This window comes from Segetibacter koreensis DSM 18137 (assembly GCF_000374045.1).
Taxonomy (GTDB): Bacteria; Bacteroidota; Bacteroidia; order Chitinophagales; family Chitinophagaceae; genus Segetibacter; species Segetibacter koreensis.
The window spans coordinates 1-115,343 of the sequence record NZ_KB893385.1 but is presented as its reverse complement, the minus strand read 5'-3'; the positions used below and the strand labels follow the sequence as shown (position 1 = coordinate 115,343).

The window sequence follows — 115,343 nt, the reverse complement described above, 5'->3', positions numbered from 1 at the left end:
AAAATTATGTGCTTGGCTTAAAACTTTGCTGTTTAAGCCCAGATTGACCAGGTGAGCGACACTGAAATGAATTCAGTGAAGACACAACGTTTAATAGCAGCACAATCGCCCATTACATAAAATTCATTTTCTTTGCACCTCAAAATTAGATGAATTGCAGAAGACTATAAAGGTAGGTGCGGTAAGTTATCTGAATACAAAGCCTTTGATGTACGCTTTTAAGCATGGATTACAGATAAACGGTATGGAAATTACAGAAGAATACCCGGCAAAAATAGCCATGATGTTGCTGAATGATGAAATTGATGTTGGACTTGTGCCAGTAGCAATTATACCAAAACTTAAAGAACATTACATTATCAGTGATTACTGTATAGGGGCGGAGAGTGCTGTGGCATCTGTTTGTTTATTCAGTGAAGTTCCACTTGACGAAATTGAGAAAGTTGTTTTAGATTACCAGAGCAAAACATCAGTAGCGCTGGCAAGAGTTTTAATAAAACATTACTGGAAACTTCCTGTAGTATTTGAGGAAGCAAAAGAGAACTTCAGAGATGACATAAAAGGTACAACGGCTGGTGTTGTAATAGGCGACAGGGCCTTTGAGCAAAGAAAAATATCGCCGTACATCTATGATCTTGCCGAAACGTGGATTGAATTTACTGGTTTGCCATTTGTGTTCGCGGCTTGGGTAGCTAACAAAAAATTACCAGTTGAATTTATAAAACCATTTAACGAAGCTAACAAAACAGGTTTGGAAAATATAGACGCAGTAGTGGCTGAGAATTTTTCGCCTTTGTACGATCTTAAAACCTACTATACCAAAAATATAAATTACGTATTGACTGAAGAAAAGCGGAAAGGACTGGAAAAGTTCTTGTCTTTTTTATAGCGAAACTACATTACTTACCTGCTATTATACTTTTTGCCTTATTGAGATAATTTAAGATTAAATCATTTATTTCGTTGGAAATATGAGTGAAATAAATGGCGGGTGTAAACAAGCAAATAAATACAATGGTTCTGATAATTGTATCAATGACAGGTGACGAAATTTGTGGGATGTAATACACTATTACTGTACATACAAATGCAATTGCCACTACCATTAAATTTGGCCACGAATAGGGCTGCATTTTAAACTTATACCAAAGAAAACCAAAGCGCATCGCATTATAAAAAGTGAGCGAAATGAGGGTCGAATATGCAGCGCCTGTTAATCCATAGCGGGAAATAAGGATATAGTTAAGAGGCAATGCAAGAATGGTATAAAGCACATTGGTGGTAAAATCAACTTTCCAATAGCTGGATGTACCAATAATTTGAGCATTGGCACCGGTGCCGAGATCTATAAGTTTTCCGATGCCCATTAGCAGAACAAGTTTTTCAATACCTGTAAAGTCTTTTCCCAGATAACGAGAAAGATTCGGGGTGTTAACCCAAATAATGCAAAACATTACAAGACCTATAATTAAGAGATTGCTTACGCTTTTTCTATATATACTTTTTATATGCGTAATATTTTTATTTTTCCAGGCCTCTGCCAATACAGGTACCGATATAGATGTTATGCTTCTTTGGGGAATTTCCAAAATAGTAACGACATAGGTAGCAATGGTAAAAACAGCAACATCACTGAGGCCACGGGCAGATTTTGAAGACAAGATAAATGTATCAACAGTGCGTGATAAAAGATTTAGAAATTGTGCACCAAAAATAAAAAGACCAAAATTTATCATTCTGCCTTTCATTCGAACTGTAACCGAGCTTATAGTAGGAATGAAAATGAATTCTTTGGTTCTTCTTAAAACAAAAAATAAAATAGCCGCAGGCAGAATATAAGAAAACGAAAAAGCAGTGAGAAACTGTGATATGTTTATAATATGAAGACTAAAAAAAAGTAGCAAAAAAGTGAATATTATCCGGGCAACTGTTTCTCTTAAACTATTTGAAATCACGCCCTTTCTAAAAGACCAGCTAAAACTTTCAAGCCATAAAAACATTAGCATAAAAAAGCCGAAAGGATACACCAGGTAACTGTACCTGACAAAGAGGGGAGACCGCTCACTAAACTTTCTTACTATAATATCTTTTACAGCGTAACCTGCTATACACATTATCACAAATCCGATGAGGCAAATGATAAGGGTGATAAAAGGAAGGTCGTTGTTCTTAGGATTAAGATAACTTTTATAAAAAGGGAAAAATTTATTAATTACAGGTATAGAACCTAACGTACACATTGAGGCAAGTGTGATGCCCGCGTCAGTAATTATTCTTGTAAGTCCGTACTGCTCTGCAGTAAGAACTTTTGGTTGAATTAAAATTAAATTAATGGCACCGATAGCAAAACCAATCATTATAACAATAGAAGACCTGATACTTTGCTTTTGAATAACACTCATGTAAATTAATTACAGATTTTTGTGCCGAAGGTATCGTACATTTCTTAAATGAAATAAAACGCGTTTTAGTGCTTGTGTGAAGGGTTGAAAATGGGACAAATGGATGTCACAATACATCAAATATTTCCCCTATAAATCTTCCTGGTGAACGTACATTACCGGTACATGACTGTGAAAAGCTAATTTCTTTATATGCCGTTCTTTAAATAACCCTTCTAAAAAACCATGCTTTTTTGGGATGGTAATAATTAGATTAATATTCTTTTCCTCAACGCAATCATTGATACCTGTTATAAAGTCTTCTTTGTATTCGAAGTGAAAATTAGGATTATACTCTCGCAACAGTGAATGCAATAATTCCTGCTCATAGCTTTTTACCGAGGTGATTTCTTTGTCGCTGCTGTATATATTTACTACATATAAGGCAGCTTTAGTTGCGTCCAATATGTTTTTTATAGGTTGAACCGGCGTTGTCTCTGCCACTTTTGTAAAATCACAAGCTAGCATTACATTTTCAATGGGAGTAAATGTTACCTCTGCAGGAACAACAATTACAGGAGTTTTTGTATTCTTCACTACGCTTAAGGCCGTGCTGCCTATTAATACCTCTTCAATTTTGCTGGTTCCGGTTATACCCATTATAATGAGATCTGCACCGGTCTTCTTACAAAGATTATTTATATTAGTATCTAAAGCAGCGAATTCTGTCAGTTGCTCTAGTTTTAATTCGGAAGGACAAAAACCTTCGATTGATTTTTTAAAATGCGTCATCCCGGTACTGCTCATATCACGCAGGCTTTCGATATCAAAGAATGGTGCGGTAGCAGTTGGCATTGCAGTGTTTTCAGTAATAACAGGCGGGGGCTGAAAGGCGTTGTATAAAATGATTTTCTGAGCCTTTAATTGCGAAGCAAGATGTATGGCGTATAAAGCGGCATTTTTTGCTGAAGCGGAATAGTCAGTAGGAACCAGAATTGTATTCATATTGTAATCAACTTTTAGAAACAGAAAAAATTTAAAATGAGTTAATAACTATCTTAATCATTGATTTAAAAACATCAAGATACAATACTTTTTTCTTGTCATCACACTTTTAAAAAGGATAACATCTTGCGTAAAAAAAACGTAAGCTCTTATACCGATTATATTGAGAATGATTGTAAAAATCGAACAATATTTAAGAATGAATGCTATTGGAAGACGGCAATTTTCAACACCTGGCAACTGCCTGAAAACTTCTTTTCTAAAAGGTGAAACAGGGGTTTTTGAGCTTTAAAAAAAAATAAAATAAAAAGCAGCAATTGATTCATTTTATTGTCTTATTTTAGGGGTATACTATTAACATGGTTCATGACAGAAGAATATATAATTGCCGGTTGTCTTCACAATGATCCCTCTGCGCAAAGGGAATTGTATAACCGGTTCAGCCCTAAAATGCTGTCCGTTTGTTACCGTTTTGCTCATAGCCGTGAAGATGCAGAAGATATGTTGCAGGAGGGATTTATAAAAGTATTTACCCAAATACATACTTTCCAAAATAAAGGAGCTTTCGAAGGATGGATAAGAAGAATAATAGTTCATACCTGTATTAATTTTTTAAAAAAATATAAAAAATTTAATGAAAGCGTGGATTTGGAAGTTGCGGGATTTGTTTATATAAAGGAAGAAACTATTCCCTCGATTATGCAGGCAAAACAAGTAACCGAATGCATCCGGCTATTGCCAATAGGCTACCGAACCGTTCTCAACCTGTATGCAATAGAGGGATATAGTCATAAAGAAATCTCCGTTATGCTTGATATAGAGGAGAGCACAAGCCGAAGCCAGTATACGCGCGCAAAATCCATGTTGGAAAATATTCTTGTTAAGAAAAATATTCTTGAAAAACCCAAAACGCAGTTTTCCTTGCTGGCGGGAGTTAAAAAGGCATAAAAAGCATTTCAGTAAATGGAAGACAATTTTAACCAAAACAATTTCGAAGAGTTTCTGAAGGAAGAGGTAAGAAACCATCGTATGTATCCTACTGACACCGTATGGAGAGATATAAATAAAAAACTGCACGGTGATAAAAAATGGCCCGGTTTAACGGTTGCTGCATTTACACTTTTAAGCGTCACTATTGCCATTTGTGTTTATTTTACACCCCAACCTGACATATTTACTGTACCACCTTTAAATAATGAAATTAAAAGCGCTGCACATCCTAATTCTCAACATAATATTATCGTTCTAGATAATCTGACGTCTTCCCCATCACTGTATAAAGAAAAGACCAGTTTTGATTCAGTAGTTGAAAATCAACTAATTGATAAACCTGTTGCTTCAGTTACTTCTACCTCTACTTTTAAGCAGAGAGTTGAAAAAGAGGTAAACAAAGCCGTTGTATTAAATGTTAGCAGTAAAAATAATATAGCAACAGAGCTGCTGGGCGAGCATGAAGTAGCGGCTAATCCATCATCTGCAGGTACTTTAGAAGCAACTAAAGAGGGAAGACCTGCGCTACCAACAATACAGAGAAATGAAATAATAATTGCACCAGGAAAAATAAAACCTTTGGCTGAAAATGAACGCCTGGCTAAAGAGGACAATGATAAAAACATGGTTGATCAGTTCCTGAAGGACCATAAAGATGATATCGCTCTATATACAACTAAAAAACCTAAAAGCTTAAAGAATAAATTTGGCTTTCAAATTTATATAGCTCCTTCTATCAGTTACCGCAAGCTGTTAGAAGACAGATCAGTGCTAAAAGATGGGGCTGGTGCGGGTCCTGTAGGCTTAAATTATGTTGCAGATGTCAACAATGTAGTCAGGCACAAGCCAGGAAATGGCCTCGAAGCGGGTATAAGTATTCTCTATAATCTTTCTAATAATGTTAGAATTAAATCGGGCCTTCAATTTAATGTGCGTCAATACAGCATTGAAGCTTATCGTTCAAGTACCGAACTTGCCAGTATTGCATTGGTTGGAAACCACGGCATAGATACTGTTAATACCCTTGCAATTTATAGAAACAGCAATGGTTTTTATTCTGCAGAATTAGTTAATCGGTATTATCAAATTGCTATTCCGGTTGGTATTGAGTGGGAAATAATAGGTAATAAAACGATTCAGCTTAATGTAGCAGGAAGCATTCAACCCACTTATCTTATAAATCGCAATGCCTATCTGATCTCGACTAATTTTAAAAATTATAGTGAGAATCCTGAGATGGTACGCAGTTTTAATATTAACAGTAATATAGAAACTTTTGTAAGCTTTAAGGCCGGTTATTTTAAATGGCAGATCGGGCCTCAGTTACGCTACCAGCCTTACTCAACCTTCATTCCACAATATCCTATCAAGGAGCATCTTATGGACTATGGTATCAAAATCGGATTGTCAAAGACTTTTTAATTGGGGTAATAGTTTTTATATTAAATACTCACTTTTGGTTTGTTCTTTAACATCGTCCTTTTTTTAGCCTTGGTTCGTTATGCTATTTTTGCATAATGAATAAAGCCACGTTTTTGTTTCTTTTATATCCTCTCCTTTACTGTGCCTGTAAGCAAAATGGAAGTAACACAAAGACAAATGACGCCGGAAAAAATGATACAACTCATTTTTTTCAGGTTAATCAATACATTAGATCACAGATTGCAGAAGTAAATAAAACTCCTTATTTTATTTATAAGATACATGTCAGCGGCGGAAAGAAAGATTCTACTGCTATTAACACTACTGTTTTTAACCAGATTTCTGCTCAATTTCTTCAGCCTGATATAAATGATAAAGGCCTTAAAAAGCATTACACCGAAAATATATTTTACGATCAGACTACAAAGAGTTATACGCTAAGTTATACTGCAGATGATAAACAATTAGAAATTCAAAACATAGACGTATTGCTGCAGGAAGACGGGCAAACTGTAAAACGCATTTTTATTCGTAAGTTTTTCAATTATGCAGACAGTTCTGCTATTGAGCAATTAAGCTGGAAACCCAGCCAAAGCTTCCAGATAAATCGTTTGGTGCAAAAAAGCGGCAATAAAGAAAACACGAGCGAGACGAATGTTACATGGAACGAAAAGAGTTAAGAGATAAATTATTATGACCTCACAGGAATTTCAGCAAATTGCACATACCATACCTCATCTTCCCGGCATTTACAAATATTTTGATGCCCAAAATGAACTGCTATACGTAGGAAAAGCAAAAAACCTTAGAAAGCGTACCAGTAGTTACTTTACAAAAACTTTTACTAACTATAAAACCCACGAACTTGTTCAACGAATAAGAAGAGTTGAATTTACCATAACCAATAGTGAGGCAGATGCGTTTTTACTGGAAAATTCGCTGATAAAACAATTTAAGCCAAAGTTCAACATCGATTTAAAAGATGATAAATCATTTCCCTACATCGTAATTAAAAAAGAACCGTTTCCAAGGGTATTTCTTACGCGAACAAAAATAAATGATGGGTCAGAGTATTTAGGCCCTTTTACATCGGTTGCCAAAGTCAGAGAGTTGCTTAATTTTATTAAACAAAATGTGGCTTTACGTACCTGTAAATTAAACCTGGCGCCGACTAATATACAAAAAGGTAAATTTAAGGTTTGCCTCGAGTACCATTTAGGTAACTGCAAGGGGCCGTGTGAAGGAAAACAATCGGAACAGGAATATGCAGAGGCCTTGCAACAGGTTCGCAACATTTTGAAGGGCAACATTCAGCCGGTCATTCAACATTTTAGATCTGAAATGAGTCAATTTGCGTCGAATCTTGATTTTGAGAAGGCAGAGTTGTTGCGTAAAAAAATTGAACATCTGGAGAGTTACCAGGAGCGTTCTGTAATCGTGAGCAAACACTTATCTAACCTTGATGTGTTTTCTATTTTAAAAGATGGTGATACTGCTTATGTAAACTACCTGATGGTGTATAATGGATCAATTGTTCAGACACATACAGTACGTATAGAAACCAAGCTTGAAGAAAACGAAGAGGAAGTACTACCTCTTGCTATAATGCAATTGAGAGAAACATTTAACAGCTTGGCCAATGAAATCATTGTGCCTTTTGAAATTGATTTTGCTGTGGAAGAAGTAACGGTAACGGTACCAAAAGGAGGTGAAAAAAAGAAACTTTTAGATCTTTCAGTAAAAAACGTCAATTATTTTACTGAAGAATTACGGAAGAAAAAAATATTGCAACTGGAAGGTAAAAGCGACCTCCAAAAGAAGGAAGTACTATACCAGTTGCAGCAAGACCTGCAGCTTATAGAAGTACCCGTACATATTGAATGTTTTGATAACTCTAACTTTCAAGGCAGTTATCCTGTCAGCGCTATGGTTTGTTTCAGAGATGGTATTCCAAGTAAAAAAGATTACCGGCATTATAATGTGAAAACAGTAGAGGGCATAAACGACTTTGCAACTATGAAGGAGGTTGTCTATAGGCGCTACAGCAGACTTGTAAAAGAGGAGCAATCTCTACCCCAATTAATTATTATAGATGGTGGTAAAGGCCAGCTTTCATCGGCTATGGAAAGTATAAAGGAACTAAATCTTGAAAGTGAAGTAACCGTTGTCGGGCTGGCAAAAAACGAAGAGGAAATATTTTTTCCAGGTGACATGGAATCAATAAAATTGCCTTGGGACAGCGAAAGCCTGAAACTTATACGGCGGATAAGAGATGAAGTGCATAGGTTCGGAATAAATTTTCACCGTCAAAAAAGAAGTAAAGGCACTTTTAAAAATGAGTTGGAAGATATTAAAGGAATTGGTAAATCAACTGCCGAAATGTTATTAAAAACATTTAAATCAGTAAAAAGTATTCAAACAAAATCTACTGACGAATTAGCTGCAATTATCGGTTTATCAAAAGCTACAATAATTACAAGTTATTTTAAACGGGAAAGTGAAAAATAGGAAGTGTTATAAAAGCAAAGGGGCCAGGATAAACATCCAGCCCCGTTTTTAAAATCCAATATCCTATGAAAAACCATGGTAAAGATAGAAAAAGTAGTTAGAACACCAAAAGTGAATGACCTTTTTTTATTAATTTATCGATTAAATTTTACTTTCCTCATTGGGGGAGGGAAAAAAGCCTTTTAGGAGGCAGTTGGATTGCTGAAAATATTCAATAAAAGGCTAGAAACGAGGCAATTAATACTTTAAAGTTGAATATACAAAAAGAACCTTTACGTATTATTATACATAGATCTAAAACAAGCTATTAAATCCTTCTCAGTTTCGGTACACGTTTTATCTTCCGAACTTTTCAATCCAGTCCAAAGTTCCCCCAGCAACATTTACAGTATTCTTAAAACCCATATGCTCTAGCATGAGGCAAGCCATTTGGCTTCGGTTACCACTGCGACAATACACTATAACTTCTTCATCTTTTAAATTCTCAATATCTTCTATGGCCATATCTTGAATCCTGCGCAGTCGAAAATGAGTGCCACCGATGTTAAAATCAGCTCTTTCAATGTCTTCTCTTACATCAAGAACATTAAGCTTTTCGCCAGCATCCATGCGAGCTTTTAATTCATCTACAGAAATTTGTCTCATATAACAATGTTTTTAACTGGTTGAAAATATCATCGGTGATTAATCAAAGAGTCTGCATTTGATTTTGCCTCACTGCTATCTGTTATTAGAGGTCTTGTACTAAGCCAGATATCAATTGTCTGCCCTGGTTTAATTCTGTTATAACGTTTTTCGCCATCGGCAGACTCAGAGTATTTCTGGGGACTTTGCCTGGTAACATAAGAGCCGGGAGTATCAGAGACATCAGGGTCAAAAACAGGAGTAAAATTCAGATCAAGGCTTCGTAACATTGATTTTGCCTGGCTATAACGCTTACCCATTAAATCAGGAACAGCCATCTCAAGTGTACCTACTCCATTTCCCAAGACAAAACTTATTGTACTGCCCATAAAAATTTTTGTGCCTGCTTTTATTGGTTTCCCCTTATACAGTTGTTCCAAAACTGCATTTTTAGCAATATCAGGCCTAAAAGTAGTGTCACCAAGGTGTAGACCAAGATTTTCAAGATACATTTGAGCATTGCGAATAGAAAATCCAATAAGGTTTGGCATTTCTATAAGTGGAGGTTGCGCCCGGTTAATTGTGAGATAAATAGTGCGGTTAACTTTCACGTTAGCATCACCGGCTGGGCTTTGCTTTATAACCGCAAGGCGTGGGACTGTGTCAATATATAAACTATCTTGTATCTCCACTTCAAAGCCTTTCTCTTCCAGTGTTTTTCTTGCCGCATCCACATTTTTTCCAACAACAGGTGGCACTTTCTGGTATTGATTATGTTTCGTTAAATAATCGAGGGAGCCAAAAAACACCAAAACTAACAGCACAGTTAAAACGATAACTACCAGTATATTGACCCAAAGAGGCTTATGAGTTATGAATGTAAACACTAATTATTTTTATAAATTTAAAAATCAATACTTAAACGATTCTTCTATTAATGCTGAATAAAACTCCTTTAAGGTCCAGCCCATTGCCAACACCTGTTTAGGTACAATACTCGCTTCACTCTGGCCAGGTACCGTGTTTATTTCCAGCATATACGGTTGCTGTTCAACTTCGTTAAAAATAAAATCTATTCTTACAACTCCACGGCAGTTCAGCAGTTGATATGCTAATTTTGCTTTATTCCTTATTTTTTCTGCAATTGCTTCATCCACTGCCGCAGGTGTTATTTCCTCACTCATGCCTGCTACATATTTCGCTTCGTAATCAAAAAAATCTTTTTTACTGATCACTTCAGTAATTGGCAATGTAATAATGTTTCCGTTATTTTTAAAAACCCCAATTGTAAATTCTCTGCCTTTTATAAACTCTTCTACCAAAACCTGGTCGTCTTCATTAAAAGCCTTTTGCAACGCACCTTCGAGCTCTTCAGGCTTCGTGACCTTACTCATACCTATGCTGCTTCCGCCATTATTGGGCTTTACAAAAACGGGTAACTGAAGTTGCTCTAAAATTACAGAGGCGGCAACAGGACTGTGTTTAAAAATAAGTAGCGATTTGGCAACACTTATGCCCCCAAAAGCGGCAACTGCAACTGTATATCTCTTGTTAAAAGTTAAAGCTGAAGTGGCAGCATTACAACTGGTGTAGGGAATTTTCAGCATATCAAAGTATCCCTGCAATTTTCCGTCCTCCCCAGGTGTGCCATGAATGCCAATAAGAACGGAATCGAAGGTAATTTTTTTGCCTTCTACGGTTATAGAAAAATCATTTTTATCTACAGCGACCTCTTCACCTTCCTCTGTTTCATACCACCACCCTGTCGGATGCATGTCAATTTTATAAACACTGTATTTATCTTTATCAATGTTTTTCTCAATAGTAACAGCACTTTTATAGCTGATAACAGCCTCACCGCTGTAGCCTCCAGTCACAAAGGCAATTGTCTTTTTGTTCATGAAACCGTAATTGTCACGCAAAGAAAGTGAAAAAATTATAAGGAAGAAAAGATGGAGTTAATTGCAACACTTCAGTATAAACTTTATATTTCCTATTTATGGTAAAAATCATCGTTTTTAAATCGAATTATTGCTGTTCTTAAAGTGGTTTACATAGGCTGAGATTATTTTAAAACATCTTTGTTTAGTTTATTAATAACCTAACTTTCACTTGCCAAACGCCTGTTTACCGAAATACAATTTATTTTTCATGGTTTTAAAATTGCATCATTTCCATAATATTAATAGTTGTTGAGTATGACAAAATGGTGGATAGGCTGCTCTGGATTTCACTATAAGCATTGGAAAGGTATTTTTTATCCGGAAAAACTTGCACAAAGCAAATGGTTTGACTATTATAGCAATCACTTTAAAACCCTTGAATTAAATGTAACCTTCTATCGTTTTCCGCGATTATCCTTTTTAGAAACATGGTATACAAAGAGTCCGGCATTATTTAGTTTTTCAGTAAAGGTGCCCCGCGCCATTACTCATTACCGGCAATTTAATAATACAAAACAGATGCTGGATGATTTTTATGGAACAACTCAGGAAGGTTTAAAAGAAAAATTAGGCTGTATATTATTTCAAATGCCGCCAAGGATGGCTTTTAAAGAAGAAAAACTCGATCAGATAATAGACAGCCTTGACCCTGCGTTTACTAACGTGCTGGAGTTTAGAAATGAAAGCTGGTGGACTGCCCACGTTTATAATAAACTTGCCGAAAATAATATAACTTTTTGTAGCATGAGTCATCCGGAGTTGCCTGAGGCAGTTGTTCAAAACACAAAGACCGTATATTTTAGGTTTCATGGAGTGCCACACCTTTACAGCTCAAAATACGATATTGCAACGCTTAAAAAGATCTCGGATGAGATTGAAACTAATTCAAGCACTAAGCAAGCGTTTATTTATTTCAATAACGATATAGGTGGCGCAGCAATTACAAATGCTATAGAAATGGAAGAATATGTAAAAAAATACAAGACTGCAGGAAAATAAATTTAATTCAAGTTAGCAGCAATATACAGCAATCTTTTAAAATACGAAATGGGGTAAAAAACCAGTTCTTTGCCTTCAGAAGTTGGGGCATGACAATACAGTCAGGAAGAATAAATACTTTTAATCCTTACCTTGTTAAACCTATTTTCCAAAAATAAAGGATATTGATTTTTAATCGATAGAAGCGATAGGTTCAGGAATGCTTTCAACTTTTACATCAACGATTCCATCAAAATTACCCAAAAGTCTTGCAGCAGCTTTAGTAAGGTCAACAATTCGACCCATTTTGGCCATCCGTGGATGCATGCGGTCATTGATTCTTACAATAACAGATTTCATGTTATTAAGATTTGTAACCTTGACCCAACTATTGATTTTGAAATTATTACTTGCAGCGGTTAAATTGCTATGTTTAAAAATTTCTCCAGTTGCCGTGCGAAGTCCAATAAAGCGATTTGCATAAATAGTAGCGAAGCCTTTCAGCTGTTTTCCAGGTTCTTTCTTGCTTTGGGAAATTCCCAAAATTGGAATGAACAGGACCAAAAAAATGAATTTTTTCAAATTTGGCAGATTTAGTAGTTTTCAAATTAAATTACCTCTGGCACCAATGAGACACGAAAATAAGGGAAACTTTCTTATTCACACTCTTTTATTTGTTATAACTTGTTCACCGTCTGCTTGTTCACAAGTTGTTAACAACTTTTCAAAGACCAGTTTACTAGTCATTTCTAATGTAGGAGAATATCGAATAAGTATTAAAAAAAAGGAAAATAAAAGAATAGTTGCTCTTAAAAACTATATAACTCCTCTTATAACAGACTTTAAATATTCAACAGATTGCAATTTCACTCACAAAAAGTTATATACTAACCCTGACGCGTATGGGCGTCTAACAGTTGCATATGCTTTAAAAAAAGTACAGGAAGATTTAGTAACAAAAGGTTTAGCGCTTAAGTTTTTTGACGCCTACCGTCCGTATTCTGTAACAAAAGAGATGTGGAAAGCAGTTCCTGATGAAAGATATGCAGCCAACCCTGCAAAAGGGAGTGGCCACAACCGGGGAACTGCAGTTGACGTAACTTTAGTCAAAATTCCATCAGGGCAGGAACTTGAAATGCCAACCAAATTCGACGATTTTTCTGAAAGGGCATATCATAATTATAAGAAACTACCGGAAAATGTATTGCAAAACAGGCAGTTATTAAAAACAACAATGGAAAAGTTTGGCTTTCATGCATTAAGTACAGAGTGGTGGCATTATTCGCTGTCAGATACAACAACTATTTATGAGGTGTTAGACCTCAGTTTTGATCAACTGAAGCAACTCGAAAACGGAGAAAAAAATGTGTTGAAAATTAAATAAGGTTTATCAAAGACAAAGCACTGAACAAGCTACGTCGCCATAAGAAATTAATGCTGGCACTATTAAAATCATTAAAAACTTTTGATGAATAATTACGAATTGCAAGTTCAGAAGCAAGTGACGATGTGGCAAAAAGCAATGTTGCGAAATCCGGGGTATTTTAATCGATTAGCTAAAAAGCTTCAGACTAAAATTAATAATTTAATTCCCGAAAAAGCTCATGCTGCTATTACTACAACCATCAAGCAAATGTTTAGAGCCGTTCTTTTTGGTTCACAAGTAACTACCGCAAGTGCACGAACAGAAGGAAGCCTTGAATTGCGTGATGCCATTGCAATCGAAAAAATAAAACTTTATAAACACACAGCTGCGGCAGAAGGTGGAATAACGGGTGCTGGTGGAATATTATTAGGATTAGCAGATTTTCCTTTATTAATAGGAATAAAAATAAAGTTACTTTATGAAATCGCTTCTGTTTATGGCTTCGACACGAGGGATTATAGGGAAAGGCTATTTATACTATATATTTTTCAACTAGCTTTTTGTAGCGATGAAACAAGGAAAGAAGTTTTTATGAAAATGCAGGACTGGGAAAATATCAGCAGCCGATTACCGCAGGATATTCATGATTTTGATTGGAGAACTTTTCAACAGGAGTATCGTGATTATATTGATATAGCGAAAATGGTACAACTAATTCCTATAATCGGAGCCCCGGTAGGCGCAGTTGTAAATTATCGGCTTATAACTAAATTAGGAAGAACTGCTATGAATGCCTATCGAATGAGATGGCAAAAAACGTTTTGGATAAGTAAAAGCGCGAATTCATCTTTATAAAACACTGGTCGTGTCTATCTTTGTTAGTAACCCTTAAAAATTATGAATATTGAATTTGATAAGAATGAAGATGCCATGAAAATGGCGATCAGTAATTTAAATCAGCATTATGAAAAGATAAAATGGGGCGGTGGAAGCAAAGCAATTGAAAAACAACACGAAAAAAATAAGCTGACTGCCAGAGAAAGGATTTCTTATTTAATTGACAATGACAAGCCATTTATTGAATTAGGGGCTTTTGCAGGTTTCGAGATGTACCCGGAACAAGGTGGATGTCCGGCAGGCGGTTCAGTAGCAGGAGTGGGGTATGTCAGCGGAAGACAATGCGTAATTGTCGCTAATGACCAGACCGTAAAAGCAGGAGCGTGGTTTCCCATTACAGGAAAGAAGAATTTGAGGATGCAGGAAATTTCGATGGAGAATAATCTGCCTATAATTTACCTTGTAGATAGTGCCGGTGTTTTTTTACCGTTGCAGGATGAAATTTTTCCCGATAAAGAACACTTTGGTAGAATTTTCAGAAACAACGCACGTATGAGTGCGATGGGTATTACGCAAATTTCAGCAGTTTTAGGTGCATGTGTTGCAGGTGGGGCATACCTGCCAATAATGAGCGATGAGACAATAATGGTGGAAGGGGCAAGTATCTACCTCGCTGGTCCCTATCTTGTAAAGGCAGCCATTGGTGAAGATGTAAGTCCGGAGGTACTTGGTGGAGCAGCTATGCATAATGAAATAAGTGGCACGGCCGATTATAAATTTTCGACCGAACAGGAGTGCCTGAAGCAGGTAAAAAAAATAATAAGTAAGATCGCTAAGCCCCAAACTGCAGGTTTTAGCCGTATATCTCCTGCAGCTCCAAAAAAAGACCCGAATGAAATATTAAGTATACTTCCTCCCGGAAATATGAAACCATACAACATGGTTGAAATTATAGAAAGAATTGTTGATAATAGTGAGTTTGAACAATTTAAGGAGCATTATGGAAAAACAATACTTTGCGGCTATGCAAGAATTGATGGATGGGCAGTTGGTATTGTAGCCAACCAGAGACTGATAATAAAGAATAAAAAAGGTGAAATGCAAATGGGAGGAGTAATTTATAATGATAGCGCCGACAAAGCAGCAAGATTTATTATGAATTGCAATCAAAAGAAAATACCTCTTGTTTTTCTGCATGATGTAACAGGTTTTATGGTCGGCAGCCGCAGCGAACATGCAGGAATAATAAAAGACGGAGCGAAAATGGTAAATGCAGTGGCTAATTCAGTGGTTCCGAAAATTTCCATTGTTGTTGGTAACAGCTACGGTGCAGGAAATTATGCCATGTGTGGTAAAGCTTATGACCCACGGTTTATTTATGCATGGCCAAGTGCTAAAATTGCCGTAATGGGTGGAGAACAGGCAGCAAAAACCATGTTGCAGATACAAGTAGCAGGTATGAAGGCTAAAGGTGAACAAGTGACACCGGAGGCAGAACAGGAATTATTGAACCAATTAAAAAAACAATATGAAAAACAAACCACTGCATATTATGCTGCTGCACGTCTTTGGGTAGATGAAATCATTGATCCGGCTGATACCCGAAAAGTTATTTCAGAAGGGATCTCTGCAGCAAATCATAATCCGAAAATGGCAGATTTTAATTTGGGGTTATTACAAGTGTAACATCTTTCACAGTAATTATTAATTACTTGCTTTCAACTATTTACTACTTAATTCTTTTTTTATTGTTCTTTTGCGCAATTCTTATAGCCGTCGAAAACAGTTTTAAATTAAAAAAAAGTGCGAAAGTATATTTAACTCTATGTCTACTCCATTTACTATATTCCAGGTCGATGCATTTACTTCAAAGCTTTTTGGAGGCAACCCAGCTGCAGTCTGTCCTTTAGAAACATGGCTCCCCGATGAAATAATGCAAAAGCTTGCAGCAGAAAACAACCTTAGCGAAACTGCTTTTTTTGTAAAAGAAGGGGAAGGGTATCATTTACGCTGGTTCACCCCAGAGTTCGAGATAGATCTCTGTGGCCATGCTACGTTGGCTACCGCTTTTGTGCTGTTTAATTATCTCGATTATAGAGGGGAAGTTATTAAATTCCGAACAAAAAGCGGAGTGCTGGAAGTGAGAAAAAAAGGAGATTTGATTGAATTGAATTTTCCCACGAGAATGCCTCAGCCTTGTGAGGTGCCGGAAGCTTTATTAAAAGGAATAAATATTAAACCGGCAAAGGTGTTAAAGTCAAGAGACTATTTTTTAGTATATGAAGATGAAGCATCTATTAAGCAAATCATTCCTGATTTTAAATTTCTTAACCAGTTAGATGTTGTCGGCGTCATTGTTACTGCTGCTTCAGATGAAGTTGATTTTGTTTCCCGTTTTTTTGTTCCTAATAGCGTTATAGGTGAAGACCCCGTTACTGGTTCAGCTCATTGTAACCTCATTCCTTATTGGTCAAAAGAATTAAACAAAACTATACTGACCGCAAAACAATTATCAGCAAGAGAAGGTGAGTTGTTCTGCGAAGACAAAGGAGAGCGTGTAACCATGGCGGGATATGCAAAGTTATATTTAAAAGGAGAATATTATTTGTAATATGTCGTCAAACGGTCATCAACTTATAATTTATACTGACGGTTCAAGCAGGGGTAATCCTGGACCTGGAGGCTTCGGAGCAATATTAATGTGGGGCGATAAACGTAAAGAAATTTCTGCCGGCTATCGCAGAACAACCAACAATAGAATGGAGTTGCTGGCTGTAATCACTGCGCTGGAAAGCCTTACAAAAAAAAATATTCCATTAACCATTTACACAGATAGCCAATACATTGTAAAAGCCATACAAGAGAGATGGCTCGATAAATGGATTAAGACAAACTTTGCCGGGGGTAAAAAAAACAAAGACCTATGGTTACGTTTTTACAAACTTGCTAAAGATTACCAAATTACTTTTAAATGGGTAAAAGGCCATGCCGATAATCCCTTTAACAATCGTTGCGATGTATTAGCAACTACCGCTGCTGACGGGAAGAACCTGTTGATAGATGAGGAGTATGAGAGAGAAATGACCAATTTGTAATGTTCGCAGAGGGCTATCATCCTGTTTACAGCAGCCTTGAAATGCAAGGAATAAAGAATCTTAAAAAAAGAATTTTTAATACATTTTGATAAGAATAGTTTTAAATAATGAATACAACCTGTAGCTGGAGTGGTGGTAAAGACAGTTGTTTTGCATTAATGCAGGCAATAAGACAAGGATATACGCCAAAGGTTTTATTAAGTGTATTAAATGAAGCCGGAAAAATTTCAAGAAGTCATGGAATACCAGAAGAGATTCTAAAGGCGCAGGCACAGGCCGCAGGATTACCTATTCATCTTATTGCAAGCAGCTGGCAGCAGTATGAAGCAAATTTCGTTCACGCTTTACAACAATTAACAACCGAATACCATTTGCAGTATTCGGTGTTTGGTGATATAGATTTACAAGATCATAGGGACTGGGAAGAAAAAGTTTGTGAAAAAGCTGGTTTGCAGGCAATATTACCTCTTTGGAAACAAGACCGTCGAAGATTAGTGAATGAAATGCTGACAGGTGGAATTGAAACTATTATAGTTAGCTGCAATGAAACAATGGGAAAAGATTTTTTAGGAAAAACACTTACCCTCGCATTAGTTGATGAACTAGAAAAAATTGGCATAGACGCGTGTGGTGAAAATGGCGAATATCATACTCTGGTATTAAACTGCCCGTTATTCTTTAAAAGGTTGGAGGTGAAAGTATCAGATGCGGTTTTGCACGATGCCTATTGGTTCTGCCATTTGCAGCACGCAGAATAATGATAAGAAGCTTACAATAAAAACGCCGAATACATTTGCATTCGGCGTTTTTAAATATTCTCAAATCACACGTCAATCTCATTTAATTAAAAGCTTCTTTTATCTTTTCAAAAAAGCTTTTATCATTTTTATCAGGATGTGGTTTAAAGTTATTGCTGTCGTTCATTCTTTCCAACATCGACTTTTCGTCACTGCTGACGTTTTGAGGCGTCCATACATTTACGTGTATCAGTTGATCGCCTTTAGAATAACCATTTACTTCAGGGAAACCTTTACCTTTCAGCCTGAAGATTTTACCACTTTGTGTGCCTGCAGGTATTTTTATTTTTGCTTTTCCATCAATAGTCGGTACTTCTACATTCGTTCCAAAAACAGCGTCAGGAAAAGTAATAAAAAGATCATAAGCAACATTCAGCCCGTCGCGGTGAAGTGATGGATGTGCTTCCTCTTCGATTAGTATAATAAGATCGCCGTTTGCTCCGCCTCTTTCTCCTGCATTTCCTTTTCCGCTAAGGCTAAGTTGCATACCTTCCTGAACTCCTGCAGGTATATCAAGACTTACCATTTCTTCTCCATATACGCGGCCTTCACCTTTGCATACATGACATTTTGCAGTGATAGTTGTTCCTTCACCATTACAGGTAGGACAAGTGCTAACAGTCTGCATCTGCCCTAAAAAAGTATTTTGCACTTTCTTTACCTGGCCGTTACCATTACACGTACTGCAGGTTTGTACACTCCCCTTATCTTTTGCTCCGGTGCCGCTACACGTGCTGCAGCTTACATATTTCTTTACCTTAATATTTTTAGTAACACCTTTCGCAATTTCTTCAAAGTTCAATTTCAGCTTTACACGAAGATTGCTGCCCCTTTGTCCGGTTGCTCTTCTGCCGCCTCCACGGCTTCTGCCACCGCCACTGCCGCCAAAAAAACTCCCAAAGATATCTTCGCCAAAAATGTCTCCAAACTGGCTGAAGATGTCTTCCATATTAGAAGCATGTCCGCCACCAAAACCGCCGGAACCGGGAGCAAACGCCTGGTGTCCATAACGATCATATTTCGCCTTTTTGTCTACGTCGCTTAAAACTTCATAAGCCTCGGCAGCCTCTTTAAATTTTTCCTCAGCTTCTTTATCTCCCGGGTTGCGATCCGGATGAAATTGCATAGCTACCTTACGATAAGCTTTCTTTATTTCATCAGCTGCTGCAGACTTGCTGACCCCTAACACCTCGTAATAATCTCTTTTAGTTGACATATAGACTCCCATCCCCTAATGGGGAGTTTTAATAATCTTATTTTTTATGCTTCAAACGTTATAAAGCAGGTTTTATTATCATTTTACAGATCTACCTGCCTTTGCGCCCGGTTTTACTTTTTGGCCAAACGGGCCAAAAGGATTGCAGATTTCATTTGCCTACAATTACTTTAGCAAAGCGAATGAGCTTATCGTTTAAATAATAACCTTTTGTAACTTCGTCTACCACTTTCCCTTTTAAATCAGGAGTAGGAGCCGGAATTTCAGTAATGGCTTCGTGTTTTTCTACATCAAACTCTGTATTTATACTTTCCATTGCCTTTAGACCCTTACTCTGCAAAGTATTTCTCAACTTATTAAATACAAGCTGCACTCCCTCTTTTATTTGAGCGAGATCAGTAGTAGTTTGCATTTGTTTCTCCGCCCTGTCACAATCATCCAACACGTCGAGCATAGAAGTAATAACTTCCTTTCCAGCTGTCTGTATCAGTTCAATCCTTTCTTTGGCATTACGTCTTTTAAAATTATCGAATTCGGCAACCAGGCGCAGATATTTATCCTTTTGCTCCTGCAGTTCGGCTTTTATCTTCGTAACCTCATTCTCGTCAGTCATTGTCTCACTTAAGTGAGAAGTTCCGGGAATGCTGTCATCAGAATTTATATCGATATCATCCATCAGTTTGCTTTCTTCCTGCGTCGTGTCTTTTTCTTCCATAATTTACTTTTTCGCAAAGGTAAAGGTCAAACACTTTGCCAAAAAGAGTTTGAAAGTCAAATTGACATTTTTATAAAGCTAGAAAGACAATATTGTAAAATTATATTTGCAAAATGACAAAGATATTTTTGCGGAAAAAGATAGGGTTAAGGATTGCCAACGGCCATCCGTGGATATTTGCAAACGAAATTGAGAAAATTGATGGCAACGTTAACCCGGGAGATATAGTTGAAGTGTACACAGGTGATCAGAAGTTTGTAGGGAAGGGTTATATTAATCCCAAATCTCAGATAACTGTAAGGCTGCTTACGAGAGATAAAGATGAAACAATTGATGAGAGTTTTTTCTTTAGAAAAATTAAAAATGCATGGGATTACAGGCAAAAGATTGGTTATACAGAAAATTGCCGTCTTGTTTTTGGCGAAGCAGATTTTCTACCAGCTTTAATTATCGATAAATTTAATGACTATTTTGTTATTCAGACTCTTGCTTACGGTATTGAAGTTTGGAAGGAGGCTATTGTTAAAGCCCTTAATAACATCTTTAAACCAAAAGGTATTTATGAAAGAAATGATGTGCCAGTAAGGGAATTGGAAGGTTTGGAACAGAAAAAAGGGTTTTTGTCTGAACCTTTTGATACTAATATTATTATTAACGAAAACGGTTTGCGATTTTATGTTGATATTGAAAATGGTCAAAAAACGGGTTACTTTTTAGACCAGCAAGACAACAGAAGGGCTATTGAACACATAGTAAAAGGTGCCGATGTTTTAGGAGTGTTTACATATACGGGAACTTTTGAAATTTATGCTGCTCATTATGGGGCTAAAAGTGTTGTAGGGCTTGATATTTCGGAAAGAGCTGTAGCAGAGGCAACAAAAAACGCTGAACTAAATGGCCTTAGTGATATTTGCAGTTTTCAGGCAGTAAATGCTTTTGATGTTCTTAAATTATGGGGAAGTGAAAAACGGCAGTTTGATGTGGTAATGCTTGACCCTCCGGCTTTTACAAAAAGCAGGGAAAATATTCAAAAAGCGATTGCCGGGTATAAAGAAATTAATCTTAGGGGAATGAAATTGGTTAAACCGGGAGGATTTTTAGTTACAAGCAGTTGCACGAATCTTGTATCGCCCGAACTTTTTATAGAAACAATATATTTGGCGGCAAAAGATGCAAAACGAAAATTAAGGCAAGTGACATTTAAAGCCCAGGCAAGTGATCACCCAATTATTTGGGGCATAGAAAACACAAATTATCTTAAGTTTTTGATCGTTCAGGTTTTATAGAAAAAAGTATTTTTAGTCGCATTTATTTAAATAAAAAATCACCTTTTTTTCAAGGTGATTTTAAACTATTGAAATTCGATACGGATTAAAAGCTTATTTATTTACCTGAAATTTACCCGATTCTATTATTCGGCCTGTTTTATCGCGCAATTGAAAAATATATATTCCTCTATAAAAATCTGTTAGTAAAACTGATGTCTTTTGAAAAGAAGCATTTGATTCGAAAACTTTTTTCCCTACAAAATTAAATACCTGCAAAATATAATCTTTTTGCACAGGTTTCGAAAATTCAAAATTTATAATTGTTGTAGCCGGATTTGGATAAAACCTCACAACTTTTGCCGAGACATCAGACGAAAAACTCACCTCGCTAATTTTACCGGTTTGGGATTTGGAAAAAATAGTGAGAAAGGAAAAAATAATGATTAAGTAAAGTTTATTCATAGTTATTATTGCCTCGAAATGAAATAAAGTATTTACAATTGTTAATATTACAAAAGTTTAGCCAACATTGCAAGAATTCCACCTGAAACTATTATTCAATAAAAAATTAAATTTTCAAGTTTGGTTCAACAACAGAAAGTATGAGTATAACTCCTTTCTTTTTATATTATTGCAAGTTATCAATAAAACTTTAGATCACTTTAATTTTTGCAATGTTATAGATATAAAAATGGAAGTGAGAAAAGTTATGTACATGTTAAAACTTATTGGGGAATACAGAGATTCTACGTTCAAGTACTATAAAGCCTTTTTTCTTCGCCAGTCAAGGTTTTGAGCAAAAAACACCCGTATAATGTGGTTGTTCCTGTATTTGTTTCCTTCCGGCAATTGTTGAAATTGGTTCATGTAACCCAATTGCAGGTTCTCGTGTTTATTAAAATCAAATTTAAAACCGATAAAGAATCGGTTTTGGTCAAAGTAGTTGTAGATGATTTGTTTACCAAAGTTGATGTGCACTTCATCATTTACTATAAACGAAACCTTATTATTGGGGCTTTGTCTTAAGGGAACATCCCAAAAGAGGTTGTATCGAAATTTATAGTTGAAATTATATCCATTTGCCAAAGTTGAATCATTCAGTATTTTATGACGATATTTTTCTTCCAGCCTTATCCATTGCATCAGTTTTGTTTTGGTATACTTCGTATGCCATTGTAACTGTTGCCATATACGATGCTCGGGCTGTGAAAAATGTTTATCAGCTTCTGAAGGATAATTGACCACATAAGCATAGCCAACAGTAAGTTTAGTGTTGTCATTGGCATAATAAGTAAGACCAGGCCTCAAAATTATTTGAGACAAATTTTGAGTAAACTCTTCTTTTGTACGCAAATTAAAATCGCCCCAAAAACCCCACTTGTCCGATAGCCTTGTTTGGTTAGAAAAAGCTATCCACGTCTGCCGCTGAGTGGCTGTGCTTTTAGTAGTTTGAGCAAATGAAGAGATGTATGAAAGGATCGTTATAATAAGGGTAAATATCTTTTTATTCATCTAATTGATTTAAATTCTAATAGTTATTTTAAATCTTGTATCCTCTAACAACTCGTTATTCTACTTGTTTAAAAAGTCCGCTATATTTTGAAATTCCTTCGTCTGTTTGCTTAGCTGCTCTAAATTATTTTGCTAAGTCAATAACTATTATCAGCAGAAATAGGCACCTTTCGTAGTAATTTTTTCTCGGCTTATTTTTACATTTTAATAAACCGCTTGCCAAATGCCGTTCACCTGTGCCAGAAGGAAGATGTGGGAAAATGAATTGCTTGCTATACATTAGAAAAGGCGGATTTGTTATGGTTTTACAAATCCGCCTTTTCTCCCTATAAGCGTAACTTTTATTTTTGCTATTGCCAAAATCGCGTCATTCAGCAATTACATAAAAAGGACTGTTATTTCGTATTTAATTATTTAAGAGGTTATCAAAAGTAATCGCTACGTAATACAAGCCTCCCAATGTAGGACCTCCTGCATATTGCAAGTAGCGGTGATTGAAAATATCAGAACCTCCCACTTTAATGTTTGCCTTTGCCTTCGGAACCCTGAAAGTAACCTGGGCATCCATAGTGCTGTAAGCTGAAACTTTTCCGGTTACAAGAGGACTCTCCCATAAAAAAGCATTTTGCCATCTCCACACAATATTGAAACCAATGTTTTTTACAATAGCGCGATTACCAAATGAGAGATTAGTTGACCAGTCAGGAGTATTGAAGCCGGTAACAAAAATATCATTAGTCGCATTAGATTTCATCTTGTTATAGTTTACGTTACCCGAGACCGTATATTTTTTATAAAAATTATAAGTAACTCCCAATGCCGATCCATAATTATGATAAGTGTTTGTCGCATTTGTGTAAACGCGGTAACGGTCCTGGCCATTACTTGAGGCAGTAGTAGCTGTTGCGGTTGTAGCATCTCTGTTCCTGTCTAACATTGCAAGTATAGACGCATCTGTACCAACTGTTTGTCCCTTTGGCACAAATACCTGTACCTGACCGAGAAAACCATTATACTGGTTACTGTAGGCATCGATATCTAATACCAGTTTATTATTAAAAAGAACACTTTTATAACCAACTTCGAAAGAATTAATTTTCTCTGGTCGTGCCTTTGGTAAGTTTGCTACTTTAAGTAAACTTCTGTTTGCTAAAGCCGCAGAGTCACTGTTACCTGCAGCGCTTGCGGCAGCATTAAAATTGATGACTGAAGCCTGGGTGTAGCTGTTTTCCAGGTAACCTAAGCCTTCATTAATATATGATAAGCTACCTACGCGCTTAACCCTGCCATTATTTACATAAGAAAGGGCTTCAAAAAGTGCAGGAAAACGATAGCCTTGCTGAAAGGTGAAGCGAAAGTTGTGTTTATCATTTACTGTATATACGGCAGCCAGTCGTGGCGTAAATTTAGGGTCGAATTCAGGATTGTAATCAAACCTCAATGAACCAAACAGTTTTAATTTTTCCTTGAAAAAAGTTTTTGTAGCCTGCGTAAAGGCACCCAACTTTTTGTAATATACATTGTGCCCAAAGCTCCCATCAGGTAATGCTTTATTGCGGTCTGCAATAGGTCGTGAAAAATCTACAAAGTTATTTCCATCAGGGATGATTTGATAAACGCGGGCATCTCCACCTATTAACAAATCAAAGATTTTTACTTGCTTAGATAAGTCCCATTGTGCTTCTGTATGAAACAAACGGCTTTTTTGTAATAAAGCAGCACCACCAGTTACGGGAGCATCAGGTATTGTGCCCGATTTAATATCCCAATTATTAATCTTTATTATCGTATTTTTTAAGTTTTCAAATTCAGGTGTTCCTGGTTCTACACGACCTGCATCTGCTGCCTGCCGTGCAAGTTGCGAAGCAGATGCGAGATCCGCGCCAGTATTTAGTTGCTTCACAAGTGCACTTTTATACTTGGCCGCCCACGCAGTATTACTGCCGCCGCTATACAAATCAAGGTTATCGGCCAAAGGCTTTACGTTATAAGAATCTCCGGTGTTTTCAATGGAAACATAACTACGGATTACGTAATTGCTTCCTTTGAGTTCAAGGTGATGGTTTTGCACAATCACATTATCGAGTTGTATTTTATTGCCACGTTGAAAAACTCCATCCATTTTACCAAAACGATACGAGTAAGATAATTCTGCATTTTCGCCTAAACGGTAATGAACTGCAGCATCAAATTTCAGATTATCTACTTTGGGACTTACCAAGTCTGTTTCCCAATAACCTGTGCGGGCAATACGTAGCGTCTGGTTAGGTTGCCCATTTAAGGTAAGGCCACTGATAGATACAACATTGCTGCCGGCAAGTGCATCATCTCCGTATTTATTCCATCCATCAAAAGCAACATTATTTGCTCCGTTTAATTCAGGAAAGCCAGGGTTAGCACTTTTAAGGTTATTCGTATTCTGATCGAGTCTTGTATTTGATCTCCAGTCTATCCCCCGCATGTAACTTCCGTTAATCTTAAAAGCCCATTTATTATTAAAAGCTTTTGCATAACGAATAGCAGTTTCAGTTAAAATGCCGGGATCATGGTCTTTGCCATCAACATGGTTAACGCCGGTCTTTTGATAAACGCTCAATCCCTGGTAAAGAAACGGGCTTTTGGTAAGCAGATTTGCCATTCCGTTTATTGCATTCATGCCATATAAGGCCGATGCCGCACCCGGCGTAATTTCTATACTTGCAATGTCAAGTTCGGTTGGGCCTATGGCATTTCCTAAAGGAACGCCTAATGTCGCTGCCTGCATATCTACACCATCGACCAATTGCATGAAGCGAAAGTTGTTGGGAATATTAAAACCACGTGTATTCGGAACTTTAAACGTAAGGCTTGATGTAGTCATTTGCACTCCTTTTACATTTTCAAGTGCGTCATAAAAACTGGGAGCAGGCGATTCTCGTATAGCCCTAATGTCTAATTTTTCAATGGCGACAGGAGATTTTAAAATACTTTCAGCTACGCGTGATGCCGTAACTACCACTTCTTTTCCAAGTACTGTTTGTGTAACCAAAGCAATAGAAAGCTTTGAATTAATACTTTTTACCTCAAATTCCTGCTGCTCAAAGCCTATAGATGAAAAGACAAGGGTAAGCGGGAATTTATTTTTAGTTTTAAATGTAAACTGGCCAAGATTGTTTGTAGTTGTTCCTGCTACTGTTCCTTTTATTTGAACACTAACCGAAGCCAACGGTTCTTTTGTCTGCTGGTTCTCTACTGTTCCTGAAATCTCTATCAGGTTATTTCCTTGGGAGAAAGAAAAATTTACAAGAGAAATAAAGAGCCAAAAAAAGAGAATGATTTTTATTGTTTGAGATTTTTTTGCGTAAGAATTACCTTCCGGTAAAAGATGTTTCATTTTATCAGTTGTTGTCATTAAAAAAATATGCTTGATTAATTTGGGGGGTTACCCACAACAGGTAGTTGTTGAAGGGGCATGACCGAGAATCAGAAAAGAAATTTTATTCATTAGTCCACTAAATTGGTAGACAAAAGTAGTACACTATTTTTACTTTCCAAATTTATTTTAAACACTTAGTTCGCGGAAGTCTTTTTAGGTTGCAAAAAAGGGGCAGGCTATAAAATGTTTTCAAAGAAGAAAATTCTTTTTTAGATATTCTGGTATGAGCATAGTTACTCAAATGAAGCATTTGTTGGGTCGTATTTCGCTCATCTTTCTTAAAGGAGAAAGTTTAATTAATTATCTATATCTACTACAGAAGCAATGGCGAACAGATATTAATGTTGAACACTTGCCTTCACCTCGGGCTGTAAGACTTGCTTTGAAGTTTTGTACAGGGTATTTAAACTTGTAAGAATAACGAAGCTACCAACAATAATAAACATTGTTTTTAAAGGTAATTTACCTACCAGCCTGGCCGCTATTGGTGCTGCAATAAGACCACCTATAATAAGGCCTGCAACATCTAAAAGAGGAACACTTTTTAATAAAATAAAAAAGGTGATAGAACTTGCCAGTACTACAAAAAACTCTGCAAGACAAACTGAGCCAATTACGTAACGGGCGCTTCTTCTTTTGGCAATTAAAGTGCTTGTAACCAATGTACCCCAACCGCCACCAGCGAAAGCATCCATAAAGCCTCCCGCAGAAGCAAGCCAACCCGCTTTTTTTACTTTGTTTTGAAACCTGTTTTTATTAAAAGCCTTACTAATAATATAATACCCGAGATATAAGGTATAAATGGAGAGGGGAATGCGGACGTAAGAAGAATATTTTTGACCTAAAAATGCTAAAATCGCTCCTATTACCGCACCCACAACACCGGGAATAACAAGGGCACGAAATAATTTTTTATTAATGTTGCCAAAACGATGATGGCTGTAACCGGATACGCCACTTGAAAAAACTCTTGCAGAATGAACTCTGCTACTGACAATGGCCGGCGGAACACCATTAGCCAAAAGAAAGGTTGTTGAAATAGTGCCATAACCCATCCCCAAAGACCCATCGGTCATTTGAGCAAGGAAACCCGTAAGCAACATGATTGAAAAAGACTTTGTATCAATATATTCCGGGATGGTCCTTACACCTTCAATTATTCTATGATAAGGTATATAAGAAAGTAAACCATGACCGATTATCATAAATAAAAAAGCGAACAAACACCACTTAACAACTTTTTGCCATTGCTTTTCTTCATGCTTTGGTTCTGCTTCCAAATCAATTTGCTTGGCAACCAGCAATTTTGTAAGGTCATTAAGCTTTCTTACTTTTTCATTAAAATCACCGTCAATTCCATTCCTGATTGTTTCCATGTTGTCGAGCACACTTTCCATCTCGTCGGGCAACATATTATTTATTACTTCCTTCAGCCGTTTTGCAATTGTCGGCGATTTGCCATTAGTAGAGATAGCAATCTTTAGACTACCTTTTTTTACAACAGAACCTAAGTAAAAATCACATAGGGCAGGTTTATCAGCAGCATTTACCAGTTTTCCTTTTTTCTTTGCTGCATTACTTATTTCGGCACTTGCATAAGTATCATCTATTGCAACAATTACCAGGTCCGCTTCTTCCAAATCATCTACAACAAAAGCTCTTTCGTGCAATGTTATATTAGGATGCTTTGCAGCAAGGTGCTTTATCTCATTTTTTATTGTTATTCCAACTAATGTAATTTTAGTTAACGGAGAATTTTGTAAAACTGTATTAAGCTTTTCCAGGCCAATATTTCCGCCTCCTACAATTAACAGACGCATCTGTTCCAGTTTTAAAAAAACAGGAAACAAATTGTTTGTTTCTTTTACTCTTGCAGGTAAAACTTGCTCTTCTATATTTGACTTAGTTTCCGGCATCATTCATTCTTCCCAAACTGTTTTTGTTGTAAAATGGAAAAAACAGTTTCAAAATTTTTTAAAAAATCAACTTAAAACGTTTTTGCTAAATCAATCCTAATAGATTTTTAAGGGGCTACAACTTTTCTAAAAGTAAAATCACCAAATGTCTCACCGTCTATTCTTTCAGCAACAAATCGTTCGAAAAGATTATCAAGTTCAGTTAAAATAGCTTCTTCTTCTAGGCTTTCTTTATAAAGCTTATTAAGACGCTGGCCAACTCTGTCACCACCTAACTGAAGATTGTACTTTCCAAGCGCAGTTCCAACGAAACCTATTTCTGCTGCAAAAGGTCTTGCACATCCGTTGGGACATCCGGTCATACGCATTACTATTTCTTCCATTATTAAGTCATGCTTAATTAATAACGGTTCTATTTTTGAAAGTAGCGTAGGCATATAACGCTGACCTTCTGCCAAGGCTAGCGGGCAAGTGTTTAAAGCCACACAAGCCATAGCATTTTTACGAATAACAGATGCGTTATTGGTGTGTTCAATGATTCTATACTTATTCAAAATATCTTCAATGGCTGCTTTGTCTTCTGGTTGTATATCACCAAGAATTACATTTTGATTACAAGTAAATATGAAGTTCGCCTTACCTGTTTGCGCTACTTGTAACAAGGCAGTTTTTAAAGCCACATTTTCATCATCAAGGATTCTTCCGTTTTCAACAAACACAGTATAATACCATAACCCTTCATGATTTTGTTCCCAACCATAATAATCACGGCGAGATTCAAAATGAAAAGGCTGTGCTTCCTGCAATTCAAAGCCACATCTTCTTTCAAGCTCCTGTTTCCACCATTCTAACCCAAGCCTGTCAACTGTATATTTTAATCGGGCAACTTTTCTATCACTACGATTGCCATAGTCTCTCTGTATGGTTGCTACCTCGTAAACAGCCTTTAATGTTTTTTCTTTGCCCTCGACAAAACCGAGAACAGATGCAAGACGTGGATAATGGTCGGGATTGCCATGAGTTGCAGACATGCCGCCGCCAATCGCTATATTGAACCCTTTTAGTTCACCATTGTCTACAATTGCAATCAAAGCAAGGTCGTTAGCTAATACATCAATATCATTATTAGGTGGAATAACAATACCCACTTTAAATTTACGAGGCATATACCTGTTTTGGTATAAGGGGTCCGCCTCCAGCTCTTTATCAGCTATTTTTTCTCCATCGAGCCATATTTCATAATATGCATTTGTTTTCGGCAACATCATAGTTGCTATATCTTTTGCATAAGCAAATATTTCTGCATGAAGAGGAGATTGCTTCGGATGAGAAGAACACAACACATTACGATTTATATCTCCACAGGTAGCAATGGTTGTTAATCCGGCCTGGTTAAAGGCTTTAAGTGTAGGTTTTACCTTAGATTTTAAAACACCATGCAGCTGTATGGTTTGTCTTGTTGTAATCTTAAGAACACCTGTAGAGTTTTCTCCTGCTATATTATGAAGAGCAATATATTGTTCAGGAGATATAACTCCGCCGGTTAATCGTAACCTTATCATGAAGGAATACAGGCGCTCCAGCTTCTTTTCTGCACGTTCATCCCTGCGGTCGCGGTCGTCCTGAATATACATTCCATGAAAGCGTACAAGTGCAATATCATCTTCATTTATACTGCCTGTAATCTCATTAGCAAGACTTTCAACAAATGTTCCTCTAAGACTATCACTTGCCATCTTTATCCTCTCGGTTGACGAAAGGTTCTCGTTATTTTCAGCCATGATTGTGAGCCGGAATTTGCCCCCACCCAAAGGGAATTTTTAAGAACTCCTTTTAAAATAGGGAAAGTGTTGTTTAAAATATTGTTGTAAAAACTGATATGAAATAGGTAACCCTTACACCCTCTTGGGGATGAGGCTAATACACATCCTTCAAATACCTGTCATCTTCTTTTAATTGTTCAATAAATTGTACTGCTTCTTCTATTGTTTTATTGCCAAACTTTTCTACAATTTGCATTAATGTATCTTCTACATCAGCACTCATTGGTTCTTTCGCTCCACAAACGTATACTGAAGCTCCACTGTTTATCCAACTGTATAATTCTTCTCCATGCTTTAGCATTTTATGCTGTACATATACTTTTTCTTTCTGGTCACGGGAGAAGGCTACATTTATTTTTGTAAGTGTTCCTGTTTCTTTCCAGTTTTGAAGTTCTGTCTGGTATAGAAAATCGGTTACAAAATGCTGGTCTCCAAAAAATAGCCAGCTAAGGCCCGTTGCACCTGTTGCATCGCGTTGTGCAAGAAAAGAACGGAAAGGTGCAATCCCTGTTCCCGGGCCGATCATAATGATGTCTTTATCATCTGCGGGTAAACGGAACTGATTATTTTTGTGAATGTAAAATTCGATATTACTATCAACTGGTAACTGAGATAAATAATCAGAACACAAACCACATTTCCATTCTTCATTTACATGAAACTTGTCTCTTGCAACAGTTATATGCACTTCTCCGCTATGTGCTTCAGGAGATGAAGAAATAGAATATAATCTTGGAGCAATAGGTTCAAGTATTTCTATCAACTCATCAAATTGGCTATTGTCTTTTAATGGATAAATTTTCAACAAATCAAGCAAAGCAATTTTTGTTGAAGGGATATCCTGGTTAACCAAAGCGGCATATTTACTAACTACCCTTTCTGGTAAATAAAAAATATTCAGCTTCTTTTTAAGCAAATCAAAAGCAGTTACTTCTTCACTGCGAAAAGTAAAGGTTTTTTGACGGTCTATATTTAAAAGTTCAACTATCGGTTCAACAATTCTTAACGGGTTTTCAGGAATAACACCAAGCGAGTCGCCGGGCAAATATTCTATATCCTCAGCAGCAATTTCAACATGATGAGTTTCTTTGTTAGAGCCCCTGTCGTTAAGATTTACATTGGTTAAAATAGTGCCGTTATAGATCTTTTTGCCAGTTGATTTTTTGCTAATTACCGGAGCAGAAATGACCTGGGTATTTGCTGCGGGAGCCGGAGCAGTCAGTTGGTGCAAAACCTGGGTAAACCATCCATTCGCGTCGCTTTCGAAATCAACGTCACACTTCTGCAGGGGTATAATCCGCTTTCCGCCCAGCTTTTCTAATTGCTTATCTACATCTTCGCCGGCGGTACAAAATAGTGGATAAGAAGTATCGCCTAACGCTAAAACGCCATATTTTAGTTTGTCTAGTGTGAAGCCATTTGAATGAATGTGGTCATAAAACTTTTTTGCTGCCGCAGGAGGTTCTCCTTCACCATGCGTGCTCACGATGGATAAGAAATAATCTTCCTTTGGGAGGTCGTTTAATCTATACTGGTCGAGACTTACCACCTTTGCATTAATTCCATTTTTCTTTGCTTTTGAAGCAAACTCAGAAGCTAATTTCTTTGAATTGCCTGTTTCAGTGCCATAAGTAATAGTAATCTTATTTACCAATGGCTTTGCTTCTGCGGCTGGTACTGCTGTTGCGGGCTGTACTTTTCCGTTAGAAAGCATTCCTGACAAGTAACCACTTACCCAAATCGTTTCCTCATTAGTAAGGGTGGATAAATAGTCAAGCAGGTTTTTTAATTTAGACTCTTGTAGCATTTAAGATTGCTTTATTCGAATTTTCGATTGTTGTAAATTGATTAGAAACCGGTTTGAAATAATATTCGCTGCTATTACTGTTTTTTAGCCAGCCAAATTGCTCATTAAGAGCAACTACTTTTCCTATAATTACCAATGACGGCGAAATAAAAGACACACCTTTCAGCCGTTCTTCATATTCATATAAACTTGCAATGTGAACATTTTGCAAAGGAGTTGTTGCCTGTTCAATTACTGCAAGTAGTTTATTTTCTGCAATGCTATTTTCTACCAGTTTTTCTACCAGTTTATCCAATGTTTCTGACGACATATAAAAAACCAGGGTATCGTCGGTTTCGGCAAGTTCTTTCCAGTATTCGTTTGTAACTACGTCTGATTTATAGTAAGTAAGCAACCGAACTGCTGTTGAATATCCTCTTGCAGTTAATGGAATGCCCGCATAAGCTGCTGCACCTAAAGCGGCAGTTACGCCGGGAATAATTTCGTAAGGAATATTATTAGAAACAACCGTTTCTAATTCATCCATAATATTTGAGAATATCGATACATCACCACCTTTTAAACGTACCACCAGTTTACCTTCCGATGCAAATTGCACCATCAGTTCATTAATGGTTGACTGCGGGGTAGACACGCCTCTGCGGCATTGCTTTCCTACATATACAATCTCTGCATCAGGTTTTACGTATTGGTTCAATATTTCTTCACTAACCAGGCGGTCCGTTAGCACAACATCCGCCTGTGACAAATAACGGGCAGTTTTTATAGTGATAAGTTCAGGGTCACCCGGACCAGCAGCAGCTAATATCACTTTCCCTTTCACCTGTTGTATTCCGGTTATCATAATAAAATTTTCTGTTGGAAAAGGAGATCAGGGAAATACAATCCCTAATAAGCTTTTCCTGGTTTTCAGCATTTTCTATGAAATTTGTTTAAAACAAACCTTCTATAGATAAATACCTTTCACCTGTATCATAACAAAATGTAAGCACTCTGGAACCTTTTGGAATTGATGGTAATTTTTGAGCGACTGCCGCTAATGCAGCTCCTGTAGAAATACCTACCAAAATCCCTTCTTCCCTTGCTGCACGTTGTGCGTATTCAAATGCTTCTTCTTTTTGAATCTGAATAGTACCATCTAAAAGAGCCGTATTTAAGATAGATGGAACAAAACCAGCACCTAACCCTTGTAACGGGTGAGGACCTGGAGCGCCACCACTAATTACCGGTGATAATGCAGGTTCAACTGCAAATACTTTTAGATTTGCAAATTTTTCTTTCAGTATTTCGCACAAAGCCGTAATATGTCCGCCTGTACCAACACCTGTAATTATATAATCCAATCCTTCCGGAAAATCATTTAATATCTCAGTTGCAGTAGTACGCCTGTGAATCTCAGTATTTGCAGGATTATCAAACTGGGCAGGCATCCAGGCATTTGATGTTGTGTTTACGATTTCTGTCGCTGTTTCAATAGCTCCTTTCATGCCTTTTTCACGAGGAGTCAGTACAAACTCGGCCCCATAAAGTGCCATAAGTTTTCTCCTTTCAATGCTCATACTTTCAGGCATTACAACAATTAGCTTATAACCTTTTACTGCAGCCACCATAGCCAGTCCGATACCTGTATTACCTGAGGTCGGTTCAACAATTACACTGCCTTCTTTTAAAATGCCTCTGGCTTCTGCATCTTCAACCATCGATAAAGCAATCCTGTCTTTTATACTTGCTCCCGGATTATTCTTCTCCAGTTTTATCCATACCTCATATTCATTACCAAACAACTTATTAATACGTACATGCGGTGTATTTCCTATCGTTTCTAATATATTCTGCGCTTTCATCTTTATTTTTATATTGTTATATCACAAAATTTAAAACCTCTGGCAAAGGATTTTTATCCCTCACCTGTATTTCACTTTTATGATATACTACTGAAAAAGGTGGAACGCTATAAGTTAGCCAGACATTACCACCAATAATGCTATCATGTCCTATTATTGTGTCGCCGCCTAAAATCGTAGCACCTGAATAAATAATTACATTGTTTTCGATAGTTGGATGACGTTTGGTACTAGCCGCACTTTTAGCAACATTTAATGCACCCAACGTAACGCCCTGATATACTTTTACGCAATTTCCGATTATCGCTGTTTCACCAATTACAATACCGGTACCATGGTCAATAAAAAATGACTCGCCAATTTCTGCCCCGGGATGTATATCTATCCCCGTTTTGCTATGTGCATATTCAGACAATATTCTTGGTAAAGTTTTAATTCCCTGGGTATGTAACTGGTGGGCAATACGGTAAATTGCGGTTGCATAAAACCCCGGATAGGCAACCAATACTTCTTCAATAGACTGAGCAGCAGGGTCAAATTTTAAAATTTCTTCTGCGTCTAACAGCAAATTTTTATATGTATGTGGAATAGCAGCAAACAGACTGGAAGTATGCTGTTTTACCTGTTCTTCATTTTTAACCAGTTCGAAAAGCAATGCTGAAAAAGTGCTTTTAATGCCTTCATATTGCTCAACAAGTTTTTCTTCCCCCAACTTTCTTTTATGTGTACCAAACAGGAAAAAAAACAATTCATCTATAAAATCTTCTGCAATTTGCTTATCAGGAAATCCTTTAAAACAAGTTGTGTTCCGTTTAAAGACTGCGTTGATAAACTCCCGTTGATCCATGCTTTGAGTATGTGGTTCTGTTTGCAATTCCATAGCTCTTATTAGTGTCCTTTACGGGTTAAGGGTTTGTATCATGCAAGCGCCGACTGTTACTAAACTTGTTTCGTCAATTAAAATAGCTCCACCGTTTACTCGTAGTTTATCATACTCATCAAATACAATTGGTGACGCTGTTTTAATCTTAGCTTTTACCACATCATTCAATGCAGCGCTTTTTATGCTATAATCTTTTTCGAGACTGTTAACATCCAGCCTGTAATCGATTTCTTTCACTACGGTTTTTACGACACGGCTATTTATTTGCAGAAAATAACGATTGCCTGCAGCAAATGGTTTATTTGCCATCCAACATACCAGTACATCTACTTCCTGCTCTACATGAGGAAGATTATCAACCGGCACTATTACATCACCACGGCTTACATCTATGTCATCTTCCAGTTGTAACACAACACTTTGCGGTGCATAAGCTTCATCTATCTCTTCGCCCCCAATTTCTATAGATTTTATTTTGCTTGTCAAACCAGAAGGCTGTACAATTATTTTATCACCTTTTGCAAAAACACCGCTTATAAGCTTTCCGGCATATCCACGATAATCATGTAATTCTTCTGTTTGAGGTCTTATTACATACTGAACCGGAAAACGGGCGTCTGTATAATTAATATCTTTTTCGACTTCTACTTGCTCTAAAAAAGACAACAATGACTCGCCTTGATACCAAGGCATTTTATCGCTCTTGTCAACAATATTATCACCATTTAAAGCAGAGATAGGAATATAAGTAACGTCCTTTAAACCTAGCTGAGCAGCAACTTTTGAATATTCAATTACGATATTATTATAAACATCTTCTTTAAATTCAACCAGGTCCATTTTATTTATAGCAACTACAATATGCGGAAGCTGAAGCAAGGAAGCAATAATAGAATGACGCCGTGTTTGCTCAATAACACCATGACGGGCATCAATTAAAATAATAACAAGGTCAGAATTGCTTGCGCCTGTAACCATGTTGCGAGTGTACTGTATATGGCCCGGAGCATCTGCAATAATAAACTTGCGTTTAGGCGTTGAAAAATACTTGTATGCAACGTCTATTGTAATTCCCTGCTCACGCTCAGCACGAAGACCATCAGTAAGCAAAGCCAGGTCGATTTCACCTTGTTCCTTATTCTTACTTTGTTTTTCGATCGCCTCTAACTGATCAATCAAAATTGATTTGCTATCGTAAAGTAAACGTCCTATTAAAGTACTTTTACCATCATCAACACTTCCTGCTGTTATTAGTTTTAATATATCCATGCCCCTAACCCCTAAAGGGGATTTTGTGTTTTGCCCTAAATCCCTGGTAAACGGGAGTTAAGTTGTTTAATTATTAATTAAAGTATTTTTGGTTCTTATCCTGGTATTTTTCCCTTTTCTTGCCCTAAAAGCTGTATTCTCTTTCCTCACTTCAACGCTGAAACAGTTAGAAATATCCATTCTTTTTTCGATCTTCCATCGCTGCCTCACTAACCCTGTCATCGATGCGAGTTTCACCTCTTTCACTGGTTTTTGTAGCTATGATCTCAGAAATTATATCTTCGATGGTACTTGCGTTTGACTCCACCGCTGCTGTACATGTCATATCACCTACCGTGCGATACCTAACAGTTTTCCTTACAATACTATCTCCCGGGTCAACTCTTATGAACTCACTTGTGGCTACCAGTTGGTTTTCGTATTCCAATACCTCTCTTTCATGTGCATAATAAATCGAAGGCAACTCAATATTATTGCGGCGGATATAATTCCATACATCTAGCTCTGTCCAGTTACTTATAGGGAAAACACGCACATTTTCGCCTTTATGTATTTTTCCATTGTAAGTATTCCATAATTCCGGGCGTTGCAGTTTTGGATCCCATTGTCCAAACTCATCACGAACAGAAAATATTCTTTCTTTAGCTCTCGCTTTTTCTTCATCACGACGCGCGCCGCCAATGCAAGCATCAAACTTAAATTCTTCAATCGTATCTAATAAAGTAAAAGTTTGAAGGGCATTGCGACTTGCAAACTTTCCTTTTTGTTCTGTGAGGCCTTTTGCCTTTATAGTGTCCTCAACATTTCGTACGATCAATTTTTCGCCTATTTTTTCTGCTAAATGATCACGAAAAGCTAAGGCTTCGGGGAAGTTGTGTCCTGTATCGATGTGCACCAGAGGAAATGGAAACTTTCCGGGGCGAAAAGCTTTTAGCGCAAGATGAACCAGCGTAATAGAGTCCTTGCCTCCCGAAAATAATAATGCAGGTCGCTCGAACTGGCCGGCTACTTCGCGAAATATATGAATCGCTTCCGATTCTAAATTATCTAAATAATCAAAATGATATTTGCTCATATTACCACTATGCTTGTTGAAGGTTATTACTATTAGTATGAACGTGTAAACCACATTCTTTTTTGCTACTGTCTTCCCACCACCACCTTCCGGCTCTGAAGTCTTCGCCGGGTTGAATAGCTCTTGTGCAGGGCTGGCAACCTATACTAACAAAACCTCTGTCGTGTAAAATATTATAAGGTATATTATGCTCGTTTATATAAGCCTTCACTTCTTCTGTCGTCCAACTTACCAATGGATGAAATTTTATCAGCCCGTTAACTTCATCCCACTCAAATGCTTCAAGATCATGACGGTTAGGAGAATGCTCTGCACGAAGGCCTGTCACCCAAATTTCATTTCCCTTTAGCGCACGGCGTAAGGGCTCCACTTTACGAATGTGGCAGCAGCTTATCCTGTTTTCAGGAGATTCGTAGAAAGAGTTAGGACCTTTTTCTGATACAAAAGGTTCAAGTAAAGTATTGTCAGGATAATAAGGCTTAATATTAGTAGTGTAGCGCTCATTTGTACGACTCCAAACAGAGTAAGTCTCAGGAAAAAGCCTTCCTGTATCGAGGGTGAATATCCTAACGGGAAGATTATTTGAAAGAATATGATGTGAAATAACCTGGTCTTCCCAACTGAAGCTAGTTGAAAAAGTAACTTTTCCGGGATGCGAAAGGGTTAATTGCTTCAGCATTTCAGCTATCGACAAGTCCTTTGACTTTATTTGTAAATCCGCTATATAATCTGATAATTGCTGAGTCATTGTAAACAGAATAATGATTGGAGGTGCAAAATTAAGGCAGAATTATTCGTCTACCAAATCAGTAGAGTTAGCGGGGGAGTAAAGACGTCATAAAAGAGTAATATTTGGTGGAATATCTACAGAAAATAATTACTCGTACATAATAATTGCTGAAGGACTCGGGCAAACGATAAAATCAACAGCGGCTAAAAATTTAAAATCTTCGCCGCAGGTAGAAAAAAATCTAAAAATTTTAAAAAAGGCAGAAAAACGTTACAAACCTAATTTTTCAATGGCCAATTGTGCAGCTATCTGGCTGGCTTCTTTTTTATTATATCCTTTTCCAACAGCGAGTTGCTCACCGTCTAATACGACTGCAATAGTAAACACCCTTCGATTGTTTTCCAGTTTTTCCTGGATCGTCTGAAACTCTAATAATTTTACATTTTTAGTTGCCCAACCTATTAATTTGTTCTTCAGATTTATATCTATAAGTTCAAGGTCATCAACATACAAATGCTGGATAATCATGTGTTTGGTTACCCATTTCTGCGTCTTGCGGTAGCCCTTATCAAGGTAAAAAGCGCCTATTAAAGCTTCGAGTGTATTGCCAAATATCTGGCTTCCTTTTAATGAACCATCAATTTTATTATATAATGTTATCTTTTTAAGGCCAATTTTAATAGCTAAATCGTTCAGTTGCTGCCGATTTACCATTTTGCTGCGCATTTCTGTAAGAAAGCCTTCACCTTTATAAGGATACTTTTTGAAAAGATAATCTGCTACAATAGAACTTAAAACGGCATCGCCCAGGTATTCAAGGCGTTCATTATTTTCATCGGCATTCTCTTTTACCGATCTGTGGCTAAGTGCGGTGGTATATAAAGAAATGTTTCGGGTTTTTATACCCAAAACATTTTCCAGTTGCTTTTGCAGCGAATGAGCATTTTTCTTACGGCCTAAAAATCTGTCAATTATTTCCACAGGGTTAAGCTACAAATTTTTTTACTATAACTGCAGCATTGTGGCCACCAAAACCGAATGTATTACTTAAAGCCGCATTAACAGTGCGCTGCTGGGCTTTATTGAAGGTGAAGTTTAAATTGGAATCAAGTTCCGGATCATCGTTGAAATGATTGATAGTTGGCGGAACTATGCCGTGCACTATAGTTTTAATGCATGCAATTGCTTCGATAACACCAGCAGCACCAAGACAATGCCCAGTCATACTTTTAGTAGAGCTTATGTTTAGTTTATAGGCCTGTTCTCCAAAAACATGTAAAATAGCTTTTAGTTCGGCCCCATCTCCTAATGGAGTAGATGTTCCATGTGTATTTATATAATCTATATCTTCAGGTTTCATGCCTGCATCATCTAATGCGGCCAGCATTACATTTTTTGCACCCAGTCCTTCAGGGTGAGGAGCAGTTATATGATAAGCATCAGCAGTGGCTCCACCGCCAGCTATCTCGCAATATATATTTGCACCCCGCGCAAGCGCATGTTCAAGTTCTTCTAAAACCAGTACACCGGCGCCTTCGCCCATTACAAAGCCATCCCGATCTTTATCGTATGGACGGCTCGCAGTCTTATATTCGTCGTTTCTTTCGCTTAGAGCCTTCATGGCATTGAACCCACCAACACCTGCTTCGCAGATAACACTCTCGCTTCCACCTGTAAGAATAATGTCAGATTTACCAATCCTTATATAATTAAAAGCATCAATAATTGCATTGGTAGAGGATGCGCAGGCGCTTACAACGGCAAAATTAGGACCTCTTAGACCATGTCGCATGGATATCTGGCCTGCTGCAATATCCAAAATCATTTTTGGAATGAAGAAAGGATTAAATCGTGGTGTTCCATCTCCCCTGGCAAAATCTGAAACCTCATTCTGAAAGGTCATGATTCCACCAATACCGCTTCCAAAAATTACCCCCGCACGATCAGGGTTTATTGAATCCTTATCAAGTTTTGCGTCAAGCATGGCCTGGTCGCTTGCAATAATCGCTATTTGAGAGAAACGATCAATTTTACGTGCTTCCTTTTTGTCAAGAAAATCAGTAGGTTGAAAGTTTTTAACTTCACAGGCAAACCGGGTTTTAAATTTAGATGCATCGAACAAGGTTATTAAATCAGCGCCTGATACACCGTTTATTAAACCATTCCAATAGTCATCAACATTATTTCCCAAGGGTGTTAAAGCGCCGATACCAGTTACAACAACTCTTTTTAATTCCATACGTAAGCATGTAAATTTTTAAGTGATAAATCCGCCTACAGCAGCAAAAATGCACACATGTAAGGCGGATTAATAATTATTGCTAATAAAGGGAATATGCCAATTATTTAGCATGCTCTTCCAAATACGCAACAGCCTGGCCTACTGTTGTAATTGTTTCAGCCTGCTCATCCGGAATAGAAATATTGAATTCCTTTTCAAATTCCATAATTAATTCTACGGTGTCCAAAGAGTCGGCACCCAGGTCATTGGTAAAAGATGCTTCTGTAGTTACTTCAGCTTCGTCTACCCCGAGTTTGTCAACAATGATTTTTTTAACTCTTGTTGCGATGTCTGACATTGTTATAAAGTTTAGTTACGGATGCAAAAATATAATTTTTGGTAAATAAGCAAGGAAATACCTCACTTTTATTTCAAAACAATTATTATGTGTAAAAACAAGGCTTGGTTTTGCATATAAATTAAACTAAAAAAGGAAGTTATATAGTATATATACAACGATATAATTACATGCACCATTTGCCTTGCGAATATTAAGCACACTTTAGTTGGCAAAAGGTTTCTTTTATTAAAATAAGGTTTTCCATTTGAGATGAGGGCATTAACATTAGATTATAAAGAATATGAGCCTTACATCATATATATCCTTATAAAGGTTAATAAGATATTTTTTCTAGCATTCTTCTTTTTTTACGGATCAGAAATGATATTTTTGTAAGGAATAATTAAATAAACTGTAAGCAAAAGCGATTATGCCATTAAAAATTATCGATTACGGTAGTAAGGAGTATAAACAGATGGTTGATCTGCGTACGCAGATCCTTCGAAAGCCCCTGGGTCTTACTTTTTCTCCTGAAGATCTTGAAAAAGAAAAAGACAATTTGCTGATCGCAGCTTACGAAGATGATGAAATGTTAGGATGTTGTATGCTTATACAAGTTGCCCCAGATACAGTTCAACTAAGACAAATGGCCGTAAAAGCAGGTTTGCAGGGTAAGGGAATTGGAAGGGTGCTAATGCAATTTGCAGAAAATATTGCAGCTGACAGAGGCAATAAAAAAATTATAATGCATGCGCGTAAAACTGCTGCAGGATTTTATGAAAAGCTTGGATATAAAATTGTTGGTAAAGAATTTAAAGAATTAAACATTCCACATTTTAATATGGAAAAAATGCTATAGCTATTTTTTTTTACCTATTTTTTCGTGTAGTAATCTTCTCAGGCTTTCAAGGTTCCCATCTTTTTCTAATGCATTTTTTGGTACCAGAAAGAAAGATTTGCTGTCAAAGTATAAATGAATAAAATGCGGACTTTCTATGTAAGATGCAAATTTCTCCCAATTCCATTCAGTAAAACCCCGTTCATTTTCTAACCTTACCCGATGCTCTCCAAATGTCATTTTAAAAGTATCTTTAAAGGTGGAAGCTTTTTTATAAACAGTATTGGGTAAAATAAACCAGAAAGAAATCATTAGAGCTATCCATAATACTGAGCTAAGTAAAAATGCAAGTGGAGAAACTTTATGAAAATAGAATAATGCTGCCGAAAATATTGCAAACAGGTTAACTAATATCATCAAAAGCCTGACTTCAGAACGATTAATAAAATGATAACGAAGTGCTTGTATAACTAATTTTTTATCGTAAGAGAAAAAAATTTGCATGAAGAGGTTTTGTAAACTTCAAATGTAGTTAAACAGAAGCCAAAGGCAAAATTACCATATGGGTATCTTTCTACTGCATCATTAATTAATAGGGTAAGTAGATTAAAAGAAAAACCCCTGATACAAGTATCAAGGGTTTTTGAAGATTTTTTATTCTGTCTTAACTGCATCCCATACTGTTTCCGCAGTTGAGGCATTTGTAACAAGTGCCACTGCGTATGGTAATATGTCCGCAAGTGTTACAGGCAGGAGCGTCACTCTGCATTGTTTTGGCTGCGGCGTTTACTGCATCTAGTCCTGCTTCGACCTTTACAGATGCCGTCTTATGTTGCTTGGCGGTTGGAGCGCTGCTATGGGAAGAAGGTGTGATCCTTATACTGCTTATCTCATGGCCTTGATTGTTATCATCAGTTTCATCGGCAAGATTGCTTATTTCAGGTTTATCTAATACATGAACAAGATCAGTGCGTCCCATATATTCATAAGCAAGGCAGCGGAATATAAAGTCTACGATTGAAGTAGTGGTTTTAATATTGGGATGATCTACCATTCCTGCCGGTTCAAATTTGGTAAATACGAACTTCTCTACAAACTCTTCTAAAGGCACACCATATTGAAGACCAACCGAAACAGCAATGGCAAAACAGTTCATAAGGCTGCGAAGTGTTGAGCCTTCTTTTGCAAGGTCAATGAATATTTCACCTAAGGTGTTGTCATTGTATTCTCCCGTACGTAAGAAAATTACCTGTCCGCCAATCTTTGCTTTTTGCGTAAAGCCACGACGTTTTGAAGGCAAAGATTTACGCTGAACTATATCACTCAGCTTACGTTTTAGCTGGGTATCAGGTGAATCATGCATACGCTTTGTCACTTCTTCAAGCAACTCCTCAACTGTCAATTTACTTAAATCAACAATGTTTGATTCCTGTTCCTCTTTTACGTCTATGGTTTCTTCGGCCTGTTCAGTTTTCTTCTTTTTGTCGCTTTTGTTGCTAAGTGGCTGCGAAAGTTTAGAACCGTCACGGTACAAAGCGTTTGCCTTTAAACCCAATTGCCAGCTAAGCATATAGCAATCTGCAATCTCTTCAACTGTTGCCTCGTTCGGCAAATTAATTGTTTTAGAGATAGCCCCACTTATAAAGGGCTGTGTAGCTGCCATCATACGAATATGACCATAAGCGTGTATAAATCTTTCTCCTTTTTTGCCGCATTTGTTGGCACAATCAAAAACCGGTAAATGCTCTTCTTTTAAATACGGCGCACCTTCTACAGTCATGGTTCCACATATATAATCATTTGCAGCATCAATTTGCTCATCTGTAAATCCAAGCGCTTCAAGAAGGTTAAAGTTCCAGTCATTATATTCTGTAGCAGTAAAGCCGAGTCTTTCCAAACAAGCCTCACCAAGGGCAAAACGATTGAAAACAAAACTTATTTCAAAAGCAGCTTTTACTGCCTGACTTAATTTATTAATTTCTTCTGCAATAAATCCTTTCTCACTAAGTGATTGAGGATTTATAAAAGGAGCCCCATCAAACGTTCCTGAACCAACAGCATATTTTATAATTGCATTTGCTTCTTTTGCATTATATCCAAGGTTTTTTAATGCCTGTGGAACTGATTGATTAATTATTTTGAAATAACCACCGCCGCTTAATTTTTTAAACTTTACCAACGCAAAGTCAGGCTCAACGCCCGTAGTATCACAATCCATTACCAAACCAATGGTACCGGTTGGAGCAATAACAGTAGTTTGTGCATTGCGGTAACCATACTTTTCGCCCATTTCCACTGCTTCATCCCATGCCTTACATGCAGCCCTTAACATATAATCGGGGCAATGCTGCGCTTTTATTCCCTGTGGCTTGATGCTTAGTTTTTCATAACTGTCTGCATCGTAAGCAGCAAGGCGATGATTGCGCATTACGCGCAGCATATCTTCTTTATTTTCTGCATATTTTACAAAGGCTCCCTGGTACTTTGCTATTTCAGCACTTGTACGGTAGCTTACACCGGTCATAATAGCAGAAATAGCTCCAGCAATACCTCGTGCTTCTTCACTATCATAAGCAATGCCACTAACCATAAGTACACTTCCCAGGTTGGCAAAACCGAGACCTAAAGTTCTGTATTCATATGAAAGTTGTGCGACTTCTTTGCTGGGAAACTGGGCCATTAAAACAGAGATTTCCAGCACAACTGTCCACAAGCGGCAGGTATACTCAAAGCCTTCTACATCAAAAAGATTTGTTTCATCGTTATGAAATTTTCTCAGGTTTACAGAAGCCAGGTTACAGGCTGTGTTATCGAGAAACATATATTCAGAGCATGGATTAGAAGCTCTTATCTCGCCACCTTTGGGACAGGTGTGCCATTCATTGATAGTAGTGTTATATTGCGTTCCGGGATCAGCGCATCTCCATGCTGCATAAGAAATTTTATTCCATAATTCTCTTGAAGAAATTTTTCTCATGACATGACCGTCTGTTCTAGCTTTTAATTCCCATTCTTCACCTTTTTCAAGTTTTTCAAAAAACTCATTAGGAATACGCACGGAGTTATTGGAGTTCTGACCCGAAACAGTGCGGTAAGCTTCTCCCTCGTAATCGCTTGCATAACCTGCAGCTATGAGAGCACCTACCTTTTTTTCTTCTTCAACCTTCCAGTCTATAAAATTTACAATCTCCGGATGATCAAGGTCTAGACAAACCATTTTGGCTGCCCTGCGTGTTGTACCGCCACTTTTAATAGCTCCTGCTGCACGGTCGCCAATTTTAAGAAAACTCATCAACCCACTCGAAGTGCCGCCACCGCTTAGCTTTTCTCCTTCACCCCTTATGCTGGAAAAATTTGTTCCCACTCCGGAACCATATTTAAAAATTCTTGCTTCGCGAACCCATAAATCCATTATACCACCATCATTAACAAGATCATCTTCTACACTTAAAATAAAACATGCATGAGGCTGAGGCCTTTCATACGCAGATGTAGACTTCTTAAGTTGTCCATCATTCTGATCTACATAATAATGACCCTGCGGCTTGCCTGAAATACCATAACTCTCGTATAGTCCTGTATTAAACCATTGCGGACTGTTAGGAACACAAGCCTGGTTTAAAATAGTATATACCAATTCTTCATAAAAAATCTGAGCATCCTCGGTGCTATTGAAGTAGTTATAACGTTCGCCCCATACTCTCCAGCAGTTAGCCATACGATGTGCAACCTGCTTTGCGGAAGTTTCTCTGCCCAGACTCCCATCGGGTTGTGGAACGCCCGCCTTACGAAAATACTTTTGAGCAATGATATCTGTTGCTATCTGGCTCCATTGTGCAGGAACTTCAACATTTTTCATTTCAAATACAACCTCACCCGAAGGGTTACGGATAATACTGGTTCGGTAGTCATATGTAAACATGTCAAAAGGAGACATACCTTCTTTGGTAAAGCGGCGGCTAAACTGTAGTCCTTTGGTGGTTTTTGTGGCGGTCATTAGCAAAAAATTTTAAATAAGAATGAAGGTTTTAAGAACATTGGATCCCTGCAAAAAACAAAAGCGGGATTACGAAAATATTGGTGTTTTGCTTCTAAAGCAACAGATAAGAATCCACCGAATGTTAACAAATATGTCAAAAGCTTACAGAGCTTGAATTATAGCAATTTAGATAAAATAATCTTCATGCGTTTTGGTTTCGTAAGAATTAACACTTACTTTTTAGCGCAATAAAATAACTGTTTAAAGTCATTTGAATAATGTCTGAACCGCGGATAAAAGCAGTCAGTGTAAACTAATATGAAAAAGGCAGATGAAACAGCAAATGCAGCAAGAATAAAAAGAATTGTGGCAGCGTGTAACGTCATACCAAACGTTTTTTGGTCTGTTTTAAATCTTACCCCAATTTCAGTTTTTTGTTACAGATGTATTGACTGGAAAACATTTGGTTACTTCCTAATTGTAAGCCTTTTGTCTGCAATTCTTCCAAAAGCGTTTTTTAATAACATCTTGCCGGGAAAAACACCTGCTTTTTACAGAAAAACGGGGGTCGCTTTTATAAATCGCTTTACCCAAAACGGAGACATAATAAATAAATTTGTAAGAAAAAGATTTCCTGGATATAAAGCAATCTCTCAGAGACAAAACGGCATTTATAAAGCCATCCAGCAAACGTATATGCTGGAGAAATTCCACTTTGTTGTGTTTTTGTTTTTCTTTTTTGTAATTATTTATGCTTTAAAAAATAATTATGCCCGTTGGGCTATTATAATTGCACTAAACAATATCATTTACAATATTTATCCCTGCTTGTTGCAACAATATATAAGAATTAGGTTGGAATCGACTCGAACAAAACGAAAAAAGCCGCGTAACATTGCTCCACTAATTATCTAGTGTTTACCAGGTTAGCAACCTTTCTTTTAATTTTCTGAGAACATATTTTTGCTGAAATCTTTATTCATCCTTTTGTCCCAGTTTTGGCTACTTACAGCGTTTTATCTGTTATATTAACTAATCGTTTCGTAAGTAGGGTCTAGAGTACACAACAAACAACCATGTTTAATTCTTAAAAAGTTGCCATTAGTGAGGACGATGGAGGTTTATTCTTCCTCGATTATCCTTTTGACTTCCTCGATTAACTCACCTTTTGTTATCGGTATTCCCATTATTTTATTATAACCTTTTGCATCAACAAGATATTTATCACGTACTATTTTTATTAATTGTCCATTGTTGATTTCCGGAATTAATATATGCTCATAGTTTTTTAGCATATCACCCAGATTTTTTGGAAAAGGACGAACATAACGTAAGTGGGCATGAGCAACTGTGTAACCTTCGTTTAGCAACTCCTGCACAGCACTTTTAATAGCGCCATACGTACTTCCCCAGCCAAGTATAAGTACCTTTCCTTTAGCGGGGCCGTTATCTAATTTTTGTTCGGGTATGTGCTGGGCAATCTTCTCCACCTTCTCTTCTCTTATCTTCACCATCAGTTGGTGATTGTCGGGATCGTAACTAACATTTCCGGTAATATTTTGCTTTTCTATGCCACCAATTCTATGTTCAAGGCCAGGCGTGCCGGGTATAGCCCAGGGACGTACCAGCTTTTCATCTCTTAAATATGGCTGAAATTTCTCTTCATGGTCTCCAAGATCAGTTTTGAACTTTACCTCTATTTTATGCAGATCACTGCTTTTAGGAAACTTCCACGGTTCTGCTCCATTTGCTATAAAACCATCACTTAAAAAAATAACCGGAGTCATATGCTGCACAGAAATTCTTACCGCCTCATAAATAGCATTGAAACAATCGCTGGGAGTGGAGGCGGCAATTACAGGCATCGGACATTCTCCATTTCTGCCATAATAAGCCTGCAACAAATCGCTTTGCTCTGTTTTTGTAGGCAAACCAGTCGATGGACCTCCTCTTTGTACATTTATAATTACTAAAGGAATTTCAAGCATTACTGCCAAACCCATCGCTTCAGCTTTTAATGCCATACCGGGGCCTGAAGTCGTAGTTACTCCCAACAACCCACCATAGCTTGCGCCAATTGCTGATGTTATTGCAGCAATCTCATCTTCCGCCTGGAAAGTTTTAATTCCAAAAGCCTTATGCTTACTTAATTCATGCAAAATATCAGAAGCGGGTGTAATGGGATAAGAGCCTAAAAATAATTGCAAGCCACTTTTTTGACTGGCAGCAATGAGGCCATAACTTAAGGCCTGGTTACCCATTATATTGCGGTAACTCCCTTTTTGCATCTTTGCCTTGTCTACATGGTACCGCGTGGTAAATGTTTCTGTAGTATCAGCATAATTGTACCCAGCCCTTAAGGCTTTAATATTGCTTTGAAGAATAATATCTTTTTTTCCGAATTTCTCTGTTAAAAAACTGATAGTATTATCCATATCTCGGTTGTACATCCAGTATAAAAAACCTAATACAAACATGTTTTTTGCACGGTCTTTTTCCTTGGTACCCATTTCAAATTCTTTCAATGCCTCACGCGTAAGCTTTGTAACATCTATCTTAATTACCTGGTAATTGGTGAGGCTATCATCTTCAAGAGGGTTGATTCCATCAGGATAGTTAGCAAGTCTTAAATTTTTAGCATCAAAACCGTCGGTGTTTGCGATTATCCTTCCGCCTTTTTTTAAATTCTTTAGATTTACTTTTAGCGCAGCTGCATTCATTGCTACCAATACGTCGCATTCGTCTCCCGGAGTAAAAATTCTGTTGCTGCTAAAATGAAGTTGGTAACCGCTAACACCAGGCAATGTACCTATAGGGGCACGTATTTCTGCCGGAAAGTCTGGAAAAGTTGCGAGGTCTATACCCAATAAAGCAGTATTATTCGTAAACTGGCTTCCTGTCAACTGCATTCCGTCTCCGCTATCACCTGCAAATTTTATAACTACGTCCTGTAAAACTTCTTCTTTAGTGTTCATTTATCCAAATATTAAACAATTTGCAAAAGTACTACAAGTAAGGGGAGAATTAAGTGGCGTTTTGCATTTTACATCCCCGGTATTCTTAATAATTATATAAATTGCCTTTATTAATAAAACATTGAGTAAAATGTTAACAGTAACTTTCAACTCTCTCTGTCATTTTTTTCAAACCAGTAACAATGTGTGATTTATATTTGTTGATTATTGAACCAAAACAATAAATAAATAGCATTATGCAATTTTTAAAATCAGGAAATCCTACTTTAACAGAAAAGATTTTTAATACAAGCCTGGCAGATCAGCAACAAGGAGTAATGACTGCCCGGGGCGCAATGAATAAATTCGGTTTTTTATTTTTAATGGTAATTGCAGGTGCAGGCTTTACGTGGCATTTGTACTACCAGGGTAAAGCACAAACAATGATGCCTTTAATGCTGGCCGGTGTTTTTGGCGGATTGGTTGTAGCGCTTATTATTACATTTAAACGTAGCTGGGCTCCTTTCCTTGCGCCTCTTTACGGACTGCTTGAAGGTTTGTTTTTAGGAGCAATTTCTGCCATAATGAACGAAGCCTTTAGTGCAAGATATCCAGGCCTTATCATGCAATCTGTAGGGCTTACCCTTGGGGTGGCAGTCGCTATGTTTTTGCTATATAATTTTCGTATAATCAGGGTAACCGAAAGGTTCAGATCCGTTCTTTTTACATCGATGATCGGTATAGGAATTTTTTATCTTGCTACCTGGGTTGTCCGCATGTTTGGTGTGCAAATGGATTTTATGATGGTTGGAAATGGAAGCATGTTGGGAATAGGCATTAGCCTTTTTGTGGTGGTAATAGCTGCTCTTAATCTTATTATGGATTTTGATATGATAGAGCAAGGTGCTCAAATGGGTGCTCCAAAATATATGGAATGGTACTGTGCTTTTGCCCTTATGGTTACCATAGTTTGGCTATATATAGAAATTCTTAAACTTCTTAGTCGTTTTTCACGTAGAGATTAAGGTATCCAAAAAAAGAGAAACGCATAACTTTAGCCGGATTTTTTAAACATCCGGCTTTTTTTATTTCGTTTAAATCAATCTGGAATATGTAAGTTGTAAGAGATAATTACTTGCCTGTAACCCTTCCCGGGTTTTTAGCAATAAAGTCTTCCCATCCTTTAAGACCTTTTGTTAAATTGCCTAATACAGAACTGGATTGGTAATGATGACATAAGGCAACAGCCAACGCGTCTGTCGCATCAAACGAATCAGGTTTTTCTTCAAGACTCAGTATACGCTGCAGCATTTTCCAGACCTGGTCTTTGTCAGCATTTCCGTTGCCGGTTATAGATTGCTTTACTTTTTTTGGGGAATATTCGGTTACGCTCAATCCTGCCTGCATGGCTGCCGCAATTGCTACTCCCTGGGCTCTGCCAAGTTTAAGCATGCTTTGCACATTTTTTCCGTAAAAAGGAGCTTCTATAGCAAACGTATCTGGTTTATAATGTATAATGAGTTCACAAACCTTTAAATGAATTTTCTGCAATTTTTCATAGGCATCTTTTTTGCCCGATAGTTTAAGCACATCCATCATAAGGAGTTGCGGCTTACCTGCAGTCACTTCCATCAATGCATAACCCATAAACAACGTTCCAGGATCAATTCCTAATATAACATTTCCCTTTTTCATCATTGAAGTGTGAAAATACTTTATCTCGGTTTAACTGCTGATTTAAATTTTGATCAACCAATTCATAGGTACCTGTACTGAGAAAAGGATACCTGTTTTACAAAGTCTGCTAACTTTTAAAGCCAGACTAGGTTTTCTTTGTCTTCGTTGTCTAATTATAGTAATGTTTTAACTGGTAAAGGGTTTGGAATTATATTTTGTACGTTTGCGAAATTTTAAAACTCTGAACAAAAGCCTAAAGATATTTATCAACTATTTTCTGGGTCCCTTACTCTTCATCGGTTTATCTGTTTCTATATATCGCAACATAGTTCATCAGAAGGATTGGCAACATTCCTTTCAGCAAATAAAACTATCACTGTTTGGCAATGATGCCTGGAAAGCGTTACTGGTTATTCTTCTTATGCTGGGTAACTGGAGCTGCGAGGCGCTGAAATGGAAGACTCTTATTAATCACATACAGGAGATCTCGTTTTTCAGAGCTTTCAAGGCTATTTTATCAGGCTTAAGTGTTTCTCTCGCAATGAATACACCGAATGGGTCAGGTGAGTATGTAGGAAGGATATTGTACGTAAAGGAAGGGAATCGGATAAGAGCTGTGACGCTGACATTTGTAGGTAGTATGAGCCAGTTAATCATAACAATGCTGTTAGGAACAATTGGTCTTTTTGTAATACAAAGTCACTTTTATAATGCAACTAAACAAATTTTTGTATTGTCAATGCCTATTGTAAATATAATTACTTATGGCTCGATTGGTATTACCATAGCTTTACTATCTGTTTATTTTGAAATAAGCTGGCTCATCAGGCTCTTGGAAAAAATTCCTTTTGTCGCGAAATATTCATACTTTATTCAAAAGCTTGAAAACTTTGGCTGGCGCGAACTGTTAAAAGTGTTGCTGATTTCATTTTTAAGGTACATGGTATTTGTGGTGCAATACCTTTTGTTATTGCAGGTTTTTAAAGTTGATATTGGTGCGTGGAACGCCTTTTGGCTGATATCAGTTATGTTTCTTGTTTTGGCGATCATACCTACAATTGCTTTGGCAGAGTTGGGAGTGCGAGGAAAAATAAGTATTTTTCTGTTTGGGGTTTTTAGCACCAATACCATAGGTATTGTATTGACTGCTACTACCATTTGGCTTATTAACTTAGTTGTACCTGCTTTGGCAGGGAGTTTGTTTATTTTGGGGATAAAATTATTTAGAAGCAAGTAGCGTGAAAAAAATTTTATTGGTTATTGTACTGTTTTCTTTTACCGCTCGTCTGACTGCAGGTGATGATTTCTGTGGTATACGTAACAATAGTTTTCATGCAGGTGAAAGGGTGAGTCTTATAGTTTTTTATAATGCCCTTGGTCTTTATGTAAATGCAGGAACGGCAAATATTGGAGTCACTACTGAAAGATTATTTAATAAGCCCGTTTATCATATTGTAGGTACAGGCGCAACAAACAGCAAATACGATTGGATTTTTAAGGTCAGAGACCGGTACGAAACTTATATCGATACCGTTACATTAAATCCCTATAAATTTATTCGCAATGTTGACGAAGGCGGTTATAAAAAGTATGAGAACATTACTTTTAACCACGCTGCGAACACTGCCATAACAACACAGGGAGTATACAAAGTTCCCAATTGTATTCAAGATGTAGTTAGTTCCGTATTTTATGCACGTAACATAGACTTTAATAGATATAAGCCGGGCGATAAGATTCCGTTTTACATGTTTTTAGACAATGAAATTTATAATATGTACATCCGGTACGAGGGAAAGCAAACAGTAAAAACCCAGTATGGAAAATTTCATGCAATAAAATTTAAACCGTTGCTTTTAAAGGGAACGATATTCGAAGGCGGTGAAAGAATGACTGTTTATGTAAGTGACGATGGCAACAAAATACCTTTAAGAATTGAAAGCCCTCTATTGGTTGGCTCAGTTAAAGTAGATATGATGAGTTACGACAACCTCAGGTATCCATTAAGTTCTTTAATAAGTTTTCGATAGTTTTATTTGTTACTCTAATTGTATAAACGTTGCTTAAGTTTTTTGTTGCAACTGCTAGAAATCTTTTCAATCATATCTTGGCATAATCAGAATAACATTTACCTCTCTTGTTTGGTGGTTTCGTAACACAACTTAAGACCTTGTTGCAACTGCTAGAAATCTTTTCAATCATATCTTGGCATAATCAGAATAACATTTACCTCTCTTGTTTGGTGGTTTCGTAACACAACTTAAGACCTTGTTTATTACAATTAGTGATATTCTCTCTTCCTTCGAATATAAAAAATTCTAATAAAATAATAAAATAATACGATAAATGCAATAGAAATAGAAAATAATAGGTAAATTACCATAAACTTATTATTTATGCTTTGGAGAAAGTTTAGCGGAGAACCTCTTCACCTTCCGATCAAAGAGGCAGTAGAAACGGTTATTAAAAATGAAACATCAGCCGGAAACAGGCTTAAAGTGTGTATAGGCACAGACAGCCAGGTAAAAGGTATCGAAACAGAGTTTGCAACTGTTATTGTTTTTCTTCGAGAAGGTCACGGGGGGTTTATGTATATATGCAATGAGAAGACGCGCCATAAGTACACGATTAAAGAGAGAATGTTGGTGGAAGTAGCCAAAAGTATTGAGATTGCATACGAACTATGTAATCTTTTTACTATGTACGATATCGATATGGAAGTACACGCTGATATTAACACCAATCCGCAATTTAAAAGTAACGATGCGCTTCGCGAAGCAATGGGTTATATACTCGGGATGGGTTTCGCCTTTAAAGCAAAACCTGAGGCCTTTGCCAGCAGCAGTTGCGCAAATAAAGTAGTCAATTAAAGAACTGGAGTGTATTGTTTAAAGTCGGTTTCCGTTAGTGGTAATAGACCTATAAAGACCGCGTGTCATTAATTATTTTCAAAAAGAGATTCCATTATTCTCCCTTGTAAAATTGTTCATTGCATTCTTGTATAAACGATAGAATTTTATCTCTTCCCTGTTTTTTAGTTGCACTACTTACAAAACTTTGGGGCAGAAACTGCCATGTTTTTCTCATCGCTTCAAAAAATGCTTTTACATTGGCCGATACCGTTCGTTGGTTTTCTTTGTCAGATTTTGTAAATACGATTGTAAAAGGAACTTCCCATTTTCGTAGTTGTTCTGTAAAATCAAGGTCAATTTTTTGGGGCGAATGACGACTGTCTATTAGTAAAAACACATTTACAAGTGTTTCCCGTTTTCTCAGGTAGTTCTCAATCATTTGTTCCCATTTTCTCCGGCTGCTTAGTGATACTTTAGCAAAACCATATCCCGGTAAATCAACTATATACCATATATCAGGCTTTACATGCCCTGCGGGTGCTTCATCTCCTTTCCACGATTCTATTCCAAAATGATTGATAAGCTGCGTCTTTCCCGGAGAGCCGGAAGTTTTAGCAAGTTTCTGATTATTTGTCAGCATATTTATTAAAGAAGATTTTCCAACATTGCTGCGGCCAATAAAAGCATATTCTGGCCTGTCAGGCGCAGGGCAGTTAGTATAATCAGGACTTGAAATAATGTATTCAGCAGATTTAATATACATAGTTGCAAGTTATGGATTAGTCACAAAGTGAAGAGGCAAATTAGTTATAGGGTCAATAAGCCGAAGGGTAATTATAGAAATTTTGTCAGTAAACTTCCATTCAGTTGCTTATTTTAAAATAGAAGATAGAATTTTTATAAGCACGAGAGTGTGAGATAATTTTCGTTCTCATGTATAAGAATGAAAAAACAATCAGATTTTAAAATAAATAAAAGCCTTATTTCCTTACCTTTGCGCCAAATTTAAGCAAATAAATATTTGTCATATGTCGAAAGTTGGAAAGGTAAAACAAGTTATCGGCGCCGTAGTAGATGTGCAGTTTGAAGGAAGTTTGCCCGAGATTTATAATTCTCTCGAGATGAAACGTGAGAATGGAGATATCCTGGTAATGGAAGTGCAGCAACATCTTGGGGAGGATAGTGTGCGTTGTATTGCTATGGATGGTACCGAGGGTCTTGTTAGGGGAATGCAGGTTATTGACACTGAAAGACCAATCAGTATGCCTGTAGGTGAAGGTATTAACGGACGATTATTTAATGTAACCGGTGACCCTATTGATGGACTACCACCAGTAAGTAAAGTAAACGGACGTCCTATTCACAGTAAACCTCCTTTATTTGAAAATCTGAGTACCTCTTCTGAAATTCTTTATACCGGCATTAAAGTTATCGACCTTATTGAGCCTTATTCCAAAGGGGGTAAGATTGGTTTATTTGGTGGTGCAGGTGTAGGTAAAACAGTATTGATTCAGGAATTGATTAATAATATTGCCGTAGGATATGGCGGTGTATCGGTATTTGCAGGCGTGGGAGAGAGAACCCGTGAAGGAAATGATTTGATGCGTGAAATGATTGAAGCTGGTATTATGAAATACGGTGACAAATTCAAGCACAGCATGGAAGAAGGTGGATGGGATTTGGAGTCTGTAAATCTCGAAGAATTAAAAGAATCAAAAGCGACATTTGTTTTTGGTCAAATGAATGAACCACCGGGAGCACGTGCGCGAGTGGCTTTAAGCGGTTTGACCATTGCTGAATATTTCCGCGATGGAGACGGACAGGGAAAAGGAAGAGATATTCTTTTCTTCGTCGATAATATCTTCCGTTTTACCCAAGCCGGCTCAGAAGTATCCGCTTTGTTGGGACGTATGCCATCTGCGGTAGGTTATCAACCAACTTTGGCCACAGAAATGGGATTGATGCAGGAACGTATTACTTCAACCAAAAACGGTTCAATTACATCAGTGCAAGCGGTGTATGTACCGGCGGATGACTTAACTGATCCGGCCCCGGCAACAACATTTGCCCATCTTGATGCCACAACCGTACTTAGCCGTAAGATTGCTGACCTTGGTATTTATCCTGCGGTAGACCCATTGGATAGTACGAGCCGTATTCTTACACCTAATATTGTTGGTGACGCGCATTATGATTGTGCAAACCGGGTAAAATTGATTTTACAACGTTATAAGGAATTACAGGACATTATCGCCATTCTTGGTTTGGATGAGTTGAGTGATGAAGATAAATTAACAGTAGCGCGTGCACGTAAAGTACAGCGTTTCTTGTCACAGCCCTTCCATGTAGCAGAGCAGTTTACAGGTTTAAAAGGTGTGTTTGTTAGCATCGAAGATACCATTCGTGCTTTTAATTCCATTATGGACGGAGAAGTGGATGAGTACCCTGAAGCAGCTTTTAACCTTGTCGGTACTTTGGAAGATGCGATTGAAAAAGGTAAGAAAATGATGGAAGCTGCAAAGGCTTAAAGGCAGATTTGAAGATGTGCTAATGTGATATTGTCCAGTTTCTTATTGCATTTCACTTTCAGATTTTTAAATTGATGTTTTTCAAATTAAATTATGACGTTAGAAATATTAACTCCGGAAAAAAGACTTTACAGCGGTGATGTATATGGTGTACAGCTTCCAGGCATTGACGGGAAGTTCGAGGTGCTTAACAGGCATGCACCCATAGTAAGCGCACTGGGAAAAGGTACGGTGAAAGTAATTAAGGATAAAAACACGACTTCAAACTTCAGGATTGAAAGCGGATTTATAGAAGTATTGAACAATAAAGCAACCGTATTAGTAGAAGGTGCTACAGAGTTATAGCCTGTATTAGGATAAGATTTTTAAAAGCCTCAACCAAAAAAGTTGAGGCTTTTATTATTATGCAAGTTTTTGTAAGAAAAATAGTGAGTTTAAGCTAGAAGCATTTTCTAATTTCCATATAACAAATTTCGAATGTCTTTTTTTCAAATTGTTTTTGCTTCACTTTTCGAAATAAGAATTCAAATAATTTTCTATTGTCTTTATTCAACCGATATAAGTCTGCCTGACAACGAATTTCATTAAAACAATCACAATTTGATTTTTATTTATCTTCTTTAGTTTTTTCTTAAAACTCCTAGGCACTCCATTTGATTTAAATTGGATGTAAATTCATTAAACAAAAAAAGGAGAATAAAATATGAAAAGCAAAAATGGGCTGTGGGTAAGTATTATGGTTTTGGCTGTAGGCTTTACAAGCTGTTCAAAAGATCCGTTGGCAAATTTGACTGCAGAAGAGTCAAGAATATACATAACTAATCATGACTCAACAAAGAATTTTAGCAACTATCATACTTTCAGTATCTCTGACTCTGTGGCAGTTCTTAACAATGGTGAGGCGTCAAAACAACTCAACCAAACTGACCAGGCATTTATTGACGCTGTTAAAACAGAAATGCAGAATGACGGATATACACTTGTAAATAAGGGTGCTAATCCCGACCTTGGCATCAATATTACCCGTATCTACAATACTTCTACCGGCATTATTAGCTATAGCAATTATTATGATTACTATGGAGGTTATTGGGATCCGTATTATTGGGGCTATGGCGGTTACAATTACTATTCACCCTACAGTTATGCAACTTATTCTATTAGGGAAGGCGCTCTTTCTATAGATATGCTTAATCTTAAAGATGCACCTGCTACTAATAAAATAGAAGTCATATGGAACGGATTAATTCGTGGTTCAGGCATATTTAATGCAAATACTGCTGCTGACCAGGTAAATAAGTTGTTTACTCAATCACCCTATTTAAAATCTAAGTAAAAAATTATGAAAAAAAGATTTGTAATATTAATGACAGTATGTGCAGTTTGCTTCATCGGTCTCTCCGCATCTGCACAGGAGAAGTTTAAAATGGAGTTAAGCTATAATGTAAGTGTTCCCGTTGGAAGCTTTAAAAATGATTATATAGGTAAAACATCGTTTAGGGGAGGTACCGGAATGATCAGCTATACTTTTAATCCAAAGTTTTCTTTGGGCTTAAGTTCAGGGTATCAAAATTACTATCAAAAGTATGGCAGACAGTTATACAAACTGGATGGAAACCAGACTGTATCCGCAGTCCTGACTAACTCTATGGACATTGTGCCTATACTTTTTCGGGGAACATTTTATCCTTTAGGCACAAGTACATCGATGGTTCAACCTTATGTGTCAGCAGGAGCAGGGGTTAACCTCATAAATTATGGTCAATATCTTGGTGAGTTTGGAGGAACTGAATCTTCAACTGCATTTGCAGCACAGGCTGGAGCGGGTATTAAAATCCCTTTTGGAAAAGGACCTACCCAAAATGGTATTAAAATTGGCGCAACGTATAATTACTCAAACTACAACAATAACGATGTATCCAAACTGAATAATGTAGGAATAAACGCAGGAGTAATTTTTGGCTTAAAGTAATGGGTTTTAGGGGTATTGATTTTGAATAAAAAGAGGTGGCTTTTGAGAAAGCCGCCTCTTTGATTTTCAGCCTAAGCAAGTACTCAAGCCACTATTTATTCTAATGATATAGGGCTATGCCAATAGCAAGAATTGAGCAATCTTACTATTTACCACCAAGCATTAAAATCAAAAAAAACACGTTTTATTCTTTATTCTTACTATCCATTATTATTGTAACGGGTCCATCATTTAACAGTTCCACTTTCATATCGGCCCCAAAAATGCCCGTTTCTATTTCTTTGCCTAAATCTGTTTGTAATTGAAGAATAGTTTTTTCATAAAGGGGAATTGCAATATCACCTTTGGAAGCCCGGCTATAAGAAGGACGGTTACCTTTTTTTGTACTTGCATGCAAAGTAAATTGACTCACAAGCAAAATGTTTCCATCAATATCTTTTACGCTTTTATTCATTACCTCATTTTCATCATTAAAAATTCGCATTTGTACTAATTTGTTGCTGATCCACTCAATATCTTCTTTAGTATCGGTATCTTCAAATCCTGCCAATACAAGCAAGCCATCTTTTATTTCACCCACTATTTTTTTCTCAACTGTAACTGATGCCCGGCTCACCCTTTGTACTACAACCCTCATAAAAGCTTTTTTCGCTGTAATTTTATAATTATGAAGGTAAATGTTTACAACGAAATTATTTTTAGTACCGCGCGTAGTGGAGGTAAAGGTGGTCAGAATGTAAACAAAGTGGAAACAATGGTCGAAGGCCGATGGAATGTAGCAGGGTCGAACCTATTTAACGACGAACAAAAAGCAAGGATTTTTGAGAAGCTGGCAAATAAAATTACGTCTGAAGGTTTTCTTTTGGTAAAATCACAAACAGCACGTACACAGCTCAGCAATAAGGATGACGTGGTTCGAAAGATTAATTTTTTGATAGAGCACGCCCTGGAGAAAAAGAAAACGAGAATAGCAACAAAACCTTCTAAAGCATCTAAAGAAAAACGGGTGCAGTCAAAAAAAAGTAAATCTAAAATAAAAGATAACCGGCGAAAAGTAAGGTTACACGATATTTAAATTATTCTTATACTGATCGTTTTTTCTTATAGCAATTATAAAATAGTGTCGGGCTTAGTGCTTACCGCTATTTTTGCCAAAAAATATCGAAACTATTGAGCGGCATTAAAAAATTAGCGGGTCAAACAATGTGGTATGGAGTAAGCTCTATTGCTGCAAGGTTTATCAATTACCTGCTTACACCATATTTAACGAGTACGTCAGTTTTGCAAGTTTCAGACTATGGAAAATTGAGCCTTGTATATGCAGCTATTCCATTGCTTAATGTTCTTTTTACATACGGTTTTGAAACGGCTTATTTTCGTTTTTCTCAGCGAAAGGAATTTCAACAAAGCATCTACAGCACAGCAAGTATTTCCCTGTTTATTTCAACTATAATATTTTCACTTGTTTTATGGATCTTTCACAATTCACTCGCCTCACTGGCGGGCATACCCGGCCAACCTTATCTTATTAAAATCAGCATCCTAATCATTGCGCTAGATGCACTGGCTACAATACCTTTCGCTAAACTCAGGCATGAGGGAAGGCCAATAAAATATGCTTTCATACGAATTATTGGCATTCTTGTAAATATTGCTGCAACCATCTTTTTCCTGTCTTACTGTCCTAAAATAATTGTTAATAATCCTAACAGCTGGATAAGTCTGTTTTATCGCACAGATGTTAATCCGGTTACTTACGTCGTTATTGCCACTCTTTTGCAATCAGGGTTAACGTTACTGTTGCTGATGGGACAGATAGGGGCAATAAAACTTGAATTCAACAAAGTATTGTGGAAAGAAATGATATTGTATGCATTGCCTTTAATTATAGTAGGCCTGGGGGGGATGATAAATGAAACTTTTGACAGGCTAATGCTAAACTGGTGGGTGCCCGGAAGTATAACTTTTAAAGAAGAACAGGTAGGCATTTATAGCGCCTGTTATAAATTATCGTTACTTATCAGCTTGTTTACGCAAGCTTTTAGAATGGGCGCCGAACCTTTTTTCTTTAAGCAGGCAGAAGGGTTAAACCCACAACGAACGTATGCAAGGGTTATGAAGTTTTTTGTGATCACCGTTACTCTTATGTTTTTGCTGGTAAGCCTGTTCCTTCCTGTTTTCAAATATTTTGTTGGAAGAACTTATTGGGTTGGGTTGGGCGTAGTTCCGATTCTGTTGCTGGCAAATATATTTTTAGGTATCTATTACAACTTGAGTATTTGGTACAAGTTAGGCAATAAAACTAAAGCAGGGGCGTACATTACAATAACCGGTGCAGCTATTACTATACTTATCAACCGTATTTTTATTCCACACTATAGCTTTCTGGCATGTGCCTGGGCTACTTTTTTCTGCTATGGCAGTATGATGGTTATTAGTTTTGCGTGGGGTCAAAAAGAATACCGTATTCCATATCCAACCAAAAAACTTATTGCCTATATTGTAATTGTGGTAACTCTCTATTTTATTCATAGAGCATTAACCTCCATAGTGCCGCAAATCTGGTTTAGCCTTTTCATTGGCGCACTACTACTTTTTATATATACGTGGTTTATATTATTGATTGAGAAAGAAGAATTTAAAAAATTTCCGGTAATAGGAAAATTTATTAAATAATAATTTTTTAAAGCAATTTTTTCTATTCAACATTTTACGAATACGCCTCTGCTATTTTTGTTTTAGCTAAGCAAGGAGTTTACCAAACAAAAAGTTCTTGGTTATTAATAAAAAGGCTGTATGTGATTATTCTGGTGGAATAATTTTTATAGAGATTAAGCAACTTAACACTGCTTATGTTCACTCTTGGAATCAATGCCGTTTTTCACGATTCTGCTGCATGCATTTTAAAAGATGGAAAATTATTGGCTTCCGCCGAAGAAGAAAGATTTACGCACATAAAACACGGCAAGCGTCCTGTTCCTTTCAGCACATATGAACTTCCTTTTAATGCCATACATTATTGTCTTCAGGTTGCAGGTATTCACATAAATGATGTTGATCATTTTGCATATTCATTTGATCCATTTTTATTATTAGGAAAGCATGCAAATAATCATACTTTAAACTTACCGTTGCAACCCAGCAAAGCGCCTAAAAGTGAAGAATGGCTTTCTCCATGGGATCCCTTGTTTTTATCTTATATTGTAAACGCACCGTTGCAGCTAAAAAGCGGATATCCTCATCACTTGCAAAAAAGATTTAAAGGTGCCAAAATAAGAGATGAACAATGGCATTTTGTTGACCATCATATTTCTCATGCGGTTAGTGCATTTCATCCTTCACCTTATACAACGGCTGCAGTGCTGACTTTAGATGGAAGAGGTGAAATTGCTACGACAACTTATAATGTTGGTAATGGAAATGAATTGAGTAAAATAGGGCAGGTAAATATGCCTGATTCACTAGGGTTATTATATGAAAGGGTAACAGAACATCTTGGCTTCTTGCATAGTTCAGATGAATATAAAGTAATGGCACTAGCCTCTTATGGAAAGCCTGAGTTTGTAAAAGATTTCAGGGAGATGATTCAAATAACAGCAAACGGCCAATACTTTATAAAAGAGGAAAGGCTTGAAGAAAGATTTGGACCATCAAGATTACGGCATGAAGAATTTACAAGGCATCATTTCAACATTGCTCATTCGCTACAATTTGTTTTAGAGGAAACTGCTATTGAAATTTGTAACTGGCTATATAATGAAACCAAAGAAGAAAATTTGTGCATGGCTGGCGGTGTGGCTTTAAATTGTGTAATGAATGCAAGAATAAAAGACAAAAGCTCTTTTAAAAATGTATGGGTGCAACCAGCTGCCGGAGATTCTGGTACTGCTTTGGGAGCTGCTATTTGGGTTGATAATATGTTTAGGGAAAATGCTGCTAAAACCTTTAATATGAACCATGCCTATTGGGGACCCGAATATAATGACGCAGAGATTGAAAAATTTCTACAATGGACAAAGACGAAGTATCGCAAGCTGGAGAACGTAGCACAAGAAACAGCAGAGATTCTTGCACAGGATAAAATAATCGGTTGGTTCCAGGGGCGTATGGAATTTGGTCCACGAGCATTAGGAAGCAGGTCTATTCTTGCGTCACCAATTAATCCTGATATGCAGAGCAGGTTAAATGAAGTGAAGGACCGGGAAGATTTTAGACCTGTGGCTCCGGTTGTGTTAGAAGAAGATGCGGGAGAATGGTTTGAAAATGCTTCTTACTCGCCTTTTATGCTCTTTACCTACAATGTAAAACAAGGAAAGGCAGACAAAATTCGCGCGGTGAGACATGTAGACGGCACAGCAAGAATACAAACAGTAAACGAACAACAACATCAGGTATACTATAATCTATTAAAAGAATTTAAGAAGAAAACAGGAGTGCCAGTACTTGTAAATACATCTTTTAATACACTAGGCAAACCAATAGTTTGTACTCCGCGTGATGCCGTCGAATGTTTCTGGAGCTCGCCGTTTGATGCGCTTGTTATTGGTTCATTTTTGTTGGAGAAGTAATTATGGAAATTGCAATATCGGTAGTTGTTCCTACATTTCAGCGCCCGCAATTATTAATAAGTTGCCTGCGCCACCTGTGTAGGCAAACCTTAGAGAGGGAGAAATATGAAGTCATTATTGTTAGCGACGGGCCAGATGTACTGGCTAAGCAAATAGTTGCAGAATACCGGACATGCTCATCTCTCAATATAAAATTTTTATCTCTACCAGTAAAAAAAGGACCTGCCGCTGCACGTAATCTTGGCTGGCAAAACGCTCACGGTATTTTAATCGCTTTTACCGATGATGACTGTTTGCCTGATAAAAAATGGTTGGAGAGCATTTTGAATCATTATAAAAATGAACCGGAAATAGCTTATACTGGAAAAGTCATTGTCCCGGTGTCTGAGCAGCCTACCGATTTTGAATTAAATACAAAAGGACTCGAAACAGGAGATTTTGTTACAGCCAATTGTGTTTGCACCAAAGCAACATTGCAGGCAACAGGTGGTTTTGATGAAGCATTTACCGAGGCGTGGCGCGAAGACAGTGATCTTGAATTTAAACTGCTTAATCGAAAAGTTCCGATAGTGAAATTAAATGATGCAATTGTTATACATCCTGTAAGGAAAGTTGCCTGGGGCGTAAGTATTAAAGAGCAAAGGAAGGCAATGTTCAACGCTCTTCTCTTCAAGAAATATCCTGATCTGTTTCGAAAGCGGATAAGAAAAAGTCCAAACTGGAAATACTATTTTATTATATTATTTTTCATAGTGCTTGCCGTGTCAGTATTTTTAAAAATTACCTTGTTAACTGTCGTTGCTTTTGTTGGTTGGTTTTACTTGACAATTACTTTCATTGTCAAAAGATTAATACCTGCCAGAAAAACCGTTTCTCATATTTTTGAAATGATTGCAACATCCGTTGTAATTCCTTTTTTATCTGTGTTTTGGACCCTTTATGGAGCAATAAAATACAGGGTATTGTTTTTTTGAATTATGAAAAGTTGAGGGTTTGTTGTATTATTTGTGTAGCAGAGGGTAGTGGTGCTTTAAGCTATTGTAGCTGTTTTTGAATATAAATAAGAGGCTTTAAGTACAGTTAAATAGCATTACAAAAAGATAAATGGAGCGTCGCAAGTAAAGATGAATCTGTGTTACAAATGTTTAAATCAAAATAAAAAAATAGCAAAACTGATTAATGAAGCTTCAGAATCTACAAAAAATTGTTGTTTTTCGTGCACTGCAAATTGGTGATATGCTTTGTGCTATACCTGCTATAAGGGCCTTGCATAATGCGTGCCCTAATGCGGAAATCACTTTAATTGGATTGCCATGGGCGAAGATGTTGGTGGAAAGGTTTCCTGAATATTTTCAGTCTTTAATTCCATTTCCCGGTTTTCCGGGTTTTCCAGAGCAGCCTGTTGATTATTTGGCATTTCCTGATTTTTTGAAAAAGGTGCAGAATGAAAATTTCGATTTGGCACTACAGATGCATGGAAGCGGTTTGATATCTAATCCTTTGGTGGATTTATTTGCTGCTAAAAATATTGCCGGTTTTTACACTAAAAATAATTTTTGCCCTAATAAGGATTTGTTTGTTGAATATCCAGGCAATGTTCATGAAATTTATCGGCATTTAAGATTGATTGAAGCATTGGGAATTACAGCATACACTACCGACCTCGAATTTCCTATTACAGACAAAGACACAGAAGATTTTGAAAAGGCAGCCTTGCCGGTAAGGACAAACGAATATGTGATTATACATCCCGGGTCTAGAGGAGTAAGCAGGCAGTGGAGCCCTGAAAATTTTGCTGCGGTTGGAGACTATTGCTATGAAAACGGACTACAGGTCGTAATAACAGGAACCAAAGATGAAATGCCAATAGTAGAAAACGTAAAACGATACATGAAGTATGAACCAATAATAGCTGCGGGTAAAACATCGTTAGGTGCTGTAGCTGTTTTAATAAAAAATGCGACTGCACTAGTTTCAAACTGCACCGGCGTATCTCACATTGCTGCTGCGCTTAAAACAAAAAGCATTGTAATAAGTCTCGACGGAGAGCCGGACAGGTGGGGTCCGCTAAATAGATCGTTGCATACAACAATAGATTGGACCACCGACGCTGATATTAATAAAGTTCGTAGTGAATTAAAATCTTTGTTATTTAGCAGCTTTAGAGTGTAAATTATTAAGTGTTGGAAGAACTTTTTTCCAATAAATTATTTACTGCATGATATATGTCGTTTGGCTGGGGCATTGGAGTAGGCCTCCTATAGACTTCTTTATATAAAAACTGAATCACTTCGTTTTTACTTCGTTTATCTTCCTCTACTTCAAATTCCAGGATGGATGATGAAACCTTCCATGGGGTATGTTGGGGATTAGTTTGAGCATATAAAACTACTACAGGTGTGTTTACTGCAGCAGCTATGTGAATTGTACCAGTGTTTACTGAAACAATTACAGGAGCTTTTTCTATTAAGGCAATAAATTCTTCCAGCTTTAATAAGCCTGCAACAGAAAATCCATTTTCTCCTGTTTCGGCTGCTAATTGTTCACACAATATTTTTTCAGAACCTGCACCCGTAAATAATATTTGAAAACCTTTTTCTTTAATAATTTTTTTCGCCGACCTGACCCAAAGGTCGCCAGGATACTCGCGCTTTTTTTCGCTGACGCCTGCATGAAAAATAAGCCATCGCTTATTTAAATCTATACCATTATTTGTCAGTTTATCTTCTGCACTTTTCCATGCTAATGCCGGAATATCTAAATGTATAGAAACATCTTCAGTAACTGCCCCTATTGAATTTACTAAGGAAAGGTCGCGAATGACCTGGTGTTGAATAAATGTATACGGTTCTTTATCAGGCAGCCAATTGGTTAATAATTCATACGGATTTTCGCGGCTATAGGCAAGGCGAAGTGGTATGCCAGCCATATAAGCAATCATAGCTGCAGGCATAGGATTTTGGCTGAAGACGGTAAAGATGACAGCAGCATCAAACTTTCTTTCTTTAAGTTGTTGTACCAATGTAAATATCGCTTCGTTTCCTGCTACCTCTTTAGCTTTTATCCATGGAAGGTCAAATACAATTACATCATCTATTTCAGAAAGATAAGGAGCTATGCCGGCAGCCATCGAGGAAGTGAGTACAGTGATTTTGCAAGAAAAAGTATCTCTTAAAGCCCTGATAGCAGGCGCAGACATAATGAGATCGCCCATATTATCTGCCCTGATTATTAAAATATTTTTAGCGCGCGGCCAGCTTTCTGTCATCAGTTGCAGGTTCATTAACGGTGTTACATATATAACGGGCAGCCTGTAAAAAGTCAGCAGCTACAAAAGTGGGTGTTCTGAAATTTCCCTTTACCCACTCGGTTTCGTAACCAAGATCTAATAAAACAGTTTTGCATCCTGCCCTGTTTCCTGCTTCCACATCATTTAAAATATCACCGATCATCCACGATTTTTCTGTATCAATTTGCAGGTCTTCTGCAGCTTTGAGTATCATGCCTGGCTCAGGCTTTCTGCAGGCGCAGGAAAGGGTGTACTCAGCTATTTTACCGAGAGGATGGTGAGGACAAAAATAATAACCTTCGATCTCTATCCCTTCAGCATTAAACAAAAGGTTAAGTTTTTGTTCAACCTTTTCCAATTCATCGTATTTAAAATATCCTCTTGCTACACCTGCCTGGTTTGAAATTACTACAAAAAGGTATCCTTCTTCTTTCAATAATTTCAAACCTTCAATTACTCCGGGTTGTAATGTAATTAAATCAGGATTTACATTGTAAGGAATATCTGGAATAAGTGTGCCATCTTTATCAAGAAAAATTGCTTTTCTTTTTTCTGCCATGTAGCAAAGATAGGTTAAGCCGCCTGGCTCTTTTTATTAATGCTTTCTTTTGTTGTTTCTTCGGAAACCAATGCAGGTACTTGTATGTGTTGGTAAAGGTCGGCAACAAGTAGTGCAACTTTTCTCCAGGTAAAATTTTCCTTAACTCTTTGTATCGATGCTTTTTTCATTTGTTGAAGCAAAGAAGGATTTGATATGAGTAAATGAACTTTAGAAGCTAAAGCATCAGGGTCATTAGGCGGAACTAAAAACCCGGTTTTACCATCTAATACACTGAATTTTATTCCCCCGACATTTGAGCCGATAACGGGAGTTCCACAAGCCATAGACTCGAGAGGAGTTATACCGAAGGGCTCATACCATGGTGTAGAAATAAACAGGTGTGCTGCGCAATAATAATATTTAAGGATATCCCTGTTTTTTCTTCCTACAAAAGTTACTTTATCTTCCACGCCTTCTTTTCGTGCGACCTGTTGAAGTCTTGCTATTTCGGGACAAGCCATCGGATTAGGATCGTCTGTTTCGCCGCCTACTACAACCAACCTGTATGGTACTCCGGTTTCTTTAAGTCGCCCAAGGCTCCTCACTACATTGTCAACTCCCTTTCGTGGAACCATTCGGCCTAATTGCAAAAGAATTTTCTCATCTGGCTGCAAACCCAATAAGGTACAGGCAATTTCCCGGTTTACCGGGTAAAATTCTTTAGCGCTGAATCCGCATGGAATAATGGTAATTTTTTCAGGAGGAGTGTTGTAGTATTCTATCAAATCACTTTTATCCTGTGGACATTCTGCTATTACCGCATCAGCATATTGTACAATTTGCTTTTCGATTTCGATTCTTTCCGGAGGAAACTTATCGCTTTTGCCCTGGTGTATTTGTCTTACATATCCTAAAGCGTGAAAAGTAATAACGAAAGGTATATTCAAAACTTCTTTTAGCCACATAGCAACAAGCCCTGACATAAAGAAATTAGCATGTACAAGATTGTAATTAATTTGTTCTGACGATATAAATTCTATCATGTCTTCTTTAAAAGCAGGCATAAAAGGAAGTAATTCTTCCTTTGGCACTAAACCCATCGGCCCCGCTTTTACATGAATTACCCTAATGTTATTTTCCCATTCTATTACTTTAGGCAGTTTCGCGTCCTCCCATCGGGTGAAGATATCTACATGATGCCCGGCCGATGCGAGGTGTTTAGCAAGTTCTGCTACGTATACATTTTGCCCCCCGCTATCTACTCCTCCCAGAGAAGCTAATGGAGATGCATGCTCGCTAATGAATGCTATCTTTCTTTTCATATAGTAGTTGTTTGCAGCATTTTACATGCAGAAGAAATTGATTTATTTTCCAATCTAAACAATAAATTAGCCTTTTCCGAATATTGGACAATAGTATTTTTACAATTATAGGAAAATAATGTTTGTAATAATGTTTTTACACCGGTTATAAAAGCGTCATCTGAAGTTTTACAAATACGTTTTCCTTCTTTAAAGCTTTTTTTCTGCCCAATCTTTCTTGAGCGCCTTGTATGATTATATAAAAATCCTAAATGAGTTACAGGAGGCTTTTCAATAAGGATGGAATATAGAGGATTAAGGAAAAAATTTTTCATCATCTCGAGCAATGATGCGCAGTCTTTCCAATTGTATCTTCTATTAAATGATGAGAACTGATTAATATTTGAAGAAAAAGTGTTGTTGATGGAATACGCACGTGTTACAGTTGAAAATTTTTTATTTTTTTTATCTGATATTTTATAATCGTTTTGCAAACTGCTCTCCATCTCTTTTTAATATTCTAAATTTTTTTTCTTCCATATTAGATTTCAATTATAATACCATTTTGATTTTCAATGAGAAAGAAGCAGAAGGTAACTTTTGCAAAGGTTTTAGTAGAAATTTTTCCTCGTATTGTTAGAAGTTTGTTAACGGCTTTATATAGAATTGAATTAAAATAAGTTATACTAAAATTTGAAACTTTTTTTAATTTCAATTTATTCACCCGTTCTCAAAGAAAAGCGTTGTCTAAAAAACCTTACAAAAGAGTTCAGAGAGTAAAAGCTCACCGTGATATCTTTATAATTTTTTGTGATGATTGATCACAGGAAGTGAAAAGCTATAACTGTTATGTGAGTCGATGGAAATTTAAGATTAACTATTCTAATATTTGAACAGTAGTAGAGTAAAATATAAATCTGTTAGTAAAATGAATATTTTGATCAGTTGTATTTAACCACATAATAATGCAGCAGCTACAACTCCTGCGGTTTCCGTGCGGAGTCTTGTTTCGCCTAACGTAACAGGTTGATAAGCTCTGTCTAGAGCAAAAACAATTTCCTGGTTGCTAAAATCACCTTCAGGACCTATCAATATCTGTGTATCACTTTCTTTATAAAAATCAGTTAGGGATACTTTCATTTCTTCTTCGCAATGGGCAATCAATTTAGTCTTATAAACAGATGAAGAAATAACCTTTAATACATCGGTTGGTTGCCTCAAAACAGGTAGCCATACTTGTTTGCTTTGCAACATCGCACTTATAGTAATTTGTTTCATCCTATCATAACGAAAGTGTTGTTTTTCAGTCCGTTCACATAGCAAAGGAATGATTTCTGTAACACCTATTTCAGTTGCTTTTTCAAGAAACCATTCAAAACGATTACTATTTTTTAATAGTGATATTGCTATACAAACCTCTTGTTTCTTTTTTTGTACTGCCTGCCTTTCCACTATTTTGACCGTGCACCTTTTTTTGTGATCATCTACTATTTGTGCAGTTAATAAATTTCCAGCACCATCCGTTAACTGCAATGTTTCTAAAGGTTTCATTCTTAGAACCTGTACCACATGTTTTGAAGTGTCTTCATTTAAAGTAATGATATTGTCAGAAGGAAAAGCATCAATAAAAAAAATCGGTAAATCCATAAGTGTAAAAATAAAAATAAAAGAGACTGTAAAATAAACTGTGTCAAGACCAGACGCGTTGAAGTACTAGGGAGACATACAAGTCTAACACTTGTAAAAAAATTGAAATGATTTTTAAAATCAAGTATTGATTATGTTTCTTTTGTTTGATTTTTTTGTCTTATCAAGATTTTCCTTCCGTAATTTCTTGGCGGAATTGGGGTTAGCTGATGGCTTTTATGGTATCAATATCAAATGTTACTTTTATTGGTTTCCATTATTGTGAATTTATAGAGAGCAGTTCATCACCTATATCTGCTTGCTTTTCAAAAAATTGTCTATTCTTTTCTTTTGACGTAAATGATGACGAAAATGCATTTCAGCGAACTGCAGCCATTCATCAGCACTAAAATAGTTCAATCCCGGATGTTTTGTTTTGCCCTTATACGAACTTGTTGACATCAATATCTCAACAACTTTAATTTCATTTTTTAAATTGATTAAACAGCTCCTCAGCTTTTCCTTATTATCAGGCTGCGGAGTGTACAGGTTTGATGGCGGTCCTTCAATTATTTCATCGGGAAAATTATTATTAAAAAACATTGATTTCGCTTCAGTTGATGCTTCTTCTGCCGCATTATCATTTGTACCCAAACAAGTTTTCATCTGTTCAATATAAAAATTTGTTTCATCAATGAGATGCATATACACCTGTCCTAGTGACCAACTGTCTGAAGACGGTTTAGCACATAACGAGTTGAAATCATATTGTTCTAACTCTGTTATCCAAACATCTATTGTACGGTTAAAATCTTCGATTAACATTTGTAAATCAATTTATCATAGGTATGACTATCGGGTTAAAATGTTTGCAATGAAATTACTTTCTCTAAAGATATAAATCAAATTAAAAATGTAGAGTTCAAATATTAAAACGGCTAATTACTAGGTTAATAAAAAAGCCTTAAACGATTGAAATCAAAAGTTTAAGGCTTAAAAGAATATTGTATCTCGGGCTTAATTGTTCATCTTCTGCGAGCAATAGCACTCAACATATAGTGTATTGTTAAGTGGATTTTGGCAGGTTTATTTCACTAAAGCTACTTGCCGTTCTCATTAAAGGAACACTGTTCAACCATTTTTTATGAGCGAAATCTCCGAACGTTTCGCCATCTTTTCTTTCACTTCTGTAAGTACCGAACAGGTAATCCAACTCTGTTAGTATCTCATCTTCGTTAAGGCTTTCTTTATACAACTTGTTTAGCCGCTCTCCAATTCTGTCGCCCCCTATTTGCAAATTGTACTTACCAACAGCGGTGCCTACCAAACCAATTTCAGCGGCATAAGGTCTTGCACAGCCATTAGGACAACCAGTCATTCTCATAATTATTTCATCCGTTTCCAAGCCATGCTTAATTAGTAATGGTTCTACTTTATCAAGTAAGAGGGGCATATATCTTTGTGCTTCTGCCAATGCTAAGGGGCAGGTGTTTAATGCTACACAGGCCATTGCGTTTTTACGAAGCGCGGAAGCATTATCTGTATGCGTTATGATCTTGTATCTGTCCAGTATCTCCTGTATGACAGCTTTGTCTTGCTGCTGAATATTTCCTAATATCAGGTTTTGGTTACAGGTAAAAGTAAAGGTTGCTTTGCCTGTTTCTGCCACTTCTAAAAGTGCCGATTTTAAAGCCACTTTTTCATCGTCTAAAATTCTTCCGTTTTCTACATACACTGTAAAATACCATAAGCCTTCGTGGTCTTGTTCCCACCCATAAAAATCTTTTCGTGATTCAAATTGATAGGGTCTTGCTTCTTCAATTTCAAAGCCGCACCTGCGTTCAAGCTCTTCTTTCCAAAATTGAAGTCCTAACCTGTCAGCAGTATATTTTAAACGGGCAACCTTTCTATCGCTGCGGTTACCATAATCTCTTTGAATAGTTGCTACTTCATACACTGCTTTCAACGTCTTCTCCTTACCTGAAACAAAACCAAGCACAGATGCCAAACGTGCATAATGATCAGGGTTGCCATGTGTAGCAGACATGCCGCCGCCAATTGCTATGTTGAAACCTTTTAATTCATTATTTTCTATAATGGCAATCAATGCAAGATCGTTGCCCAATACATCTATATCATTGTTTGGCGGAATAGCAATGCCTACTTTAAATTTACGAGGCATATACCTGTTTTGATACAACGGGTCTTTTTCAAGTTCTTTATCTAACAGCTTTTCACCATCAAGCCATATTTCATAGTACGCATTTGTTTTTGGCAACATTCGTGTTGCAATCTCTTTTGCATAATCATATATCTCTGTATGCAGCGGTGATTGCTTTGGATGAGAACTGCATAGCACGTTACGGTTCACATCTCCGCAGGTAGCCAATGTTGTAAGTCCGGCCTGGTTAAATGCCTTAAGTGTAGGCTTAACCTTCGATTTTAAAACGCCATGCAATTGAATGGTTTGCCTGGTTGTAATCTTTAACACGCCGGTTGAATTTTCTCCGGCAATGTTATGCAGGGTGATGTATTGTTCCGGCGATATTACCCCGCCTGTCAGTCGTAAGCGGATCATGAAAGAGTACAAACGCTCCAGCTTCTTTGCAGCACGTTCATCACGGCGATCGCGGTCGTCTTGTACGTACATGCCATGAAAGCGAACCAGCGCATAATCATCTTCGTTTATGCTTCCTGTAATCTCGTTTGCAAGACTTTCGACAAATGTTCCCCTAAGGCTATCACTTGCCATTTTTATTCTTTCGGTTGAAGAAAGGTTGTCATTATTTCCCGCCATAATTGTAAGCCCCCAATCCCCCTAAAGGGGGTTTAAAGAATTTTAAAATTTTTATTAATTATCTCTACCTATTTAAGCCTCCCCTTCGGGGGAGTTTGGTGGTTAATACACATCCTTCAGATATCGGCCATCTTCTTTCAACTGTTCCACAAATTGAATGGCTTCTTCTATGGTTTTATTTCCAAACTTTTCTACTATTTGCAGCAAGGTATTTTCCACATCGGTGCTCATAGGTTCTTTAGCTCCGCAGACATAAATCGATGCACCATTATTTATCCACTCAAAAAACTCCGCGCCATGCTGCACCATTCTATGCTGCACATAAACTTTCTCCTCCTGATCCCGTGAAAAGGCAAGGCTAATTTTAGTAAGTGTTCCTGTTTCTTTCAGGTTTTGTAATTCCGTCTGGTATAGGAAGTCGGTGACGAAATGCTGGTCGCCGAAGAACAACCAGTTGCGGCCGGTTGCACCAGTTGCATCGCGATGCGCGAGGAAAGAACGGAAAGGAGCGATGCCGGTTCCGGGACCTATCATGATAATATCCCTGTCCTCAGCGGGCAGGCGAAACTGGTTGTTTTTGTGAATGTAGAATTCAAAACTTGTCTCTTGTGGCAAAGTTGTCAGATAGTCTGAACACAGCCCGCATTTTTGTTCATCATTCACCAAGAATTTGTCTTTTGCAACAGTAACATGCACCTCTCCATCGTGTGCTTCAGGTGAAGAAGAAATAGAATACAACCGGGGTGATATTGGTTCTAGTATATCCAATAAATGTTCAAACTGAATACCGTCGGGTAAAGGATAAATCCTTAATAAATCTAATAAACCAATTTTAGTTGCAGGTATATCCTGGCTGATAAGGTTAGCATATTTTGCTACAACTCTTTCTGGCAAATAGACAATGTTGAGTTTCTTTTTAAGCAGGTCAAAAGCCTTTAATTCTTCATTTCTGAAAGTAAATGTTTTTGTTCGATTGATATTAAGCAATTGAAGAATAGGCTCAACAGCAGTAACAGGATTTTCTGGTATAACACCTATTGAATCACCGGGTAGATATTCAAGACTTTCGGCAGCAATTTCAATGTGACGGGTTTCTTTGTTAGAACCTCTGTCATTAAGATTTACATTGGTTAATATCGTTCCATTATATATTTTTTTACCGGTTGATTTTTTATCAACTGCTGGTGCTGAAACTTGCGCATTACTTCCATTAGCAGTACTGCTCAATTGATGAAGCACCTGGCTAAACCAGCCTTCAGCTTCACTTTCATAATCCACATCACATTTTTGAAGCGGAATAATTCGCTCTCCGCCCAGCCTGCTTAGCTGCTGGTCTACATCTTCGCCTGCTTTACAAAACAAAGGATAAGATGTATCGCCTAAGGCTAAAACGCCGTATTTTAATTTGTCAAGTTTAAAGCCGTTGTAATGAATATAGTCATAAAATTTTTTTGCAGCGGCAGGTGGTTCACCCTCGCCTTGCGTACTGATTATTGATAACAGATATTCCTCTTTAGGCAAGTCGTTCAGGCGATACTGGTCGAGGCTTACAATCTTTGCATTAATACCATTTTTCTTTGCCTTAGCAGCAAATTCCGAAGCAAGCTTTTTAGAGTTACCTGTTTCGGTGCCGTAAGTAATGGTTATTTTATTGACAGAAGGTTTTGCTGGAGTTGCAGTCTCAGTTTGGGTTGAAGCTGAAAGTTTTCCTTCCAGAAAGCCGTTTAACCAAAAAAGTTCTTCCCTGTTAAAAGTTGAAAGTATTTCTTCAACCAGCTTCATTTTATTTGATACTAACATTATGTTTGTTTGTATGGTTAATTATGCCCTTTCGGCTTTGTTATATAGAACCAAATCCTTTTCTACCTGTGTAAAATATTCCTGCGCTGTTTCGCGGTTGTGCAACCACTGGAATTGTTCGTGAAGTTGAACTACTTTACCTATGATAAGTATAGAAGGAGATATGAAGGTTTTGTCTACAAACTTTTCTTTGAACTGATACAGGTCGGTTGTGTAAACCGTCTGTAGTGGAGTTGTGGCCTGCTCAACTATAGCGATTAACTTTTCTTTGTCAATGTTATTGGCTGTTAATTTTGCAACAACAGTATCAGCTGTTTCTGCCGACATGTAAAATACCAAAGTGTCAGATGTGCTCGCAAGGTCTTTCCAATATTCTTCGGTTTGCACATCAGTTTTATAACAGGTAAGGAAACGAACGGCGGTCGAATAATTTCTTGCAGTTAAGGGAATACCGCTATAAGCGGCAGCTCCTAAGGCCGAGGTGATGCCAGGGACAATTTCGTAAGGAATTTTGTTTTCTGTTAATATATCAAGTTCGTCAAGAATATTGGAAAAAATAGAAACATCGCCACCTTTTAAACGTACAACCAATTTACCTTGTAAAACATATTCAACCAATAGTTCATTAATGGTTGATTGCGGTGTTGATGCATCAGAACCTCCCCGTTTACCTACGTGCAATACCTCCGCACCAGGATTGATATAATCCTGAATAATAACTTCGCTTACCAGTCTATCTGTTAGTACTACATCTGCCTTTTGTAAAAAACGAAAAGCTTTCATAGTCAACAGCTCAGGGTCGCCAGGTCCTGCACCTGCAAAAATTACTTTACCTTTTACAATGTTTTGTTTCATACTTTTTATGATAACCTCTTGCTATAAGCGAAGAAGTTACAATGCAAAAGTGAAACAGAACCACCTATAAAGGAAATGGTTATTAGTAATCTCTTATTACTTTAAGTTATAGTGACTGGCAAATTGCATGAAAAGGTTTGCCAGTTGTTCAGATGTTCCCTGCCTTTCAATGAAATAAAAAAAGCGTTCAATTTGTAATCCTGCAACATCAATAATCTGGAAAATATTATTGGAAAGTTCGTTAGCAATAGAGTGCACTGAGAGGAAAGCCATGCAGTTGGAGCTTTGCAGGTAGGTTTTGATAGCTTCTGTAGAGCCCAAATCCATTTCAATGTTTAATTGAGAAAAAGTAAGGTTAAAGGGTTTAAGGGCATAGGCAATGACATCTAATGTACCAGAACCTGTTTCTCTTACAAGGAGGGGAATATTTTTTAATTCTTCAATAGTAACTGGGCGATTTTTAGCGAATGGATTATTCATTTTGCTAACCAGCACAATTTCATCTTTAACATACTTTGTATATTTTATACCCTTGTTCTTAGATTTTCCTTCAATGATGCCAAGGTCAATGTCATTATTAAGAAGTGCATGCTCAATTTGCTCGGTATTTCCATTTAGTAGCTTCACCTTTATATCCTTATACTTCTTGTGAAATTCTGCTAACGCGGAAGGAATAACATATTGGCTGATCGTAGTACTTGCCCCCAAATGCAATAACCCTTTGTGATTATCGGAGAAGCTATTTAAGTCAAACTCCATCTTCCGGTAAATGGTAAACAGTTGCTCGGTGTATTGCAACATGAGTTGTCCCTGGTTTGTAAGTTTAATTTGGTTTCCCTTGCGCTCAAACAACTGCACCTTAAAATATTGCTCCAACTCCTTAATGTGTTTGGTGACAGCAGGTTGAGTTATAAACAACTCAGTTGCAGCTTTTGTAAAGCTTAATCGTTTGGCTACAGTATGAAATACTTTTAATCTGAAATCAAACATTTCTATTGCTGTATTAATCAACAAAACTATGAGAATAAGGAATAATAGGTTTGCAACGACTAAATATTATATAGTCTTAATCAAATTGCAATAGTTACACCCTTTCAACTTTGCCATTCCTTTTAAGAAATAGGAACCCTTTTTACTAAAAAAGATGTATATTTATTAATGAGTTTTAAGTTTGTTGTTGCAATCGGATACTCAGAAGGTGGGTTAGAGCCGTTACAAATTTTTTTTAACCATGTACCACATGATGAGGCTACATACATCATTTTGCGGCACATTCCTATTGGCCAGAGAGGAGCACTAAGTGAAATCTTGCAAAAACATTCAAAGCTGAGAATTTTAGAAGCTGAAAATGGGATGTTAATAGAAAACGATAAAGTTTACATTCCTCCTGCTAGTAGTTATATGACTATAAAGAATGACAAGTTATATCTTAGGTCAAGGGTAACGGAGAATAGAAATTATAATTATTCGGTAGATGTTTTTTTAGAATCATTAGCTCGGGCAAATAGTGTAAGAAGTATTGCGGTAATCCTTTCAGGCGGTGGTTTTGATGGAGCAAAGGGTGCATTACTTATACACGAAGCTGGTGGAATGGTAATAGCTCAAACACCTGCTTCTTGCACTCGTCCTGAAATGCCACAAAATGCAATTGATAACAACTGCGTAGACCAAATATTATCTGCTTCTGCCATGCCTGATGCTATCCTTCAACACATAAATCCGATTTTAAAAAACTTTAACCAGGTGCGACGACTTATGGAATAATAACTAATTTATTCATTTTATACCTTTCCTTACATCTTCTATTTACTACCTCCATCCCTGATTTTTTATCCTATCGGTCGTTTCCTGAGCAAAAAGGTAAGGGAATAAATGTGGGTTTTGTGTGTGGTCGCTCTCGTGGACATTGAGCTATAAATACATAATTGCGGGATTTGAACTAATATGATACCTGCGGTTTTTTAGTCATTGTTGCACCGCTGGAGTCATTAGAACCCACACGAGATCGAATAACATCGATGATTTCGTCACCTTTTGCTTCTGCTAATGCTTAAAAATATATATTAAAAAAACCTCGACATTTTGTAACTTTCCGTAATGACGCCTACGACCAGCAATTCAAATCCCATAATTATCATTGATGATGATACTGACGACCTCGAACTTTTCAAGGAAGCTTTTAAGGAGTTAGGAATTGAGAATGAAATACTGGTCTTTACTGACGGGTTTAAGTTCTACGATTTCATATCTACGACTGACAGGAATTCCTTCTTTATTTTCTGCGACATCAACATGAACCGGCTTAATGGATTTGAACTTAAAAAGATGATTTTTGATAATGAAGAAATACGATTGAAGTGTATTCCATTCCTGATGTTGTCAACCAGTAGCGCTTCTGCAAGTGTACTCGAAGCATACAGCCTTAATGTACAGGGCTATTTTATAAAACCAAACACTGTCCAGGGGATAAAGGACATGTTTGACATAGTAGTAAAATACTGGTCACTATCTCAACGCCCTGCCTCAGCACAATAATTGGAGCGATTGTAAGAATGGTTTCCATTAATGAAAAAGCTGCAAAAATGATACGAATTGTTAAGTATGCTGAGTTTTCTACTGCGGCAACTGTATTATAAACCTTGAACCTTCACGGATTTTAGATTTAGTTAATTGTTCCTGAATGCTTATCAACTATTTATTCGCAAATGCATAATGCTAAACCCGCGCCTTCAAATTGAGCTTTATTTCGTGGCTATCACAAATGCAGTTTCAAGCCCGTCTGTTATAATTTCTGCCTTCTTTGTTGCTATGGTTTCCTATAATAGCTCCTTTACTTCTGACAAAAGTTGTTCTAAGTCTGTTTCTTGTTTTTGTTGTTTGTCATCTATGACTGAAACTGAAGAAATGTACTTTAGAAAAATATTGCTACCGGGATGAGTTAATTTTTATTTTAGTATAATTGTAAGTGGGATAACTCACAATATTGTCGCTTTCTAGTTAATGTGCTGGTAAATCAAGTGTTTCGACAACTTCAACCCAATGCAAGCACGATTTTTGAGAATATATAAGACACGGCTATTTGTAATACATCGTTTAGTACTCCAATTATTGAATTGTCTAACAATAATGATCTGTAGTTGCTTCCTTTATTTGCACTTACTTGTCGCCGCTTTACACACATAAAATTTATGGTTAAGTTAGTACCCGCTACGTGGACAACGGCATTTGTTGCTGCCGGTGATCAGGTAGTTTTTATGGGAGCCTTCTTTCGCAACATATTCCGCAGCGGCTTTGAGTGGAATGAATTTCTTCGACAGTCATATATTATAGGCTATAAATCTCTTTCACTTGTAGGCATTACAGGTTTCATACTTGGTTTTGTCCTTACACTACAGTCAGAGCCTACAATGAGAGAATTTGGAGCTACCAGCTTTGTTCCGAGTATGGTAACTATTTCTGTAATACGAGAAATAGGACCAGTCATCATTGCTCTGATCTGCGCAGGCAAAATTTCATCGAGCATTGGTGCTGAACTCGGCAGTATGAAAGTAAGTGAGCAAATAGATGCCATGGAAGTTTCAGGCGCCAATCCTGTTCAATACCTTGTAGTAACCCGCATACTTGCTTGTATTATTATGATACCCTTACTTACCCTTATGGCAGATGCATTAGCAATGATGGGGGGCTTTGCAGCATCAAATATGAATAACCACCTTACTGCTACACTTTACTTCAGCAAAGCATTTTCTGCACTCAGATTTGGAGACCTAATACCGGCTGTTGCTAAAACCATCTTCTTTGGTTTTGCTATAGGATTTGTAGGATGCTTTAAAGGCTATAACTCTGAGAGGGGAACTGAAAGTGTAGGAGTCGCTGCAAACTCTGCTGTAGTTTCTGCTTCATTGTGGATTATTGTGCTGGATGCGATAGCAGTCCAGTTAACTTCAGTATTTGCTTATAATTAGAATATGGTGAAAACATTAGTTCAAAAAATTAATAGTAACGTGGTAAATAAGCCAGGAGCGGTAGTAGCCATAAAACATCTAAAGAAGTCTTTTGGTACAAAAGAAGTCCTTTCAGATATTTCTATGAGCCTCTACAAAGGTGAGAACCTGGTGGTATTGGGCAAATCTGGACAAGGAAAGTCGGTTGCTATAAAATGTATAGTGGGTTTGCTCACGCAGGATAGTGGAAGCCTGAAAGTATTTGATGAAGAAGTAAAAGATCTTTCAGAAAAAGAATGGAAAGCGCTGCGTATGAAAATAGGTTTCCTTTTTCAAAGTGCAGCCCTATATGATTCAATGACGGTAGAGCAGAACCTAGAGTTTCCACTTACACGTGTTCTTAAACTGAAAGATAAGCAAGAGATCAGGCAAAGAATAGAAGAAGTGTTGGAAGGAGTAGGTCTGCTGGATGCAATAGAGAAGATGCCGTCTGACCTTTCCGGTGGTATGCGTAAACGTATTGGTCTTGCAAGAACATTGATATTAAAGCCGGAAATAATGTTATATGATGAGCCTACCACAGGTCTTGATCCCATTACTTCCCGCGAGATAAGTGAATTGATTATGGAAATGCAGAAAAAATATCAAACGTCGTCTATCATCATTACTCACGACATGGCATGCGCTAAAATAACTGCCGATCGCATATTAGTAATGAATAATGGCTCGTTTGAAGCTGAAGGAAATTATGAACAACTGGAGAGCGGCTCCGATGAACTTGTTCGCTCTTTTTTTAAATAAAATATTATGCAAACGAGTGTAAGTAAAAAATTAAAAATAGGTCTCTTTACCGTCGCAGGTATCCTGCTGTTCGTTATTGGGGTCTTTGTTATTGGCAGTAAGAAAAACATGTTTAGTGATACCTTTATGATTTATGGTACGTTTAATAACGTTGGCGGCCTAGAAGTTGGAAACAACATACGTTTTGCCGGGATCAATGTTGGTACCATAGAAGAGGTAAGCATTGTATCAGATACTATGATCAGGGTTGATATGCGTATGAAAGAGAAGGTAAGGCCTTTTCTTAAAGAAGATGCAATGGCATCAATCAGTTCCGACGGTTTAATGGGTGACAAATTAATTACAATAAGATCGGGTTTTTCAAACGAACTGAAGATACTTACAAATGGTTCACGAATACTAACTGCTAACCCTGTTGACTTTGACAAGGTAATTGGCACTTTTACCAAGGTAGCGGATAATGCAAATATCATTACAGGGGAACTGGCCAACATGGCTGTGCAAATAAGAAAAGGTAATGGCACAATTAGTAAATTGCTTTATACTGATGACCTTTCAAAAAGTCTCGAAGGAACGGCAACTAATGCAAAAATTATTACCGGCGAGCTCGCCAACATGGCTGTTCAGATAAGGAAAGGTAATGGTACGATCAGTAAATTGCTTTACACAGATGACCTCTCCAGGAGTCTTGAGGGGACAGCGTCTAATGCAGAAAAAATAACAGGTTCATTAGCGGGTATTACTGCGCATGTCCGTTCAGGTAAAGGAACAATGGGCAGCCTAGTATATAGTGATTCACTCTCCAATGGGCTTGAAAAAACTACAACAACAGCTAACGCAACAATGCTGACTATGCGTGAAGCAGCATACGATTTTAGCGAAAATATGAAAGCTTTACAGGGCAACTTTTTCCTGCGTGGCTATTTCAGGCGGAAGGCACGTGAAAAAGACAAAAATGTAGTTGTACCAGAAAAAGCAGTAGTATCATCCGATGGGGTAGTCAGCCAATTGAATGAGGAAGAGTTAAAAGAAGTAATAGCTTCTGCACAGAAAGCACTAGAGGCAAAACATAAGCCATAGGATAGCATCGTTCCCAATAACCACATAATTTAAAACCTTAATAAAATTTCTTAAAGCAATACAATATGGACAAATTACAAAAACTTGAATTGATGGACAAGATAGTGAGAGAACTGGAAGATCTTAAGAACAGCCAACTATCTGTTTTAAAAAAAGTATCACAAATAGAAGCTGACAATATTACATTAGGTGTTAGCATTTTGGAAAAAAAGCTACCTGATCTGCACGAAGAAGTAGATTCGAGTGTAGTAATAGTAAGTGATTTGCTGGAGGAATTCCAGGTGCACCGGGAAAAGTATTTTGCGGATAATAAACTTGCGGACGTACTTAATCCAACTGTATGATGATGGAGTAATAGCCGGCAACAAATAGTACATCCGGTTCTCTTTTCGCGGAATGAATTGCCTGAAAGGTTTATTAGAGACTGGATTAGTCTCGTCCACTTCTTTCCTAAACAATATGTGTAAAATTTTTCTGGAGTGATTAGATAATAAATCAACTCAAACAATTAACGGAAAAGGATTAAAAATTTTCCATACAGGAGCGGGTATATAAATGCTGTTAGGATTAAGCCCTTTGGTGAATTTCTCCAGTGAAAATCGGGATTCGGAATACCCCTAGATTTAGTAATAAGTGCATTCTTTTTCTCAAAAAATAAGATTATTTATTTTTTTGCCTCTATGTTTTCCAGGATTTTTGTTACAGCTGTCAGTATCAAAGACTTTTTATTCACTGTCGTTTGCTTTGTCAATTCGATTGCTATCTTAGTAAGGAGATTTTCCAGATACAAAGCGGCTGAAATGGTAGGTTCATCTTTGCTACAAAAACGAATGTGGTACCATTTAAACTTTATATAGTTATAAATAGAGGGATTTGAAATTATAAATGAAATTTCCAATTTCCCGATTACTTATACCGATGGTAGAAAGCTAAGACTTACCTTTTAAATTATTAAAAGATAAAGTAGGATGAGAAAAAATTAGGAAAACATTTAAAAAAAGGTCAACCGGAGGGTAAACAAAGAGTAATAAAAAAGGCCTTAACCATCTAATCAATGATTTAAGGCCTAATTTAAGTACCCGGGATGGGAGTTGAACCCACACTCCCGTTGCGGGGAACAGGATTTTAAGTCCTGCGTGTCTACCAGTTCCACCACCCGGGTGTACCAAAAAAATCCCGCCTGTCAGCGGGATTAATCAGAGCGGAAGACCGGGCTCGAACCGGCCACCCCGACCTTGGCAAGGTCGTGCTCTACCAAATGAGCTACTTCCGCGATTATTGTAAGAACTAATTTTTGTTTTAATTTCCCGTTAAAACATTTCAGCTGCTTAGCTGATTATGTTGTTTCGGGGTGCAAAAATAGCAATCGATAAGTTACTACCAAATTTTCTTTTTAAATTTTTTTATTTATACTTGGGCGTATACAAAGTATTGTCCGGAACTTCAACGTCTGGCTTACCGGTATAGTGCTTATTGTACAATTTATAACAACCACCTAAAATAAACGCTATTACACAAAAAAGTTGAACGTAAAACAAAAACCTGGATGAATTTACCCAATTGTAACCTAAATCTTTTTCCTTATGTTCCTGTATTTCTTCTCGTATTTCGTCTGCCATAAATTAAAATTGCGTTGCAAAAATAAGGGACAACAATTAAAAATAATTCTGTTTTAAAAACTATTTCAGCAAATGTATCTACTTTTTAAATTATGCTTACTAAAACAAACCATATAAAAATAATTTGCAGGAAAAGCTGAGTAGAGATTGCCGAAAGTACAAGTGAGTGACACAACAATGTTGAAAGTTGCTATTGTGCCGGTTCCATAAGTATAACATGTAATGATAAACCTTTAAACCTTGTTAGAGATACGGGTTAAATTAATAAGGAAAATAACAGAAAGCTTTTATATTTTAGATTATGATTCAACAATGGCTTAACTGGCGAACGGTTCTTACTTTGTTTGCTATTTGTATTGTAACCGGTACCGTTTTTTATTCAAACTATCTCTCAAAGAAAATTGCCGAGGAAGAAAAGCAAAAAGTCGCTACATGGGTAGAGGCGCAAAGAACTATATTAAACGCTACTGACCAGACAAGTCTGAATCTTGCAACGCGCATATCAACAGAAAACGATGATATTCCTATTATTGAAACAAATGAAAAGGACAGTCTTACCAATAATTATCTTAACCTTGATTCTATAAAGGTGAAGTCGGATAAAAACTATCTGCATGAAAAGCTGCAGGATTTTAAACGGCTACATAAACCTCTTACTTTGTTGATAAGCGAGAAGCCAAGAGCAGAAAACAGGTACTACTATGGTGAAAGTAAATTGCAAAAAGAAGTAAGGTATTACCCCATCATTCAGCTAATTATTGTTGCATTATTTATAATCATAACTGTTGTAGCGCAACGAAGCAGATATCAAAATATTCAAAACCAGGTATGGGCCGGCCTTGCTAAAGAAACGGCCCACCAGTTGGGTACACCTGTTACGAGCCTGGAAGGTTGGGTAGAGGTACTGCGTGATATACCGGGAAACGAGAAGTTGGTTCCGGACATTGAAAAAGATGTTGATCGTTTAAAATTAATATCAGACAGGTTTGGAAAAATCGGAAGTATTCCAAAACTGGAAGAGCACAACCTGGTAGAGCAAATAGCGATAATGTTAGAATACATTAAGAAAAGAGCCAGTGGTAAAGTGCAATTTACTTTTAACACATATGGAAAAACAAGTATTATTGGAAGGATTTCGCCACCCCTGTTTGATTGGGTGATAGAAAACCTCTTGAAAAACGCATTGGATGCGATGGAGGGAAAGGGGAAGATTGATGTAAGCCTGCGAGAGGACCAAAAAACGATTTTAATTGATGTTACAGACAATGGAAAAGGGATAAGTAAACAAAATATTGCCAAAGTTTTTAAACCTGGATTTACCACAAAAAAGAGGGGGTGGGGGTTGGGATTGACTTTAACCATGCGTATAGTAGAACAGTACCATAGCGGGAAGATATTTGTAAAAAGCTCTGCACCTGGCAAGGGCACTACTTTTAGAATTGTTTTGAACAAATAGTTTTTTTGAAGGATTTTATTAAATTTGCACCCTTGAGCGGTGGTGGCGAAATTGGTAGACGCACTACCTTGAGGTGGTAGCGCTGTAAAAAGCATGGCAGTTCGAATCTGCTCTACCGCACAAGCCTTCCCTTTTTTGGGAAGGCTTTTTTATTACAGCGGTTTGCTAACGCTTATTTTTTTGTTCACCCTCAGGCTTTTGCTGCTGTTTAAGTGCACCAGAAATAACCTGAAATAAATCTTCTTATTCATTTTTTCCTTAAAAAATCTCGTTATAAATCTTAACCTTCTCACCCTACCTTTACAACTCAAAATCATTAGCTTACAAACTAAAACCGATTGTTACAATGAAAATTACAGTAGTAGGTGCCGGAGCCGTAGGAGCTACCAGCGCTGACAATATTGCCCGTAAAGAACTCGCTTCAGAACTTGTATTGCTTGATATTAAGGAAGGTGTTGCCGAAGGAAAAGCACTTGACATGACACAGACCGCTGCCTTATTTGGCTTCGACACGCGCATTACCGGTTCGACAAACGATTATGCGAAAACTGCAGATAGCGATGTCGTTGTTATCACTTCAGGCCTTCCACGTAAACCAGGCATGACCCGCGAAGAACTTATCGGTACCAATGCATCTATTGTAAAAGGTGTAACTGAAAGCCTTTTAAAGCATTCTCCCAACGCTATTATAGTCGTTGTCTCTAACCCTATGGATACGATGACTTACCTTACCCTTACCACCAGCGGATTACCTAAGAATCGTATTATTGGTATGGGCGGTATTTTAGATAGTGCACGGTTTAAATGTTACCTAAGTGCTGCTTTAGGTTGCAGTCCTAACGATCTTAATGCAATAGTGGTGGGAGGACACGGCGATACCACTATGATACCTTTAATGAGGTTTGCCACCTGGAACAGTGTTCCCGTTACTGAGTTTTTAAGCGCAGAACAACAGCAAAAAATCATAGCTGACACAATGGTTGGTGGAGCCACTCTAACCAAACTTCTGGGCACCAGTGCCTGGTATGCTCCTGGGGCTGCAGTAGCTGCGTTAGTGGAAAGCATTGTGCGTGATGAAAAGCGTTTGTATTCCTGCTCAGTTGGTCTTGAAGGTGAGTATGGGCAAAAAGATATATGTTTAGGTGTACCGGTTGTAATAGGCAGAAACGGTTGGGAAAAGGTAATAGATTATAAATTAAATGAACAAGAGCAGGCAACTTTTAGTAAAAGTGCAGATGCAGTAAGAAATATGAATGATGTTCTGAAAACATTGTAAGTCCGGATACTTAAGGGAATAAGGAGACCTCAACGAGTTTTAAAACTTGTTGAGGTTTTTTAATGTAAGGTAAAAAATAGATTAAATAAATAATCGGTAATGACTAAATACCCTAATCGTTCGCTGACTTCTACTATCAAAATAGGCCTCTAAGTGGCATGATAATTATAATATCTACAAAAAATAAATTAATGGAAAATTCTCAAACTCTACTGCAAGGTTCAAGTGACATGGAAAAAGGAGCTTATTTAGGTGCTATTGCATCTATCGCTACTGCTGATCGGCAAGCTACCCCTGAGGAAGTTGAGTACCTTTCCGTCCTTGCAGATTCAGCTGGACTGTCACACGAACAAAAAGAAGCTGTAATAAAAGCTGCAAATGAAATATCTGACGATGATGTACTTAAATGCCTGGATGTTTTAAAAAATAGCGAGTTGAAGTATAGCCTTGTAACAGATGTTATCGCTTTTGCTAAAACAGATAATAATTATTCTGAGGAAGAACAAAAGAGCGTTCAGAAAATGGCAGATTATTTAGGAGTTAACAATCAACAGTTTTCTCTTTTAGATCATTTTACTGAAAAAGCAAAAGATACCAATAATCCGGCATCTTCGACAGGTAGTGTCGACGAGCCTGAGTCTAATGATTTTTTGTCTTCTCTTGGCCTTAAAGATAAATTACAAAGTGCAGGAATAAATGGCAGCGGTCTTTTAAAAGGCTTATTGGGTATTGCCGCACCTATGCTGTTAGCAAAGATGGTAACAGGTGGCCTGAATCGTAACCGCGGGTACGGGGGTGGAATGTTTGGTGGTGGAGGTGGAATGTTTGGTGGTGGCCTCGGTTCTGTTTTTTCTATGCTGAATGGTAACAGAGGTTTCCACAGCTCAGGCGGTTTGCTTTCACGAATATTCGGAGGAGGTTTTTAATCAATATTGATTTGTATTGCGCAATTATGTTGATGCGATTTTAAACGTTTTCAAACTTAAAATAACTTAAGAACAAAAAATGAATTGGTTATTACAATTACTGATCAATGCTGTGGTTTTATTATTAGCTTCTAAAATAATGCCTACGGTCAAAATAAGAAGTTTTGGTACAGCAGTGGGCGTTGCACTTGTAGTGGGTATTTTAAATGCAACAATAGGTGCTATCTTAAGATTTCCGTTAAACCTGGTTACACTTTTCCTGCTTTCATTTTTTGTCAGGTTAATAGTTTTGGCTATTGTAATAAAGATTACTGATAAATTATTTTCTGGTTTCGAAGTACGTTCATTTACGTCTGCTATTATACTTGCCTGTATTATGGCTGTTGCAGGAAGCTTATTAACGTATTTACTCGTCGGTCCTACAAATTATTAACCTTAAAAAAAACAATATGAAACGTTCTTATTTCAAAATTTTAGTTGTTGCATATACCCTTTCAGCAGGTGTTTACTTTACCTCTTGCAAAAGCAAACCTAAAGATACAGGCAACACTGCGGATACTACATCTATGACTGCACCTGCCCCGGTTACTCCTGCACCTGTAGAGATAGCTCCCGATACTGCATTACAGGCAGGAGTGAGAGATGCGACAAAAGATTACCCAGGCGTGAAAGCTGAAGTAAATAAAGGCGAAATAACACTAACAGGAGAAATTAAGCGCAGCAAGCTCGCCGATTTAATGATGTCGTTAAACTCTTTAAAGCCTAAAAAAATCAACAATCAGTTAACCATAAAATAAAGGGAGGAAAATATTATGGCATTACAGGATAAATACCAGGAACTTATAAATGCAGCAAAAACTTCTGGAGTAAATAACCTGCAGGTAAGAGAACAAGACAACGTACTTTACATAGATGGTGAAGCGGCAACCGGAGAAGTAAAGGACAATCTCTGGAACATTTATAATAAAATCGATCCTGACTTCAGAGCAGGAGATTTGATAATGAACATTAATGTATCTGCAATGGCGCCCGATGCTTCAGCAAAAGTTACCACTGACTCATCCAACCTAAACGTAAGAAAAGGGCCCGGGACAGACCAGCCAATTGTTGGTAAAGCCGCACATGGATCAACTGTTACTCTTGTTAGCAAAACTAATGACCAATGGTGGCTGATAAGAACAGAAAATGGTGAAGAAGGATATGCTTATGCCCAATACCTGAGTGTACAATAATATGTTTCAAAATAAGATGAGCAAATATTAGGGGATTGTTTAAGTCCTCTTTTTATTAATATAGTAGCAATAAAAATCTTATCAATTTTATTGCTACTTCTGTTATATAAAGTTTGCGTTGTTTTTATAGCTTTAATAAATATATTCAAGTGAATAAATTTCATTAATTTGCATAAAGAAAATAAATAGTATGACATTTAAATTCAGAACAGCTCCTGTAATCAAAAGTGATACTGTATTAAAACTTGAACGGATCGGAAAGACGATGGACTTGCTACAGGCTATTGAGGCAGAAAGAAAAAACCTTGTTTCCCATACTGGTAAATCTTTTGATGGCCAGATAATGGTTGAACGCGTTGGGGCTTACACCAGCAACAAAGGCAGATAAGAAATAGTATGAATATTGCCCTGGCTACACTTACTCTATTAGTTATACTATATCCGGGTTTTTTATTTCGAAGGTTTTATTTTACAGAAGAATTTTCAAAAGAATATTTTAAGCAAAGTGTTACTGACCTTATTTTCTCCAGTATTCTCCCCGGCTTTTTAATTCATTTTATAGGCTATTTACTTTTTATTAAAGGAAGAAATCAAATAGATGTTTTTACAATTGGTACTTTATTAAGCGGCACAAGTGACGCTGATAAAGTTACCCGTGCCTTTAGTGCAGTCTATCAAAATTCTCCCTTTATAATAACTTATTTTGCAGGTGTTAGTCTTGTAGGGATGATAACAGGATTTCTGTCAAAGCTGGTTGTACGTAATCTTAAACTTGACAGAAAAATAAAGCTCTTTCGTTTTCAAAACGAATGGCATTACATCTTTAGCGGAGAGATTCTCGACTTCCCAAAAGTATCGGGAAAAGCTGAAGATATTGATTGCAGCTATGTAGATGCACTGGTAAAAACAGATGAAGGCACAGTCATTTACAGTGGTCTGCTTACAGATTATATTCTTACCAAAGAAGGTGGAATTGACCGCATATATTTAACGAGCGTAAAGAGGCGTTTTTTAAAGGATGATATTATACATGGCCCAGAAAGCAGAATAGAACAAAAACAGGAAAATACAGAAGATAAACGTTATTATTATTTACCGGGACAGTTCTTTATTATTCCTTACAACCTTGTAATTAATCTTCATATAACCTATTACAAGTTTACTATCACCAATGATTTAAAAGAAATGATAAAGGACGTCAAAATTGACTGACCCTTTCTCTCTTTTGCTTGTTTAAGAATACAGTTTCTCCCTCTAAACTCTATCATTGTTGGTTACTGCTACCTATCCTGTTTTTTTCTTCATCAGCAGCTGAGCCTCGCTTACGTTGGGGCTGATCAGTTGTCTTTCCAAAACGGTAAGTGAATGAAATTATTGCCCGCCTGTTATCCCAGTAAGCATGTATGTTGGTAAGGCTTTTATTTAAATCGGTATATCCCTTAAAGCTTAAAATATAAAAAGGATCCCTCAAATTTACTCGTATTGTTCCTTTGTTTTTTAGTATCTGCTTGCCACCTCCTAGTGAGAACATACCCATCGGGTAAGCAACAATTGCACTGCTTTCTAAATTTTTACTATTATACCATCCACTTATTTCTGCTGTCCATCCCTTTTTAAAGTTAAACTGACTACTAAGATTAGAACTGAAAGAAGTAAAATTGACATTAATCTTTTCGTTGTCTATTACCCCTTTGTATCTATTGTTATAAACATTCGCAAAAGCGTTTATCGTCCACCATTTTTTTAGCTGTTTGTTATAACTTGCGGAAAGACCAATGTTTTTGCTGGACGCAATGTTTTGCGTGGTTAGATAAGTAGTGTAATTAGAATCGCCGGGCTCTCTTTTTGTTATCAAAACATCATTAATGATATCTGTTACTGCAGTATAATTGGCAGATAAGTTTAATTGTCCTTTGTAGTTATAACTCAATTCAATGTTGTGACTAAACTGGGGTTGCAGGTTCGGGTTTCCCTGCCGGTAAGTATATCGGTCTAGCTGGTATTGAAAGGGGTTTAAGGATTGGTAGTTGGGCCGTTCGATTCTTCTGCCATAAGAGAGGCCGAACGTATTGTTGTCGTTTTTCTTATAACTAATATAAGTGGTAGGGAATAATTTGATATAGTTTTTATGAAAAGCAATATTTCTTGTTACCTGGTTTCCATCTGCTATTGTTTGTTCTGCGCGTAACCCCAGTTGTATACCTACTTTTTTAATTTGCTTTTGCAGATTTATATAGGCAGCATTAATGTTTTCTTTATAAATAAAATGATTACTGCGACTTGTATCTACCAACCACTTTTGCTCCGGCGTATTGTAGCGGTTATATTGTGCATCGTTATCTGTTTTTACATAGCTTGTTTTAATGCCCGCCTCTAGCGTTGTTGTCTTATTGAAAGGATGTTTATAGTCACTTTTAAAACTGAAAATATCAATATTGGAAGGTAAATAACCTTCTAGCAGGTAAGGATCTTCAGAAGCTACTTTATTAGCCTGGTAGAGGTAATTATAAGAATACTGCTTTCCCTTGGTTCGATACAATATGTAGTCCGCGTCAGCAGAGAGTTCTGAACCGGTGGTGTCAAACTTTTTTTGAAGGTTTATATTAAAACCAACATTTGACTGAGGACTTTTGTTTTGAGAAATCGCATCATTGTATTGTACAAACTTGTGGGTGCTATCAAAAATGTTTGCATGAGAATTAGAAGTAAATGTATTTTTTTCCGGGTTTCCAGTAATAACAAACCCTAAGGTTGTATTTTTATTGGCAAAATAATCAAGTCCGAATTTAAAGTTCTGCGGACGACCAGAGTACCGACCATGGGTAACCTGTTCTGAATAACGGGTAAAAGGACTTTGCCTGTCAGCTCTGGCCGCCCTATCTATATAAAGGGTATTAAAACCTTCCCAATATGAAAAACCATAGTTTGCAAAAAGATTGACTTTATCTTTTCGCCAGTTAGCAGTAATGCTGTTTGTGTTTTTAAAATATTTAGCAATAATGGCACTTGTAGAAAAATTGCCGTTTAAGCCAGTATTTCTGTTCTTTTTTGTTTTTATATTAATAACCCCCGAGTTGCCTCGCGCATCATATTTTGCAGAAGGCTGCGACATGATCTCAATTTGATCCAACTGATTGGCGGAGAGATTTTTGAGATAATTGGTAAGATCTTCTCCACTTAAATACATTGGTTTATCATCTATAAGTATAACTACACCTTGTTTTCCCTTTAGACTGATATTACCATTATTGTCAACAGTAACTCCCGGAGATTTTTCCAAAACTTCCAGTGCCGTTAATCCTGTATTGGTGGGCGAAGCATCTACATTTACAACTGTTTTGTCAATCTTGTTTTCTATTAAAGGTCTTTTGCCGGTAACACTTACCTCAGCAAGCACTTTAGAAGCTGCATCAAGCTTCATTTCACCTGCTGCCACAGACGATTGTGCCGATGTTAATTCAACTGGTTTGGTGATTTTTTTTTGATAACCAAGAGCTTCAGCCTGAATTAAAAAATTTCCGTAATGAAGGTTTTCAAACTTGTAGCCACCAGTTTTATCTGCTATTGCAATTTTAACTAATGAAGAGTCTTTAGCTTTCAGCAATGATACGGTAGCAGATTCTAAAACCTTGTGGTCGGCGCTTGTAATAGTGCCATAAATTTTACCGCTGGTAGACTGGGCGCCAACTAAAGAACTTTGAATGATTAGAAGTGCAAACAAAATAATTTTTGTCATAAAAGAGATTATGATAATTAGGGAATTCTCTACGGGTTTTTCTTGCAACCTTCTACCAGGCTATTGAAGTTTTAAATGCCTTTTTCTCTAAATAAAAATCTTTTGCTTAAGAAAATGATGCATAAAATTATAGTTAACAAGTGGCTGCAATAAACAGCATTGTGATGAATGGATATTATAAAAGGTTGAATGGTGTATGTATAAATAGGGTAAGGAGCAGCCGATGGCTCTGTAGCAGGTGCTAAAGATGTCGCAGAATTGAAGAAAGAGTTAGGAACTCTACAAAAGCAATTAACAATTTAAAAAACAGGGCGAATAAATCTTTTACAAATTTTCCGTTTTATGATCCTGGTATTAATGGAATATAAGAAATCTCATTGCAGCATCTTCAACTAAAGGTATAATGTCTAATCCTTTCGATAGTAATAGTACTTAGACTTATAAAAAGACACGGCTATGGTCGAAATATTCACCTTTTGCTTTAATAGTAATAGTACTTAGACTTATAACCCTGCCATTGTGCACATCCGTTTTTGGGATAACGACTGCTTGCACAACTGGCAGAAAAAATCGAAATAATTAAGAGAATAAATAGAACCGTTTTGTTCATTTAATATAAATTATAAATTTTACAAAATAAAATGGAATGAGAAAAAGCCGTTCTAAAAAGAATTAGAGGCTGACTTTTAAGTTTCTCTTTGTATTTCTGCTTTGCAAAACGTCTCTAAGTATAGCCTTAGCTCTGGAAAACTGTGATTTGCTGGTGCTTTCTGTTATGTGTAACTTAACTGCAATTTCTTTGTGTGAATATCCTTCTACTGCATACAGTTGAAAAACGGTGCGGTAGCCCTCGCTAAGTTTCATAGAGGTATTAATCAGGTCTTTTTCGTATAGACAGTCTAGTGCACTTTTTTGCTTATCAGCTATTGCATTTTCAAAACCATCACTTTCCATGAATTTTATATTATTTCGTCTTAGGTGTTCAATAGCTGTATTTACAAAAATTCTTCTTACCCAGCCTTCAAATGAACCTTCTCCCCTGAATTTATAGAGGTTGGTAAACAGTTTTACAAAACCATCCTGCAATATGTCTTCCGCGTCAGCTTGGTTTTTAGTGTAGCGAAGACAGATAGCAAACATTTTAGAGGAAAACATATCATAAAGCGCTTTTTGGCTTTTTCTGTTTCCGTTAATGCAATTTTCGATGAGGGATTTTTCGGTTAGGATAGAGGTGTTATTCATAATTTATTTTGTTGTTCTCTCCTCTTCCCTACATTAGTGCCAAATTCTTAAACTACTGATATTCATATGATTATCTGTGTATTTTTGCTTTTTTTTTCCATAAATTGGAAAATTAAAATCAGTTTTGGGAATGGTGTGAGACAAATGCAGAATTGTTAGGTAACCATAGAAAATTTGAGTGCTTTTTTCTTCTTTTAGAACGCTCTGTAACACGTTTAGGAAATCTTCTACTTTTTAAGCTTACATTAGAAAACACTGTTGTCAAAAATGAGTTTTAACATTTTATTTTTTTTGTTGAAAAAACTTTACCTTAGATGTTTAAAATAATTGTTAATAGATTAAACAATTATTACAATATCAAAAACCATAAACGACTGCAGTATGAAGACCTCACTTTTACTTCGGGTATTGCTTATCTACCTTTTTTGCGTTATTTTCTCTCAGTCATATAGTTTCGGTCAAAGTAAAAAAATCTCCGGACGAGTAACTGATGCTACAGGTGCAGGAATTTCATCTGTAAGCATTCGGGCTAAAAATGCAAATTTGGGTGGAACTACAGATAATAGCGGAAACTACTCTATTTCATTACCTAACAATGTGGGAGTACTTGTATTTTCTTCTGTGGGTTACGTGTCGCAGGAAATTCCAATAGCAAATAAATCAACCATTGATGTACGCCTGGTTCCCAGTACAAGCCAGCTTACGGATGTAGTAGTTGTGGGATATGGAGTACAAAAGAAAGTTACTGTTACAGGTGCAGTTGCTACAGTAAAAGGATCAGAATTGCAAAAGTCCCCGGCCGTTAACCTTTCTAATTCAATAGCAGGCAGGTTACCTGGTGTTATTGCCACAACCGGCAGTGGAGAACCTGGTTATGATGGTTCCGCGATTCATATCCGTGGTGTAAATTCTTTAGGAAATAACGATGCCCTGATTGTTATAGATGGCGTGCCTGCAAGGGCGGGTGGATTAGACCGTTTAAACCCGGCAGATGTAGAAAGCATGTCTGTGTTAAAAGATGCATCAGCTGCAATTTATGGTGCCCGTGCTGCAAATGGTGTAATACTGATTACTACTAAACATGGCAAGATTGGAAAGCCGCAATTGTCTTATAGTTTCAACCAGGGATGGTCTCAGCCTACTACTATACCAAAAGTTCTTAATGCTGTTGATTATGCTACAATGGCTAATGAAATTGAAGTATACAAACTGGATCCGGGAAAGTGGGCAGATGCCGCTGCGGCGTTTAAATCAACAGGAACCTATACTGATCCGTCCGGAAACGTATCTACAGCTCCTTTCAAACCTGATGACATAAAAAAATATGCAGATGGTTCCGATCCGTGGGGGCATCCCAATACAGATTGGTTTGATGCCACCTTAAAAAACTGGTCTCCGCAATCACGTCACAATCTTCAGCTATCCGGGGGTTCTGAAAATGTCAGATACCTTGCTTCTTTGGGTTATGAAAACCAGGATGCATACTATAAAAATTCTGCTACCGGGTATAAGCAATATGATATGCGGGTAAACCTGGATGCTAAAGTAAATAAGTATATTAATACTACAATTGGCTTAACTGCCCGCCAGGAGAATCGCTTTTTTCCAACCAAAAGCGCTGGTTCTATTTTCAGAATGCTGATGCGTGGTTATCCCTACAAACCTGCTTATTGGCCGAATGGATTGCCGGGTCCTGATATTGAAAACGGTGAACAGCCGGTAGTTATAACAACAAATCAAACAGGTTACGACAGAGATACGCGTTACTACTACCAGACCAATGGCAAAATTGAAATTAATATTCCCAATGTTGAAGGATTGAAGATAACAGGTAATGCAGCCTTGGACAAATATGTGAGGCAGGGTAAAACCTGGACTAAGCCCTGGTATATTTATAGCTGGGATTATACTTCTTATGAGCCTGATGGTAAAACTCCACTTCTTACCAAAGTGCAGAAAGGTCCTACAACACAACCTACGCTTAACCAAAGTTCTGAGGACCAACTGAATGTTCTGTTGGAAGCCATATTATCGTATGACCACAAATTCGGTGACCACCAGGTAGTGTTCCTTGCGGGAGCAACAAGAGAAACAATCAAAAACAATTTTTTCAATGCCTACCGGCAGTATTTTCCATCGACAGTTATAGATCAATTAAATGCTGGTGGACAGGTTGATCAAAAGTCAGGCGGAAGCGCATGGGAACGTGCCCGTTTGAATTATTTTGGCCGCGTGGGTTACAATTACAAAGAAAAATACATTCTTGAATTCTTATGGCGATATGATGGGTCTTACAATTTTCCGAGTTCTAAGCGGTTTGGCTTTTTTCCCGGTATAACTGCGGGATGGAGAGTTTCTGAAGAAGATTTCTTTAAGAATAATATTTCCTTCATAAACTCTTTAAAATTGCGTGGCTCATGGGGACAGTTGGGTAACGATGCTATATACTACCGCTATGCTTTGGAGGAATATGACTATCTGCCAACTTATGCTGCAACACCCAGTGGTTATGTTATAAACAACCAGGTGGCTACTGCTTACCACGAGAACGGTGTACCTAATCCAAATATTACCTGGGAAGTAGCAAATAACTACGATTTAGGTCTAGAGGGCACCCTGCTAAGAAATAAAATCAATTTTGAATTTGATTATTTCCAAAACCGTCGTTCAAGCATTTTGTGGAAAAGAAATGCCTCGATACCACAATCGACAGGTATTACTTTGCCTGCCGAAAATATCGGTAAGGTTGCAAATAAAGGTTGGGAATTTAAAGTGGGATACAATGGAAAGGCGGGCGCTGTATCATATAACGTAAGCGTTAATGGTGGGTATGCTAAAAACAAAATTCTCTTTTGGGACGAAACACCTGGTCTACCAGCGTATCAATTGTCCACCGGCCATCCTATACCAACTGATATAAATAATCCTGATGACATGCTGTTGTATCAGTATGACGGCGTATTTAAAGATCAGAAAGATGTAGATGCAAATAAGCTTGACTATACGGGAGTGGGTGGCGCAGGTAAGCTTTTCCCGGGTAGCATGAAATTTAAAGATGTTGGCGGTCCCGATGGCAAACCAGATGGTATAATTGATGCATATGACAGGGTGAGATCTGATAAAACTAACCTGCCAACCTTCCAGGGAGGTTTGGTTATGGGTGCCCAATACAAAAACTTTGACTTATCTATCCTATTTCAGGCTGCTACCGGTGGAGAGGTTTTCTTGCAAACAGAATCAGGAACTATTGGTAACTACCTCCAATACACTTTTGATCATAGATGGACAATTGACAATCCAAGCTCTGTAGATCCACGTACTGTAGACAGGAATAATCAATACTTCTCTAACCGTAACACTTACTATATGATGAATACAAATTATATCCGTCTTAAAAACTTCGAAATAGGTTATTCACTTTCGTCAGGTATAGGAAAGAAAGTCGGTATTAATAATTTGAGAATATATGCAAATGGCCTCAACTTGTTCACCTGGGCAAAGCAGGACATTTTTGATCCTGAGTCAACTAACTCAAGCTTGCAGTACTATCCCCAGGCCAGAATTATTAATACAGGCGTTACAGTAACTTTTTAAATTTAATATAATGAAGAAACTGATAAAAAATATATTACCTATTATGGCTTTAAGCGCTATGTTTGGCGCTTGTAAAAAGGATTTTTTAAATACTCTCCCGCTTGATAAACCACCTGCATCTACAGTTTGGGCCGATCCATCTTTATCTGAAGCTTTTGTAACTGATATTTATAATGTATACCACGATGGTTTATTGAATCAGGAAAGCATGGATTGTATAACTGATAATGCTTTATATAATTTTGGAAGGGCGGATATTATGGAAGGTAACATAAGCCCTTCCAGTACTGGTTGGGTTAACAATACTTACGAATGGGGTGAGATGTATTCCCGCATACGGGCAACAAATGTTGCCCTGGAAAATCTTGCAGTTGCAACATTTGACACAGCTGTAGCAAACAGGCTAAAAGGAGAAAGCTATTTCTTACGCGCTCATTGTTACAACCAGTTATTAAGGTATTACGGCGGTGTTCCAATTATTAAATCGACTTATTCTTTAAGCAGCCCTGATTTTACCATTGCACGAAATACATATGCTGAATGTGTTGATGCAATTGTTAGTGATCTTGACTCAGCCGCCTTCCTATTAAACGGAAGGAGCATGGGTTTGGGACGTGCTACCAGTGATGCTGCCATGGCCCTTAAATCCAGGGTGTTGCTGTATGCCGCAAGCGATCTTCACGATATGCCTACCGCAAAAGCAAAATCACCTCTTCTTGCCAGTTACTCAAATCCTGAGTTGCTAGGATACGTGAGTGGAGATCGTGTCGCAAGATGGACAAAAGCGAGGGATGCTGCTAAAGCTGTTATAGATTTAGGTACTTACGGTTACAAATTAGATTTACCTGCACCCGCTACAAAAGATGAGGCTGTAGCAAACTACACTGATGTTTATTTATCACGAAATGGCGGAGAAAAAGAATCTATACTTTCGAAATATTATATAAATGCCTCTTCTGATGACTGGGGTGCCTGGTACCCTAGAAATAATACCACAAATGGTTACCATGGATGGACATCAAGTGAGCCTACTCAAAATCTGGTAGATAATTATGAAATGATGGATGGAACTAGGTTTGACTGGAATAAACCTGAGCAAGCGGCTGATCCATATGTAAACAGGGACCCTAGGTTTTATGCTTCTATTTTGTATGATGGCGCTAAATGGAAGCCTCGTACTACAGACGGAGCCGGTACAGACCCTTACGGTGAAATACAATTTGGAACCTATGAGGTGGGAACTGCAGGTTCGGCAACAACGTATTTTGGTTTAGATACAAGAAACAGTTCCATCGAAAACTGGAATGGAACACGCACGGGTTATTCAATAAGGAAGTTCACTAATGATAATATGGCTCTTGTAGATATGAACAACAGGCAACAGGTGCCTTCTATTCAAATAAGGTATACTGAGGTCGTATTTAATTACATTGAAGCTTTGTTGGAATTAGGGGATGAAGCAACTGCTACCAGTTGGCTCAATAAGATACGATTCCGGGCAGGTATGCCAGCGGTTACTGAAACAGGTGCTGCCCTCAAAGCGCGTTATCAGAATGAGCGCAACATAGAAATGTTATTTGAGGAACAGCGTTTTTATGACGCCCGACGTTGGATGATTGCTCCGCAGACACTTGGTCAAAAAGTTCGAATTATGACTATAACGGGTAAACTGAAACCTGGAAAGACCGTGACTATTTACAGATACAGTAAGGATAATTACGATTATACATACAGAGTTCAAAACATAGAATCGGGTGTGGAAAACCGGGCATGGGATGATAAGTTATATTTTCCCCCTATTAAACTTGACGAAATGAATAAGAACAAGCAGCTTATTCAAAATCCGGGATATTAATAGAAATAGTTATTTTAATTAATAAATAAAAATCTATGCATTGAATATTGCATAGATTTTTTAATTTCAGTACCAGTAAAATATCCTGTTTTTTAAATGATCATTAATCGTATCCCCTGCCTTCTTTTTTTTATTGTAATTCTATTTGCTAATTGTAAAAATTCTTCTGAGAAAGAGCAGTCAGCAGATACTGCAAAGCATTTGTTTACTTTATTGCCTTCTTCGGAGACAAATATAGATTTTACTAACACGCTTACAGAAGGGCTTAACACAAATGTTTTAATCTATGAATATTTTTATAATGGGGGCGGGGTCGCTGTTGGTGATGTAAATGGAGATGGACTACAGGATATTTACTTTACCGGTAATATGGTAGATAACAAGCTTTATCTTAACAAGGGCAACATGAAGTTTGAGGATATAACAAATCAGGCTGGTGTTGCAGGAAGACCGGGTCCATGGAAAACAGGGGTGACAATGGTGGACATAAACGGTGATGGTAAACTCGACTTTTATGTAAGTTATTCAGGGAAATTAAAAGGTGAAAAGAGGGTAAAGCAATTATTTATCAATGATGGGAACGATGCGAAGGGAATGCCACATTTTAGTGACCACGCTTACGATTATGGTTTAGCAGATTCTTCATATTCTACACAGGCTATTTTTTTTGACTATGATCATGATTCTGATCTTGACTTATTATTATTAAATCATAGTATTATAAAGCGAACAGTTCTTGATGAAGCTACTATCAAAAAACTGCTTCCCCTTAACGACCATACAAGTGGAGTGAAACTTTTGCGAAATGATAATGGTCATTTTAGCGAGGTCACTGCAAAATCAGGAATAAGAAGTACTGTATTATCGCATGGGCTAGGCATAGCAATTTCAGATGTAAACCTAGATGGTGCTCCAGACATTTATATATCTAATGATTATCTTGAGCCGGACTTCTTATACATCAACAATAAGAATGGAACGTTTAGTGATAAGTTGCAAACTTCTCTTGGGCACACTTCTTTTTTTTCAATGGGTAATGATATTTCCGATATTAATAATGATGCTATTCCTGATATTTTTACACTTGACATGCTACCCGAAGATAACCACAGACAAAAACTGCTATTCGCTCCCGATAACTATGAAAAAATTGAGGTGAACATACGTTCAGGGTTTTACTACCAGTTTATGCGAAATATGCTTCATTTAAACAATGGTAATGGTACTTATAGTGAAATAGGGCAGTTGGCAGGAATATCAAATTCCGATTGGAGTTGGTCGCCACTATTTGCTGATTATGACAATGATGGGTGGAAGGACCTGTATGTGACCAATGGATATTTGCGTGATTATACAAACATGGATTTTATGAAGTACATGAGTGATTTTCTGCAGGATAGAACCGTGATGCGTAAAGATTTATTAGACCTGGTTAGCAAGATACCTTCTTCAGACGTGGTTAACTATATATATAAAAATAACGGAGACCTGACTTTTACAAATACTAACTCACGATGGGGGATTAGCATTCCCTCTAATAGCAATGGAGCCGCTTATGCGGATCTTGACAATGATGGAGACTTAGATCTTGTAGTTAATAATATAAATCAGCCTGCCTTTATTTATAAAAACGATGCTAATATACAAACCACCAATAATTTTCTAGAAATAAAGCTAGATGGTGCAGGTTCCAATTCACAGGGGGTTGGTGCTAAAGTGACAGTGTATAATAAGGGTAAGAAACAATTTCTTGAACAAATGCCTACTCGTGGCTTTCAATCGTCTGTATCGCCGGTGCTGCATTTTGGCCTGGGGGCAGACAGTAATATTGACTCTTTACTTATTGTTTGGCAATCGGGTAAGCAGCAAGAAATTATTAACGTAAAAGGGAATCAAATATTAACGCTACATGAAAAAGATGCTGCGTCTATTCACTCTTTTTCACGAAAGGTTATACCTGTTTTTCATGAAACAGTATCGCCGATTGCTTATCACCATCAAAGCAACTCTATCAACGATTTTAAAAGACAGCCGTTACTTATTAATCCTCTGTCTTTCTCAGGCCCTTGTTTGATTAAAGGAGATGTAAATGGAGACGGACTTGAAGACGTGTATGCAGGAGGCGGATCGGGGCAGTCGGGCTCTATCTATATTCAATCAAAAAGTGGAAAATTTGTAAAAAAGAATGAATCTGCGTTTGAAGTTGATAAATTAAGTGAAGATGCAGATGCAATATTCTTTGATGCAAATGGAGACGGATTTAACGATCTCTATGTTGTAAGCGGGGGCTATCACAATTATTTGCCGAACGACTCACTATTGCAGGATCGGTTGTATTTAAATGATGGAACTGGCGGCTTTGTGAAGGCATACAATCTACTGCCTCAGATGCATGTCAGCAAAAGCTGTGTCAGGGTAGCAGACATAAATGCAGATGGCTATCCCGATTTGTTTGTGGGAGGGAGGGTTGTGCCAGGACATTATCCTGAAGCGCCTAAAAGCTATCTTCTTATTAATGATGGGAAAGGGCGTTTTACTGATAAGACTCAAGCAATAGCACCTTTATTGGAAAATATAGGAATGGTAACAGACGCTGCATGGGTAGATATAAATGGAGACAAAAAAGAAGATCTTGTAGTGGTAGGTGAGTGGATGCCAGTAACAGTGCTGATTAATATAAACGGCAAGCTTGAAAACAAAACCGCTTCTTATTTTGATAAAAACTATACCGGGTGGTGGAATAAGTTATTAACCGGAGATTTTAATCATGACGGCAAGCCTGATCTCATTATCGGTAACCTTGGCCTTAACACTCAATGTAAGGCAAGTGATAAGCAGCCGGCAGAAATGTATTATAAAGATTTTGACGACAATGGCTCCATAGATCCTATTCTTTGCTTCTATATAAAAGATACCAGCTATCCTTATGTTACAAGAGATGAGTTGCTCGACCAGATTAGTAATATGCGGACCAAATTTACCGATTACAAGAGCTACGCGGATGCAAAAATCGGCGATATTTTTACTGCAGATGAACTAAAAGATGCAGGTCATTTAAAGGCAAATTATTTAAAAACCGCATTGTTTGTAAGCGGATCAGATGGAAAGTATCACGAAAAGTATTTGCCTGTGCAAACCCAGTTTTCACCCGTGTTTACCTTAACTGCAATAAAAGATGGGGATAATCAAGATATACTACTGTGTGGCAATATAAATCATGCAAGACTGCGATTTGGTAAGTATGATGCTAATTATGGCGTGTTTCTAAAAGGCGATGGAAAAGGAAATTTTACCTATGTTAATCAACAACAATCAGGCTTTAATATATGGGGTGATGTAAGAAGTGTAATTGAAATAAACGATAAGCTGGTAATTGGGATAAACCAAAGTGATGTAAAAGCTTATACAATGAAAAGAAAATAACAAGGTAAAAAGTGTTATTTTCCTGAAATTCATGAAGAAAACTTCACTTATGAAAGAATAATTTTGATAGGAAGGTTAATCGACTTTTATAAATTTTCATGTAAAAAACCTTAACACCTGTTCCGCGTAAAGTTTTTGTTTTAATTTTAAAAGCCTCTTCCACCTGTTGACACACTGTACACCTTAGGAAATAAAGCTCTAAATAAGGCGCCGAAAACTATGCAGAAGAACAAAATAATAACGGGAACTGTCATATAAGTAAGAAGTCTGTAATTAGCGATGTTGTGCCAGTAGATGAAGGCAAGCCTTGTAGCATACTGAATTAGCGGAACATGAAGGGCAAAAATTACAAAGGAAAACGACGATGCCCATACAAACCAGCTTTTGCTCATACACCATTTTACTATTTTATCTCCCCCAAACCAGATGGCGAGTATTCCAGAAAAAACAGAGATGTCTTGTAGTGTGTAAAGTATATAAGGAGTTGAAGGATTATCAGGCTCCAGCTCAAAGGCCATGAAAGTTTTAATAACACTAATTCCGATATAAAATAACCAGCTTAAATAAAGACTAAACCAGGATGGCTTTTTATGAAGAGGATAGTTTCGTTTGCACACCCAAACCCCAGCAGAAAAAAAGAACAAGCCAAGTCCTTCTATAAAAAAGATACTGAATATAGTATGCCAAAAGATAAAAGTGAGCGCGAACCAAATAGTCGGATATTTTATAACAGCCCATCGTATAAAAGGATAAAGAATGTTGTATATAAATAAGCTGCGAATAAACCACAACTGAAACGACACCGGTCTTACTATTAATCGTTTTAATATGCCCCCAAAGCCAATTTCACTATAAGAGCGGATACCTCCTAGTTGATCTAAATTTGCATCTCTCACTGCCTGTGCGGTCGTCGGGAATTGTTGCCATAACCACGTTAGGGCCAAACCAACCGCGCTCCATATAAGAAATGGAATAATAAGGGTAATGAAACGTTTTTTTATCCGTTGCGCATACGGCTTATTATCTTGAAGGGCATATATATACCCTGAAATCATAAATAATAGCGGTATACGAAATCGTAAGGCGCCATTGGCAAGAAAGTACTCAACAAAAGTGGTAATGGTAAGAGTTTCTTTAACTGAACTAAATGGAGTCAGGTAAGTTTCCTGCAAATTATAACCATGCACATACACTAGCAATGCAATGCTGACGAAAGAATAAAATCTAAATTTTTGACTCAAAAAGCGATTCATGTCTAATTCTTATTTAGCCAGCCTTTGCTCATATTATAATATCAATAAATTCCTATTCTAAATTATATCTCTGATTTTATTTTTAAAGTAATAGCGGTATAACAAGTCTTACTGTTGTGCCTTTTCCTATAAATGATTTTATAGTAACGTCGCCGTTCATGTTATCGGCTCTCTTTTTCATGTTGCCGAGGCCATTACCATCCGCTTCATCAACATCGAAGCCACAACCGTCATCTTTTACTACCAAAACCAATTTTTTATTCTGCAGGGTTAGTTGTATTAGCACCTTATTTGCTTTAGAGTATTTCGCTGCGTTGTTTACCGCTTCTTTAAAAATTAAAAAGAAATCTCTTCTCGCTTCCATATTTAACTTTACATCATATACATCCTCGGTTATAACAAACTCAAAATCTATTTCTTTCGCTTCCAGCACATTTGTTGCAAATTCTCTCATTCGGGCAGTTACTTTTTGCATACTGTCGTTACTTGGCTTAATGCTCCAGACAATGTCATCCATTGCATCCATCATTCGTTCGCTGTATTCACTTATCTTAACTAAATACTCATTTGTTTTTAATGCGTCTTCGTTTATTTTGCTTTTTGCCATTGAGCTGAGAATGCTAATGGTGCTAAGGGTGCTACCCATGTCATCGTGAAGGTCTCTTGCGACCCTGCTTCTTAATGCTTCTACTGCCAGCAGTTTGTTTACCCTCAATTCATGCACTTCATATATTATCCATGCCGCCAAAAATATCATTAGACTTAAAAACCACCATGTTCTCCAGAATTGAGGTTTTATGTCGATCGCTAATTCCGTTATTTTATCAGATCGCCATCCTTCAATATTTTCGCAATAGATTTGAAAAATATATTTGCCAGGTGGCAATAAGGAGTAATTGGCAAAGTATAAACGATCTGCTTTAACCCAGCTTTTATCAATGCCCACCATTTTATAATAATAGGTAAGCTTATCTCTTTGGCGGTAACTTAATGAAGCAAAGTAGATGCTTAAAGAGTTTTGATCATAATTCAGTTTTATTGAAGAATTCCTCATTAAAGAATCTACCGGAACATATTGGTTAAATATTTTAAAATCAGTGATAGTAACATCAGGGGGTTTTTGAGTAATAGACAAAATCTCAGGATTGAACATTAAAATCGAATTACTTCCACCAAAAATGATATAACCATTTGTCGTAAGGTAATCAGCAACAATTGTTTGCTCTGCCAATACTACACCGTCTTTTCGGGCATAAGGAGTAATTCGCTTATTATTAGGGTTATACCTGCACAAACCACTTGTTGTAATTATCCATAAAAAGCCTTTTTTATCGATTCTGAGTCTGAGAACGGTGTTAGATGGTAGGCCGTCTTCATATTTAAAAACTGTTACAGTGCGAGTGTCTTTATTGATAAAGTGCAAAGCTCCGGCACCGAAAACGATGGTATTGTCTTGTAATTGTTCAATATCTGTTCCCGTGTTGCTGTATAAACTGTTTTTTCCGCCATTTTCGCTATAGTGCTGCAATACTTTACCATCTTCAGGGTCTATTGCATACAGCCCCCTTTCACGCGTGGCTATCCATAACCATCCTTGTCTATCCACAAATATTTTGTATATAGTTGTCCCGATATCATGTACGAGCGTAAATTTATTATCATTCCATTTCACCAGTCTTCCCGCTTTCGTGCTCAGCCACATTCTGCCCTTCTTGTCTTGATTTATATATTGTATAGGGCTATTATTTAACTCAGGCGGATGTAAATATTTAGTGGTTTTTGTATCAGGATTATGTATCAAAATAACTCCTGTATTGCAACCTACCCAAACATCGCCTGTTTCAGGTCGTCTGTACAGGCTAAGGGTCTGCCTGGTTGATGCTTTTAATACCGGGGACCAATCGTTTGGGGGAGGCTGCCTGTAAAAATTATTTTTAGTTAGGTGTAATGATTTGTTTGTAGTAGTAACTCCAAAATGCCATGAGGCAAACAACAATTGACCATTAGGCAACTCCAGAATATCATTGATTGCTGTAGGGCCGCTCGTATCAGTAAAAGTCTCATTTATTATAGAGGCATTAGCACTGCCGGTTGCAGTATAATAGATTCCGTGATTTGTCGCCATCCAGATATTTCCATCTTTATCTTCGAGTAACTGGAAGATTGATTCGTAGTCTATAGTAGTGTTATCATTTCCTGTGCTGCTTACATTGTAGTGAAAACGGCGACTGTTTTTATCGTAATTGACCAACACGTTGAACCCGTACACCCAAAACTCGCCTTGTTTGGTTTCATAAAAAAATTTGTAATCTGTATAATCTTTTGGCCCGTAATTCAACCCAATTGTATCCTTTGGTAGAAGATTAGAACCGCTGCTATCAAAGCACAGTTTAATTTGTTCGCCATTTGCCAATGGCCATCCAAATAACCAAATACGTTTTTGTTGATCAATATAAACTTCAGTCAACTTCTTGGGTATACGGTTATTCTTTAAAATAGCAAGGTCATATGGATTCTTATCTTTATACCACATTTGCTTACTTCTTCTGTCATATATACACAGACCACTGTCACACGCAAACCAGTATTGTTGCTTCGGTACGTTTTCGTAAACGCCATTTATACTTATACTCCAATGCTCTGGAAATGGAAAAGGATTGTCTTCGACAAAAACATTTTCCTTTTTATTATAATGTAAAATACCATAATCCTGCACTGTTAAGTATATCTCTCCTTTAGAGTCCTTCCAAATACGATACTCAGATCGCGGTGAAATTTGGTGAGAAGGTTTAATTGGAATTGGTTTATAAATAAAGGTTGCCGGATCAAACAAGCCGACTTTGCGCAGAACAAAACTGGTTAAAATAAGCTTACCGCTATCTGCAGGAATTATTTGTGACAGCCGTGAGTGGATCAAATTATCTTTTCCTGCTTTGGAAGTACTCATTTCGATAAACTTACTTCCATCAAAACGTTGTAAGCCATTTCCAGTGCCAACCCAAATAAAACCTTTTTCATCCTGGTACAAACTGGTAACCAGGTTGCTGGCAAGGCCCATTCCATCGTCAGTAGTTATATGAATAAATGCAAAGCCCTGCTGGGCAGCAGCAGATGTATGTAAAAACAGCAAGAGTAGAAGTATATATAAGCTTCTCATTTTGGTAATGCAAATCTAATAATTTCACAAGTTATTTAACCTCAAAACATAAGTTCATATAAAACTTTTAGGTATGACATAGTTATTTGGTTTTAAATAGCTGAGGCAGCCCAAAGAGTATGTATAGGTAAACGATCAATACGTTTTATGCGAAGAAAGGGGGATTAAAGAAAATAAAAAACCATTGATTTAATGTTCATCAATGGTTTTTTAGGGAAAGACACAAAAAAAATTATAAAGACTTGCTTTTAACCTTTTCTGCGTTATTATTTAACTGCTACATCATATTTTGTAACACCTGGTATGGCAACAGCGTATAATCCTTCACTGTTAGGCATAACAGGCAATTTTGCATCCCATGTATACTCTGTAGGATGTAAATTTATACCACTGTTGATCGCCTTATCCCATGCAATTACCTGCCCTGAATAGGTTGCCATCCTTCCCAGAATAGATGTCATCGTACTTTTTGCTCCACGCTCGGCATCCCAGAACTTATATTGTCCGTTTGCTATCGCAGCAAATAATTCATCATGCTCGGCCTGGTAAGGCTGGTTCTCATTTTTCTTGTCAAACTGGTAAAGTACCTTTCCTTTTAAATCTGTTATACGCGCTTCGTCAAAAAATACCTTTCCCTTTGTGCCAACAAGCAGTTCATCTACTTTACTCATCGTTCCTTTCTGATGCCTACATTGGCTATTTAAAAGAGTTCCGTCGCCATATTGAAATTCCACGTAATGGTGATCAAAGATTTCGCCATAGTCTTTTCCTTTGCGTACTTCACGACCTCCCATTCCTTGTGCACTTACCGGGTAGCCATCCATAGCCCAGTTAATTACATCTATATTATGAATATGCTGTTCAGTGATATGATCCCCGCAAAGCCATACAAAATAATACCAGTTGCGCATCTGGTATTCCATTTCTGTCATACCTGGTTTCCGTGGGTTTACCCAAACGCCATCATTATTCCAATATGCCTGCGCAGCTACTATATCTCCAATAGCACCATCTTTAATACGTTTCATCAATTCTCTGTAAGAGGTCTGATAACGGCGTTGCAAACCAACAACAACATTTAATTTTTTTCTTTTAGCCTCTTCTGCTACCTGCAATACTTTTTGAATGCCGGCAGGATCTGTAGCTACAGGTTTTTCCATAAATACATGCTTGTTTAGCCTGATCGCTTCTTCAAAATGTATGGGACGAAAACCGGGCGGTGTTGCTAATATAACTACATCTGCAAGTGGAATAGCTTTTTTATAGGCATCAAAACCAATAAATTTATTTTCTTCTTTTACCTGGAGTCTTTTCTCTAATCCATTTTCTTTTAAGGCTTCTTCTATATTTTTATAGCTGCTGTCTAGCCTGTCTCGAAAAGCATCTGCCATGGCCACTAATTGCACATTTTGTTTTGTGCTGAGTGCCTGTACTATAGCTCCTGTACCCCTTCCTCCACAACCGACCATAGCTATTTTTATTACGTCGGAAGAGCCGGAAAAATAATTTGCTTTTGAAAGAATTGGCATAGCAAGTATTCCTCCTGCTGCAAGAGATGTCTGCCTGACAAAATCTCTTCTTGATTGTGTAGCGTTTTCGTTATTCATATTGCATTTTTAGCGTTAGAGATGAATGGTTATTTAATAAGGTAATATTTATTATTAATAATTATCTAAATAAAGGGCAAAAAACTTATTTATCTCTTCTTCGGAAGGTTTAATTGCGGGACGAACTATACGAAAACCAATAAAAGGTGCATCGGCATTCCACCACCTGCTTCTCGGTATTTGTGGATCCCTTTTGTTCCAGTCGAGGTTAGATTTCAAACGGCTTGCGCTCCGTAACTCTGGTGCAGCATCCTGGTAATTACCTCCTTTAAGTGTGCGTGGATGCCGGGCAGTGCGAACAATCAAAGGGTCTTTTGACGCCGTTTCATGCCTTTGAAAATAATTTTCATCGTATTGATCAAGCGCCCATTCTGAAACATTTCCCAATATATCGTATAATCCTAGTTTATTCGGAGATTTAAGACCCGTTTTATGATATTTGTTATCACTGTTATTCTTATACCAGGCGTATTTACTCAACCCTGTAGTATCATTTCCAAATGGATAAGCTGTCTTACTTCCGGCCCGGCATGCATATTCCCATTCTGCCTCTGTCGGTAATCGGTAAAATACACCTGTTTTTTTATACAACCAGCGGCAAAACATTAAAGCGCCATATTGTGACATGCTATTCGCTGGAAATCCCCCTTGTTTACCCATTCCTAAAGTAAGGTCTATGTAGGGTGGGCTGGGTCTTGTAATAGCATCGGCCACAGGCTGATTCCTTGTAAAAGCTTCATCTTTAAAAAAAGCGTCATACTCATCGTACGTTACTTCGTAGGCGCCCATCCAAAATGATGATACAGAAATTTCCTTCGCAGGGCCTTCATCTGATTTTCTTCCTTTCTCCTTTGCATCACTTCCCATTATAAAACTTCCGCCCTTTACAGGCATCATCTTAAATTTTATTTCTGTTCCTGGAATTGACTGATTATAAGAATTGAAAGAATCAGTGACCGGTTGTGCAACTACTTGGTTAATACGGGTAATAAATATTGACAGAATACAAAAGCAAGCAAAATTTCTTATCATTAGTGTTAAAAGTTGTAAATCTATTAGAGGATATTGGATGAATATTTTGTATACAGGCACACGCTCATATAGCATCATTGTTGCGTGGAAATCACTTCACCTGTAAACCAATGAGCTGCTTTCGATTCTATGCCTTTTTTCATTTGTATATTTAATTTCAGACTAAAAGATTATTATATAAGTTGTCAAATCCAAAAATAATTAAATTATTAATTTATTCATTTTTAATTTCTTGTTCTTGGAAGATTGAAACGAATAATTAGTGCCCTCCATCCCCCAATTGTTTAAAGTATGATTTGAAGCCTGGTGAGCGATAAAAACGAGGCGTATTATTTTCCAAAACAGCTATCTGTACCTCTGCCGACGGAAATTTTTTTATCAGTTCTAATGCTTTGCTAATCGTTAAAATACTACAGGCCTTCGTAAGCCAATCGGCATCTGTTCCATTGTCGGCGATGACGGTAACATTACGGGAATTGGTTAAAGCCCATCCTGTAGTGGGGTCGATAATATGTGAATAACGAACGCCATTTACTTCAAGGTACTGGTAAAGGTCACCAGATGTAGTAACTGCTTTATTTCTTAGCAATAATTGTTGGTTCATCAGTTCTTCCGTTTCAGGTAGGTTTATCGCTATTTTCCATCCTTCCACTTGCGGTGGCACATTACCAGCTACTATATCTCCACCGGCATCAACTAATGAATAAGGGAAACCCAATTTACATAACCGTGCGTATGCTCTTTGTGCAGTTTCTCCTTTCGCTATACCCCCCAGGTCTAACTGCATACCCGATTTGAGTAAGCGTATGCATCTATTTCCTGTATCCACTTCAATATATTTATAGCTCACCCTTTTTTTAGCCTCATTTAAACTGTCTTTATCAGGCAGCCTTTTTTCACGACGTGCTGTTCGCCATAGCCTGATGACCGGACTCATTGTTACATCAAAACTTCCAAAACTTATTTCACTACAGTGCCGAGCTTTTTGTAAAATAGCAAATAATGGTTTAGAAACTTTTACCCACTTTCCCGTACCTGATGAAGCGCATAAATTATTTAATTCACTGTTAGGCAAGTAATCGCTATATATCTCATTAAGAGTATCTATCATTCTAAATGTAGCAAGAGCCGCATTTTCAGCAGCAACAGAGTCAACACTATATATTACTATATTGAAAGGAGAGCCCATTTTCGGTTGCTGAAAACTGTATTTCTTGTATTGCGCACATGCCGTGAAGCAAATGACCATAAATAAAAGTGTTACTGCCGGTTTATTCACTATGCTTTATTACTTTTAAAGTTCTAAATTTATAACATCTTTTAAATTATCAAAACGATTGTATGCAAAGAAGAAATTTCCTTCAGCAGGGTATTTTAGGGAGCGCTGCTGCTTTGGTTGGTGCTCAACCTGTATTCGCTAACGCTGCAAATGGAAAAGTTTATGACAAAAATGCTACTAAGACATTTACCTGCGACTATGCGCCACATTTTGGAATGTTTGAAAATAATGCTGGCAAAGACCTTATAGATCAACTAAAGTACATGCACGATCAGGGCTTTAGAAGTATTGAAGACAATGGTATGATGGATAGGCCGGTAGATGTTCAGGAAAAAATAGGGAAGGAACTAAACAGACTAGGCATGAGGATGGGTGTATTTGTCATAGACGGCGGAGATAATTGGAAAACGTCTCTTGCTACAGGTAAAAAAGAGTTTTACGATACATTTGTTTCTATTTGTACGAAAGCAGTTGAAGTAAGTAAGCGTGTCAATGCAAAATGGGCAACAGTGGTACCGGGATATTTTGAAAGAAAGTTGCCTATGGATATCCAGACAGCACATGTTATTGAGGCCTTACGTCTTGGAGCTAAAATATTGGAACCGGCAGGCCTAACAATGGTATTAGAGCCTTTAAGTGATAATCCAGATCTTTTTCTTAGAACGTCTAATCAGGCATATATGGTTTGCAAGGCAGTAAACAGCCCTTCATGTAAAATTCTTTTTGATTTATATCATATGCAAAGAAATGAAGGAGATTTGATTGTAAACATAGACGCGTGTTGGGATGAGTTAGGGTATGTACAAATAGGTGACAATCCCGGAAGGAACGAACCAGGAACCGGAGAAGTAAATTATAAAAATATTTTTCAGCACTTGCATAAAAAGGGGTACAAGGGAATACTGGGAATGGAGCATGGAAAATCAAAAGAGGGTAAAGAAGGTGAATTGGCTTTGTTACAGGCATACCGCGAAGCAGATAGTTTTGCAGTTTAAATTATGATACATAAATATTCTTTCTTTGTTTCTTCAAAGTAGGCTCAACTTTAATCGCTGCAATAAACTAAAAGAAAAGTAAAATCTGTGGTTTAAGAGAATAAAGCCTGTAGGATAAGTAATGGATAGATACATTTTTGCAACCGATTTTTGTAAAAGAAGGAGACTGGTTTTTGCAATTCAAACTCTAAAGAAAAGTGAAAGGGGGTTGGGTTTGTGAGATAAATATTTTCGGGTTAATTTTTTAGTGTTATATTTGCTCCCGCTTTTACAGAAAAAATAGGAAGCGGATAGTTCTTTTAGGAGCAGGTGAGAGAGAGGTAAATAGGGTAAAAAAAGATATTTGTTTGGATGTTATTTCTTCTTATTTTTGCCGCCCGGAAATAAAAAAGGGATAAAGTTCTTTCAGGAAGCAGGGAAAAGAGGGATGGAGAAAAAACTTTAAAAAAAGTTTTGTCAGAGAAGTAGAAGTACTTACCTTTGCAACCCGTTTAAAAACGGTGTAGTTCTTAAAAAAAAGTGAGGAGAAAGAAGTAAGAAAAAAAACTTCTTAAAAAAGAGAGAAAGTCAAAATAAAATTTGGCAGAATAAAAAAGCTCCTTATCTTTGCACTCCCAAATAAAAAACGGGTAAAAAAAAGTTCTTAACGCTGCGGTAGATAATAGCAGAAGTGCTTGATACTAAGGTGTTTACATAAAAAATATTAAAATCTTGTTGACCGGAGAGAAGAATTTGGTTGATAAAAGATTGGAAGATCTTTGAAAGTATGGAAGTAACAGCGTAAGTAACTGTAAAAGTTATTTACACAGGTAAGAAAGCGTAAAAATACAAGAGAACACAAGACGTTAATTTTCTTAATTGAGACGAATTGATGTCAGTGGTCAAAAACTCATTTACAATGGAGAGTTTGATCCTGGCTCAGGATGAACGCTAGCGGCAGGCTTAATACATGCAAGTCGAGGGGCAACAGGGGTAGCAATACCTGCTGGCGACCGGCAAACGGGTGCGGAACACGTACAGAACCTTCCTCTGAGTGGGAGATAGCCCGGAGAAATCCGGATTAATACCCCATAGTATTGTTGTGTGGCATCACATAATAATTAAAGATTTATTGCTCAGAGATGGCTGTGCGGCTGATTAGGTAGTTGGCGGGGTAAAGGCCCACCAAGCCATCGATCAGTAACTGGTGTGAGAGCACGACCAGTCACACGGGCACTGAGACACGGGCCCGACTCCTACGGGAGGCAGCAGTAAGGAATATTGGTCAATGGAGGCAACTCTGAACCAGCCATGCCGCGTGAAGGATGAAGGTCCTCTGGATTGTAAACTTCTTTTATGTGGGAAGAAACCGATACATTCTTGTGTCGTTGACGGTACCATAGGAATAAGCACCGGCTAACTCCGTGCCAGCAGCCGCGGTAATACGGAGGGTGCAAGCGTTATCCGGATTCACTGGGTTTAAAGGGTGCGTAGGTGGGAATGTAAGTCAGTGGTGAAATCTCCGTGCTTAACACGGAAACTGCCATTGATACTATGTTTCTTGAATTTTCTGGAGGTTAGCGGAATATGTCATGTAGCGGTGAAATGCTTAGATATGACATAGAACACCAATTGCGAAGGCAGCTAACTACAGGGATATTGACACTGAGGCACGAAAGCGTGGGGATCAAACAGGATTAGATACCCTGGTAGTCCACGCCCTAAACGATGGATACTCGACATTTGTGATAGACAATAAGTGTCTGAGCGAAAGCATTAAGTATCCCACCTGGGAAGTACGACCGCAAGGTTGAAACTCAAAGGAATTGGCGGGGGTCCGCACAAGCGGTGGAGCATGTGGTTTAATTCGATGATACGCGAGGAACCTTACCTGGGCTAGAATGCCGTTGGACTGTGGGTGAAAGCTCACATCCCCGCAAGGGGCCGGCGGTAAGGTGCTGCATGGCTGTCGTCAGCTCGTGCCGTGAGGTGTTGGGTTAAGTCCCGCAACGAGCGCAACCCCTATCAATAGTTGCCATCAGGTCAAGCTGGGAACTCTATTGAAACTGCCGTCGTAAGACGCGAGGAAGGAGGGGATGATGTCAAGTCATCATGGCCTTTATGCCCAGGGCTACACACGTGCTACAATGGGAAGGACAAAGAGCTGCCACCTGGTGACAGGGCGCTAATCTCAAAAACCTTCTCTCAGTTCAGATTGCAGGCTGCAACTCGCCTGCATGAAGCTGGAATCGCTAGTAATCGTAGATCAGCAACGCTACGGTGAATACGTTCCCGGACCTTGCACACACCGCCCGTCAAGCCATGGAAGCCGGGTGTACCTAAAGTCGATAACCGTAAGGAGTCGCCTAGGGTAAAACTGGTAACTGGGGCTAAGTCGTAACAAGGTAGCCGTATCGGAAGGTGCGGCTGGAATACCTCCTTTTTAGAGCGATTTTCTTAGTACTGTAAAAGCTGTTACTTCTGTATTCTTTCAAATACTTCTAAAAGAAGTTCTTTAGATAGTAGCTCTTCAATCCCAGCATCAGCGGGTTATGCATTTAAGCCCATTAGGGGTTAGGGGTGACATAGATCCGTAGCTCAGCCTGGTTAGAGCACTACACTGATAATGTAGGGGTCAGCAGTTCAAATCTGCTCGGGTCTACAAAAAGTCGTAAGTGGTAAGTAATAAGGTAGTAAGTGAAAACTTATAATGTATAACCTACAACTTATAACTCCTTTGGGGGGTTAGCTCAGTTGGCTAGAGCATCTGCCTTGCACGCAGAGGGTCATCGGTTCGACTCCGATATCCTCCACAAGTAACAAGCTGAAGGCAAGAGGCGTAAGGCTGACAGTCGGCAGCAAACAAGTTCTTTTTTAAAATAGTGAATGGTGATGTGACGTATTAAGGTCTAGGAGGTTCGTAACCTTTACATCAGCAAATCTCTCTCCTTCCTTTAGGGACGGGGCCGAGGTAAGTTCTTTGACATATTGGGAAAATAAGTTGTAATAGTAGTAGTAATTGAATAACAGTTATCATTGGTAGTAATAGTAATGATAGCAAGTGGACGGGTTTGTATTAACTTATGATACAAGTCCAATACACTATAAACTTTTTTAAAGCAAATAAGGGCGTATGGTGGATGCCTAGGGTCTGTGAGGCGAAGAAGGACGCGGTAAGCTGCGATAAGCTGCGGGGAGCTGCACACAAGCGATATATCCGCAGGTTTCCGAATGGGACAACCTAATACACTGAAGGTGTATTACTCTGCAAGGAGAGCCAACCCGGAGAACTGAAACATCTAAGTACCCGGAGGAAAAGAAAATAATAATGATTCCCTGAGTAGTGGCGAGCGAAAAGGGAAGAGCCCAAACCGGTGTGGCGTGCTGCACCGGGGTTGTAGGACTGCATTTAGGAGTACTCATCAAGCTGAAGTTTCTGGAAAGTGACATCATAGAAGGTGAAAGTCCTGTAGGCACAAATTGAGTATAACGAGCAGTATCCTGAGTAAGACGGGACCGGAGGAATCCTGCCTGAAACTGCCGGCACCATCCGGTAAGGCTAAATACTCCACAGACACCGATAGTGAACCAGTACCGTAAGGGAAAGGTGAAAAGTACCCTGAATAAGGGAGTGAAATAGTTCCTGAAACCGTACGCCTACAAGCGGTCGGAGCATAGCAATATGTGACGGCGTGCCTTTTGCATAATGAGCCTACGAGTTACTCCTCACTGGCGAGGTTAAGTTCATCATTAACGGAGCCGCAGCGAAAGCGAGTCTGAATAAGGCGATTTAGTCAGTGGGGGTAGACGCGAAACTTTGTGATCTATCCATGAGCAGGTTGAAGGTGTGGTAACACACACTGGAGGACCGAACCCATTAACGTTGAAAAGTTATGGGATGACTTGTGGATAGGGGTGAAAGGCCAATCAAACTGAGAGATAGCTCGTTCTCCCCGAAATGTTTTTAGGAACAGCGTTGCATATAGAAGTTTACCAGAGGTAGAGCTACTGATTGGGCTAGGGGGCTTCACCGCCTGCCAAACCCTGACAAACTCCGAATGCTGGTAAATATCTGCAGCAGTGAGGCTGTGGGCGCTAAGGTCCATGGCCGAGAGGGAAATAACCCAGAATAGCAGCTAAGGTCCCTAATACATGGTTAAGTTGATCAAACGAGGTGGAGTTTCTATAACAGCCAGGATGTTGGCTTGGAAGCAGCCATTCATTTAAAGAGTGCGTAACAGCTCACTGGTCGAGAGACTCTGCACGGAAAATAATCGGGCATCAAACCATGAACCGAAGCTCTATGATACATACTAGGTATGTTATCGGTAGGGGAGCATTCTAATCTGCGTTGAAGGTTTATCGTGAGGTATGCTGGAGCGATTAGAAAAGAAAATGTAGGCATAAGTAACGATAAATAATGTGAAAAACATTATCGCCGTAAGACTAAGGGTTCCTGATCAACGTTAATCGGATCAGGGTTAGTCGGGTCCTTAGGCAAACCCGAAAGGGGTAGTTGATGGAAAACTGGTTAATATTCCAGTACCCGCATTAGTTTCGATGGAGAGACGGGGTAGTGAAAGGACTGCGTGACCACGGATGTTCACGTTAAAGGGTGTAGTTATATTTTTTGCAGGTAAATCCGCAAGAGATGGCGAACCTGATAGTACCACAAAGCTTCGGCAGCGTGGATAATGTCCCTAATCAGACCTCCGAGAAAAACTTCTAAGGTATGGCTAATGCGGCCCGTACCGTAAACCGACACAGGTAGTCGAGATGAGTATTCTAAGGCGCTCGGGTGAGCCGCGGAGAAGGAACTAGGCAAATTGACGCTGTAACTTCGGGATAAAGCGTACCACAGTGATGTGGTCTCAGTAAAATGGTTCAACCAACTGTTTAACAAAAACACAGGGCCCTGCAAAATCGAAAGATGACGTATAGAGCCTGATACCTGCCCGGTGCTGGAAGGTTAAGGAAGGGTGTTCGGGGGTAACCCCAAAGCTCCTGACTGAAGCCCCAGTAAACGGCGGCCGTAACTATAACGGTCCTAAGGTAGCGAAATTCCTTGTCGGGTAAGTTCCGACCTGCACGAATGGTCTAATGAGTTGAACACTGTCTCCTCCGCGAGCCCGGTGAAATTGTAGTATCGGTGAAGATGCCGGTTACCCGTCACGGGACGGAAAGACCCCATGAACCTTCACTACAACTTTGCATTGATTTTGAGTAACCGATGTGTAGCATAGTTGGGACGCTATGAAGCGGTGGCGCCAGCCATCGTGGAGCGGTCGTTGAAATACCAACCTTCGTTTACTTAGAGTCTAATCCCTATCCGGGAGACATTGCATGGTGGGTAGTTTGACTGGGGTGGTCGCCTCCTAAAAAGTAACGGAGGCTTGCAAAGGTACCCTCAGTACGGTTGGTAATCGTACGCAGAGCGCATTAGTAAAAGGGTGCTTGACTGTGAGGCAGACAAGCCGAGCAGGGTCGAAAGACGGCTAAAGTGATCCGGTGGTTCTGAATGGAAGGGCCATCGCTCAAAGGATAAAAGGTACTCTGGGGATAACAGGCTGATCTCACCCAAGAGCTCATATCGACGGTGAGGTTTGGCACCTCGATGTCGGTTCGTCACATCCTGGGGCTGGAGAAGGTCCCAAGGGTTCGGCTGTTCGCCGATTAAAGTGGCACGTGAACTGGGTTCAGAACGTCGCAAGACAGTTCGGTCCCTATCTGTGATGGGCGCTAGTAAATTGAGAGGACATGACCTTAGTACGAGAGGACCGGGTCGTATGTACCGCTGGTGTATCGGTTGTGCCGCCAGGTGCAATGCCGAGTAGCTATGTACAGACAGGATAAACGCTGAAAGCATCTAAGCGTGAAACCTACCTCAAGATGAGTTTACTTTTAAGGGCCGTCAGAGACTATGACGTTGATAGGCTGCAGGTGTAAAGGTGGTAACATCAAAGCCAAGCAGTACTAATTGCCCGTAAGCTTTAATTTTTTTTTTACTTCTGTTATTACGACTTCCCAATATGTACATTATTAGAGCGTTGAGTGATAAGTATTAAGTTTTAAGTTTAAAACAGCTTACAATTTATACCCTGAAACTGACAACTCAAATGTCTTATGGTGGTTTTGCCGGGGGTGTTCACCTCTTCCCATACCGAACAGAGAAGTTAAGTCCCCCATGGCCGATGGTACTGGTACACCAACCGGGAGAGTAGGTAGCCGCCATATTTATTATTCTTTAGACCCTTACAGTTTTTAAACGTAAGGGTCTTTTGATTCTAACTCAAACGTAAA

93 protein-coding genes, 5 tRNA genes and 3 rRNA genes are annotated in these 115,343 nt (G+C 37.7%); 52 read left to right on the top strand and 49 right to left on the bottom strand.

Annotation, left to right across the window (positions count from 1 at the left end; genetic code table 11):
- Window positions 1–154 precede the first annotated feature (154 nt).
- The gene (locus tag B154_RS0125670; RefSeq protein ID WP_018617225.1) at window positions 155–889 is read left to right on the top strand and encodes a menaquinone biosynthetic enzyme MqnA/MqnD family protein; all 735 of its coding nucleotides are present in this window, start codon (window positions 155–157) and stop codon (window positions 887–889) included.
- A gap of 10 nt (window positions 890–899) precedes the next feature.
- Here B154_RS0125670 and B154_RS0125665 read toward each other — a convergent pair whose 3' ends face one another.
- Together B154_RS0125665 and B154_RS0125660 are read right to left on the bottom strand one after the other, a co-directional pair.
- Window positions 900–2,402, bottom strand: a complete 1,503-nt coding sequence (locus tag B154_RS0125665; RefSeq protein ID WP_083935024.1) for a lipopolysaccharide biosynthesis protein — start codon at window positions 2,400–2,402, stop codon at window positions 900–902.
- 129 nt (window positions 2,403–2,531) lie between these two features.
- A complete protein-coding gene (locus tag B154_RS0125660) occupies window positions 2,532–3,386 on the bottom strand; it encodes a universal stress protein (RefSeq protein WP_018617223.1) in 855 nt (284 codons plus the stop codon).
- A 366-nt stretch (window positions 3,387–3,752) separates the two neighbouring features.
- Between B154_RS0125660 and B154_RS0125650 the strand changes: the two genes are divergently transcribed.
- The 4 genes from B154_RS0125650 to uvrC all read left to right on the top strand — a co-directional run bounded on the left by B154_RS0125650 (window position 3,753) and on the right by uvrC (window position 8,306).
- On the top strand, window positions 3,753–4,334 hold the full coding sequence (locus B154_RS0125650) for an RNA polymerase sigma factor (protein ID WP_018617221.1): 582 nt from the start codon (window positions 3,753–3,755) through the stop codon (window positions 4,332–4,334).
- A gap of 15 nt (window positions 4,335–4,349) precedes the next feature.
- Entirely contained in the window at window positions 4,350–5,798 is a 1,449-nt protein-coding gene (locus tag B154_RS0125645) for a porin family protein (RefSeq protein ID WP_018617220.1), read from the top strand.
- Window positions 5,799–5,893: 95 nt separating this feature from the next.
- Complete coding sequence (locus B154_RS0125640; protein ID WP_018617219.1) at window positions 5,894–6,478, top strand: hypothetical protein; 585 nt, start codon at window positions 5,894–5,896, stop codon at window positions 6,476–6,478.
- A 13-nt stretch (window positions 6,479–6,491) separates the two neighbouring features.
- Window positions 6,492–8,306, top strand: a complete 1,815-nt coding sequence (gene uvrC, locus B154_RS0125635) for an excinuclease ABC subunit UvrC (RefSeq protein WP_018617218.1) — start codon at window positions 6,492–6,494, stop codon at window positions 8,304–8,306.
- Between the two features lie 336 nt (window positions 8,307–8,642).
- On the opposite strand, the gene B154_RS0125630 is transcribed toward uvrC, so the two are convergent.
- From B154_RS0125630 to B154_RS0125620, 3 genes are read right to left on the bottom strand one after another with little or no spacing between them, the layout of a single operon-like run.
- The gene (locus B154_RS0125630; RefSeq protein ID WP_018617217.1) at window positions 8,643–8,951 is read right to left on the bottom strand and encodes a rhodanese-like domain-containing protein; all 309 of its coding nucleotides are present in this window, start codon (window positions 8,949–8,951) and stop codon (window positions 8,643–8,645) included.
- Window positions 8,952–8,980: 29 nt separating this feature from the next.
- Window positions 8,981–9,817 (bottom strand): PASTA domain-containing protein, encoded by an 837-nt coding sequence (locus tag B154_RS0125625; protein ID WP_018617216.1) that lies wholly within the window; start codon window positions 9,815–9,817, stop codon window positions 8,981–8,983.
- 24 nt (window positions 9,818–9,841) lie between these two features.
- Entirely contained in the window at window positions 9,842–10,831 is a 990-nt protein-coding gene (locus tag B154_RS0125620; protein WP_018617215.1) for a D-alanine--D-alanine ligase, read from the bottom strand.
- A 297-nt stretch (window positions 10,832–11,128) separates the two neighbouring features.
- Between B154_RS0125620 and B154_RS0125615 the strand changes: the two genes are divergently transcribed.
- Complete coding sequence (locus B154_RS0125615; RefSeq protein WP_018617214.1) at window positions 11,129–11,872, top strand: DUF72 domain-containing protein; 744 nt, start codon at window positions 11,129–11,131, stop codon at window positions 11,870–11,872.
- 171 nt (window positions 11,873–12,043) lie between these two features.
- On the opposite strand, the gene B154_RS0125610 is transcribed toward B154_RS0125615, so the two are convergent.
- Window positions 12,044–12,433, bottom strand: a complete 390-nt coding sequence (locus B154_RS0125610; protein ID WP_026260449.1) for a septal ring lytic transglycosylase RlpA family protein — start codon at window positions 12,431–12,433, stop codon at window positions 12,044–12,046.
- Between the two features lie 46 nt (window positions 12,434–12,479).
- Between B154_RS0125610 and B154_RS29790 the strand changes: the two genes are divergently transcribed.
- From B154_RS29790 to B154_RS0125575, 6 genes are all read left to right on the top strand, one after another.
- Window positions 12,480–13,235, top strand: a complete 756-nt coding sequence (locus B154_RS29790; RefSeq protein ID WP_051084354.1) for a M15 family metallopeptidase — start codon at window positions 12,480–12,482, stop codon at window positions 13,233–13,235.
- A gap of 84 nt (window positions 13,236–13,319) precedes the next feature.
- Window positions 13,320–14,072 (top strand): EcsC family protein, encoded by a 753-nt coding sequence (locus B154_RS0125600; protein WP_018617211.1) that lies wholly within the window; start codon window positions 13,320–13,322, stop codon window positions 14,070–14,072.
- 42 nt (window positions 14,073–14,114) lie between these two features.
- Window positions 14,115–15,740 carry an acyl-CoA carboxylase subunit beta gene (locus tag B154_RS0125595; protein ID WP_018617210.1) on the top strand — a complete coding sequence of 542 codons (1,626 nt, stop codon included), beginning with the start codon at window positions 14,115–14,117 and terminating at the stop codon, window positions 15,738–15,740.
- A 139-nt stretch (window positions 15,741–15,879) separates the two neighbouring features.
- Window positions 15,880–16,665 (top strand): PhzF family phenazine biosynthesis protein, encoded by a 786-nt coding sequence (locus B154_RS0125590; RefSeq protein WP_018617209.1) that lies wholly within the window; start codon window positions 15,880–15,882, stop codon window positions 16,663–16,665.
- A 1-nt stretch (window position 16,666) separates the two neighbouring features.
- A complete protein-coding gene (gene rnhA / locus B154_RS0125585; RefSeq protein WP_018617208.1) occupies window positions 16,667–17,149 on the top strand; it encodes a ribonuclease HI in 483 nt (160 codons plus the stop codon).
- A 107-nt stretch (window positions 17,150–17,256) separates the two neighbouring features.
- Window positions 17,257–17,907 (top strand): Dph6-related ATP pyrophosphatase, encoded by a 651-nt coding sequence (locus B154_RS0125575; RefSeq protein WP_018617205.1) that lies wholly within the window; start codon window positions 17,257–17,259, stop codon window positions 17,905–17,907.
- Window positions 17,908–17,989: 82 nt separating this feature from the next.
- Here B154_RS0125575 and dnaJ read toward each other — a convergent pair whose 3' ends face one another.
- Together dnaJ and B154_RS0125565 are read right to left on the bottom strand one after the other, a co-directional pair.
- Window positions 17,990–19,174 carry a molecular chaperone DnaJ gene (gene dnaJ, locus B154_RS0125570; protein WP_245542655.1) on the bottom strand — a complete coding sequence of 395 codons (1,185 nt, stop codon included), beginning with the start codon at window positions 19,172–19,174 and terminating at the stop codon, window positions 17,990–17,992.
- 139 nt (window positions 19,175–19,313) lie between these two features.
- Window positions 19,314–19,877, bottom strand: a complete 564-nt coding sequence (locus B154_RS0125565) for a nucleotide exchange factor GrpE (RefSeq protein ID WP_018617202.1) — start codon at window positions 19,875–19,877, stop codon at window positions 19,314–19,316.
- 113 nt (window positions 19,878–19,990) lie between these two features.
- On the opposite strand from B154_RS0125565, the gene B154_RS0125560 reads away from it, so the two are divergent.
- The gene (locus tag B154_RS0125560; RefSeq protein WP_018617201.1) at window positions 19,991–21,163 is read left to right on the top strand and encodes a class I SAM-dependent rRNA methyltransferase; all 1,173 of its coding nucleotides are present in this window, start codon (window positions 19,991–19,993) and stop codon (window positions 21,161–21,163) included.
- A 93-nt stretch (window positions 21,164–21,256) separates the two neighbouring features.
- On the opposite strand, the gene B154_RS0125555 is transcribed toward B154_RS0125560, so the two are convergent.
- The 15 genes from B154_RS0125555 to B154_RS0125480 form a co-directional block, all read right to left on the bottom strand.
- A complete protein-coding gene (locus B154_RS0125555; RefSeq protein ID WP_018617200.1) occupies window positions 21,257–21,607 on the bottom strand; it encodes a T9SS type A sorting domain-containing protein in 351 nt (116 codons plus the stop codon).
- A gap of 297 nt (window positions 21,608–21,904) precedes the next feature.
- Window positions 21,905–22,657 carry a DUF2490 domain-containing protein gene (locus B154_RS0125550; RefSeq protein WP_018617199.1) on the bottom strand — a complete coding sequence of 251 codons (753 nt, stop codon included), beginning with the start codon at window positions 22,655–22,657 and terminating at the stop codon, window positions 21,905–21,907.
- Window positions 22,658–23,063: 406 nt separating this feature from the next.
- Window positions 23,064–26,030: a TonB-dependent receptor gene (locus B154_RS0125545; protein WP_051084357.1), complete on the bottom strand. Its 2,967-nt coding sequence runs from the start codon at window positions 26,028–26,030 to the stop codon at window positions 23,064–23,066.
- Between the two features lie 380 nt (window positions 26,031–26,410).
- Window positions 26,411–27,991 (bottom strand): TSUP family transporter, encoded by a 1,581-nt coding sequence (locus B154_RS29785; RefSeq protein ID WP_018617197.1) that lies wholly within the window; start codon window positions 27,989–27,991, stop codon window positions 26,411–26,413.
- A gap of 104 nt (window positions 27,992–28,095) precedes the next feature.
- Window positions 28,096–29,769 (bottom strand): NADPH-dependent assimilatory sulfite reductase hemoprotein subunit, encoded by a 1,674-nt coding sequence (locus tag B154_RS0125535; protein ID WP_018617196.1) that lies wholly within the window; start codon window positions 29,767–29,769, stop codon window positions 28,096–28,098.
- A 136-nt stretch (window positions 29,770–29,905) separates the two neighbouring features.
- Window positions 29,906–31,618 (bottom strand): diflavin oxidoreductase, encoded by a 1,713-nt coding sequence (locus B154_RS0125530; protein WP_018617195.1) that lies wholly within the window; start codon window positions 31,616–31,618, stop codon window positions 29,906–29,908.
- The gene (gene cobA, locus B154_RS0125525; RefSeq protein ID WP_018617194.1) at window positions 31,602–32,462 is read right to left on the bottom strand and encodes a uroporphyrinogen-III C-methyltransferase; all 861 of its coding nucleotides are present in this window, start codon (window positions 32,460–32,462) and stop codon (window positions 31,602–31,604) included. The genes B154_RS0125530 and cobA (B154_RS0125525) overlap by 17 nt, the downstream gene beginning before the upstream one ends.
- An 88-nt stretch (window positions 32,463–32,550) precedes the next feature.
- Window positions 32,551–33,462, bottom strand: coding sequence for a cysteine synthase A (gene cysK / locus B154_RS0125520; protein ID WP_018617193.1), 912 nt, complete (start codon window positions 33,460–33,462; stop codon window positions 32,551–32,553).
- Window positions 33,463–33,478: 16 nt separating this feature from the next.
- Window positions 33,479–34,342 carry a serine O-acetyltransferase gene (locus tag B154_RS0125515; protein ID WP_018617192.1) on the bottom strand — a complete coding sequence of 288 codons (864 nt, stop codon included), beginning with the start codon at window positions 34,340–34,342 and terminating at the stop codon, window positions 33,479–33,481.
- Window positions 34,343–34,360: 18 nt separating this feature from the next.
- Complete coding sequence (locus tag B154_RS0125510; RefSeq protein ID WP_018617191.1) at window positions 34,361–35,614, bottom strand: sulfate adenylyltransferase subunit 1; 1,254 nt, start codon at window positions 35,612–35,614, stop codon at window positions 34,361–34,363.
- A 166-nt stretch (window positions 35,615–35,780) separates the two neighbouring features.
- Window positions 35,781–36,689, bottom strand: a complete 909-nt coding sequence (gene cysD, locus B154_RS0125500; protein ID WP_018617189.1) for a sulfate adenylyltransferase subunit CysD — start codon at window positions 36,687–36,689, stop codon at window positions 35,781–35,783.
- A 7-nt stretch (window positions 36,690–36,696) separates the two neighbouring features.
- Window positions 36,697–37,437 (bottom strand): phosphoadenylyl-sulfate reductase, encoded by a 741-nt coding sequence (locus tag B154_RS0125495; RefSeq protein WP_018617188.1) that lies wholly within the window; start codon window positions 37,435–37,437, stop codon window positions 36,697–36,699.
- Between the two features lie 252 nt (window positions 37,438–37,689).
- Window positions 37,690–38,400 carry a ribonuclease III gene (gene rnc, locus B154_RS0125490; protein ID WP_018617187.1) on the bottom strand — a complete coding sequence of 237 codons (711 nt, stop codon included), beginning with the start codon at window positions 38,398–38,400 and terminating at the stop codon, window positions 37,690–37,692.
- Between the two features lie 4 nt (window positions 38,401–38,404).
- Window positions 38,405–39,658 carry a beta-ketoacyl-ACP synthase II gene (fabF, locus tag B154_RS0125485; protein ID WP_018617186.1) on the bottom strand — a complete coding sequence of 418 codons (1,254 nt, stop codon included), beginning with the start codon at window positions 39,656–39,658 and terminating at the stop codon, window positions 38,405–38,407.
- A gap of 103 nt (window positions 39,659–39,761) precedes the next feature.
- Window positions 39,762–39,998: an acyl carrier protein gene (locus tag B154_RS0125480; protein WP_018617185.1), complete on the bottom strand. Its 237-nt coding sequence runs from the start codon at window positions 39,996–39,998 to the stop codon at window positions 39,762–39,764.
- A gap of 412 nt (window positions 39,999–40,410) precedes the next feature.
- Between B154_RS0125480 and B154_RS0125475 the strand changes: the two genes are divergently transcribed.
- The gene (locus B154_RS0125475) at window positions 40,411–40,839 is read left to right on the top strand and encodes a GNAT family N-acetyltransferase (protein ID WP_018617184.1); all 429 of its coding nucleotides are present in this window, start codon (window positions 40,411–40,413) and stop codon (window positions 40,837–40,839) included.
- Here the strand turns inward: B154_RS0125475 and B154_RS0125470 are convergent, their stop codons facing one another.
- Both B154_RS0125470 and B154_RS0125460 read right to left on the bottom strand, forming a co-directional pair.
- On the bottom strand, window positions 40,840–41,322 hold the full coding sequence (locus tag B154_RS0125470) for a YcxB family protein (RefSeq protein WP_018617183.1): 483 nt from the start codon (window positions 41,320–41,322) through the stop codon (window positions 40,840–40,842).
- Window positions 41,323–41,482: 160 nt separating this feature from the next.
- Window positions 41,483–44,815 carry a vitamin B12-dependent ribonucleotide reductase gene (locus B154_RS0125460; protein ID WP_018617181.1) on the bottom strand — a complete coding sequence of 1,111 codons (3,333 nt, stop codon included), beginning with the start codon at window positions 44,813–44,815 and terminating at the stop codon, window positions 41,483–41,485.
- A 300-nt stretch (window positions 44,816–45,115) separates the two neighbouring features.
- Here B154_RS0125460 and B154_RS0125450 point away from each other — a divergent pair, with 300 nt between their 5' ends.
- Window positions 45,116–45,712, top strand: coding sequence for a glycosyl-4,4'-diaponeurosporenoate acyltransferase CrtO family protein (locus B154_RS0125450; RefSeq protein WP_018617179.1), 597 nt, complete (start codon window positions 45,116–45,118; stop codon window positions 45,710–45,712).
- A gap of 206 nt (window positions 45,713–45,918) precedes the next feature.
- On the opposite strand, the gene B154_RS0125445 is transcribed toward B154_RS0125450, so the two are convergent.
- Window positions 45,919–47,772, bottom strand: a complete 1,854-nt coding sequence (locus B154_RS0125445) for a 2-oxoacid:acceptor oxidoreductase subunit alpha (protein WP_018617178.1) — start codon at window positions 47,770–47,772, stop codon at window positions 45,919–45,921.
- A 236-nt stretch (window positions 47,773–48,008) separates the two neighbouring features.
- On the opposite strand from B154_RS0125445, the gene B154_RS0125440 reads away from it, so the two are divergent.
- The gene (locus B154_RS0125440; RefSeq protein WP_018617177.1) at window positions 48,009–48,776 is read left to right on the top strand and encodes a Bax inhibitor-1/YccA family protein; all 768 of its coding nucleotides are present in this window, start codon (window positions 48,009–48,011) and stop codon (window positions 48,774–48,776) included.
- 106 nt (window positions 48,777–48,882) lie between these two features.
- On the opposite strand, the gene ruvC is transcribed toward B154_RS0125440, so the two are convergent.
- Entirely contained in the window at window positions 48,883–49,449 is a 567-nt protein-coding gene (gene ruvC / locus B154_RS0125435) for a crossover junction endodeoxyribonuclease RuvC (protein WP_211217546.1), read from the bottom strand.
- A 181-nt stretch (window positions 49,450–49,630) separates the two neighbouring features.
- On the opposite strand from ruvC, the gene B154_RS0125430 reads away from it, so the two are divergent.
- The 3 genes from B154_RS0125430 to B154_RS0125420 all read left to right on the top strand — a co-directional run bounded on the left by B154_RS0125430 (window position 49,631) and on the right by B154_RS0125420 (window position 52,298).
- The gene (locus B154_RS0125430; RefSeq protein WP_018617175.1) at window positions 49,631–50,665 is read left to right on the top strand and encodes a lysylphosphatidylglycerol synthase transmembrane domain-containing protein; all 1,035 of its coding nucleotides are present in this window, start codon (window positions 49,631–49,633) and stop codon (window positions 50,663–50,665) included.
- A gap of 1 nt (window position 50,666) precedes the next feature.
- The gene (locus B154_RS0125425) at window positions 50,667–51,458 is read left to right on the top strand and encodes a DUF3108 domain-containing protein (protein WP_157580963.1); all 792 of its coding nucleotides are present in this window, start codon (window positions 50,667–50,669) and stop codon (window positions 51,456–51,458) included.
- Between the two features lie 366 nt (window positions 51,459–51,824).
- Window positions 51,825–52,298, top strand: a complete 474-nt coding sequence (locus tag B154_RS0125420) for a ribonuclease H-like YkuK family protein (protein ID WP_018617173.1) — start codon at window positions 51,825–51,827, stop codon at window positions 52,296–52,298.
- A gap of 94 nt (window positions 52,299–52,392) precedes the next feature.
- Here B154_RS0125420 and yihA read toward each other — a convergent pair whose 3' ends face one another.
- Window positions 52,393–53,043, bottom strand: coding sequence for a ribosome biogenesis GTP-binding protein YihA/YsxC (yihA, locus tag B154_RS0125415; RefSeq protein WP_018617172.1), 651 nt, complete (start codon window positions 53,041–53,043; stop codon window positions 52,393–52,395).
- 265 nt (window positions 53,044–53,308) lie between these two features.
- Here yihA and atpD point away from each other — a divergent pair, with 265 nt between their 5' ends.
- From atpD to B154_RS0125395, 4 genes are all read left to right on the top strand, one after another.
- Complete coding sequence (atpD, locus tag B154_RS0125410) at window positions 53,309–54,808, top strand: F0F1 ATP synthase subunit beta (protein WP_018617171.1); 1,500 nt, start codon at window positions 53,309–53,311, stop codon at window positions 54,806–54,808.
- 93 nt (window positions 54,809–54,901) lie between these two features.
- Window positions 54,902–55,153, top strand: coding sequence for an ATP synthase F1 subunit epsilon (gene atpC, locus B154_RS0125405; protein WP_018617170.1), 252 nt, complete (start codon window positions 54,902–54,904; stop codon window positions 55,151–55,153).
- Between the two features lie 358 nt (window positions 55,154–55,511).
- A complete protein-coding gene (locus B154_RS0125400; RefSeq protein ID WP_018617169.1) occupies window positions 55,512–56,144 on the top strand; it encodes a DUF4136 domain-containing protein in 633 nt (210 codons plus the stop codon).
- 6 nt (window positions 56,145–56,150) lie between these two features.
- Complete coding sequence (locus B154_RS0125395) at window positions 56,151–56,780, top strand: outer membrane beta-barrel protein (protein ID WP_018617168.1); 630 nt, start codon at window positions 56,151–56,153, stop codon at window positions 56,778–56,780.
- Window positions 56,781–56,964: 184 nt separating this feature from the next.
- On the opposite strand, the gene dtd is transcribed toward B154_RS0125395, so the two are convergent.
- On the bottom strand, window positions 56,965–57,417 hold the full coding sequence (dtd, locus tag B154_RS0125390; protein ID WP_018617167.1) for a D-aminoacyl-tRNA deacylase: 453 nt from the start codon (window positions 57,415–57,417) through the stop codon (window positions 56,965–56,967).
- A gap of 30 nt (window positions 57,418–57,447) precedes the next feature.
- On the opposite strand from dtd, the gene arfB reads away from it, so the two are divergent.
- The 5 genes from arfB (at window position 57,448) to B154_RS0125365 (ending at window position 63,520) form a co-directional block, all read left to right on the top strand.
- On the top strand, window positions 57,448–57,855 hold the full coding sequence (arfB, locus tag B154_RS0125385; RefSeq protein ID WP_018617166.1) for an alternative ribosome rescue aminoacyl-tRNA hydrolase ArfB: 408 nt from the start codon (window positions 57,448–57,450) through the stop codon (window positions 57,853–57,855).
- A gap of 95 nt (window positions 57,856–57,950) precedes the next feature.
- Window positions 57,951–59,456, top strand: coding sequence for a lipopolysaccharide biosynthesis protein (locus tag B154_RS0125380; protein ID WP_071595327.1), 1,506 nt, complete (start codon window positions 57,951–57,953; stop codon window positions 59,454–59,456).
- 176 nt (window positions 59,457–59,632) lie between these two features.
- Window positions 59,633–61,348 (top strand): carbamoyltransferase family protein, encoded by a 1,716-nt coding sequence (locus B154_RS0125375; RefSeq protein WP_018617164.1) that lies wholly within the window; start codon window positions 59,633–59,635, stop codon window positions 61,346–61,348.
- A 2-nt stretch (window positions 61,349–61,350) separates the two neighbouring features.
- Window positions 61,351–62,322, top strand: a complete 972-nt coding sequence (locus B154_RS0125370; RefSeq protein ID WP_018617163.1) for a glycosyltransferase family 2 protein — start codon at window positions 61,351–61,353, stop codon at window positions 62,320–62,322.
- A 205-nt stretch (window positions 62,323–62,527) separates the two neighbouring features.
- Window positions 62,528–63,520 carry a glycosyltransferase family 9 protein gene (locus tag B154_RS0125365; RefSeq protein ID WP_018617162.1) on the top strand — a complete coding sequence of 331 codons (993 nt, stop codon included), beginning with the start codon at window positions 62,528–62,530 and terminating at the stop codon, window positions 63,518–63,520.
- A gap of 4 nt (window positions 63,521–63,524) precedes the next feature.
- Here the strand turns inward: B154_RS0125365 and B154_RS0125360 are convergent, their stop codons facing one another.
- The 10 genes from B154_RS0125360 to B154_RS0125315 all read right to left on the bottom strand — a co-directional run bounded on the left by B154_RS0125360 (window position 63,525) and on the right by B154_RS0125315 (window position 74,547).
- Window positions 63,525–64,631 (bottom strand): glycosyltransferase family 9 protein, encoded by a 1,107-nt coding sequence (locus B154_RS0125360; protein WP_157580962.1) that lies wholly within the window; start codon window positions 64,629–64,631, stop codon window positions 63,525–63,527.
- Window positions 64,591–65,196 (bottom strand): D-glycero-alpha-D-manno-heptose-1,7-bisphosphate 7-phosphatase, encoded by a 606-nt coding sequence (locus B154_RS0125355; RefSeq protein ID WP_018617160.1) that lies wholly within the window; start codon window positions 65,194–65,196, stop codon window positions 64,591–64,593. The genes B154_RS0125360 and B154_RS0125355 overlap by 41 nt, the downstream gene beginning before the upstream one ends.
- A 14-nt stretch (window positions 65,197–65,210) precedes the next feature.
- Window positions 65,211–66,500 (bottom strand): glycosyltransferase family 4 protein, encoded by a 1,290-nt coding sequence (locus B154_RS0125350; RefSeq protein WP_018617159.1) that lies wholly within the window; start codon window positions 66,498–66,500, stop codon window positions 65,211–65,213.
- Window positions 66,497–66,985 carry a hypothetical protein gene (locus B154_RS0125345; RefSeq protein ID WP_018617158.1) on the bottom strand — a complete coding sequence of 163 codons (489 nt, stop codon included), beginning with the start codon at window positions 66,983–66,985 and terminating at the stop codon, window positions 66,497–66,499. The genes B154_RS0125350 and B154_RS0125345 overlap by 4 nt, the downstream gene beginning before the upstream one ends.
- A gap of 445 nt (window positions 66,986–67,430) precedes the next feature.
- Window positions 67,431–68,126: an RsmE family RNA methyltransferase gene (locus tag B154_RS0125340; RefSeq protein WP_018617157.1), complete on the bottom strand. Its 696-nt coding sequence runs from the start codon at window positions 68,124–68,126 to the stop codon at window positions 67,431–67,433.
- 288 nt (window positions 68,127–68,414) lie between these two features.
- The gene (locus B154_RS0125335; protein WP_018617156.1) at window positions 68,415–68,930 is read right to left on the bottom strand and encodes a DinB family protein; all 516 of its coding nucleotides are present in this window, start codon (window positions 68,928–68,930) and stop codon (window positions 68,415–68,417) included.
- 241 nt (window positions 68,931–69,171) lie between these two features.
- On the bottom strand, window positions 69,172–70,902 hold the full coding sequence (locus tag B154_RS0125330) for an NADPH-dependent assimilatory sulfite reductase hemoprotein subunit (RefSeq protein ID WP_018617155.1): 1,731 nt from the start codon (window positions 70,900–70,902) through the stop codon (window positions 69,172–69,174).
- Window positions 70,903–71,004: 102 nt separating this feature from the next.
- A complete protein-coding gene (locus B154_RS0125325) occupies window positions 71,005–72,702 on the bottom strand; it encodes a diflavin oxidoreductase (RefSeq protein ID WP_026260443.1) in 1,698 nt (565 codons plus the stop codon).
- Window positions 72,703–72,723: 21 nt separating this feature from the next.
- Window positions 72,724–73,557, bottom strand: coding sequence for a uroporphyrinogen-III C-methyltransferase (gene cobA / locus B154_RS0125320; protein WP_018617153.1), 834 nt, complete (start codon window positions 73,555–73,557; stop codon window positions 72,724–72,726).
- 96 nt (window positions 73,558–73,653) lie between these two features.
- The gene (locus B154_RS0125315) at window positions 73,654–74,547 is read right to left on the bottom strand and encodes a LysR family transcriptional regulator (protein WP_026260442.1); all 894 of its coding nucleotides are present in this window, start codon (window positions 74,545–74,547) and stop codon (window positions 73,654–73,656) included.
- Window positions 74,548–74,715: 168 nt separating this feature from the next.
- Between B154_RS0125315 and B154_RS0125310 the strand changes: the two genes are divergently transcribed.
- From B154_RS0125310 to B154_RS0125285, 6 genes are all read left to right on the top strand, one after another.
- Complete coding sequence (locus B154_RS0125310) at window positions 74,716–75,321, top strand: chemotaxis protein CheB (protein ID WP_018617151.1); 606 nt, start codon at window positions 74,716–74,718, stop codon at window positions 75,319–75,321.
- A 333-nt stretch (window positions 75,322–75,654) separates the two neighbouring features.
- Window positions 75,655–76,092 (top strand): response regulator, encoded by a 438-nt coding sequence (locus B154_RS0125305; protein WP_018617150.1) that lies wholly within the window; start codon window positions 75,655–75,657, stop codon window positions 76,090–76,092.
- A 653-nt stretch (window positions 76,093–76,745) separates the two neighbouring features.
- Complete coding sequence (locus B154_RS0125300) at window positions 76,746–77,522, top strand: MlaE family ABC transporter permease (protein WP_018617149.1); 777 nt, start codon at window positions 76,746–76,748, stop codon at window positions 77,520–77,522.
- Window positions 77,523–77,525: 3 nt separating this feature from the next.
- Window positions 77,526–78,302, top strand: a complete 777-nt coding sequence (locus B154_RS0125295; protein ID WP_051084353.1) for an ABC transporter ATP-binding protein — start codon at window positions 77,526–77,528, stop codon at window positions 78,300–78,302.
- Between the two features lie 6 nt (window positions 78,303–78,308).
- On the top strand, window positions 78,309–79,382 hold the full coding sequence (locus tag B154_RS31110; protein ID WP_018617147.1) for an MlaD family protein: 1,074 nt from the start codon (window positions 78,309–78,311) through the stop codon (window positions 79,380–79,382).
- A gap of 65 nt (window positions 79,383–79,447) precedes the next feature.
- Entirely contained in the window at window positions 79,448–79,726 is a 279-nt protein-coding gene (locus tag B154_RS0125285) for a hypothetical protein (RefSeq protein WP_018617146.1), read from the top strand.
- Window positions 79,727–80,458: 732 nt separating this feature from the next.
- Here the strand turns inward: B154_RS0125285 and B154_RS0125275 are convergent.
- From B154_RS0125275 to B154_RS0125265, 3 genes are all read right to left on the bottom strand, one after another.
- A tRNA-Leu gene (locus tag B154_RS0125275) sits at window positions 80,459–80,544 on the bottom strand.
- A 38-nt stretch (window positions 80,545–80,582) separates the two neighbouring features.
- Window positions 80,583–80,655: transfer RNA gene (locus B154_RS0125270), tRNA-Gly, on the bottom strand.
- Between the two features lie 130 nt (window positions 80,656–80,785).
- Window positions 80,786–81,001 carry a hypothetical protein gene (locus B154_RS0125265; RefSeq protein ID WP_018617144.1) on the bottom strand — a complete coding sequence of 72 codons (216 nt, stop codon included), beginning with the start codon at window positions 80,999–81,001 and terminating at the stop codon, window positions 80,786–80,788.
- Between the two features lie 301 nt (window positions 81,002–81,302).
- On the opposite strand from B154_RS0125265, the gene B154_RS0125260 reads away from it, so the two are divergent.
- The 9 genes from B154_RS0125260 (at window position 81,303) to B154_RS0125220 (ending at window position 87,103) form a co-directional block, all read left to right on the top strand.
- The gene (locus B154_RS0125260; RefSeq protein ID WP_018617143.1) at window positions 81,303–82,457 is read left to right on the top strand and encodes a sensor histidine kinase; all 1,155 of its coding nucleotides are present in this window, start codon (window positions 81,303–81,305) and stop codon (window positions 82,455–82,457) included.
- A gap of 36 nt (window positions 82,458–82,493) precedes the next feature.
- Window positions 82,494–82,577: transfer RNA gene (locus B154_RS0125255), tRNA-Leu, on the top strand.
- Window positions 82,578–82,803: 226 nt separating this feature from the next.
- The gene (gene mdh, locus B154_RS0125250) at window positions 82,804–83,733 is read left to right on the top strand and encodes a malate dehydrogenase (RefSeq protein WP_018617142.1); all 930 of its coding nucleotides are present in this window, start codon (window positions 82,804–82,806) and stop codon (window positions 83,731–83,733) included.
- Window positions 83,734–83,924: 191 nt separating this feature from the next.
- Window positions 83,925–84,659: a TerB family tellurite resistance protein gene (locus B154_RS0125245; protein WP_026260440.1), complete on the top strand. Its 735-nt coding sequence runs from the start codon at window positions 83,925–83,927 to the stop codon at window positions 84,657–84,659.
- 79 nt (window positions 84,660–84,738) lie between these two features.
- A complete protein-coding gene (locus tag B154_RS0125240) occupies window positions 84,739–85,092 on the top strand; it encodes a phage holin family protein (protein ID WP_018617140.1) in 354 nt (117 codons plus the stop codon).
- A 16-nt stretch (window positions 85,093–85,108) separates the two neighbouring features.
- A complete protein-coding gene (locus B154_RS29770) occupies window positions 85,109–85,456 on the top strand; it encodes a hypothetical protein (RefSeq protein WP_018617139.1) in 348 nt (115 codons plus the stop codon).
- Between the two features lie 15 nt (window positions 85,457–85,471).
- Entirely contained in the window at window positions 85,472–85,891 is a 420-nt protein-coding gene (locus B154_RS0125230) for an SH3 domain-containing protein (RefSeq protein WP_018617138.1), read from the top strand.
- Window positions 85,892–86,081: 190 nt separating this feature from the next.
- Window positions 86,082–86,279: a hypothetical protein gene (locus B154_RS0125225; protein WP_018617137.1), complete on the top strand. Its 198-nt coding sequence runs from the start codon at window positions 86,082–86,084 to the stop codon at window positions 86,277–86,279.
- Between the two features lie 8 nt (window positions 86,280–86,287).
- On the top strand, window positions 86,288–87,103 hold the full coding sequence (locus tag B154_RS0125220; protein WP_018617136.1) for a hypothetical protein: 816 nt from the start codon (window positions 86,288–86,290) through the stop codon (window positions 87,101–87,103).
- Between the two features lie 52 nt (window positions 87,104–87,155).
- Here the strand turns inward: B154_RS0125220 and B154_RS0125215 are convergent, their stop codons facing one another.
- Window positions 87,156–89,627, bottom strand: coding sequence for a TonB-dependent receptor (locus B154_RS0125215; RefSeq protein WP_026260439.1), 2,472 nt, complete (start codon window positions 89,625–89,627; stop codon window positions 87,156–87,158).
- 672 nt (window positions 89,628–90,299) lie between these two features.
- Window positions 90,300–90,869, bottom strand: a complete 570-nt coding sequence (locus B154_RS0125210) for an RNA polymerase sigma factor (RefSeq protein ID WP_018617134.1) — start codon at window positions 90,867–90,869, stop codon at window positions 90,300–90,302.
- 381 nt (window positions 90,870–91,250) lie between these two features.
- Between B154_RS0125210 and B154_RS0125200 the strand changes: the two genes are divergently transcribed.
- The 3 genes from B154_RS0125200 to B154_RS0125190 all read left to right on the top strand — a co-directional run bounded on the left by B154_RS0125200 (window position 91,251) and on the right by B154_RS0125190 (window position 99,741).
- Complete coding sequence (locus B154_RS0125200) at window positions 91,251–94,463, top strand: SusC/RagA family TonB-linked outer membrane protein (RefSeq protein ID WP_018617132.1); 3,213 nt, start codon at window positions 91,251–91,253, stop codon at window positions 94,461–94,463.
- A 10-nt stretch (window positions 94,464–94,473) separates the two neighbouring features.
- On the top strand, window positions 94,474–96,318 hold the full coding sequence (locus B154_RS0125195) for a RagB/SusD family nutrient uptake outer membrane protein (RefSeq protein ID WP_018617131.1): 1,845 nt from the start codon (window positions 94,474–94,476) through the stop codon (window positions 96,316–96,318).
- A 96-nt stretch (window positions 96,319–96,414) separates the two neighbouring features.
- On the top strand, window positions 96,415–99,741 hold the full coding sequence (locus B154_RS0125190) for a VCBS repeat-containing protein (RefSeq protein WP_018617130.1): 3,327 nt from the start codon (window positions 96,415–96,417) through the stop codon (window positions 99,739–99,741).
- A 146-nt stretch (window positions 99,742–99,887) separates the two neighbouring features.
- On the opposite strand, the gene B154_RS0125185 is transcribed toward B154_RS0125190, so the two are convergent.
- From B154_RS0125185 to B154_RS29765, 5 genes are all read right to left on the bottom strand, one after another.
- Window positions 99,888–100,994 (bottom strand): acyltransferase family protein, encoded by a 1,107-nt coding sequence (locus B154_RS0125185; RefSeq protein ID WP_018617129.1) that lies wholly within the window; start codon window positions 100,992–100,994, stop codon window positions 99,888–99,890.
- 82 nt (window positions 100,995–101,076) lie between these two features.
- Window positions 101,077–104,151 (bottom strand): sensor histidine kinase, encoded by a 3,075-nt coding sequence (locus tag B154_RS0125180; protein WP_018617128.1) that lies wholly within the window; start codon window positions 104,149–104,151, stop codon window positions 101,077–101,079.
- Window positions 104,152–104,417: 266 nt separating this feature from the next.
- Complete coding sequence (locus B154_RS0125175) at window positions 104,418–105,758, bottom strand: Gfo/Idh/MocA family protein (RefSeq protein WP_018617127.1); 1,341 nt, start codon at window positions 105,756–105,758, stop codon at window positions 104,418–104,420.
- A gap of 54 nt (window positions 105,759–105,812) precedes the next feature.
- Complete coding sequence (locus B154_RS0125170; protein WP_018617126.1) at window positions 105,813–106,790, bottom strand: formylglycine-generating enzyme family protein; 978 nt, start codon at window positions 106,788–106,790, stop codon at window positions 105,813–105,815.
- A 259-nt stretch (window positions 106,791–107,049) separates the two neighbouring features.
- Window positions 107,050–108,069, bottom strand: coding sequence for an FAD:protein FMN transferase (locus B154_RS29765; RefSeq protein ID WP_018617125.1), 1,020 nt, complete (start codon window positions 108,067–108,069; stop codon window positions 107,050–107,052).
- Window positions 108,070–108,131: 62 nt separating this feature from the next.
- Here B154_RS29765 and B154_RS0125160 point away from each other — a divergent pair, with 62 nt between their 5' ends.
- The 6 genes from B154_RS0125160 to rrf all read left to right on the top strand — a co-directional run bounded on the left by B154_RS0125160 (window position 108,132) and on the right by rrf (window position 115,277).
- Window positions 108,132–109,064 (top strand): hydroxypyruvate isomerase family protein, encoded by a 933-nt coding sequence (locus B154_RS0125160; RefSeq protein ID WP_018617124.1) that lies wholly within the window; start codon window positions 108,132–108,134, stop codon window positions 109,062–109,064.
- A gap of 895 nt (window positions 109,065–109,959) precedes the next feature.
- Window positions 109,960–111,486, top strand: a 16S ribosomal RNA gene (locus B154_RS0125155).
- Between the two features lie 144 nt (window positions 111,487–111,630).
- A tRNA-Ile gene (locus B154_RS0125150) sits at window positions 111,631–111,705 on the top strand.
- A 77-nt stretch (window positions 111,706–111,782) separates the two neighbouring features.
- A tRNA-Ala gene (locus tag B154_RS0125145) sits at window positions 111,783–111,856 on the top strand.
- Window positions 111,857–112,156: 300 nt separating this feature from the next.
- Window positions 112,157–115,040 (top strand): 23S ribosomal RNA (locus B154_RS0125140).
- Between the two features lie 125 nt (window positions 115,041–115,165).
- Window positions 115,166–115,277: ribosomal RNA gene (rrf, locus tag B154_RS0125135) — 5S ribosomal RNA — on the top strand.
- Together the 16S, 23S and 5S rRNA genes with 2 tRNA genes alongside form the textbook arrangement of a ribosomal RNA operon.
- The last annotated feature ends 66 nt before the right edge of the window (window positions 115,278–115,343 follow it).

Bases quoted from the DNA above. Each gene is read 5' to 3' on its own strand.
- B154_RS0125665 (WP_083935024.1), bottom strand. From the start codon at position 2,402: ATGAGTGTTATTCAAAAGCAAAGTATCAGGTCTTCTATTGTTATAATG.
- B154_RS0125660 (WP_018617223.1), bottom strand. From the start codon at position 3,386: ATGAATACAATTCTGGTTCCTACTGACTATTCCGCTTCAGCAAAAAAT.
- B154_RS0125650 (WP_018617221.1), top strand. From the start codon at position 3,753: ATGACAGAAGAATATATAATTGCCGGTTGTCTTCACAATGATCCCTCT.
- B154_RS0125645 (WP_018617220.1), top strand. From the start codon at position 4,350: ATGGAAGACAATTTTAACCAAAACAATTTCGAAGAGTTTCTGAAGGAA.
- B154_RS0125640 (WP_018617219.1), top strand. From the start codon at position 5,894: ATGAATAAAGCCACGTTTTTGTTTCTTTTATATCCTCTCCTTTACTGT.
- uvrC (WP_018617218.1), top strand. From the start codon at position 6,492: ATGACCTCACAGGAATTTCAGCAAATTGCACATACCATACCTCATCTT.
- B154_RS0125630 (WP_018617217.1), bottom strand. From the start codon at position 8,951: ATGAGACAAATTTCTGTAGATGAATTAAAAGCTCGCATGGATGCTGGC.
- B154_RS0125620 (WP_018617215.1), bottom strand. From the start codon at position 10,831: ATGAACAAAAAGACAATTGCCTTTGTGACTGGAGGCTACAGCGGTGAG.
- B154_RS0125615 (WP_018617214.1), top strand. From the start codon at position 11,129: ATGACAAAATGGTGGATAGGCTGCTCTGGATTTCACTATAAGCATTGG.
- B154_RS29790 (WP_051084354.1), top strand. From the start codon at position 12,480: ATGAGACACGAAAATAAGGGAAACTTTCTTATTCACACTCTTTTATTT.
- B154_RS0125600 (WP_018617211.1), top strand. From the start codon at position 13,320: ATGAATAATTACGAATTGCAAGTTCAGAAGCAAGTGACGATGTGGCAA.
- B154_RS0125595 (WP_018617210.1), top strand. From the start codon at position 14,115: ATGAATATTGAATTTGATAAGAATGAAGATGCCATGAAAATGGCGATC.
- B154_RS0125590 (WP_018617209.1), top strand. From the start codon at position 15,880: ATGTCTACTCCATTTACTATATTCCAGGTCGATGCATTTACTTCAAAG.
- rnhA (WP_018617208.1), top strand. From the start codon at position 16,667: ATGTCGTCAAACGGTCATCAACTTATAATTTATACTGACGGTTCAAGC.
- B154_RS0125575 (WP_018617205.1), top strand. From the start codon at position 17,257: ATGAATACAACCTGTAGCTGGAGTGGTGGTAAAGACAGTTGTTTTGCA.
- dnaJ (WP_245542655.1), bottom strand. From the start codon at position 19,174: ATGGGAGTCTATATGTCAACTAAAAGAGATTATTACGAGGTGTTAGGG.
- B154_RS0125565 (WP_018617202.1), bottom strand. From the start codon at position 19,877: ATGGAAGAAAAAGACACGACGCAGGAAGAAAGCAAACTGATGGATGAT.
- B154_RS0125560 (WP_018617201.1), top strand. From the start codon at position 19,991: ATGACAAAGATATTTTTGCGGAAAAAGATAGGGTTAAGGATTGCCAAC.
- B154_RS0125555 (WP_018617200.1), bottom strand. From the start codon at position 21,607: ATGAATAAACTTTACTTAATCATTATTTTTTCCTTTCTCACTATTTTT.
- B154_RS0125550 (WP_018617199.1), bottom strand. From the start codon at position 22,657: ATGAATAAAAAGATATTTACCCTTATTATAACGATCCTTTCATACATC.
- B154_RS0125545 (WP_051084357.1), bottom strand. From the start codon at position 26,030: ATGAAACATCTTTTACCGGAAGGTAATTCTTACGCAAAAAAATCTCAA.
- B154_RS29785 (WP_018617197.1), bottom strand. From the start codon at position 27,991: ATGATGCCGGAAACTAAGTCAAATATAGAAGAGCAAGTTTTACCTGCA.
- B154_RS0125535 (WP_018617196.1), bottom strand. From the start codon at position 29,769: ATGGCTGAAAATAACGAGAACCTTTCGTCAACCGAGAGGATAAAGATG.
- B154_RS0125530 (WP_018617195.1), bottom strand. From the start codon at position 31,618: ATGCTACAAGAGTCTAAATTAAAAAACCTGCTTGACTATTTATCCACC.
- cobA (WP_018617194.1), bottom strand. From the start codon at position 32,462: ATGATAACCGGAATACAACAGGTGAAAGGGAAAGTGATATTAGCTGCT.
- cysK (WP_018617193.1), bottom strand. From the start codon at position 33,462: ATGAAAGCGCAGAATATATTAGAAACGATAGGAAATACACCGCATGTA.
- B154_RS0125515 (WP_018617192.1), bottom strand. From the start codon at position 34,342: ATGGAATTGCAAACAGAACCACATACTCAAAGCATGGATCAACGGGAG.
- B154_RS0125510 (WP_018617191.1), bottom strand. From the start codon at position 35,614: ATGGATATATTAAAACTAATAACAGCAGGAAGTGTTGATGATGGTAAA.
- cysD (WP_018617189.1), bottom strand. From the start codon at position 36,689: ATGAGCAAATATCATTTTGATTATTTAGATAATTTAGAATCGGAAGCG.
- B154_RS0125495 (WP_018617188.1), bottom strand. From the start codon at position 37,437: ATGACTCAGCAATTATCAGATTATATAGCGGATTTACAAATAAAGTCA.
- fabF (WP_018617186.1), bottom strand. From the start codon at position 39,658: ATGGAATTAAAAAGAGTTGTTGTAACTGGTATCGGCGCTTTAACACCC.
- B154_RS0125480 (WP_018617185.1), bottom strand. From the start codon at position 39,998: ATGTCAGACATCGCAACAAGAGTTAAAAAAATCATTGTTGACAAACTC.
- B154_RS0125475 (WP_018617184.1), top strand. From the start codon at position 40,411: ATGCCATTAAAAATTATCGATTACGGTAGTAAGGAGTATAAACAGATG.
- B154_RS0125470 (WP_018617183.1), bottom strand. From the start codon at position 41,322: ATGCAAATTTTTTTCTCTTACGATAAAAAATTAGTTATACAAGCACTT.
- B154_RS0125460 (WP_018617181.1), bottom strand. From the start codon at position 44,815: ATGACCGCCACAAAAACCACCAAAGGACTACAGTTTAGCCGCCGCTTT.
- B154_RS0125450 (WP_018617179.1), top strand. From the start codon at position 45,116: ATGAAAAAGGCAGATGAAACAGCAAATGCAGCAAGAATAAAAAGAATT.
- B154_RS0125445 (WP_018617178.1), bottom strand. From the start codon at position 47,772: ATGAACACTAAAGAAGAAGTTTTACAGGACGTAGTTATAAAATTTGCA.
- B154_RS0125440 (WP_018617177.1), top strand. From the start codon at position 48,009: ATGCAATTTTTAAAATCAGGAAATCCTACTTTAACAGAAAAGATTTTT.
- ruvC (WP_211217546.1), bottom strand. From the start codon at position 49,449: ATGATGAAAAAGGGAAATGTTATATTAGGAATTGATCCTGGAACGTTG.
- B154_RS0125420 (WP_018617173.1), top strand. From the start codon at position 51,825: ATGCTTTGGAGAAAGTTTAGCGGAGAACCTCTTCACCTTCCGATCAAA.
- yihA (WP_018617172.1), bottom strand. From the start codon at position 53,043: ATGTATATTAAATCTGCTGAATACATTATTTCAAGTCCTGATTATACT.
- atpD (WP_018617171.1), top strand. From the start codon at position 53,309: ATGTCGAAAGTTGGAAAGGTAAAACAAGTTATCGGCGCCGTAGTAGAT.
- atpC (WP_018617170.1), top strand. From the start codon at position 54,902: ATGACGTTAGAAATATTAACTCCGGAAAAAAGACTTTACAGCGGTGAT.
- B154_RS0125400 (WP_018617169.1), top strand. From the start codon at position 55,512: ATGAAAAGCAAAAATGGGCTGTGGGTAAGTATTATGGTTTTGGCTGTA.
- B154_RS0125395 (WP_018617168.1), top strand. From the start codon at position 56,151: ATGAAAAAAAGATTTGTAATATTAATGACAGTATGTGCAGTTTGCTTC.
- dtd (WP_018617167.1), bottom strand. From the start codon at position 57,417: ATGAGGGTTGTAGTACAAAGGGTGAGCCGGGCATCAGTTACAGTTGAG.
- arfB (WP_018617166.1), top strand. From the start codon at position 57,448: ATGAAGGTAAATGTTTACAACGAAATTATTTTTAGTACCGCGCGTAGT.
- B154_RS0125375 (WP_018617164.1), top strand. From the start codon at position 59,633: ATGTTCACTCTTGGAATCAATGCCGTTTTTCACGATTCTGCTGCATGC.
- B154_RS0125370 (WP_018617163.1), top strand. From the start codon at position 61,351: ATGGAAATTGCAATATCGGTAGTTGTTCCTACATTTCAGCGCCCGCAA.
- B154_RS0125365 (WP_018617162.1), top strand. From the start codon at position 62,528: ATGAAGCTTCAGAATCTACAAAAAATTGTTGTTTTTCGTGCACTGCAA.
- B154_RS0125360 (WP_157580962.1), bottom strand. From the start codon at position 64,631: ATGAACCTGCAACTGATGACAGAAAGCTGGCCGCGCGCTAAAAATATT.
- B154_RS0125355 (WP_018617160.1), bottom strand. From the start codon at position 65,196: ATGGCAGAAAAAAGAAAAGCAATTTTTCTTGATAAAGATGGCACACTT.
- B154_RS0125350 (WP_018617159.1), bottom strand. From the start codon at position 66,500: ATGAAAAGAAAGATAGCATTCATTAGCGAGCATGCATCTCCATTAGCT.
- B154_RS0125345 (WP_018617158.1), bottom strand. From the start codon at position 66,985: ATGGAGAGCAGTTTGCAAAACGATTATAAAATATCAGATAAAAAAAAT.
- B154_RS0125340 (WP_018617157.1), bottom strand. From the start codon at position 68,126: ATGGATTTACCGATTTTTTTTATTGATGCTTTTCCTTCTGACAATATC.
- B154_RS0125335 (WP_018617156.1), bottom strand. From the start codon at position 68,930: ATGTTAATCGAAGATTTTAACCGTACAATAGATGTTTGGATAACAGAG.
- B154_RS0125330 (WP_018617155.1), bottom strand. From the start codon at position 70,902: ATGGCGGGAAATAATGACAACCTTTCTTCAACCGAAAGAATAAAAATG.
- B154_RS0125325 (WP_026260443.1), bottom strand. From the start codon at position 72,702: ATGTTAGTATCAAATAAAATGAAGCTGGTTGAAGAAATACTTTCAACT.
- cobA (WP_018617153.1), bottom strand. From the start codon at position 73,557: ATGAAACAAAACATTGTAAAAGGTAAAGTAATTTTTGCAGGTGCAGGA.
- B154_RS0125315 (WP_026260442.1), bottom strand. From the start codon at position 74,547: ATGTTTGATTTCAGATTAAAAGTATTTCATACTGTAGCCAAACGATTA.
- B154_RS0125310 (WP_018617151.1), top strand. From the start codon at position 74,716: ATGAGTTTTAAGTTTGTTGTTGCAATCGGATACTCAGAAGGTGGGTTA.
- B154_RS0125305 (WP_018617150.1), top strand. From the start codon at position 75,655: ATGACGCCTACGACCAGCAATTCAAATCCCATAATTATCATTGATGAT.
- B154_RS0125300 (WP_018617149.1), top strand. From the start codon at position 76,746: ATGGTTAAGTTAGTACCCGCTACGTGGACAACGGCATTTGTTGCTGCC.
- B154_RS0125295 (WP_051084353.1), top strand. From the start codon at position 77,526: ATGGTGAAAACATTAGTTCAAAAAATTAATAGTAACGTGGTAAATAAG.
- B154_RS31110 (WP_018617147.1), top strand. From the start codon at position 78,309: ATGCAAACGAGTGTAAGTAAAAAATTAAAAATAGGTCTCTTTACCGTC.
- B154_RS0125285 (WP_018617146.1), top strand. From the start codon at position 79,448: ATGGACAAATTACAAAAACTTGAATTGATGGACAAGATAGTGAGAGAA.
- B154_RS0125265 (WP_018617144.1), bottom strand. From the start codon at position 81,001: ATGGCAGACGAAATACGAGAAGAAATACAGGAACATAAGGAAAAAGAT.
- B154_RS0125260 (WP_018617143.1), top strand. From the start codon at position 81,303: ATGATTCAACAATGGCTTAACTGGCGAACGGTTCTTACTTTGTTTGCT.
- mdh (WP_018617142.1), top strand. From the start codon at position 82,804: ATGAAAATTACAGTAGTAGGTGCCGGAGCCGTAGGAGCTACCAGCGCT.
- B154_RS0125245 (WP_026260440.1), top strand. From the start codon at position 83,925: ATGGAAAATTCTCAAACTCTACTGCAAGGTTCAAGTGACATGGAAAAA.
- B154_RS0125240 (WP_018617140.1), top strand. From the start codon at position 84,739: ATGAATTGGTTATTACAATTACTGATCAATGCTGTGGTTTTATTATTA.
- B154_RS29770 (WP_018617139.1), top strand. From the start codon at position 85,109: ATGAAACGTTCTTATTTCAAAATTTTAGTTGTTGCATATACCCTTTCA.
- B154_RS0125230 (WP_018617138.1), top strand. From the start codon at position 85,472: ATGGCATTACAGGATAAATACCAGGAACTTATAAATGCAGCAAAAACT.
- B154_RS0125225 (WP_018617137.1), top strand. From the start codon at position 86,082: ATGACATTTAAATTCAGAACAGCTCCTGTAATCAAAAGTGATACTGTA.
- B154_RS0125220 (WP_018617136.1), top strand. From the start codon at position 86,288: ATGAATATTGCCCTGGCTACACTTACTCTATTAGTTATACTATATCCG.
- B154_RS0125215 (WP_026260439.1), bottom strand. From the start codon at position 89,627: ATGACAAAAATTATTTTGTTTGCACTTCTAATCATTCAAAGTTCTTTA.
- B154_RS0125210 (WP_018617134.1), bottom strand. From the start codon at position 90,869: ATGAATAACACCTCTATCCTAACCGAAAAATCCCTCATCGAAAATTGC.
- B154_RS0125200 (WP_018617132.1), top strand. From the start codon at position 91,251: ATGAAGACCTCACTTTTACTTCGGGTATTGCTTATCTACCTTTTTTGC.
- B154_RS0125195 (WP_018617131.1), top strand. From the start codon at position 94,474: ATGAAGAAACTGATAAAAAATATATTACCTATTATGGCTTTAAGCGCT.
- B154_RS0125190 (WP_018617130.1), top strand. From the start codon at position 96,415: ATGATCATTAATCGTATCCCCTGCCTTCTTTTTTTTATTGTAATTCTA.
- B154_RS0125185 (WP_018617129.1), bottom strand. From the start codon at position 100,994: ATGAATCGCTTTTTGAGTCAAAAATTTAGATTTTATTCTTTCGTCAGC.
- B154_RS0125180 (WP_018617128.1), bottom strand. From the start codon at position 104,151: ATGAGAAGCTTATATATACTTCTACTCTTGCTGTTTTTACATACATCT.
- B154_RS0125175 (WP_018617127.1), bottom strand. From the start codon at position 105,758: ATGAATAACGAAAACGCTACACAATCAAGAAGAGATTTTGTCAGGCAG.
- B154_RS0125170 (WP_018617126.1), bottom strand. From the start codon at position 106,790: ATGATAAGAAATTTTGCTTGCTTTTGTATTCTGTCAATATTTATTACC.
- B154_RS0125160 (WP_018617124.1), top strand. From the start codon at position 108,132: ATGCAAAGAAGAAATTTCCTTCAGCAGGGTATTTTAGGGAGCGCTGCT.